We start from the raw sequence: 113,522 nt of genomic DNA, 5'->3' as shown, positions 1-113,522 counted from the left end.
GTGCTGGTCTCGATCAACATGATCTGAATCACGCCGGAGTCGATACCGAGACGATCCACGGCTTCCTGGTCGAGCCATTCGTCCGTGTTGCCGATACGGTCGTCAGACTTGGCGAAACGGGTGTAGAGCAGGTAATGCGCACCGGCCGCACGGGCTTCGCCCATGGCCTGTTCGAGGCCTTCCGGCGTGTGCGCGCGGCGGACCATCGGAAAGTATTCGATAAAGCCGTCGAAGGCGACTTCGGCGATCACGTTAGGTCGCGGGTAGACCGCACTGCCCGGCGGCACAAAGGCGCCTTGGGCGATATAGACGAACGAATCCGGCTGAATGCGCAGGTTGTTCACGCGGCGGCTGTCGCTGTGGTCAAGCAGACCCGCGTCGCTCATGTGGTAGCGAGTCCCTTCAGCCAGATCGCTGACATTCATGCAGCCACCAAGCGCCAAAACGGCCAGCAGCAAAACCAGGCTACGCATCCTACCCTCCAGAGGCCGGTGACGGAAAACCGGCGAATGGCCATGGGATGCAGCTTCCGCGCCAGCTCATGTTCATCGTCGCCTGACAGATTGCATTCGCGGGCAAGCCTCGCTCCTACAGGTTGACGCCGATCTTGTAGGAGCGAGGCTTGCCCGCGAAGAGGCCCGATCAGCCGCCGATGATTTTCATGACGGTCGCACCACCGGAAAACGCCACTTCCTGCTTGTCACCCAAGGCCTTCACCAAGAGTCGCTGCAAGGCCGGCAATGCCTGGTGACGCGGCTTGTCCAGCAGGTCGCCGACATAGTGACGGTTGCTCGACGACAGGCAGCCATGCAGCCACCCGGTTGAAGACAGGCGCAGCCGCGAACAGGTTCGACAGAACGGAACGCTTTCGTTGGCGATTACACCGAAATAGCCCTGCCCCGGAATTTCATAGCGCACCGCCGTGGCGTCAACCGGCGCATCGGCCTGGAGATACTCATAGCGATCGCCGATCAGGCTCAGCAACTGCTGAAGGCTGACGAATTGTTGCAGGAATGCGTTGTTGTCGCTGGCCAGGTGGCCCATGCGCATCAGTTCGATGAAGCGCAACTCGTAACCGCGTTCCAGGCAGTAATCGAGCAGCGGCATCACTTGATCGAGGTTCTGTCCGCGCAGCGGCACCATGTTGACCTTGATCTTCATGCCGGCAGCGCTGGCCTGATCCATGCCATCGAGCACAGTCGCCAGATCGCCGCCGCGAGCAATGCTGCGGAATGCGCCGGCATCCAGGGTATCGAGGGAAACATTGATGCGACGAATGCCGGCATCGACCAGCAGGGGCAGTTTTTTCGCCAGCAATTGACCATTGGTGGTCAGGCTGATGTCTTGCAGGCCCATCTGCCCGACAGCGGTCATGAAGGCTTCGAGTTTGGGGCTGACCAACGGCTCACCGCCGGTGATGCGCAGTCGTTCGATCCCCGCCGCCTCGATCAAGTAGGCAACGCCGCGTGCCATGGCTTCGGCCGACAGTTCATCCTGCGCAGCGACCAGCCGCTTGCCGTTGGGCACGCAGTAGGTACAGGCGTAATTGCAGGCGGAGGTCAGGCTGATTCGCAGATTACGAAAACGCCTGCCTTGACGGTCAACGATCATGGTCACTCCGGCACAAGGAAATCGGACGGCGTAAAACTTGACTCACAAATCAAGTTTTAGCAAGTCCCATGCCTGAGTATATTCCTGAGGTACTGCGCCATATAGCGAAATCATGGCGCAATAAGGCAACTGAATGACTCAGCTACTCGGCGTGTCGGTGTCGCGCTTGCGCTTGTTGCCCATGCGCACGCCGATGTCCATCAGGAACTGGAAGAAGCCTTCCTGATCTTCCAGCACATTGCTCCAGAACGGCGAGTGATACAGCGCCACGGCGCCGTGTACCAGTGCCCAGGATGCGCAGTAATGGAAGTAAGGCGGCACGTCTTCAAGCTTGCCTTCACTGATCCGGCCCTTGATCAGCTGGGTCAGGCGTTCGAAGTTCGAGGCGCGAATCTTGTGCAGCTCCTCGATCATCTCTGGCACCTGGTTGCCCTTGACCACCTTTTCTTCCAGGCGATCGAACAAGCGGTAACGTTGCGGATCGCGCATGCGGAATTCGAAGTAAGCCCGGGACAGCGCTTCCTTGTCCTTGTCGACATCGGCCGAATGCAACAGCTCGTTCAAATCACGCTCGTAATCGAGCATCAGGCGCAGATAGATCTCCGCCTTGGATTTGAAGTGCTTGTAGATTGTGCCTTTGCCGATACCGACGGCATCAGCAATCATCTCGACGGTGACACTGTCTTCACCTTGGTCGAGGAACAGCTTGAGCGCGGTATCGAGAATTTCTTGCTCACGGCGACGAAATTCACGGACCTTACGAGGTTCTTTATGCATAAGAAAAGGTCTGTCGGGGTCAAAATTCGAAGCCGCGTATTATGCCTAACTTGCGGCAAAATGCACGGATCATCCATCCATATCTGTGTTTCTAGATGAATTCTGTCAGCACCAGCTTTTAATGAGAACTCTTCCGAAGCGCCTGTATTCCAAAATTGTTTAAAAACCTGGGCCGGTAAACTGGACTCAGCGCAATACTGATCAATACTTCAACTGTCGGCGGGGCATCTCCCCCAAGTGCCGCGTCGATATTGGTACCAACGGACCGCGTACCATTGTTTTACTCCTAATGGTCTTAACCCGGATTCACCCCCCAGAACCCGGGTTTTTTTTGCCTGCGATTTAACCTTTCACATGCGCCAGCGGGAACAGTCGCTTGAAGTTCTCGGTCGTCTGCGCGGCAAATCGCTCGTAGGATTCACCACGCAACATTGCCAGAAACTCTGCCACTTCCCGCACATATTGCGGCAGGTTCGGCTTGCCGCGATAAGGGATCGGCGCCAGGTACGGCGAGTCGGTTTCCACCAGCAATCGGTCGGCAGGCACTTTACTGGCCACGTCACGCAGCGCATCGGCATTGCGGAAGGTGACGATGCCAGACAAGGAAATGTAATAACCCATGTCCAGCGCCGCTTTGGCCATGTCCCAATCTTCGGTAAAGCAATGCAAAACGCCGGCCTGGGGCAAAGCCGCTTCGCGCAACAGGTTCAGCGTGTCCGCCCGGGCACCGCGAGTGTGAATGATCACCGGTTTGCCGGTCTGCTGCGCGGCTTGCAGGTGCAGGCGAAACGATTCCTGCTGCAACTCCGCCGCTTCAGGTTCGTAGTGATAATCCAGGCCGGTTTCACCAATCGCGACCACACGCGGGTGATTGAGCTCCTGCAGCAGCCAATCCAGCGCTGGCGCAGCGCCCGGCTGCACGTCCAGCGGGTGCACGCCGACCGAACAGTCGACATCGTCATAACGTTCGGCCAGGGCTTTGACGTCGGCAGCGTTGTCGACACTGACGCCAATACACAGAAAGTGCCCAACCCCGCGCTGGCGGGCCGCGTCGAGTGCGGCATCCAGCGAGCCGTCATGGGCGGCGAGGTCAAGGCGATCAAGGTGACAATGGGAATCTACGAGCATAAAAAGGGCTGCAACTTACATCGTATGAGTGGGACGGTCGGACTTCAGGGCTCCGGCCAAGTGGGTTTCGATTCGACTGCGCGCGGTGTCGTCACCGTCGTTGAACTGCACGCCGACGCCAGCGGCCCGGTTGCCTTGCGCGCCTTTGGGGGTGATCCAGGCAACCTTGCCGGCGACCGGAATTTTCTCCGGCTCGTCCATCAGGTTCAGCAGCATGAATACTTCATCGCCCAACTTGTAGCTCTTGTTGGTCGGGATAAACAGGCCACCGTTCTTGATGAATGGCATGTAGGCCGCGTAGAGCACAGAGTTGTCCTTGATGGTCAGGGACAAAATGCCGTTGCGCGGCCCCGGATTGACGGCTTCATTCATGCTGACCTCCACTGCTGATGTTCAGAGGATAGGCCCAGTCGGTCACTTCTGGGTAGGCAATGACGCCCATTGCACCAGCAGCGCTTCAAGCAACAGCACCCGATTGAGGTTGGCCTTGCTCATGACTTTCTGGCGCTGGGCGAGGATCCAGTCCTGAATGTTCAGGACTTTGTCCTGCGCGCTTTTCTGCGCCAGGTATTGAATCACCTTGCGCATATCGGCCAATCCCAGCCCGTCTTCATCCTGAGTCAGCTGATACCGCAGGATCAGGCTCGACCAGTCGCAGAACCAGTCAAACAGCAACAACAGCGGAATCGCGTTCCAGCCTTCGGCCAGTTGCGTCGGCGATTGCTGCTGCTTGAGCAACTTCTTCACGCCATCGACCACCAGCGCCCGCTGTTCGCGCACGCCCTGGGCCTGCAAATTCACCGCCGCCAGCGGTGAGCCAGCGGCCAGGGTCAGCAGTTCGACGCGCTCTTCTTCCGAGCTGTCCGGTAACGCCTTGGCCAGCCACGCAAGGCTCATGGCCTCGCTTGGCAGTGGACAGGCTTGCTGCACGCAGCGGCTTTTGATGGTGGGCAACAGCCGACTGGTCTGGTGACTGACCAGCAACAACACCGTATCGCCGGACGGCTCTTCAAGGCTTTTGAGCAAGGCGTTGGCGGCGTTGATGTTCATCGACTCCACTGGCTCGATCAACACCACTTTGCGCCCGCCCATCTGCGCAGTCTGGACCACGAAGCTGACCAGCTCACGAACCTGATCGACCTTGATCGCCTTGTCGGCTTCTTCCGGTTCGAGGATGTAGTTGTCAGGGTGGCTGCCGGCTTTGAGCAGCAGGCAGGATTTGCATTCGCCGCAAGCGTCCTGTGCAGTCGGGCGCTGGCACAGCAGGCTGGCCATCAGACGCTCGGCCAGCGCTCGCTTGCCGATCCCGGCCGGGCCGTGCAGCAGATAGGCGTGCGCATGTTGTTTGCGACCCGCCAATTGCTGCCAGAGGCTGTCCTGCCACGGATAGGCTTCAGCCACGGGTCAGCTCCAGCAGACGCGGCAACAAGGCGTCCAGCGATTGTTGAACCTGCGCCAGCGGCTGGGCGGCGTCGACCAGCACATAGCGCGCCGGGTCGGCTTTAGCGCGCTTGAGGAACGCACTGCGCACCGCATCGAAAAACGTCCGGCCTTCGAGTTCGAAGCGATCCAGGCGACCGCGAGCGCTGGCGCGGGCCAGACCCACTTCCACCGGCAGATCGAAAATCAGCGTCAGGTCCGGGCGCAACTCGCCCTGAACGAAGCTTTCCAGCGTAGCGATGCGCTCCAGCGACAAACCGCGACCGCCGCCCTGATAGGCGTAGGTCGAGTCGGTAAAACGATCGCACAACACCACCGCGCCACGGGCCAGCGCCGGGCGGATCACGCCGGCCAGGTGCTGGGCGCGCGCGGCAAACACCAGCAACAACTCGGTGTCGGGGTCCATGGTTTCATCGACCGGCGACAACAGCACCTCGCGGATCTTCTCGGCCAAAGGCGTGCCGCCCGGCTCGCGGGTCAGCACCACTTCGATACCGGCGGCGCGCAGGCGCTCGGCGAGGTATTCGCGATTGGTGCTCTTGCCGGCGCCTTCGGGGCCTTCCAGGGTAATAAACAAGCCAGTCACAGGCAGTCCTTAGTCAGAATCATTGCGGGCTTTGCGGCGCGGTTGCATCCGATTCGGGCGCGGGTGCAGCAGCGGGCTCTTTAGCAGGTTCTTTAGTCGTTTCTTGAGCCGGCTCTGGCGGCATCACTGGCGCCAACGCCTCCGGGGCCGGGTCAGGCGAAGCCGCCGGGATCGGAGCCTGCTCATTCGTCGCCTCTGGCGCGGTGACCGGCGCCGGGCTGGAGCGGTAATCGGCGCGACGCTTGAGCTGAAACTCACGCACCGCGCTGTTGTGAGCATCCAGATCATCGGAGAACACGTGGCTGCCATCGCCGCGCGCGACAAAATACAGGCTGTTGCCGGCCACCGGGTTGAGTGCCGCATGGATCGCTTCGCGGCCGACCATCGCGATCGGCGTCGGCGGTAGGCCGGAGATCACGTAGGTGTTGTAAGGGGTCGCTTCCTTGAGATGGGCGCGGGTCAACTTGCCGTTGTAGCGATCACCCAGGCCGTAGATCACGGTCGGATCGGTCTGCAACAGCATGCCCATTTCCATGCGCCGCACGAACACGCCAGCGATCTGGCCACGCTCTTGCGGTACGCCGGTTTCCTTTTCCACCAACGAAGCCATGATCAGCGCCTGGTAGGGTTCGGTGTACGGCACATCAGCCGCGCGCTGCCCCCACTCCTTGGCAAGGACTTCGTCGAGGCGGTCGTAGGCTTTTTTCAGCAGCTCGACGTCGGTCATGCCACGCACGAAGCGGTAGGTGTCCGGGAAGAATCGCCCTTCCGGGAAGATCCCCGTATGACCTAGCTTGTCCATCACTTCGCTATCGCTCAAGCCGTTCAGCGTCTGCTCAAGTTTTTCATCCTTGGCCAGCGCTGCACGCACTTGATGGAAATTCCAGCCTTCGACCAGCGTCAGGCTGTACTGAACCATTTCCCCGCGCTTCCACAGGTCGATCAGGTTTTCCACCGTCATGCCGGGCTGCATGCGGTACTCACCTTTGTGCAACGGTTGCCCGGCCAGGTTGAAGCGCCAGTACACACGCAACCAGAAAGCGTCCTTGATGACGCCATCGGCTTCGAGTCGATAGAAAGTGCGGGTGGGTGTCGTGCCTTTGGGCACGTCCAGGAGTTGTTCCTGGGTAATGTTCAGCGGCTGTTCCAGCGCCGAATGGATTTTCCAGGCCGAAGCGCCCAGACACAGCCCTGCCAGAACCAGTCCTGTTTCCAGCAGCAGCAAGAATTTACGTCTCACGTATCAAGCATCCAGTAGCGCGCGGGCAATGGTTTGGAGTTTACGGGTGAGCGGCCCAACCGGCCAGCTCAGTGCTGCATAGGCGCGCACCGGCCAAACGCCATACACGCTGTTGCAGATAAAGACTTCATCAGCCCATTGCAGCTGTTCGAGGGTAATGTCGGTGATTTGCGTGGGAATCCCCAGCGACTCGGCTTGAAACAATAATTCGGCGCGCATCACGCCGGCCACACCGCAGCGCTTGAGATCGGCAGTGATCAACACACCATCGCGGATCAGGAACAGATTGCTGAACACACCTTCGATCACCCGTCCGGCCTGATCGAGCATCAAGCCTTCGGCATGCTCGGTGTCTTGCCATTCGGAACGGGCGATGACTTGTTCAAGACGGTTCAGGTGTTTGAGCCCGGCGAGCAAGGGTTGTCTGGACAGTCGTGTGGCACAAGGAAACAGGCGAACGCCCTGCTCCGCATGTACGACAGGGTAAGCGGCAGGCGGGTTGCCCTGAAGAATGCGTCGGGCCTGGGCCGCAGGGTCGGGCGCGTAACCGCGCAGGCTGTCGCCGCGGGTGAGGATGAGTTTGAGCACGCCCTCGCCCAGATCTGCAGCGTAGGCCAGCAGCTCGCTGCGGATCAGCGCGTGATCGGCCGAGATCGCCAGGCGTGAACAGCCTTGCGCCAGGCGCGACAGATGCCGGTCCAGCAACAGTGGTTGCCCGCCGCGCACGGCAATGGTCTCGAACAGACCATCACCGTAAGCCAGGCCGCGATCCTTCAGCGACAGAGCGTCAGCCGGCTGACCGTCGACCCAGCTGTCCATCAGTCAGCGAACCGGCGGAACACCAGCGAGCCGTTGGTACCGCCAAACCCGAAGGAGTTGGACAGAACCACATCGATGTCCATGTTGCGCGCGGTGTGCGGCACGAAGTCCAGGTCGCAGCCTTCGTCCGGCTCATCGAGGTTGATGGTCGGCGGCGCCACTTGGCTATTGATCGCCAGCACACTGAAGATCGCCTCGACTGCGCCCGCCGCACCCAACAGGTGACCGGTCATGGACTTGGTCGAGCTGACCGCCAGCTTGTAGGCGTGATCGCCGAACACCGACTTGATCGCGCAGGCCTCGGCAAGGTCGCCGGCCGACGTCGACGTACCGTGGGCGTTGATGTACTGGACTTGATCGCTATTGATCTTCGCATCGCGCAGAGCGTTGCTGATGCAACGTGCAGCACCCGCACCGTCAGCCGGCGGCGAAGTCATGTGGTAAGCATCGCCACTGGTGCCAAAGCCGATCAGTTCGGCGTAGATGGTCGCGCCGCGAGCCTTGGCGTGTTCCAGCTCTTCAAGCACCAGCGCACCGGCACCGTCGGACAGGACGAAGCCGTCACGGCCCTTGTCCCATGGACGGCTGGCGCGGGTCGGCTCGTCGTTGCGGGTCGACAGCGCGCGGGAGGCACCGAAGCCGCCCATGCCCAGACCGCAAGCCGCCATCTCGGCGCCGCCGGCAATCATCACGTCGGCTTCGTCGTACATGATGTTGCGAGCCGCCATGCCGATGCAGTGCGTACCCGTGGTACACGCGGTGGCAATGGCGTAGTTAGGTCCCTGTGCACCCAGGTGGATCGACAGGAAACCGGAAATCATATTGATGATCGAGCCAGGCACGAAAAACGGAGAGATTCGTCGTGGGCCGGAATCATGCAGCGTGCGGCTGGTTTCTTCGATATTGGTCAGACCGCCAATACCCGAACCCATGGCCACGCCGATGCGCTCACGGTTGGCGTCGGTGACTTCAAGACCGGCGTTACGCACAGCCTGAAAACCTGCGGCCAGACCGTACTGAATGAACAGGTCGAGCTTGCGAGCTTCCTTGACCGACAGGTATTCCTCGACATTGAAGCCCTTTACCGAGCCGCCAAAACGGGTGGAATAGGCAGAAAGGTCGGTGTGTTCGATCAGACCAATGCCACTACGGCCAGCCAGAATGCCCTGCCAACTGCTCGGCACATCCGTGCCCAGTGGCGACAACATACCCATACCGGTGACTACGACGCGTCTACGCGACACAGCACTCTCCTTTTTTCAAATGACGACTTTGCATCAGGCCTAAAGAAAAAACCGCACGCCATGATGGCAGTGCGGTTTTTCCATGACAGCAAGCAACGATTACAAACTATTACGCCTGGTGGCTAGTAACGTAGTCGATTGCAGCTTGTACAGTAGTGATCTTCTCAGCTTCTTCGTCAGGGATTTCGGTCTCGAATTCCTCTTCCAGAGCCATCACCAGCTCAACGGTGTCAAGGGAGTCGGCACCCAGGTCTTCAACGAAGGAAGCAGTGTTGACCACTTCTTCTTCTTTAACGCCCAGTTGCTCAGCAACGATTTTCTTGACGCGCTCTTCGATGGTGCTCATACCTTGTTTTCACTCCTAATGGACAAATTCAGGCAGCTGGCCAGTGGGTAAGTGTATAGAAAGACTTTTCAGTTTTTCAACTGAAAGCTTCACTCCTCAAACCCTGTGGCCCTCTGCCTATAAATAGATTGCAGCTTTATAACGGATTTTAGACAGCTCGTATGACATTTTTTTGAAGCAACCCGTCACATTTAACTCATGTACATCCCGCCGTTCACCGGGATTGTAGCCCCAGTAACGTAAGCCGCACCGTCGGACGCAAGAAAAGCGACCACAGACGCGATCTCTTGAGCTTGCCCCAGACGACCCAGCGGAATTTGCGTCTGCAAGGCTTCACGCTGTGCCTCGGGCAGTTCGCGGGTCATATCGGTGTCGATGAACCCAGGGGCCACCGAGTTTACCGTAATCGAACGCGAACCGACTTCACGCGCCAGTGCACGACTGAAACCTTCCAGACCTGCCTTGGCGGCAGCGTAGTTTACTTGGCCTGCGTTGCCCATGGCACCCACAACCGAGCCAATACTGATAATTCGTCCCCAACGGGCTTTGGTCATACCGCGCAGAACGCCCTTGGACAGGCGGAACAGACTGTTCAGGTTGGTATCGACGACGTCATGCCACTCGTCGTCTTTCATGCGCATCATCAGGTTATCGCGGGTGATGCCGGCATTGTTGACCAGGATCGCCGGCGCACCGAACTGCTCCTGGATGCTCGCCAGCACAGCGGCAACGGATTCGTCGCTGGTGACATTCAGTTCCAGGCCAGTGCCTTGAATACCGTTTTCTTTCAGGGTAGCGGCGATGCGCTCGGCACCCGAGGCGGATGTCGCGGTGCCCACAACAATGGCGCCCTGACGACCCAGTTCCAGGGCGATGGCCTGGCCGATACCGCGGCTCGCACCGGTGACCAGTGCAACTTTACCTTGCAGACTCATGCAAGCTTCTCCTGATTCAGGCCAGCGCTGCACGGGCGGCAGCGAAGGCGTCTGGGGTATTGAGGTTGGATGTCGACACGCCTTCGGCGCAGCGTTTGTTCAGACCTGCCAGCACTTTGCCAGGGCCGCATTCGACCAACTGGGTCGCGCCCTTGGCGGCCAGCGCCTGGACCGATTCAACCCAGCGCACAGGCTTGTAGAGCTGCTCAAGCAGATCGCGCTTGAGGGTTTCGAGATCGGCCGGCACGTTCGCGCTGACGTTTTGTACCACGGGAATCTGTGGTGCCTGCCAGTTGATCGCAGCGATCGACTCGGCGAAACGCTCGGCGGCTGGACGCATCAGCTCGCAATGGGACGGTACGCTGACCGGCAACGGCATGGCGCGCTTGGCACCACGGGCCTTGCAGCCTTCGATGGCGCGCTCGACCGCAGCCTTGGCACCCGCGATCACGACTTGACCCGGAGAGTTGAAATTGACCGCGCTGACCACTTCGCCTTGCGCCGCTTCAGCACAGGCTGCCAGTACGTCAGCATCGTCCAGGCCGAGAATGGCAGCCATACCGCCCTGCCCGGCCGGAACGGCTTCTTGCATCAACTGACCGCGACGCTCCACCAGTTTCACCGCGTCGCCCAGACTCAGGCTGCCCGCAGCGACCAGGGCGCTGTACTCGCCCAGGCTGTGACCGGCAACGTAAGCCGGGCGCGCACCGCCTTCCGCCAGCCACAGACGCCACAAGGCGATCGAGGCGGTCAGAATGGCCGGTTGGGTTTTATCGGTTTGATTGAGTTGCTCTTCCGGCCCTTGCTGGGTCAGTGCCCACAGGTCGTAACCGAGCGCGTCGGATGCTTCTTTGAATGTTTCGAGGACCACCGGATGTTGCGCGCCCAACTCGGCCAGCATGCCGAGGGACTGCGAACCCTGTCCTGGAAAGACGAATGCGAGGGAAGCAGACATGTAACAAGCCCCTAATGATCTTGTCGTCGGAGAATTGACGTCCCGCTTGGGGGACGCAAGAAACTGACAGTTGGATGGCAAATTGAACTGAGCGGTCACATTTAAGCATTGTCCGACGAAAACGCCTAAAGCAACAAATCCTCCAGACGACCGTGAATGCGTTCCGGCAGGTTTTCCTGGATCTCTATCAAAGCTCGCGAGATGGCGCTCTGGAAACCCTGAACCCCTGCAGAACCGTGACTTTTCACCACAATTCCCTGCAAACCCAGGAAACTTGCGCCGTTATGCCGCGCGGGCGCGAGGTCCGCTTGCAGGCGCTTCATCAACGGCAGTGCCATTGCACCGACAACTTTTGATGCAAGGTTTTTTTTGAACAAGGCTTCAATGCGCCCCGCGATCATTGTCGCCAACCCTTCGCTGGACTTGAGCAGGATGTTGCCGACAAAGCCGTCACACACCACCACATCCGCTTCGCCCCGGTACAGACCGTCACCTTCGACAAAACCGATGTAGTTGATGCCCCGAGCGCCCTGCAACAGGGTAGCCGCCAGCTTGACCTGCTGATTACCCTTGATGTCCTCAGTACCGATGTTCAGCAACGCAACACGCGGTCGAACGATACCCAGTGTTTCTGCCGCCACCGACCCCATCACCGCAAATTGCAACAGGTGCTCGGCGCTGCAATCGACATTGGCGCCCAGATCGAGCAACTGGCAATAGCCCTTTTGCGTCGGGATCGCCGCGACCATGGCCGGCCGATCGATGCCCGGCAAGGTCTTGAGCACAAACCGCGACAACGCCATCAATGCACCGGTGTTGCCGGCGCTGACGCAGGCCTGAACCTTGCCATCACGCAACAACTCGAGCGCCACACGCATCGACGAATCCGGCTTGCCGCGCAAGGCCTGGGCAGGTTTTTCGTCCATGGCAATCACTTCGGATGCCGGGGCAATCGACAGGCGCGAGCGATCCACAGCCGATTGGCCAGCGATCAATTCTTCAAGAAGGGAGGGTTGACCAACAAGGGTCAGGTGCAGCGAGGGCGTAGCAATCAGACAAGCAAGGCTGGCCTGAACAATGCTGCGGGGACCGAAGTCCCCGCCCATTGCGTCAATCGCGATGACTTGAGCGGACAAGTGATTACTCGTCAGCGCCCTTGTCGATCACTTTACGGCCACGGTATACGCCTTCTGGCGATACGTGGTGACGCAGGTGAACTTCACCGGTGGTTTTTTCTACAGACAGGGTGCTAGCCTCGAGAGCGTCGTGCGAACGACGCATGTCACGGGCGGAGCGGGATTTTTTGTTCTGCTGAACAGCCATAATTGATTAACTCCTAAACGTTTGGGTCACGCTTTAACTGCGCCAATACACTGAACGGGTTGGACCGCGTTACCTCGTCCTCGCTCGGTTCGGGCTCATCGAGACCCGCCGGCTGCTGGCATTCTTCCGGATGATGAGCAGGCACAATGGGCAAGGCGAGCAGAAGCTCCTCCTCGATCAGTGACTGCAGATCCAAAGGATCTTCGCCCAGTTCCAGCACGTCATAACCTTTCGGCAACGACTGGGTATTCGCACCCTCCTTCACCACAGCATAACTGCATTCGCTGTGGATCGGCAGGGTGACCAGCTCAAGACAACGCTGGCAAACCATTTTGACTTCGGTGTCGATAAAGCTGTGGATTACCACAGACTTACGTTCATCTCGTTCAAAAACGAATTTAGCCTGCACCGTACCGACATTGTCGGAAAGCGGGTCGCAGAGTCTCTCCAAATCGGCCAGCAGCAGTTCACCTTGAAGGGTGGTGCCACGGTCAGCCAATTTGCGCGGGTCAACGTGAGGTGGAATCGGGTCATTCAACATAGGCGCAGCATTATAGGGATGCCCCCAGCCATGTCAAAGGAAATTCAGCCCTGTCCGTCACCTGGAAGCCTCGCTAGAATTCGCGCCTGTCTTCTGGAGATGCGCATGCTGCCTTTATTACTCGCTTCAAGCTCAGTGTATCGCCGGGAATTACTGGCCCGCTTGCAGCTGCCGTTCACCTGCAGCTCGCCGGATATCGACGAAAGTCATCGACCGAATGAGCCCGCCGTCGAACTGGTCAAGCGCCTCGCCGAAGAAAAAGCCCGGGCTCTTGCCGGCAGCCACCCCACTCATCTGATTATCGGTTCCGATCAGGTCGCGGTGCTCGGCGAGCGCATTATCGGTAAACCCCATACCTTCGAAAAGGCTCGCGAGCAGTTGCTGGCCTCAAGCGGCGCCAGCGTAACCTTTCTGACCGGCCTGGCCCTGCTCAATAGCCAGACGGGACACTGCCAGGTCGACTGCGTGCCGTTCACCGTGCACATGCGCATACTCGATACCGCACGCATCGAACGCTACCTGCGCGCCGAACAGCCCTACGACTGCGCTGGCAGCTTCAAGGCCGAAGGTTTGGGGGTGAGCCTGTTTCAACGCACCGAAGGCCCTGACGCCACCAGCCTGATCGGCCTGCCGCTGATTCGCCTGATCGACATGCTGCTGGCTGAAGGGGTGCAAATCCCCTGACGGCTGTCGAGTCCTTCACCGATCTTGAGGACGTCATCGCCGGCAAGCCGGCTCCTACAAGGGAACGGGGTGACCACCCCTCATTTGCGCCACAACGAAACCCTGTAGGAGCCAGCTTGCTGGCGATGCGAACGACGCGGTGTATCAGGAACACTGCCATCGCCGGCAAGCCGGCTCCTACAGGGTGCGGACGCAAAAAACCGGCCACTTGGGCCGGTTTTTTTATGTCGCCGGAAGATCAGCGCAGCGACGGACCATGAAAGCCCATCCACATCGCCAACTGCTCAGCCACGCTGGCGCCCAGTTTCTTCGAGAAGCGATCGAACGGCGATTCCTGAACGGTGAAGTCCACCAGCTCTTTCTCGCCAATCACATCACGCGCTACCGAACTGGCATTACCCAGACCATCGATCAGCCCCAGCGGCAGCGCCTGCTCACCGGACCAGACCAACCCGGAGAACAACTCCGGATGTTCTTTATCCTTGAGTCGGTCGCCACGACCCGTCTTGACGCTGTTGATGAACTGCTGGTGCGTCGTATCGAGTACGCCCTGCCAGAACTGAGTCTCCTCAGGCTTCTGCGGCTGGAACGGATCGAGGAACGACTTGTGCTCGCCAGACGTATAGGTCCGGCGCTCGACACCGAGTTTCTCCATGGTGCCGACAAACCCGTAACCGGCCGCCGTCACGCCAATGGAACCCACCAGGCTCGCCTTGTCGGCGTAGATCTGATCCGCCGCACTGGCGATGTAATAAGCACCGGAAGCCCCCAGATCGGAGATGACCGCGTAAACCTTGGTGTCCGGGTTCAAGCCGCGCAACCGGCGAATCTCGTCATACACGTAGCCGGACTGCACCGGACTACCGCCCGGACTGTTGATGCGCAGGATGACACCTTTGACCTTTTTGTCTTCAAAGGCGGCACGCAGACTACCGACGATGTTGTCAGCGCTGGCGGGCTCCTTGTCCGCGATCATGCCCGTCACGTCGATCAGCGCGGTGTAATTGGCGCTGCGAGTGGCGGCTTTCTCCATGTCCATCAGCGGCGTGAACAGAATCAACGCGCCAAACAGGTACACAAAGGTCAGTAACTTGAAGAAAATCCCCCAGCGACGCGACCGACGCTGCTCCTGCACGCTGGCGAGCAGAGTCTTTTCCAACAGCTTCCAGCTTTTCTCGTCACCGCTCTCTGCGCTCGGCTTGGCGGGCGCTTTCCATTCGTCGGTCATGCCATCTACCCCAGCAAAAACGTATTAAGCCCGCTGACTCAGCCAGGCATGCAATTCTGAAAAACGATCAATGGCCAGTGCCGGCTCGAACAATTTCAGCGCTTCAATCGATTGCGCGCCGTAGCTGACCGCCACCGAATCCATGCCGGCGTTGCGCGCCATCTGCAGGTCGAAGGACGAATCGCCGACCATCAACGCTTGCTCCGGGCGAACTTCGCAATGGGCGAGGATCTGCTCAAGCATCAACGGATGGGGTTTGCTGGCGGTTTCGTCGGCGGCACGGGTGATGTCGAAATAATCTTCCCAGCCGTGCGCCTTCAGTACCCTATCCAGTCCACGACGCGCCTTGCCAGTGGCAACGGCCAAATGATAACCCTCGGCGCGGAACGCCTCCATCGACTCGACAACCCCTTCGAACAACGGCGAAGGCACGGCTTCCGAGGCGATGTAGTGGTCGGCATAATACTCGCGAAACGCCACCAGTTCGGTATCGCTGATCTCGGGGTACAGCGTGCGAATCGCTTCCGGCAGGCCCAGGCCGATGATGCCTTTGACAGCAAAGTCATCGCGCAACTGAAAACCGGAACGCTCGGACGCAACGTGCATCGCTTCGACAATCCGACCAATGGAATCAGCGAGCGTGCCGTCCCAATCGAAAATCAGCAGTTTGTAGTCAGAGGGGTGCACTCAGGCGCTCCACAGTCTTGGCCCACATCTCGTCGACAGGCGCCTGCAACTTCAGTTCGCCGCCATCCGGCAGCGGCACGGTCAGCATGTACGCGTGCAGGAACAGGCGTTTACCGCCCAGATCGCGGATCTCCTTGCTGAAATCATCATCGCCGTACTTGGTGTCGCCGGCGATGCAATGCCCGGCGTGCAAGGTGTGAACGCGGATCTGGTGAGTCCGGCCAGTGATCGGCTTGGCCTCGATCAGGGTGGCAAAGTCGCCGAATCGACGCAGGACCTTGAACACGGTCACCGATTCCTTGCCCTCCTCCTCGTCGACCTCGACCATCCGCTCGCCGGAACGCAGATTGCTCTTGCCCAGCGACGCACGGACCTGCTTGATCGATGCCGCCCAGTTGCCGCGAACCAGTGCCATGTAGCGCTTGTCCACGCCATCACCGCGCAGGGCCGTGTGCAAGTGACGCAGCATGCTGCGTTTTTTGGCGATCATCAGCAGGCCGGAGGTGTCACGGTCCAGGCGGTGAACCAGCTCGAGCTCCTTGCAATCCGGACGCAACTGACGAAAGGCTTCGATCACGCCATAAGTCAGGCCACTGCCGCCGTGAACCGCGATGCCGCAAGGCTTGTTGATCACGATCAGCGCTTTGTCTTCATAGACAATCGAGGCTTCAAGTCGCTGCAGCAGGCCTTGGGCCAGCGGCACAGGTTCGTCGCGCTCAGGCACGCGAACCGGCGGCACGCGCACGATATCGCCCGCCTGCAGCTTGTATTCAGGCTTGATCCGGCCTTTGTTCACTCGCACTTCGCCTTTACGCAAAATGCGGTAAATCAAGGTCTTGGGCACGCCTTTGAGCCGAGCGAGAAGGAAGTTATCAATACGTTGGCCGGCATATTCCGGCGAGACCTCAAGCAGTTGTACGGCTGGGGTCGAGGGGGCAGTAGTCGTCATGGTGCGGATGATATCAATTTTTTATGGAATTGAAGCACTTAATCATTACTGCTATAGTCGCGAACGCCGCCAAAAGCGGCCTGGACAGCGGACCAACGGTCAAAAACCGGCCCTGACCAATGCAATTCACCAGGACGCGAGGCCGTCCTACGGCGCTTTCGCTACGTAACGGTGGAGTTTGCAGGTGTAACGAGCGCAGGTGACATGAGGCCTGAATCACGCCGCAAAGCAGAGTTTTCACTCGCTGAGCGAGCCCATATTCACGGCCAGTTCACAAAGTGCAGTCAGCTGCGAATGACCCCGAGCGAACGCTTCGGAAACAACGCCTAAATTAGCCATGATGCGTGACCTCCCCTTTCGGAGCTCACGGTAAATGCCAACCCGCTGCGGATTCTGCGCGCGGCAGCACCCGAATTATCAGGGATACGTGTAGGGTGGAGATGCACAACCGCTGGACTGTGTAGCAATAGGCTTTATCAAGACGCTTCATCTCGTCCACAGCCGCCGGTTGATTCCTCCTCCTGACTGAGTGCTTAAGTAGCCACAGCAAGCAGGACGCGTACGTCGCGACGAAGGCCCACATTGGCCGGACTTCGCTAGACACGGGAATGGCCAACCACTCCCGACGCACCTGACACCGACCATGAGAAGTCGTGTGTGCCGAACGCCGTTTCCGGCAGCCCGGAAACCGACGGTACTACATGAAAAGAATGCTGATTAACGCAACTCAACCCGAAGAGTTGCGTGTTGCACTGGTAGATGGCCAACGCCTCTACGACCTGGACATCGAATCCGGTGCACGCGAGCAGAAGAAGGCCAACATCTATAAAGGCCGGATTACTCGCATCGAACCAAGCCTTGAGGCTGCCTTTGTCGATTTCGGCTCCGAGCGCCACGGCTTCCTGCCCCTCAAAGAAATCTCCCGCGAATACTTCAAGAAAGCCCCTGAAGGCCGCGTCAACATCAAAGACGTCCTGAGCGAAGGCCAGGAAGTCATCGTTCAGGTCGAAAAAGAAGAACGTGGCAACAAGGGCGCCGCCCTGACCACTTTCATCAGCCTGGCCGGTCGTTACCTGGTTCTGATGCCGAACAACCCGCGTGCCGGCGGTATCTCCCGTCGCATCGAAGGTGAAGAGCGCAACGAACTGCGTGAAGCCCTGAACGGTCTGGTTGCACCAGCCGACATGGGTCTGATCGTGCGCACTGCCGGCCTGGGCCGCAGCAGCGAAGAAATGCAGTGGGACCTCGATTACCTGCTGCAACTCTGGACCGCCATCAAAGAAGCCTCGCTGGATCGCTCCGCGCCGTTCCTGATCTATCAGGAAAGCAACGTGATCATCCGCGCCATCCGCGATTACCTGCGCCAGGACATCGGCGAAGTGCTGATCGACAGCGTTGAAGCCCAGGACGAAGCCCTGACCTTCATCCGCCAGGTGATGCCGCAGTACGCCAGCAAGATCAAGCTGTACGAAGACAGCGTTCCGCTGTTCAACCGTTTCCAGATCGAAAGCCAGATCGAGACCGCTTTCCAGCGCGTCGTCGAGCTGCCTTCCGGTGGTTCCATCGTTATCGATCCGACCGAAGCCCTGGTGTCCATCGACATCAACTCGGCACGCGCCACCAAAGGCAGCGACATCGAAGAAACCGCCCTGCAGACCAACCTTGAAGCCGCCGAAGAAATCGCCCGTCAGTTGCGCCTGCGCGACATCGGCGGCCTGATCGTCATCGACTTCATCGACATGACCCCTGCCAAGAACCAGCGCGCCGTGGAAGAGAAAGTCCGCGAATGCCTGGAAGCCGACCGCGCTCGCGTGCAAGTCGGTCGCATCTCGCGCTTCGGCCTGCTGGAAATGTCCCGTCAGCGCCTGCGTCCATCGCTCGGCGAAAGCAGCGGCATCGTTTGCCCGCGTTGCAACGGCACCGGCATCATCCGTGATGTTGAATCGCTGTCGCTGGCAATCCTGCGCCTGATCGAAGAAGAAGCCCTGAAAGACCGCACCGCCGAAGTTCGCGCACAAGTGCCAATTCCGGTCGCAGCCTTCCTGCTCAACGAAAAACGCAACTCGATCACCAAGATCGAACTGCGCACCCGTGCCCGCATCGTCATTCTGCCGAACGATCACCTCGAAACGCCGCACTTCGAAGTTCAGCGCCTGCGTGATGACAGCCCGGAAGCCAGCATCAACCAGTCCAGCTACGAAATCGCTGCTGCCGCTGCCGAAGTCGAAGAAGTCCAGCCAGCCGCTGCGACCCGCACCCTGGTTCGCCAGGAAGCCGCGGTCAAGACTGCACCGGCCCGCGCCAACGCTCCGGTTCCGACCGAAGTCGTCGCCGCACCGGTTGCTGCACCAGCCGCCGCGCCAGAGCCAAGCCTGTTCAAAGGCCTGGTGAAATCGCTGGTCAGCCTGTTCGCTACCAAGGAAGAGCCTGCCGCTCCGGTTGTGGTTGAAAAACCAGCGACCACCGAGCGTCCGGCTCGCAACGAAGAGCGTCGCAACGGTCGTCAGCAGAGCCGCAACCGTAACGGTCGCCGCGATGAAGAGCGCAAGCCTCGCGAGGAACGTGCACCGCGTGAAGAACGCGCACCACGTGAGCCACGCGAAGCCCGTGAAGAAACCCCGGCAGTCGCTCGCGAAGAACGTGCTCCACGTGAAGAGCGCGCACCACGCGCCCCTCGCGAAGAACGCGCACCGCGCGCGCCTCGTGAAGATCGCAAGCCACGTGGCGAGCGTGAAGAACGTGTTCGTGAACTGCGTGAACCGCTGGACGCCGCCGCTCCGGCTGCTGCTGCCGCTACTGCTACTGCTACTGCTACTGCTACTGCTGAAGAGCGTCCAGCTCGTCAGCCACGCGAAGAGCGTGCGCCACGTCCACCGCGTGAAGAGCGTCAACCACGCGCCGAGCAAGCCGCTGCCGCCGTTGCTGAAGAAGAGCTGACCGGCAACGAAGAGCAACTGCAGGAAGACGGTCAGGAAGGCGCCGAAGGCGATCGTCCACGCCGCCGCTCCCGTGGCCAGCGTCGTCGCAGCAACCGTCGCGAGCGTCAACGCGATGCCAACGGCAACGTGATCGAAGGTTCGGAAGAATCCGAGTCCGCCGAAGGTAACGAAGGCGCCGAAGCGCCAGGCGCTGCCGATCTGGCCGCTGGCCTGGCTGTTACCGCAGCCGTAGCCAGCACTGTGATCAGCGCTCCGGCCGAAGCACAGGCCAACGAGCAAGCCGAACGCGCCACTGCCGCCACACTGGAAACTGCTCCAGTCGAAGCGCCAGTCGTTGAAGCGACCACGCCTGTAGAAGTAACTGCTGCTCCAGAAGTCGAAGTGGCTCCGGTTCGTGAAGCACAGCCTGAAGTCGAAGCTGCCGCCGAGCCTGCCGTCGTTGCTGAAACGCCTGCCGTGGTTGCAGAGCCGGTTGTTGAAACCGTCGCTGAAACCGTGACCGAAACCGTTCGTGAAGTTCGCGAAGAGCAAACCGCTTTCAACTGGGTTGCCGAGCCGGTAGCGGTCGAAACGCCAGCGCCAGTCGCTGAAGTTGCGGTTGTCGAGCCTGTTGTTGTGGCTGCTGAACCAGAAGTGGCTCCGGTTGTTGAAGCCCCTGTTGTCGCCGAAGTGGCTGCACCAGTGGTTGAAGCTGCCCCGGCCAGCGCCCTGACACCAAGTGGCCGCGCACCTAACGACCCGCGTGAAGTGCGTCGTCGCAAGCGTGAAGAAGAGCGTCTGCAGAAGGAAGCCGAACTGGCTGCCGCTGCTGCTCCGGCCGCTGTCGAAGTGGCACCGGTTGTTGCTGAAGTCGTCGAGGCTGCTCCTGCCCCGGCTGCTGAAGTGGCTGCCGAGCCTGCTGAATCCGTGATCGACGAAGCTCCACGCTCCGTTCAGGAAGCGGTAGAGCAACACGAGCAAGCCCTGGAAAAAGAGCACGAGCCTAAACCCCTCGTCTGATTCCATCGGCCACTAAAAAGCCCCGCCTGGTAACCCAGGCGGGGCTTTTTTATGTCGGCTATTTATCAGGTAGATCGCGTTATCGTTCTTCGCGGGCAAGCCTCGCTCCTACAGTGATCGGCGCAAAACCTCTAGGAGCGTGCGGTGCGGCGATCCGACTTGCCCGCGAAGGCGGCGTGTCAGGCGAAGACCAACGCCTCAGGTACATCCACATCCCACAACACCCCGGCATCTTCCACTGCCACCTCAACCACCCGCGCCGAGGCAAACAACGGCTTGGCCCCACGATCCCCCGACAACGCCATCAAACCCGGTCCAAACGTACGCCCGAAACCGACCGGATGGCCGTATTCGCCGTTCATCACCGGAACACTGATCCCATCATCAGAAATCCCGGCCAACACCTGCTCAACCGTCGACGGCAGAATGAACGGCATATCCCCCAACACAATCAACCAGCCACCGAGCTGCGGGCACGCCGCCACCCCAGCCGCAATGCTGTCACCCATGCCGGAGGATTCCACCAGCACAATATCGAAACCATACGCCTGAGCCATACGAGCCACTTGCGGGCGATCTTCGGTCGTCACCAGCACACGCTTCGCCAGCGTGGCCGGCAAACTTACCAGCACCTGCTCGATCACCGAACGAACGCCGCCATCGCGCCCCGTACAGTCCGCCGACAACTTGTCCCTGTCGGCACCCGCCACCTGTCGAAACCGAGTGCCTTGCCCCGCCGCCAACACGATGACGCCGATTGGCCCACTCATGCCTGCTCCTGCAACGGCTTCTTCTGTTTCAGCTCGACGCCGTTCTTGATCGCGACAATTTCCGCCAGCAACGACAAGGCGATTTCCGCCGGGGAATGGCTGCCGATGTGCAGGCCGATCGGGCCGTGCAAGCGTTCGATGGCCTCCTGCGACAAACCTAGCTGAGCGAGGTTTTCCCGGCGCTTCAGGCTGTTGACCCGCGAACCCAGCGCACCGACGTAAAACGCCCTGGAATCGAGCGCCGTCAGCAACGCCATGTCATCCAGGCGCGGATCGTGGGTCAGCGCGACGATGGCAGTGCGTTCGTCGGTCTGGATGTTCAGCACCGCTTCGTCCGGCATTCCGGACACGAAGCGCCCGTGCTGCTCTTCCCAGCCGTAGACGAACTCGGTGCGGGGATCGCAGATCAGCACTTCGAAATCCAGCAGCCGTGCCATCTCGGCGACATAACGGGACAATTGCCCCGCGCCGATCAACAACAACCGCCAACGCGGACCGTAAATGGCGCGCAGCGTGGTGCCGTCAAAACTCAGCGCATCGTTCTTGGTCGCCGACTGCAACGTCACTTCACCGCTCGCGATATCCAGCGAACGCGCCGTGATTTCATGGGCCTCGCAACTCGCCAGCAACCCGGCAACCCAAGCCGGGTCGCCGACTCGCTCCTCGGTCAGGCGCAACGTGCCGCCGCACGGCAAGCCAAACCGTGCGGCCTCCTCGCGAGTGACGCCGTAAGTGATCAACTGCACCGGCGGCCCGTCAGCCGGAATCCGGCCATCGTGCAGCCGGGCGATCAAGTCATCCTCGACACACCCACCGGACACCGAACCGATCACCACCCCGTCTTCGCGCAAGGCCAACATCGCGCCAGGGGCCCGGGGCGCGGTGCCCCAGGTCTGGACCACGCTGTACAACACCACTCGTTGACCGGCACGGCGCCATTCCAGCACGCTGCGCAGGACATTCAGATCGACGCTGTCCATCAGGCCTCAGCCTTCTGCCAACCTTGCAGTTGATAACGAACCGGCAAGTCGCGGATGCGTTTGCCGGTGGCGGCGAAGATCGCATTGCACAGCGCCGGCGCAATCGGCGGCACGCCAGGTTCACCGACACCGCCCAACGGCACCACGCCCGGCGGCGTGACCAGATGCACGGCGACTTCCTTCGGCGCCAGGGACATGCGCGCCACTTCGTACATGTGGAAGTTGTCCTGCTGGACCTTGCCGTCCTTGAAACTGATCTCGCCCAGGACTGCGTTGCCCAGCCCCATCACGCAAGCGCCTTCGAACTGCGAGCGAATTCGCTCAGGGTTGATCTGCGGACCACAATCCACCGCTATATCGGCCTTGTGCACGATCAACGTACCGTCATCTTTGACTTCGACTTCGATCACCGCTGCCACGTAAGTGACGAAGCTGTAATGCACCGCCAGTCCCAGGCCTCGGCCCTTCGGCAGCTCTCGGCCCCAACCCGCAGCTTTCGCGGCGGTTTCAAGGACGGTACGCATGCGCCCGGTGTCGATCGGATAACGTTCGGGCGATTCGCCGTAGTTCCACTCTTCACTCAACGTACGCGGATCGATCTGACGGTCCGGGCCAAGCAATTTGATCTGGTACTTGAGCGGATCCTGTTTGGCCTTGTGCGCCAACTCATCGACAAAGCACTGGATCGCAAAGCCGTGAGGAATGTTCGACACCGAGCGATACCAGCCAACCCGCGTATGAATCGCCGCTTCCGGGTTCTCCAGGCGCACGTTGGGGATCGCGTAAGCCATGTTGGTGAAGCCCATGCCCAGCTCGAAAGCGGCCTCATGGTTCATGCCCGGCGCGAACAGCGCGGTGATACTCGGCGCTACCGTTCGGTGCAACCAACCCGACGGCAGGCCGTCCTTGTTCAGGCTGGCCTTCAGGTATTCAGCCGAGACAGTGTGGAAATACGAACAGTGGATGTCGTCTTCACGAGTCCATTGCACCCGCACCGCCTTACCGGGGAATTCCTTGGCGAGGATCGCCGCTTCGATGATGAAGTCCGGTTTGGACTTGCGGCCGAAACCGCCGCCGAGCAGGGTGACGTGGAAGGTGACGTTATCGAACGGAATGCCCAGGCGCTCGCCGATTCGTTTACGGGTGACCTGCGGCGCCTGGCTTGGCGCCCAGGCTTCGCACACGCCATCCTTGAAACGGGCGATGGCGACCATCGGTTCCATCGGCGCTTGCGTCAGGTGCGGCAGATAGTAAGAGGCTTCGAGGGTGCTATCGGCGCCGCTCATGGCCTGGTCGATATCGCCGGTATTGCGCACCACTTTGCCGGGTTTGAGCGACGCTGCTTCAATTTCCTTGCGGTAGGCGATCGAGTCGTAACTGGCGTTGGGGCCGTCGTCCCATTCGATTTTCAGTGCATCGCGGCCCTTGATCGCCGCCCAAGTATTACTGGCCACCACCGCCACGCCGCCCAACGGCTGAAACTCCGAGGGCAGCGGACGGCCTTCGATCTGGATGACTTTGACTACCCCGGGGACTTTCAGCGCCGCGCTGTCATCCACGGATTTGACCTTGCCGCCGTACACCGCGGGACGTGCAATTGCGGCGTAAAGCATGCCGTCGATATGCACGTCGGCACCGTAGATCGCGCGGCCGTTGACGATGTCTGCACCGTCGATGGCCTTGGTGCCTTCCTTGCCGATGTAGCGGAATTCTGACGGTTCCTTGAGCCGCAGGCTGTCACGCGCGGGCACCGCCAGCGCACCGGCAGCGACGGCGAGCGCGCCGTAACCCAGTTCACGACCGCTCGGTTTATGGATGACTTTGTGCAATTGCGCGTGGCACTCGCCGACCGGGACTTTCCACTGTTCGGCGGCGGCCTGTTCGAGCATGGTCCGCGCGGCAGCACCGCAGCGGCGCATCGGCTCGTACCAGTGGCGCATGCTGCGCGAACCGTCGGTGTCCTGGTTGCCGAAGCGCACTTCATCGCCCGGCGCCTGCTGCACTTTCACCAGCGCCCAGTCGGCTTCAAGTTCATCGGCCACGACCATGGTCAGGCTGGTGCGTACGCCCTGGCCCATTTCCGAGCGGTTGCAAACCACGGTCACGGTGCCATCTGCAGCGATGCTGACGTACACCTTTGGATCATCGATCCAGCCGTTGGGCATGCCGTCAGCGCCGAATTTCTTTTCCTTCTCGGCTGCGAACGCGTCCTGCCAGCCCCAACTCGCGGCGACCACCAGTGCACTGGTGGCACCGACGCCTTTGAGGAAACCGCGACGGCTGAGGTTACTCAGGGCGAAATCATTCGGGAACTGGCTCATGCCTTGGCTTCCTTCAGGTGAGTGGATGCCTGGCGGATGGCGATCTTGATGCGGTTGTAGGTGCCGCAACGGCAAATATTGCCGACCATCGCCTCTTCGATCTGTTCGTCGCTCGGGTTCGGGTTGATCTTGAGCAGTGCGGTGGCGGACATGATCTGCCCGCCCTGGCAGTAACCGCACTGGGCGACGGCGGTGTCGAGCCAGGCTTGCTGGACGATTTGCCCGACCGGGTCGGCGTGCAGATTGTCGATGGTGCTGACGTTCTGGCCGACCACCGAGCCGATCGGCGTGATGCAGCTGCGTGCCGGGGCGCCTTCGATGTGAATGGTGCAGGCGCCGCACAGGCCCATGCCGCAGCCGAACTTGGTGCCGTTGTAACCGGCCACGTCGCGGATGGCCCAGAGCAGCGGCATGTCCTCGGTGACATCAAGTTGATGGTCTTGACCATTGAGTTTCAGGGTAATCATGGGCACGCCCGCATAGTGGTATGGGTTATGGGGTCGAGCAATCTGCCGCAGGGGGATTAGCGGTTGGCATCACGCAGATCGACTCAGGCTAATGAGGCTCTCTTATGCGGACGGAGACGTCTGCATCGGGCCCTTGGTGGAGCAAATGCTTGCATCGTTAGGGGGCTAAGTTAACCCAGCATTAACAAAAAAGCCCTGCACAACCGAAGATGTGCAGGGCTTTGAAATCAGCCTTGAAAGCGTAGCCTCAATACTGATTGGGCTCCATTTCCAGGTCGACATGGAAGCGTTCTGAAATGTCTTTTTGGATGCGCTGTGCCAGGCTCAGCAACTGCAGGCCGGTCGCGGCGCCGTAGTTGACCAGCACCAGCGCCTGCAATTTATGCACGCCCGCGTCAGCCTCGCGAAAACCTTTCCACCCTGCCCGCTCGATCAGCCAGCCCGCAGCCAGTTTCATCTGCCCGTCGGGTTGCGCGTAAGCCACCAGGTCCGGGTATTCGCCTTTGAGCCGAGCGACCAGTGCGGCCGGAACCAAGGGATTTTTGAAGAAACTGCCGGCGTTACCGAGCACCGCCGGGTCCGGAAGCTTTTCGTTGCGGATGCTGCAAATTGCCTGGCTGACGTCAGTGGCGGTCGGGTGATCGATGCCTTGCTCGGTCAAACGCTGACGCACCGGGCCGTACTCCAGATGCAAGTGCTCGGCACGGTTCAGGGCGAAACGAACCCGCAGGATCAACCACCGCCCCGGTTCCTGTTTGAACAGGCTGTCGCGGTAAGCGAAGTTGCATTCGGCCAGCGTGAAGTCGCGCAGCTCGCCAGTCTGGCGGTCCAGCGCGGTCAGGCCGGCGAACACGTCCTTGATCTCCACGCCATAGGCGCCGATGTTCTGCATCGGTGCCGCGCCGACGGTGCCGGGGATCAGGCTGAGGTTTTCCAGACCCGACAAACCCTGCGCCAGGGTGTGTTGCACGAACGGATGCCAAGGCTCGCCGGCTTCGGCTTCGATGACGACCTTGCTGCCGTCGTCGCTCAGGATACGAATCCCGCGGGTGGCCATGCGCAACACCAGCGACTGGATATCGGCGGTCAGCAGCAGGTTGCTGCCACCACCGATCACCAACAGCGGCACGTCATGCTCTACTGCATAGGCCAGCGCCTCGCGTACGTCGGCATCGCTGTGAGCCTCGGCAAACAAGCGCGCCTGAACGTCCACGCCAAAGCTGTTGTAAGGCTTGAGCGAAACTTGTGGCTGAACCTGCAAACTCATAACCGGCCCTTCAATTCGATCACCAGTCGATCACAGGCGACTTCGATCAAGTCGAGCACCTGCTCAAAGCCCTGGTTGCCATCGTAGTAAGGGTCCGGCACTTCATCGACCTGCGACTGGTAGCGGCGCAGGAACAGGTCCAGCTCGGCCTTGGACTTGCCCTTGGCAGGTTGCAGCGCCATGAGGTCACTCAGGTTGCTGTTGTCCATCGCCAGGATCAGGTCGTACGTGGAAAAATCGGCGCGGGTCACTTGCTGGGCGCGCTGCATCGACAGGTCGTAACCGCGCAGCTTGGCCGCGGCCTGGCTGCGTTTGTCCGGAGCCCTGCCGACGTGCCAGTCACCGGTGCCGGCGGAGGCGACTTCGACTTCATCGGCCAGCCCCGCTTCGCGCAATTTGTGCCGCAGCACACCTTCGGCCGTGGGTGAACGGCAGATGTTGCCCAGGCAAACGAACAAAACCCGCATCAGGCCTCCAGCAGGCGACGAACGCGCTCGAGGTCTTCAGCCGTATCGACGCCGGTGGGCGGTGCGATCAGCGCGTCGGCGACGTGAATCCGCACGCCGTGCCACAGCGCACGCAGCTGTTCCAGGGATTCGGTGTTTTCCAGCCAGCACGGGCCCCAGCTGACGAAGTCATGCAGGAAACCGGCGCGGTAGGCATAGATGCCGATGTGGCGGCGATACGGCACGCCTTCCGGCAGCACGTCGCGATTTTTCGCGAACGCGTCCCGAGCCCAAGGCAACGTCGCGCGACTGAACGTCAGCGCCAGGCCATTGAGGTCGCTGACCACCTTGACCACGTTGGGATTGAACAGGGTTTCGACATCTTCGATCGGCTCGGCCAGCGTGGCCATGCGCGCTTCGGTGTGGGCCGCGAGGTTGGCCGCGACCTGATCGATCACGCTCGGCGGGATCAGCGGTTCGTCACCCTGCACGTTGACCACAATTGCGTCGGACGCCAGACCGAGTTTTGCGGCGACTTCAGCCAAACGGTCCGTACCGGAATTGTGGTCTTCGCGGGTCAGCACCACGTCGGCACCAAACGCGATGCACGCCTCGACAATGCGCGCATCGTCAGTGGCAACCACCACACGCTCGGCGCTGCTTTTGCACGCTTGTTCCCAGACGTGCTGGATCATCGGCTTGCCGGCGATCAGCAGCAGCGGTTTGCCCGGCAGGCGGGTCGAGGCGTAACGCGATGGAATGACAACGGTAAAGGCTGTGGTCATTTATCCAGACGCTCGTCGGTGGTCAGGGTGCGAGCTTCGGTTTCGAGCATCACCGGGATGCCATCGCGAATCGGGTACGCCAGGCCGGCGCCCTTGCTGATCAGCTCGGTTTTGTCGGCGCTGAGCTTGAGCGGGCCTTTGCAGACCGGGCAAGCGAGGATGTCGAGCAATTTGGTGTCCATGAGCATTCCCTGGATAAAAATGGTTTAAGGCAAAAGTCGAGCCGGTAACAGGCGCATCAACTGCGTATCGAACCAGGCCACGAAGGCCGGCGATGGCGCAGCATCGACCGCCAGGTACCACCAATCGGCGGCGGCGAAGGCACGGCACTTCACCGCGTCCTTTTCGGTCATCACCAACGGCAATGACGGTGTGAAATTCAAGGCCTGCACGCTGTACTCGGCGTGGTCGGCAAATGCATGCGGGACTGGCTGCCAGTGTAGCGTTTCGAGGGTCGTGAAGAAACGCTGCGGATTGCCGATCCCGGCCACGGCATGCAGCGCCTGGCCTGCGGGAAAGTGGTCGAGGGGACGGCGTTCACCGCTGTGCAGGTTGACCAGTTCCGTGGGTTGCAGCTGGAAGGCAAAACCGTTGTCGCGATCATCGGTGGCGCCGTTGTACAGCACCGCGTCAACGCTTTGCAGGCGTTCGACCGGTTCGCGCAACGGTCCCGCAGGCAGGCAGCGCTGGTTGCCCAGGCCTCGGGCGGCGTCAATCAGCACCAACTCAAGATCGCGGGCCAGACGATAATGTTGCATGCCGTCGTCGGAGAGGATCAGGTCCAGGGGTTCGCTCGCCAGCAGCGCTTTGACCGCACTGCTGCGGTCCGGGTCGATCATCAACGGAATGCCAGTACGCTGGACGATCAGCAGCGGTTCGTCGCCAGCGATGTCGGCGCTTTGATCGGCCTCGACGCGCCATGGCAGTTGCGGCGGTTTGGCGCCATAACCACGGCTGACCACGCCGACCCGCAAGCCGCTGCGCTGACAATGCTGGATCATCCACAGAATCAGCGGCGTCTTGCCAGTACCGCCCACGGTGATGTTGCCGACGACGATCAGCGGCACCGGGGGCTGATAAATCTCGCCCTCACCCGCCAGAAAGCGTTTGCGCTTGTTCGTGACCACGCGCCGGTACAGCCACTCCAGCGGCTGCAACAGCTTCAGGGCCGGATGACCCTGGTACCACGCGGCGAGCAAGCGATCGGACATGGCCATCAGGGCGCGGGCGGCGCCGCCTCGACAGTGGTCATGCGCAGGTGGCTGAAGCCGAGTTTACCGACGGCGTCCATGGCGGTGATGACCGATTGATGCTGGGTCTTGCCGTCCGCACTGATCGACAGCGGCAGGTTGGTGTCACCGCTGGACTCTTTCTGCAACGCGTCCATCAGGGTCGCCAGATCATTCTTCGGCAACAATTGGTTGTTCACCGAGAACACACCTTCGGCACTGATGGCCACGTCCAGGTGTTTGACCTGCTGGTCTTCGGCAGGCGAACCGCTGACCGCTTCCGGCAGATCGACGCGCAACTGCGTTTCACGGGTGAAGGTAGTGGTCACGACGAAAAACAGCAGCAGGATAAACACCACGTCGATCAGCGACGCGAGGTTGATGTCCACATTCTCCCGTTGCTTGCGGCGGAATTTCACGCTCTTTTGCCCTCGGACAGGTCCACGTCACGGTCACCCTGCACAACCTCGACCAACTTGATCGCTTCCTGCTCCATGCCCACCACCAGCTCATCGATCCGGCGTTGCAGGAAACGGTGGAAGAATACCGAGGGGATACCGACCATCAGGCCCGCAGCCGTGGTGATCAGCGCCTTGGAAATACCACCCGCCAGCACCGCGGCGTTGGTGGTCATGCCCGAGCCCATGAACGCACTGAAAATATCGATCATGCCCAGCACGGTGCCGAGCAAACCCAGCAACGGCGCCATGGCGGCAATGGTGCCCAGCGCATTGATGTAGCGTTCGAGTTCGTGAATCACCCGCGCGGCGGCTTCTTCAATGCACTCTTTCATGATCTCGCGACCATGTTTGGAGTTGGCCAGGCCCGCCGCCAGAATCTCGCCCAATGGCGAATTGGCGCGTAATTCCTTGAGTTTTTCTTTATTGAGTTGCTTGTCCTTGATCCACACCCAGACCTGCCCGAGCAAGTGCTCCGGGGTCACACGACTGGCGCGCAGGGTCCAGAGACGCTCGGCGACGATCGCCATGGCCGCGATGGAACTCAGAATGATCGGCAGCATCATCCAGCCGCCGGATTTGACCAATTCCCACACAGTGACAGTCCCCTCGAAAAAGTGCGCCACTCTAACATAGGGGGTCGGCGCACCGAAGACCGTGATGTCGCATCCGGTCGGGCTTTCATAACTCGCGGTTATTGCGTGGAACGCCAGAAACGCCGTTCTTGACGCATCGTCCACGGGGGATGGAAGCGTCCGAGGTGCAGACGGATGGCGCCCTGCTCGGCGCTGTCATGGATTTCCATACCGCGTTTTTTATAACGAGCCATGACCGTGGGGTGCGGGTGACCGAACGAATTGCCGTTGCCGCGCGAGATCAGCACGGCTTTGGGTTGCAACCCAGTGAGCAACGCCATCGACGACGAGCTGCGGCTACCGTGGTGCGGCGCCTGCAACCAATCAGTGGGCACAGCAAGCGGGCTGTCGAGCATGGCGCGCTCGGCGGCGCTGTCGATGTCACCGGTCAGCAACAATCGCTCGCCATTGGCTTCGATTTGCAACACGCAGGACTTTTGATTGCGGTCCGTGGCCGAAGACCATTGCCAGAGCTGGAACCTCACTCCGTCCCAGGTCCATTGCTGGCCACTCTCGCAGGCATTGGCGCGCAATTCGGCAGGCAACGCCAAGGGATCACCGCTGAGCACCTGCTTTATCGGCAAACCAATGGCAACCGCTCGCGCACCACCAGCGTGATCGGCGTCTGCGTGGCTGATCAACATCAGGTCGAGTTCGTTCACGCCGAGTTTGCGCAACGTTGGCAGGACCACTCGCTCGCCTAGATCGAAGTCGCCGAAGCGTGGTCCGGTGTCATACAACAGCGTGTGATGGCGAGTTCGCACCAGAATCGCCAACCCTTGGCCGACATCCAGCTGCCAGACTTCGGCGATGCCCTCGGGCAAAAGTGGCCGTGGTGGAAAAACCAGCAACAGCAACAACGGCCAACCCAACGGGCGCATCGGTACGCCGCGCGGCATTAACAGCAGAAACGCACCGAGCATACCCAGTGCCCATATCCACAATGGAATCGCCACGGGCACCCACGCGGGCAATTGACCGGCCATCAACCCAAGGCCCTTGAACAGCCAGTCGATCAGCCCACCTGCCAGCCACAACAAGCCCTCGCCCACATAAGGCAGCGGCAACAACAGGGTTCCCAGTAAGGCCGGTGGCAATACCAGCAAACTGATCCAGGGCACCGCCAGCAGATTGGCGACCGGCCCGCTGAGACTGATCGGCAATCCCAACACCAAGAGCAACGGGCCCAGGCCGATCGCGATCAGCCACTGAGCACGGGTCCAGGTTTGCCACCATCGCCAAGGGCCCAAGCGACCGCCGAAGGTGAAGATCAACACCGCCACTGCGGCGAAGGACAGCCAAAAACCTGGTTGCAGGCTCGCCAGCGGGTCCAGCAACAAAACAGCGTTGAGCGCCAGTAACAGCGGCCACCAGGCGCCAAGGTGACGAAATCGCAGACGCCACAACAGCACCAGGCCGATCATCACGCAGGCCCGCCGCACCGGTACTTCGAACCCCGCCAGCAGTCCGTAACCAAGGGCGGCGGCGAATGCCAGTGCGCAGGCCCATGGCAGCCACGGCAAGCGGTTCGGCCACCACCCATAACGAGCGAGTCCGGCAATCAGCAAGTACACCACCCCTGCCAGCAAACCGATGTGCTGCCCGGAAATCACCAGCAAATGCACGGTGCCGGTGTCTTGCAACACCTGCCAATCTTCACGACTCAGCCCGGCGCCATCCCCCAGCACCAGCGCAATCAACGCCCCGGTTCGCCCTTGGGCATCCACGGTTTGCAATCGCTGGCGGATGCTGTCGCGCCAGGCCCATCGGGCCTCCCTGAGCCGCTCACCGTCCTTGATCGTTCCGGTAGCGCCGATGCGTTGTGCCAGCAGCCAGGCGTCGTAATCGAAGGCATGAGGATTGAGCAGCCCGGCAGGACGCTTCAACTTCACCGCGAGCCGCCAGCGTTCACCACTGTTGACCGGCGGTCCGTCATACCAGGCCAGGCGCATCCGTTGCGGCACTTTTGCCTGTCGCGACCGGGCGTCCGCCAACTCGAAACGCACAACCCCGTCATTGTTCTGCGGCAAACCAGTCACCCGGCCTTCGACCCAACGGGTTTCGCCATCGAGATGCGCTGGCAAACGATCATCCAGCGCCCACTGCGCATTTGCGCCGGCCCAACTGAAGCCGAACAGAAAAAACGCCAATGGGTACGTGCGGAACGGCAGCGCCATCAAACCCGTTACGGGCAACACCAGCCATAACCAGACCGGCGGTAATACCGGCAAAAAACGCAGGGCCAGCAGACCCAACGCCAGCGCCATCATCCCTGTGCGCATACGCCCGTCCTTGAGAGTCCCCTCCTAGGCATAGCCGGCTCACGGCACGTGCATCGTTATTAATTGTCACAAAGTCTGAATAGGCGGCTCATAGAATCCAGACATACTTGCCGCCTTAACCGACCGAGAAGCCCTATGCCCCGGCGCTTATTCAAACGTTACATGCCAGACCCGATCAGCATCAGGGAACACAAATCCTTACGCTTTCTCGGCACGCTGTTGCATGACCCGAACCTCTGGCACCTCAACCGTCACTCGGTCGCACGGGCGATGGCGGTGGGTTTGTTTGCGGCGTTCCTGCCGATTCCGTTGCAGATGCTGGTGGCGGCCATCCTCGCCATCGTCGTTCGCGGCAATATGCCGATTGCGGTCAGTCTGGTCTGGCTGACTAATCCGATCACCATGCCTGCTGTGTTTTTTTGTACGTATCAGACTGGGGCGTGGTTGATGGATGTCCCGGCTCGTCATCTGCCGGATGAGTTGACCTGGGAGTGGATCAGCGGCGAGCTGTCTACGCTGTGGCAGCCGTTTTTGCTGGGGTCGGTTGTGGTGGGGCTGGTGTTGGGGGCGCTCGCTTATTGCCTGGTGATGATGTATTGGCGGTGGTGGGTGAGTCGGCAGTGGGCTCGGCGCAAGAAAAAGCGGATGTTGTGAATGCGGTAGCTTGGCGGGATTTGATCGGGGTACATATCCATTTCTGCGGTGACGGCTTCTGGCGGTTTCGCTTTTACAGCGAGTCACTTTGGAAAAGCCCCAAAGTAACCAAAAGGCTCTTGCCCCTTTCGTTCGGTGGCTCGCTAATGCTCGCCATGCCCTCGCTCCGGTCCTGCTCCGTGGGCCCGCCGCCATCGGCCATCCATGGCCGGGGGCGGCTAACCCGGCATCCATGCCGGGTTGCCCACTACGCAGAACCTCCACTCGGCCTCTCGAGGGGGCGTGCACCTCAAAAGCCAGATCAAAAGCCAAGGCGAGCTAACGCTCGGCCTGATGAGTGGTGAAAATCAAAAGCGCACGCGATTCCCTGTAGGAGCGAGGCTTGCCCGCGAAAAACGTCCGGACAACGCGTTCATTCAGACAGCCCGCGTTATCGTTGGCGTCCATCGCTGGCAAGCCAGCTCCTACAATTTCAAACCGTGTGAACCCAATCCATTGTAGGAGCCGGCTTGCTGGCGATAGCGGTGGGTCAGTCACCTGTTATTGATTGGACGGACGCTATCGCCAGCAAGCCGGCTCCTACAGGAGAGCGGTGTACAGATTCGGAATGAGTGGTTGCAGCCGAGAAGGACAACGCGGACAGCTGAAGAGCCAGGTCGGCTTTCAGGCCGCCTCGGCTGCTGTGGCGGTAGTCGCCCCCTCGAGAGGCCGAGCGTAGGTTCTGCGCAGTGGGCAACCCGGCATGGATGCCGGGTTAGCCGCGCACGGCCATGGATGGCCGATCGCGGCGGGCCCACGGAGCAGGACCGGAGCGAGGGCATGCCGAGCCTAGGCGAGGCACCGAACGACAGGGGCAAGAGCGCTTGGTTACTTGGCGCTTCTCCAAGTGACTCGCCGTAAGGGCGAAACCAATAGCCGCCGCAACCGCAGAAATGGATATGTACGCTTAAGTACGCATCCCGCGCCCACTCACCAACAACCGCGCACACCCGATATACAACACCACCGTCGCCACCAGCATGAACGTAATCGCCACACTGATCCTGATGTCCGAAACACCCAAAATCCCGTACCGAAACGCATTGACCATATGCAAAACAGGGTTCGCCAACGACACCGTCTGCCAAAACGGCGGCAACAACGAGATCGAGTAAAACACCCCGCCCAGATAGGTCAGCGGCGTCAGCACAAACGTCGGGATAATCGAAATGTCATCAAAGTTGCGCGCAAACACCGCGTTGATGAACCCCAGCAACGAGAAGATCGTCGCCGTCAGCACCACCACCAGAATGGTCACGCCCAGGTGATGCACCTGCAACTGGGTAAAGAACAGCGACAGCAACGTCACAATGAGCCCGACCATCAACCCGCGCAGCACGCCGCCCAGGGTGTAGCCGATCAGAATCGTGTGCGGCGACACCGGCGACACCATCAATTCCTCGATGGAACGCTGGAACTTGCTGCCGAAGAAACTCGACACCACGTTGCCGTAGGAGTTGGTGATCACCGACATCATGATCAGCCCCGGCACGATGTATTCCATATAGGTGAAACCACCCATGTCACCGATTTGCCGGCCGATCAGATTGCCGAAGATCACGAAGTACAAAACCATGGTGATCGCCGGCGGCAGCAGCGTCTGCGGCCAGATCCGTGTGAAGCGTTTGACCTCACGGTAAACGATGGTATTGAGCGCGACGAGATTGGGCTGCAGCTCGGAACTCATACCGCCACCTTCGACAGATTTTTCTCCACCAGGGACACGAACAACTCCTCAAGGCGATTGGTTTTGTTACGCAGGCTCAACACTTCGATGTTCTGCTGCGCCAGTTGAGTGAACAGCGCGGTGATGCCCATGGACTTGTCGACCTGGACTTCAAGGGTATGGCCGTCGAGCAAACGGGTCGGGTAACCCAGCAACTGCGGCGCAACGCTCAGCATGTTTTTCGTGTCGAGCAGGAAGGTTTCCACATGCAGCTGGCCAAGCAGCTGTTTCATGCTGGTGTTCTCGACGATCGTGCCGTGGTCAATGATGCCGATGTTGCGGCACAACTGCTCAGCCTCTTCCAGATAGTGCGTGGTGAGGATGATGGTGATGCCTTTCTGGTTCAGCTCGGTGAGGAACGTCCACATCGAACGACGCAGCTCGATATCGACCCCCGCCGTCGGTTCGTCGAGGATCAGCAGACGCGGTTCGTGAACCAGCGCACGGGCGATCATCAAGCGACGCTTCATGCCGCCGGACAGCGAGCGCGACGGCACATCGCGTTTGTCCCACAAGCCGAGTTGGGTCAGGTATTGCTCGGCGCGTTCCTTGGCGATTTTCGGCGGGATGCCGTAATAACCGGCCTGGGTCACGACGATGTCGAAGGTTTTTTCGAACTGGTTGAAGTTGAATTCCTGCGGCACCACGCCGATGGAGCGCTTGAGCTGCGCAGGATTCTTGTCCAGGTCGTTGCCGAAGATATTCACTGTGCCGCTGGTTTTGTTCACCAGGGTCGAGAGAATGCCGATGGTCGTGGATTTGCCGGCGCCGTTGGGGCCGAGCAAGGCGAAAAAGTCACCTTCGGCGACGTCCAGATCGATACCACTCAGGGCCTGGAAACCGTTGCCGTAGGTTTTGGTTAGCTGCCGGATGGACAGAGCGGAACTCATATCGGATTTACGCACCAAGAAGGGAAGAAAGGGATCAATAAGGGCGGGCGGCGAGCAATGCAACCGCGGCGCATGAGCGCAATGGTGCTTGTCGCCGCCACACAAGTACAGTCAAGTGTGTCGATAGTGAGTATTAAGTCAACGCGGTCATGACAGCTTTCTTGTACGCCGCACGCTGCTTCAGTCGTGCGTACCAGGCTTCCAGATGTGGCTGCGAGGCACGCTCGATCGGCATCTCGAACCAGGCATAAATGAAGCTGCCGAGAGGAATGTCGCCCATGCCGATTTCATCGCCGGACAAGTACGGTTTGGCCGCCAGTGCCTGATCGGCCATTGCCAGCAAGCCATTGCACTCTTTGATTGCGGCGTTGATGGCGGACCAGTCCTGCTGGTCTGCCGGTGTGCGCAAGACGCCCCAGAACACCGTGCGGAACGGCCCGGCAAAACTTGAAGTGGTCCAGTCCATCCATTTGTCGGCAGTGGCGCGGGCTTTCAGGTCCGAGGGATACCAGGCGGTGTCGTTGGCGTGGCGAGCCATCAGGTAACGCACGATGGCGTTGGATTCCCACAGCACGAAGCCGTCGTCTTCAATCACCGGTACGCGACCGTTGGGGTTCATCGCACGATACTCGGGCGTATCGACCACACCAAAGGCGCCGCCCGCATCGATGGCTTCATAGGCCAGGCCCAGTTCTTCGGCGGCCCACAAAGGTTTTCTGACATTCGACGAATTTTTCCGACCCCAGATCTTCAGCATGACCGTCTCTTGATAGATGAATGCGCAGGCAGCATACGCCGGATCAGCCGCGACTCAAATCGCTCTGCATGTCCCCCAACAGCGACGGCAACTGTTCACTGAACAAGTGCGGATAGCACTTTTCCAGGTGTTCGAAAAAGAACGCCTCCGGCACATCGGTGAACTGACCGTGATCGATCAGGTACTCCATCAGTTGCTCGCCGTCACGATTGAACGGGTGGAAAACACTGTCGTTGATCCCGTCGAATTCCAGTGGCGCAACGTTGAACATTTCGCAGAGTTTCTGGTTGAACGCCGGAGTGGCTTTGACCCAGCGATCGTTCAGGTACAGCTCTGTATAACCATGCATGGCGAACACGTCACTCTTGAGCAATTCCAGTAAACGCGGGGTCGACAAGTGATTGCGCACATCTGCCAGGCCGATCCGCGAGGGGATCCCGCAATGCCGGGCCGCACCGGCGAGCAGCGTGGCCTTGGGCACGCAATAACTTTCGCCGGCCGCCAGCGCGTAACTGCCGCACAAGGTGTCTGGATCGCGGCTGAACGTGTATGGGTTGTAACGCACGGCCTCGCGCACCGCGTAATAGAGATTGATCGCCTGCTCGAGCGGGTCGCGGTTACTGCCGCGATGTTTTTCGGCGAACTCCACCACCGACGGGTGGTCACTATCAATGAAGCGGCCGGGACGCAGATACTCGTGCATGAGGACAATCTCCTGGGGAAGCCACGAGTCTAGCGACAGGTTCAGCACAGAGATAACGACGTTTCGGCCAAACATGGACGCTTTGCCGCCCGCCCGGCGAACGATTTGCCCCGCCGATACCAATCGGTCCTACAAAACTCATCGAAGGTTTCCCACGATTTCAATCACCTCGCTCTGACCACCCTGTTTTGCGGATGCCGTCTAAGCTCTGAAGGTTGGTTTTGCCCTGGTTTCACGGAGGATTAAATATGCTGTTGTTGTGGATACTGGTTCTGATCGTCGGAATTGCTTATCTGGCCCACCGCCGCATCGCCCCGCTGCCTGCCTTGTGCATCGTTGCCGTTTACGTGGTGGCGATGGGCGCCTTCAGCCGTGCGCCAGGCTGGCTGCTGCTTGTGCTCTGGGTGTTGATCGCCGCAGTCGCGGCGCCCCTGTTGCTGCCCGACCTGCGGCGTAAATTTTTCAGCGCGCCGCTGTTCAACTGGTTCCAGAAAACCCTGCCGCCGATGTCGGAAACCGAACGCGATGCCATCGACGCCGGCACGGTGTGGTGGGACGGCGAACTGTTCAGCGGCCGCCCGGACTGGGACAAACTGCTGTCCTATCCCAAAGCTCAACTGACCGAAGAGGAACAGGCCTTCATCGATGGCCCGACTGATGAGCTGTGCGCGATGGTCACCGACTGGCAGATCGGCCAGGACATGGACCTGCCGGCCGAAGCCTGGACCCACATCAAGGAAAACGGTTTCTTCGCCCTGATCATTCCCAAGGAATACGGCGGCAAGGGTTTTTCTGCCTACGCCCACTCCCAGGTGGCCATGAAACTGGCGACCCGCAGCGGCGACCTCGCGTCCACTGTGATGGTCCCCAACTCCCTCGGCCCGGCTGAATTGTTGCTGCATTACGGCACCGACGATCAACGCAACCATTACCTGCCCCGACTGGCACGCGGCGATGACATTCCGTGCTTCGCCTTGACCGGACCATTGGCCGGCTCCGACGCCGGCTCGATGCCCGACACCGGGGTCATCTGCAAAGGTGAATGGGAAGGCAAGGAAACCCTCGGCCTGCGCCTGAACTGGGAAAAGCGCTACATCACCCTCGGCCCCGTCGCCACCCTCCTCGGCCTAGCCTTCAAGGCGTATGACCCGGATCACTTGCTGGGCGATGAAGTAGACCTGGGCATTAGTCTGGCGCTGGTCCCGACCGACACCGCCGGTGTTGAGATCGGCCGTCGTCACTTGCCATTGGGCGCAGCCTTCATGAACGGCCCGAACTCCGGCAAGGACGTGTTCATTCCGCTGGACTTCCTCATTGGCGGCCAGGACATGCTCGGCAAAGGCTGGATGATGCTGATGAATTGCCTGTCGGTCGGGCGTTCCATTTCATTACCTGCGGTCGGCACCGGCGCGGCGAAGTTCACCAGCCTGGTGACCGGTCAATACGCGCAGATTCGTGAACAGTTCAACGTACCGTTGTCGGCGTTCGAGGGTATTCAGGAAGCCATGGCGCGCATCGGCGGCAACGCCTGGATGATGGACGCGGCACGGATGCTCACCGCCAACGCGGTGGACCTCGGCGAGAAACCGTCAGTGCTGTCGGCGATTCTCAAGTACCACCTTACCGAACGCGGCCGTGAGTGCATCAGCCACGCCATGGATGTGCATGGCGGCAAGGCGATCATCATGGGGCCGAACAATTACCTGGGGCGCAGCTGGAATGGCGCACCGATCTTCATCACCGTCGAAGGCGCGAACATCCTCTCGCGCAACTTGATGATCTTCGGCCAGGGGGCGATTCGCTGCCATCCATTCGTCCTGAAAGAAATGGCCCTCGCCGGGCGTGAAGACAAGGATCAAGCCCTCACCGAATTCGATGGCCTGCTGCTCAAGCACATCGGTTTTGCCGTGAGCAATGCTGCCAGCACACTGGTGCTGAACCTTGGTTTCGGTCACTTCGAACATGCACCGGGAGACAAGCTCAGCCAGGGGTACTTCCGTGCGCTCAACCGTCAGGCGGCTGCGTTCGCCCTGCTCGCGGACTTGAGCATGATGTTGCTGGGCGGTGAACTGAAACGTCGCGAACGTCTGTCGGCACGCCTTGGAGATGTGCTCAGCAACCTGTACCTGGCCTCCGCCGCGCTCAAGCGTTACCACGATCTCGACTCACCGGAACACATGGCGCCGCTGTTTACCTGGGCCATGGAAGAAAGCCTTGGTCAGTCGGAACGCGCACTGGATGAACTGCTGACCAACTTCCCGAACAAGGTTCTGGGCTGCCTGTTGCGGGTGATTGTGTTCCCGCTCGGTCGCCGTCACAAAGGGCCGTCGGACAAACTCGGTGCAGAAGTGGCCGCGGTGATAGGCCGGGCCAAGGGCGATCCAACCCTGGAAGAGTTGCTCGGTGGCTGCTTCCGTCCGCAGTCGGCCGATGACGCCGTTGGTGCCCTGCAACACGCGTGTGACCTGTTGAACGCGGTGCAGCCCGTGCAAAAGAAACTCCACATGGCGCTCAAAAGCGGTCAGGTCAAACCGGTTGCCGGGGAAAACGTTATTGAAGCCGCGCTGGAGGCTGGCGTGTTGCAGCCGGTGGAAGCGCACAACCTGCGCAATGCCGAAGTGGCGCGGCGCAAGGTGATCGATGTCGACGATTTCGACAAAGAAGAGCTGAAGCTGGCTAAAGGAAAGGTCCGCTGATCCTGCTTGCGATGTAAAAAAGGGCGCAGGAGCTTTATACTCCCGCGCCCGTTTTGCTCTTGAGGACTTATCTCGTGTCCAACATCGTTGCCGATCATCTCGTTTTGCTCGACCACCTGCGCAGTATCCTGGTCGCCGTGGGTGAGGCCGATCAGGTTCCCGAAGAAAGCCATGCCTTGTTCCTGGAGCGCTTCGACGAACTGCGTGCGTTGCTGCCGGTCGACCCGATCGAAAGCCAATACCTGGGCCAGGACATCCTGTGCCAGGTGATCACCCGTTACCCGCAAATTGCTCACCTGGTCCCGCGTGACCTGTTGTGGTATTTCGCCGGTGACTGCCTGCACTACATGCCCGATGATGAAATCGACTTGTATCAGGCGCTGGAAGAACGTCGCTTCGAAGCTGAACAGAACGACGAACCGTTCGACTGGAGTCAGGAAAAGCAGTTGCTGGCGATGTCGAACGACGACAGCAAGCACTGATCCCCGGTCAGAAATGCAAAAAGGCCCGCATGGTTGAACATGCGGGCCTTTTTTTGTGGCATTGCGCAGAGATGTGGTGTCTGGGCGGACGCCTTCGCGGGCAAGCCTCGCTCCTACAGGTCCTGCGCGGCCCCTGTAGGAGCGAGGCTTGCCCGCGAAGAGGCCCCTCAAAGCAACCCATCACTCTCGGGTAACTCATACTCCGCCGCGACCTTGCCTGCCACACCGGGTTTACCCGGCTTGCTCAACGTCGGTTCCTTCCCAAGACATTCCACCAGATAGTCGATCAACACCCGCAGCTTGGGTGGCATATATCGGGTCGGCGAATGCAGCAACCACGCCCCGCCGTGGTACGACGCCAGAAACGTCCAGTCCGGCAACACCTGCACAATCAAGCCCTGCTCCAGCGCATAACGCGCGGTGAAGTACGGCAGGCTGCCAATCCCGATGTGCTGCAACACCGCGCCCAGTCGCACACCGGTGTGATTGGCGGCATAGCGCCCACGCACACCGACGGTGACGGCCTTGGTGCCTTTCTTGAATTTCCAGCGTGCATCACTCGGAGTCTCACCCAAGTAGATGCAACTGTGGTTGAGCAAGTCATGGGGATGGGTCGGCGTGCCGTGCTCGGCCAGGTACTGCGGGGTGGCGCAGAGCAAATGGTCGATGGTCAGCAATTGCCGCCCTACCAGCCCGGCGGGCGGCCGATCAGTGATACGAATCGCCAGATCGACGTTGTCGTCGATCAAATCCACCTGACGGTCTTCGAGTAACAGCTCCACATCCACTTTGGGATAACGCCGCAGAAATTCCGGCATATGCGGGTGAATCACGAATCGTCCTACGGCTTTGGGCACGCTGACTCGCACCAGCCCTTCCGCTTCATGGGTGAACTGACCACTGATTTCCATCACCGATTTGGCCGCGCTGACCATCTCCTGGCAACGCTTGAACACCTCCTCGCCTCCGTCGCTCAGCCGCAGTTTGCGTGTGGTGCGTTGCAACAGGCGCGTGGCGAGTGCCTTCTCCAGACGCGAAATGCTGCGACTGACCGCCGACGGTGAAGAGCCCAGTTGGCGCGCGGCTTCGGAGAAACTGCCGGTCTCGACAACCTTGACGAATATCGCCATTTCACCGAGCAACGGCAGAGGAAGATTTATGCTCACAGCGCAACAGTCCTTTGAGGTTTGAACGGATTATCACGCAATTCCACGCTTCATATAATAAAAAACAGAATCTTTAATGAGGGCATGGAATATGACGCTTCGCCTCTTTTTCCATAGTGATGACCTCAAGGCTAACGTGGAAGTCCTCGATTGCACGCCGCACGAGAACGAATTCGCCGTGGTGCTGCGCGCCACACTGTTCCACCCTCAGGGCGGCGGGCAACCCTTTGACACCGGCTGGATCGGCGAAAGCCAGGTACTGCGCGTGGTCCAGGACCCGGACCGGATCATCCATTTCGTCGACCGCCCCGTCCCTCTCGGCATGACCCAGATTCGCATCGATGAGCAACGTCGCCAGTTCAACGCACGGATGCATTCCGCCGGCCATCTGATCGGCCATTTCGTCCAGGCCATGGGCTGGATGCCGATCAAGGCGCATCACTGGCCGGGCGAGGGACGCGTGCAGTTCCAACCGGTGGATTGCGCGCAGGAAGTTGACGCCCGGACCATCGAGTCCGGCATTGAACAATGGATCGCCCACGACCTGCCGCGCCTGACATCGTTGCGCGAAGGTGCCCGGGAAATCGGTTTCGGTGAACTGCCCGCCTATGGCTGCGGCGGCACCCATGTACGTAGCCTGAAGGAATTGGGCACGGTCACGATCGCTTCCGTTTCGCAGAAGAAAGGAACGCTGTCAGTCCACTACAGCGTGGACTGAGCATTTGGGTGATGCCGATTCCGGCATCGCCTGGCGCCGGGGGGCCTGCATTCGCGGGTTCCGTTGACTATCCGATAGATGGACCTGAACCATGATGCTTGACGTCGAGCGTCTCGATGAGACGTGCATAAAAAAACTGGCCAACGAAGAAGTCCTCGCCATCCGGGTCAAAAGCTTCCTGGCCCCGCCGCTGGCGATTCAGATCGGCGACAAGATTCTCGAGCCCGGTTTCGAAGGCTATATCAACGCACCGAGCATCGGTCGTATCGGCATGGCGTTTTATGAGGCTGAAAACCAGCCACTGCTGATCGAAGACTATTTCGAACGCGCCACGCGCAACATCGCGGAGTTACGCAACCGTTGCGCGCCCTACTCGTCCCCGGTCGACACCCTGCGCTGCATGCTCGACGAGTCCTGGCCGGCGGGTGCTCATCTGGAAAACCTCTACGGCCGCAAGATGTATGTCGGCTTGTCCCGAGTGGTGAAACCCGGCGTGTGCTTTCTGGCCCACCACGACATCTTCGCCAAGGACGCTCCCGACAGTTACCAGGCCAAAAGCCTCGATGCGCAGTTCGCCTGCAATGTTTACCTGAACATGCCCACCCAAGGCGGCGCACTGCAGATGTGGGACCACGACATTTCTCCCGACCAGTTCGACGAAATGCGTGGCGACAGTTACGGCATCGATCCGGCGCTGCTCGGCGCTCCAGTCCTGGAGGTCCTTCCGGAACCCGGTGATTTCATCATGTTCAATTCGCGCTGCATGCACTCGGTGACACCGGGCGTGGCCGATCCGCGCCTGAGCCTTTCTTTCTTTGTCGGCTATCGCGGCAATGCTTCACCCCTTACTTTCTGGAGTTGAGATGCAGTTTTCGAATTACCTGGGCGAGTTCCTGGCGCTGGCGACAATTCACTTTCTGGCCGTGGTCGCCCCCGGACCGGACTTTGCGGTCACCATCCGCCAGAGCGTGCGTTTCGGTCGGTGGGTAGGCATCTGCACGGCGCTGGGCATCGGCGCGGGCATTTCCGTGCACGTGCTTTACACCCTGCTTGGCGTCGGCGCGCTGATGCACACCACGCCCTGGCTGCTGACCGTGGCGAAGGTGATCGGCGGTGCCTACATTTTGTACCTCGGTGTGAGCCTGTTGCGCAGCAAACCCAAATCCGCGCTGGAAGGTGATAAAGAAGCCGACGAGCCGCTCGTCGAACAAACGCTGCTGAAGGCGTTCACCACCGGGTTTCTGACCAACGCGACCAATCCCAAGGCCACACTGTTTTTCCTGGCGATCTTCACCACCCTCATCAGCGCCACGACGCCGCTGAACATTCAGGCGCTTTACGGCCTCTGGATGTGTTTCGTGAACGCACTGTGGTTTGTCATCGTTGCCCTGTTCTTCTCCAGCAGCCGGGTGCGCGTGCTGTTCATGCGCATGGGGCATTGGTTCGAACGCACCATGGGGGTGATTCTGATCCTGTTCGCCGGGCGCCTGATTCTGTCGATGTAAAAACCCGCCCATGCAAAAGGCCCGCTCAGTCTGACTGGCGGGCCTTTTTTTCAGGCTTGGATACAAATTTCGCACAAACAAAAACGCCGCTCAATGAGCGGCGTTTTTGTGAATTTGGAGCGGGAAACGAGACTCGAACTCGCGACCCCGACCTTGGCAAGGTCGTGCTCTACCAACTGAGCTATTCCCGCAAATGGCGTCCCCTAGGGGACTCGAACCCCTGTTACCGCCGTGAAAGGGCGGTGTCCTAGGCCACTAGACGAAGGGGACACGCTGCCCGGAACACATGGTGTGTGTTTCGGTGCCCAGACCCTCATCCGAAGACTTGGTTCTGGTTTCACTCAGCCCTGCCCGAAAGCAACGCTGTTTAAAATTGGAGCGGGAAACGAGACTCGAACTCGCGACCCCGACCTTGGCAAGGTCGTGCTCTACCAACTGAGCTATTCCCGCATATTGGCGTCCCCTAGGGGACTCGAACCCCTGTTACCGCCGTGAAAGGGCGGTGTCCTAGGCCACTAGACGAAGGGGACACACGTACAACATTCACTCCCTACCGCGTTTCGCTGTGTGCTTTACGCTGTAAGTGGCGCGCATTCTATGGATGGATTGAGGGGTCGTCAACCCCCAGATATAAATTTATTTAAATCAATGACTTCGCCCTGCTTTGGGCGGCGAATACGGCTTTTTGCTCGCCCGGTGTTTGACGCCTATATTCTGACACCCGCCAAGACGTTATAGTCCACCCACGCAACAGATGATGGCAATGTGCACCACGCACGCTATTACTTATATAAGCAGGTTTGCGGTCGATACAGGCATAAGCCTGATTATTTTAACCCGTCGAGCGGCCCTATGCGCTCCCCTGCCAAGCCACTACACTCGCACGCGAATCCCATAAAGAGGTCTTACCGGTGACACCACTCATGATCACCCTGCTAGTCGTAGCCGGGATCGCACTATTGATCGCCATTGGGTACATGAACCATGTGGTGGAAAACAACAAACTGGAAAAGGCCCGTACCAAGGTTGAGCTCAACGACCGCCTGCGTCGCTGCGGTGAAATTACCGAAACGTTCCCTGGCCAGCTGATGACTCCGGCTCTCAAGCTGTTGTTGACTCGCCTGGAACTGAACGTCTGCCAGCGCCTGTTGAATCTGGAAAAATCCAGCGCCAACCTCAAAGTGCGGATCAGCGAACTGAACACCCTGGTCGCGCAGGGCGAATCGATCCCGGTCAACAACCCGCCGGCACCGATCCAGACCGAAGCCAAGGCCAAGGATGTACGCTTCCTGCTCGAGGCCCTGCACGGTCAGGTCACCCGCGCGGCACAGGACGGTTTCCTGCCGACCAACGAAGCCAAACGCTGGATCCGCGAAGTTCGCCACATCCTGGTTCTGTTGCACATCGAATTCTTCAACAACCTCGGCCAGCACTCCCTGCAACAAAACCAGCCTGGCCAGGCTCGCCTGGCGTTCGAACGTGGTGTGCAATACCTGCGCAAACAGCAAGAGCCTCAGGTCTACGCCGAACAACTCGAATACCTGGAAAAGCTCCTAGCCCGCGCGAATGCACAAGTCATGGACAAAACTGCGCCGGCTGAAGGCGAAGTGAACCAATTGACCGAAGGCCTCAAAGACGTCGAGGCGGATGCGGACTGGAAGAAGAGAGTGATTTACGACTGATCACGGAAAGATGAAGAGCCACCGACAAGGTGGCTTTTTTTTGCGTTGGGTTTTAGCGGCGGGTACATCCGGGGAAGATTGGGCGGCTGTCAGGCCGCCATCGTCGGAACGCCGCCCGCAGCAAGCCGGCTCCTACAAAGCGCGTGGTACATCCGCGAGAGTCAGGTCGGCTGTAAGGCCGCCATCGCCGGCAAGCCGGCTCCTACAAAGGGCGTGGTACATCCGCGAGAATCAGGTTGGTTGTAAGGCCGTCATCGCCAGCAAGCCGGCTCCTACAAAGGGCGTGGTACATCCTCGAGAATCAGGTTGGTTGTCAGGCCGCCATCGCCGGCAAGCCGGCTCCTACAGGGAATCGCGTTTGCTTTTGCTTCTCACCACTCATCAGGCCGAGCGTTAGCTCGCCTTGCGCTTTTGATTTTGATCTGCCCGCCCCTTCGGGAGGCTGAGTGGAGGTTCTGCGCAGTGGGTAACCCGGCATGGATGCCGGGTTAGCCGCGCACGGCCAGGGATGGCCGATCGCGGCGGGCCCACGGAGCAGGACCGGAGCGAGGGAACGCCGAGCCTTAGCGAGGGGCCGGACGCCGGGGCGAGACCTTTTGGTTCCTTTTGGGGCGTTTTCCAAAAGGGACTCGCCGTAAGGGCGAAACCGTGAGCGGCCGTTACACCAAGAATGGATATGTACACCAACAAGAGATAGGTCGGCTGTCAGGCCGCCATCGCCGGCAAGCCGGCTCCTACAAGAGCCAGACCGATCAGAGCCGGAAATGCCCGACCATCCCCTTCAACTCAACCCCCAACTGCGCCAACTCGATACTCGACGCCGCATTCCCCTGCATCGCCAACGAAGACTGATCCGCACTCGCACGAATACTGGTCACACTGCGGTTGATCTCCTCCGCCACGGAACTCTGCTCCTCCGCAGCCGCTGCGATCTGCTGGTTCATCTGCTGAATCAACGACACCGCCGCAGCAATACTGCCCAAGGCACTTTCGGTCTGAAGCGCATCACTGACCGCCAGTTTCACCAACTCGCCACTGCTCTGAATCTGATGCACCGACGACTGCGCCGCCGAACGCAAGGCGCTGACCAGACGCTCAATCTCCTCAGTCGATTGCTGGGTCCGCTTCGCCAGGGCCCGCACTTCATCGGCGACCACCGCAAAACCCCTGCCCTGCTCGCCAGCCCGTGCCGCCTCGATGGCCGCGTTCAGCGCCAACAGGTTGGTCTGCTCGGCCACACTTTTGATCACGCTGAGCACCGTGCCGATATTCTGGATCTCCGCACTCAGGCTCTCGATGCTGGAACTGGCCGAGGACGCCGAGTCGGCAAGTTGTTCGATCCGCGCCATGCTCTGGCGCACCACCACTTGGCCACTTTCGACCTTGTCGTCCGCCGTCTGCGCCGCCTGGGCAGCCTCTTCCGCGTTACGTGCAACATCGTGCACGGTGGCGGTCATCTGGTTCATTGCGGTTGCGACCTGCTCGGTTTCTTCCTTCTGACTGCTGACTTCAAGATTGGTCTGCTCGGTCACCGCCGACAGCGATTGCGCGGAACTGGCCAACTGCTCGATGCCCGCCTGCAAACCGCTGACAATGCTGCTGAGCCCCGCGCCCATTTGCTGCATGGCCTGCATCAGTTGGCCGATCTCGTCCCGGCGGGTCACTTCAACCGTCGCACTCAAATCGCCCGCGGCAATCTGCTGAGCAACGCGGATAACACTGCGCAACGGCCCCACGATCAATCGGGTAATCACCCACGCCGCGATCAGGCCGACCAGCAATGCCAGGGCCGATGAACCGATAATCAGCAGCGAATTCTTTTTCAGCTCGGTCTGCATCGACTGGTCTTCGGCGACATAGGCCTGATCCACCCGCTCCACCACCTGCGCGGCGCGCTGATGCAGCTGTTCATAGACGGTTTTTTCCTGCGCCAGCAGGCCGGTGTACTCGGCAAGTTTTTCGCTGAAACCGCCAATGTGCCCGACCACCTCATTGAGGACCGTCTGATAGCCCTCATCCTTGACCGTGGTTTTCAACTGCTCGGCCTGAGCCAGCGCCTGGTCGGCCTGCTCGATCTTGCCTTGGCCGGCACTGTCATCGCCCTTGCGGCTCTGGTCCAGACGCACGCGCGCCTCGTTCATGGCTTGCAACATCAGCCGCGATACCTGGCTGACTTGATTGGCCTGTTCGATGAACTGGCTACCGTCCTTGCCCTCGGAGTCCTTCAAGGTATAAGCGCCATCGTCGGCGAGACCGGCCTGCAACACATCAAGGTTGTTCGCTACGCTGGACACCGACCAACTGGCCATTTCCAGCGCCAGGTCCTTGGCCTGACTCAGCGAGACAAATTCGTCAAACGCCTTGCGGTAAGCTCCCAACGATTGCTCGACGTCGTTCATCACCGGAACGTTGGCCGGTGATTGCGCCTTGAGCTGGTTCGCCAGGGCCACCAGGCCGTCAACACCTTCATGCAACGCAGTGACGATTTTCGGGTTGCCGTGCAAGGCGTATTCCTGCTCAAGCAACCGCACCTTGAGCAGGCCACTGTTGAGCGACGACATCTGCTTGAGCCCGTCGAAGCGCTGGCTGATGGTTTGCAGGGACCATACGCCGATGGCCGCCACCAGGGCTGTCAACAGCAGCACCAGCAGAAACCCGACACCCAGTTTTTTTGCCATACCGAGGTTGGCAAAACGTCCTTGCACGGCCGAAATCATTGCACTTAGTCCCCTGACATAGTCTGTTAACGCAGATTCGCAACGGGCCTGTGTCAACACAAGTCTCTGGCGTCGGAATAATGGCAAAAAGCTACGCCAACGTCGTTTTCAGAACGCTTGAGGTCGATCCGAAGCGGTGGCCTGAAAAAACGCCCGGGCTCGCGGATCACAGGCGTAGGCCACATTGATACGCTGCCAGTCACCGGCCTCGCCGGCGGGACTGAAGGCTGTCGCAGAAGACAGCAGGACACCGTAGCGCCGAGCCTGTGCCCGCAGGTGAGCGTAGTCGGACTTGCGCGATCGCGCCCAGATGAACAGGCCCCCGACGGGTTTGCCGAAGACCTCCCACTCGGCGTCTTCCAGCATCTGCAATGCGGCCTCTCGGTCACCATTCAAACGTTGCCGCAGACGCAGCACCAACTTGCGATAGGCACCGCTCGCCAACAGGCAGGCCAGCACCGACTCGCAAAACCCGGAGGTGCCCAGGCTGCTGATCCTCTTGACCTCGGCCAGCCTTGAAATGACTTCCGCGCCAGCCACTACAAAGCCGACCCGCAACGAACTGCTGAGAATCTTGGAATAGCTGCCGAGGTAAATCACGTTGTCATCGGTCTCCAGGGCGGCGAGCCGCACGCCCGGGCCACTGTGCAAATCCGCGTAGACATCGTCTTCGATCACCAGCGCGCCATGGGTTTTCGCCAGTTGCAGGACCCGCTCCGCCACCGCCGGCGCCAGGCTGCTGCCCGTCGGGTTGTGATAGAAGCTGTTGATGAACAATGCCCGGGGCTTGTTCTCCCGCAGCAGTACCGTGAGCGCTTCGATGTCTGGCCCGCGCGGCGTGCGCGGTACTTCGAGCATGTTGACACCGCGCAGCCTGAGCAACTCGAACAGCAAGGAATAACCGGGGCTTTCCACCACCACGCAATCACCTGGCTTGAGCAAGGTGCGCACGATCAGGTCAAGTCCCTGACTGGCGCCCGCCGTTGTCATGATTCGACTTTCCTCTGCGGCGATATCCAGCAGCCTCAGGCGCTTGAGGATTTGTTGACGCAACGCCCGCAAACCCAGCGGCGCGCTGTAATTGAACAGCGCAGCCATGTCAGTGCGACTGACCTCACGGATCGCGTAGCTCAGGTCGTCGGTTTCGCGCCAGCTCTCGGGGAGCCCGCCACTCCCCAGCGGCAGATCACCCACATTTCCGCGCGGATTAAGCTCAGCCCCCTCGGACCACGGCGAGTCCGCAGCGACCAACGCCGGGGTTGCGACGACGAACCCCGCACCATGACGTGGCGCCAGCATGCCTTGAGCCACCAACCGCTCACAGGCCTCAACGACGCTGACCTGACTGAGCAAGTTGACCTGTGCGATTTGCCGCGCAGAAGGCAAACGCGTCCCCGGCTCTATTTCGCTTTGACGCAGCCAGCAAGCCAGCGCGTCGACGATTTGCTGTACGACCGGCACCATTGCCTGTCGATCGATTCTCAATTCCATGAGCAAGCAAACTCCTGTTCGTTTGGCGGAAAACAGTTAATCACAGCAATCCTGGATGGGCTGTGCGACAACGCCGCCAAAACTCATGGTTCTAACCATTTGAAACACATTGCCCGAGCCATTCACCAGGCAAAAAAAACCCGCACACGTGCGGGTTTTCTTGCGCTGCATGGCCCGGCTTCAGAACGCCGTGACACCACCATCCACCGCCAGCGAATGACCGGTGGTGAATGCAGCACCGTCGCTGCACAGATACAGCACGGCACTGGCGATTTCTTCGACCTTGCCGATGCGACCCACCGGGTGCATGGCGTTGGCGAATTCGCCCTTCTTCGGATCCGCTTCATAGGCGCGACGGAACATGTCCGTGTCGATCACCGCCGGGCATACCGCGTTCACGCGAATCTTTTTCTTGGCGTATTCGATTGCTGCCGATTTGGTCAGGCCGATCACCGCGTGCTTCGACGCCGCATAGATGCTCATCTTCGGCGCGGCGCCGAGGCCAGCCACCGAAGCCGTGTTGACGATCGCGCCACCGCCCTGAGCCAGCAACAACGGCAACTGATACTTCATGCACAGCCAGACGCCTTTGACGTTGACGCCCATGATCGCGTCGAATTCGTCGATCGTGCCTTCGGCCAGTTTGCCTTTCTCGATTTCGATGCCCGCGTTATTGAAGGCGTAGTCGAGACGGCCGTAGGTATTCACCACTTCGTCCATCAGATTTTTTACATCGCTTTCCAGGGTGACGTTGCAACGCACGAAGGTCGCTTCGCCGCCCGCCGTACGAATCAGCGCCACAGTGCCTTCACCGCCTGCGGTGTCCATGTCGGCCACCACCACTTTCAACCCTTCGGCGGCGAACGCTTGGGCGGTCGCGCGGCCGATACCATTGGCGGCGCCCGTGACTACAGCGACCTGGCCGGAAAACGTCATGCTCATTGTGATGCCCTCGAAGTGAAGAATGTGCAGGTTAGCGTGCGACCAGTCTAGTCACAGGCACGACCCGCGCGGCAGCACTATCAGAAGCCCGGTTAAGTGACCATGAGTTGCAGTGATAAAACCACCAGACCGACTATCACTGCACTGGATCGATGTGCATTCGCCGCATCAGCCAAACTTGCGGGGTCGTCCATGAAGGTCTATCAACAAGGCTTCATTCATCTTGAGTGCCTGTCATGACTACCCAGACCAATCGCCAGTTCCTGCTCGCCAAACGCCCGGTGGGCGCGGCGACCCGCGAGACATTTACCTATCAGGAAGTCCCGGTCGGCGAACCGGCCGCGGGTCAGATCCTGGTCAAAAACGAATACCTGTCCCTGGACCCGGCCATGCGTGGCTGGATGAACGAGGGCAAGTCCTACATCCCGCCGGTCGGTATCGGCGAAGTCATGCGCGCACTGGGTGTAGGCAAAGTCGTAGCGTCCAGCCATCCGGGGTTTGCGGTCGGGGACTACGTCAACGGCGCCCTGGGTGTGCAGGATTACTTCCTCGGCGAGCCGCGTGGCTTCTATAAAGTCGATCCGAAACTGGCACCGCTGCCACGTTACTTGTCCGCGCTGGGCATGACCGGGATGACGGCCTACTTCGCCCTGCTCGATGTCGGCGCACCGAAGGAAGGTGACACCGTGGTGCTGTCGGGTGCTGCGGGCGCTGTAGGCAGCATTGCCGGGCAGATTGCCAAGATCAAAGGCTGCCGCGTGATCGGCATTGCGGGCGGCGCGGACAAATGCAAGTTCCTGATCGACGAACTGGGTTTTGACGGTGCCATCGATTACAAGAGCGAAGACGTCGTCGCCGGCCTCAAGCGCGAATGCCCGAAAGGTGTGGACGTGTATTTCGATAACGTCGGCGGAGATATTCTCGACGCCGTGCTGAGCCGTCTCAACCTGAAGGCACGGGTGGTGATTTGCGGCGCCATCAGTCAGTACAACAACAAGGAAGCGGTCAAAGGGCCAGCCAACTATTTGTCGCTGCTGGTTAACCGCGCACGCATGGAAGGCTTTGTGGTGATGGACTACGCCGCGCAGTTCGCAGCGGCCGGGCAGGAAATGGCCGGGTGGATGGCCAAGGGGCAGCTCAAGAGCAAGGAAGATATTGTCGAAGGGCTGGAGACGTTCCCGGAGACGCTGATGAAGTTATTCAGCGGCGAGAATTTCGGCAAGTTGGTGTTGAAGGTATAAAAAGCTTCGCGGGCAAGCCTCGCTCCTACAGGTCAATGTCGTTCGCGAAGTACGTGCACGACGTGATACCTGTAGGAGCGAGCGGTGCGGCGATCCGACTTGCCCGCGAATGGTTTTAGCAGGCGCCGCTTAAGCGATTTCGGCTACGACGTCAGCCAACGCCTTGGCTGGATCCGCCGCCTGGCTGATCGGGCGGCCGATCACCAGGTAATCGGAACCGGCATCCAGTGCCTGACGCGGCGTCAGAATGCGGCGCTGATCGTCCTGGGCGCTGCCCGCCGGACGAATCCCCGGGGTCACCAGTTGCAACGACGGGTGAGCCGACTTCAGGGCCTGGGCTTCCAGCGCCGAGCACACCAGACCGTCCATCCCGGCTTTTTCCGCCAGCGCAGCCAGGCGCAACACTTGCTCCTGCGGTTCGATGTCCAGACCGATGCCCGCCAGATCTTCACGCTCCATGCTGGTCAGCACGGTTACGCCAATGAGCAGCGGTTTCGGACCGGTACGCTGATCGAGCACTTCACGGCAAGCCGCCATCATGCGCAGACCACCGGAGCAGTGCACGTTGACCATCCACACGCCCATTTCCGCAGCCGCCTTTACTGCCATGGCGGTGGTGTTCGGGATGTCGTGGAACTTGAGGTCCAGGAACACTTCGAAACCCTTGTCGCGCAAGGTGCCGACGATTTCCGACGCGCAGCTGGTGAACAGTTCCTTGCCGACTTTGACCCGGCACAGTTTCGGGTCCAACTGGTCGGCCAGCTTCAGTGCGGCGTCACGGGTGGGAAAATCCAGGGCGACGATGATAGGAGTCTGGCAGACGGACATGTGCGGGCTCTCAGGCAGGACGAAATCGGCGCGCATTGTAGCGGAACCAGCGCGGCTGCGGGACCCGATGATCGGTAAATCGTCGTCGGCGCTCAGCCAAGCCTAGCCCTTTCGCCGATTGTGTCGAGACCGATACACTCACGACACGCCCACAACACCCTTCCCCGCTACCCTCGGCAGCCGCAACACGTCCTTACAGCACTTCCCGCCTCCGGGCCGGACGCCTATGCTGAAGCCACAACCTCGCAGCCTATCTTTGTGGTTGGCAGCCTACCTGGCAGATGAACGCACGCATGCACAACACCCACGCACCTGTGAACGACGATCAAAAAGCGCCCGGCGACGACAAACGCTGGAGCATTCGCGCCCTGATCGTCGACGATGACGTCCCGATCCGCGAACTGATGATTGATTACCTGGCCCGCTTCAACATCCACGCCAGCGGCGTCACCGATGGCGCGGCCATGCGCCTGGCGCTGCAAGCGGAGCATTTCGACGTGGTGGTGCTCGACCTGATGCTGCCCGGCGAAGACGGTCTGTCGCTGTGCCGCTGGTTGCGCGCCGAATCGGACATTCCGATCCTGATGCTCACCGCGCGTTGCGAACCCACCGACCGGATCATCGGCCTGGAACTGGGCGCCGACGATTACATGGCCAAACCGTTCGAACCACGGGAGCTGGTCGCACGGATTCAGACCATTCTGCGTCGGGTGCGCGACGACCGCACCGAACAGCGTGCGAATATTCGCTTCGACAACTGGCGCTTGAACAGCGTATTGCGCCAGTTGATCGCGGCGGATGGCCTGGTGGTGCCGCTGTCCAACGCCGAGTTTCGCTTGCTCTGGGTGTTCATCGAACGTCCACGCCGGGTGCTCAGCCGTGAACAATTGCTGGATGCGGCGCGCGGTCGTTCGATAGAAGCCTTTGATCGCAGCATCGACCTGCTGGTCTCGCGTCTGCGACAGAAACTCGGGGATGACCCGAAAGCCCCACAGTTGATCAAGACCGTTCGCGGCGAGGGTTATCTGTTCGACGCACGAGACATCGGCTGATGCGTGCGCGCTTCGATACGCTGTTCGGTCGCCTGTTTGGCGTGCTGCTGGTGGCGATCATCCTGGCGCATCTGCTGGCGTTTGCCTGGTTTCATCATTACGGCCCACCGCCGCCACCGCCCCCGCCCGAGTTCGCCCAAGGCTTCGACGGACCACGCCCGCCGCCGGACCCACGTTTCGAAAACCGGCCACCACGGCCATGGTTCGGCGGGCCGCTGGTGCCCCTTACCTTCCAGCTGATTTCGCTGATCATCGCCGCCTGGTACGGCGCCAAACTGTTGAGTCGGCCGATCCAGCGCCTGAGCGACGCCGCCGAGCGCCTGAGCGAGAACCTCGACAGCCCGCCGCTGGATGAGTCCGGCCCACGGGAGGCCCGGCAAGCGGCCTACACCTTCAACCTGATGCAAAAACGCATCATCGAACAGATGCAGCAGCGCTCGCGGATGCTCGGCGCGGTGTCCCACGACCTGCGCACGCCGCTGTCACGCCTCAAGCTGCGGCTGGAACAGATCGACGACGACAAACTGCAAGGCCAGATGCGCCAGGATCTGGACGACATGATCAGCATGCTCGACGCCACCCTCACCTACCTGCACGAGCAGCGTACCAGTGAGGCACCGCAGTGGATGGACGTGCAGGCGCTGGTCGAATCCTTGAGTGAAAACGCCCAGGACCAGGGCTCCGATGTCCAGGCCAGCGGCCATTGCGCACCGTTGCAGGTTCAGCCGATGGCTTTGCGTTCGTGCATTAACAACTTGCTGGATAACGCGCTGCGTTATGCCGGGCAGGCGCAGATCGTGCTTGAAGATAATCGCGAACAGTTGATGATCCGGGTCATCGACCATGGGCCGGGGATTGCAGCAGATAAACGTGAAGCCGTGTTTGAACCGTTCTTCCGCCTGGAAGGTTCGCGCAATCGCAACTCCGGCGGTGTCGGTCTGGGCATGACCATTGCCCGTGAGGCGGCTGAACGATTGGGTGGTCAATTGAATCTGGAAGAAACTCCCGGTGGCGGTTTGACCGCCGTTATCTGGTTGCCCCGCACCTGAATCCCCACATAAATTCACTGTGGGAGCGGGCTTGCTCGCGAAAGCGGTGGGTCAGTCAACATCAATGCTGAATGATCCACCGCTTTCGCGAGCAAGCCCGCTCCCACAGGGTCTGAGTCTGACCTGTGTGTACCAATCGGTACAAACCCCACATACCTGCGACAACTTGCTCCTTGAGGCTGCATAAGCCGGTGCACCCACCGGTTTTCCATTCCAGGGAGTGAGCCCAATGATCGGTAGCGTCAGCAACTACACGAGCTATACCAGCACCAGCAGCACCACAACCAGCAATGCTCGCAGCCAGCAATTCCAGAAAGAACTGCTCGCCAGGCTCGACACCAACAGCGACGGTTCGGTGGATCAGGACGAGCTCACCAGCGCTCTGTCACAGAAAACCGAGGACGGTCTGCTGGTCAGCCTGAGCAAGAACTTCGCCGATCTGGACAGTGACGACAGTGGCAGCCTGAGCAGCGAAGAAATGGCTGCGATGGCACCACCGCCACCGCCACCGCGTGATCAGGCACCGAACACCGAACTGGCCGACGCGCTGATCAGCGCACTGGACACCGACAGTGATGGCGCCATCAGCAGCGATGAGCTGAGCAGCGGCCTGACCAACGCCGGCAGCAGTGCCGACAGCACAGAGATTTTTTCGGCGCTGGATAAAAACGAAGACGGCGTCGTCAGTAAGGACGAACTCGCCGCCAGCCTCGCCCCGCCGCCACCGCCGCCGCAACAGGTGTCCAGTGACGAATTGTTCAGCCAACTCGACGCGGACAGCGATGGCAGTGTCAGCGCCAGCGAATTGAGCAGTGCGCTGCAGGCCAGCAGCACTTCATCCACCAACAGCGACACCAGTGCGGCGTTGCTCAAGGTGCTGGACAGCGACAGCAGTGGCGGCGTCAGCAGCGACGAATTGGAAGCCGCGCTGCAAGCCGGTCGCGAGAAAAACAGCAACAGCACAACCGATCAGGCGAACGTGACGGAAGCGCTGAACAAAATGATCGCCAACCTGAGCAAGCAGTACTCGCTCGACAAGGTGGCGACAGTGGGCAAGTACCTGAACGTTACAAGCTAATTGTAGGAGCCGGCTTGCTGGCGATGGCATCACCGCGTTTCACCTGAAACACCGTGGTGATCGGATCGCCAGCAAGCCGGCTCCTACAATTGATCGGCCATGCATTCACGGCCGGCGGTCTTCCACCCGCGCCTGACTCTTGCTCCAGTCGGTCAACAGGCTGTACGCCACGGCCAGCAACGTCGGCCCGATAAACAGGCCGATGAACCCGAACGCAATCAACCCGCCAAACACGCCCAACAGCACGATCACCAACGGCAAATTGCCGCCGCGGCTGATCAGGTAAGGCTTGAGCACGTTGTCGACCCCGCTGATGATGAATGTCCCCCAGATTCCAAGAAACACCGCTATCCCGTATTCGCCCTTCCAGGCGAGCCACGCCGTGGCCGGAATCCACACCAGCGGTGGCCCCATGGGAATCAGGCTGAGCAGGAAGGTGACGATGCCCAGCACCAGCGCGCCAGGCACCCCGGCAATCAGGAAGCCGATCAGCGCCAGCACCGCTTGCGCCGCCGCAGTCCCGATCACGCCGTTCACCACCCGTTGCACCGTACCCGCCACCAGTTCGATGTAGTAACCGGCACGGTCACCGATCAACCGTTGCAGCAGCCCATGGACAAACGCCGCCAAACGCGGCCCGTCCCGGTAGAAAAAGAACACGAACACAATGCTGAGTGTCAGCTCGAGAATGCCGCCGCCAATCTGTGCACTGCGCGCCAGCAACCAGTTGCCGACCTGCCCCAGATAAGGTTTGAGCGACACCATCATCGCCGCGCCCTGCTGATCGATGCTGTTCCAGATCACCACCAGACGTGCGCCTACCAAAGGAATACTGCCCAGCCATGTCGGCGCCTCGGGCAGGCCATCCATCTGCACGTCCTTGATGAACGCCGTGGCATCACGCACATGGTCCGCGAGGTTGAAACCCAGCCACACCAGCGGCACCGCCACCAGCAACATCCAGCCGAGGGTCAGCAATGCCGCCGCCAGGGATTCTCGCCCATTGAGCCAACGGGTCAGCAAGCGCATCAGCGGCCAACTGGCGAACGCAAGCACCGCGCCCCAGAACATGGCCGACCAGAACGGCGCCATCACCCAGAAGCTCGCACCAAAGAGCACCAGCAGCAGGATCTGCACCAACAGTCGATCGTTATTGATCATCCACGTCTCGAAAAAATGTCAGTCAGCCAATAAGAGTAGGCGAACGCGGCAAGCACGTCCGCCTGCCACAGCTTATCGCAACAGTTCAATGTGCAGGCCAGAGCCTTCGACGCTGCCGGTTTCCATCCTGGCCGTACGCACACCCTGGCCGATCAGGGCCTGGCGCCAGGCTTCGGCCTTCGGCCCGGACACACTGACCCGCAACGTGGTGTCCAGGTTCAGCCCACGGGAGATCAGGCGCAGCCAGGTATCGTCAGGGTCGCCGGTCAGCTTGGGGAAATCGAGCTCGCCGGTGCTCTTGAGTTCTCGAAGCAAGGTGGCGGAAGTCGGCAGCAAATCACCCAGCGGTGCTGCGGCGTCGAACTGCTCGACGTGCAAATAGGCTTTGCGATTGCCGCGAGTGATGCTGTAGAGCGCCACCAGGGTGTTGTCCCTCGGCGCCGCCAGACGCAACAACAGGTAGGCCTGCTGATCGTCGGCCCCATAGAGCTTGGCATTGCCGAAGACCTCATTGGCCCACAGGCTGCTCTCGCCGCAATCGCGGGCCTGGCACCAGAACAGCAACTGGGCGTCCTGCTTCTGCAAGGCTTCGCGAGCCGCCGTGAAGGCTTCGGTGGAGGAATGCTCCGCAGGCAACTCGTAGGTCACCGACGTGGTTTGGCCGCGGGCGCTGACCTGACCGTCGAAACGCAACTGCCCGCTGATCTTGCGGATCGAGCCCAACGGGTAGATCCGTTCGAGTTCAGCCGAGGGGCGATAGTCGACGATCTGCGAATCGGCCAGGCGCGGCACGATTGGCAGGTCCTGACTGCCCGGCACATCGGCGGCAAACAATAGAGGACTGAAACTGCACAGCGCCAGCAGACTGATGGAACGCATGGATAGGCTCATCGGATCAGCATGGCCTGGGCACCCTTGACGACACTGGCGTCGTCGATGCGCTCGGGCACCAGCAAACCTCGCTGCACCGCCGGGCGCGCCGCCATCGTCGCCATCCAGCGTTGCAATGCAGACAAGCCGTCCACTGCCACACCGGACCACTCGTGACCACGGACCCACGGATAGGTCGCGATGTCGGCAATGCTGTACTCGTCCGCCAAAAACTCTACGTCTTGCAGGCGCGTGTCGAGCACTTCATACAGGCGGCGGGTTTCATGCTGATAGCGGTCGATGGCGCCTTGGAGCTTTTCCGGAAAGTAACGGAAAAACACGTTGGCCTGGCCCTGCATCGGACCGATTCCACCCATCTGGAACATCAGCCACTGCAACACCACCGAGCGCCCCTTCGGGTCTTTGGGCAGCAGTTTGCCGCTCAGTTCTGCCAGATAAATCAGGATGGCGCCGGATTCGAACACGGCAAAATCGCCGTTGGCGCGGTCGACAATCGCCGGGATCCGGCCATTGGGGTTGATCTTGAGGAAGTCCGCGGACTTCTGTTCCTTTTTGTCGAAACTCAAGGCGTGCACCGTGTAGGGCAGGCCGAGTTCCTCGAGCACGATAGAGACCTTGTGGCCATTCGGGGTCGCAGCGGTGTAGAGATCTATCATGGTTGTCTCCCATTTCAACCCGCCCAGCCTCGACAGTTGCCCGGCGCAAGTCAAGGAACGGCGAAGAACCGATTGAAACAGTCTGCGACAAGGTCGGCACCGGATTCGTCATTCAGGTGCAAATGATGACCGCCAGGCAGCTGTTCACGGCTAAAGGGTAGACGCTCCAGCAACTCGGGATGTTTGGCGAGCATGCCGTCGGCCGCGACGACCAGCAGCGCAGGACAACTGACACGCTGGACGAAAGCCATGGCTTGTTCGGTGGTCAGACGCAACGGCGATGGCAGCGTCAGACGGCTATCGGTGCGCCAGGTGTAACCGCCCGGCACTGGCATCAAGCCGCGTTGCGCCAGCAATTCGGCGGCCTCGCGACTGACCGCCACCAGGCCTTTCATACGCGCTTCGATGGCGCGATCCAGGGTGTTGTAGACCGGTTTGCTTTTCTCCCGCAGGTCCAGTTGCGCTTGCAGGGCCATGCCCATGCGCTCGGCAGCATTTTCGCCTTTGTCTGTAGGGGGAATGATGCCGTCGATCAACGCCAGGTGCGTAACCCGCTCGGGCATCGACCCGGCGATGATCAACGAAGCGATCGCCCCCATGGAGTGCCCCATCAGCGCAAAACGCTTCAAGCCCAGCTGTTCGGCGACTTGCAGCACGTCATGGGCGTAGTCCCACATCGCGTAGCCGGCACCCGTCGGGCGATGCCCGGAATGACCGTGACCGGCCATGTCCAGCGCGATGATGCGCAGCCCTTTGAGCTTCGGCGCCAACCGGGCAAAGCTGTTGGCGTTATCCAGCCAGCCGTGCAATGCAATCACCGGCAAACCGTCTTCGGGACCGAACAGGTGTGCCGCCAGCTCGATGTGCGGCAGGCTCAGGCGAACTTCCTCGACGGCATGGTTCATGCGCAATCCTGCTGATGACGAGCGTCCCAGCGGCTGAACAGGTTTTTCAGCAGCATGGCGGTGTCCTGGGGACGTTCGAGGGGAAACATGTGGCCGCCGGGCATGGTCAGGGATTCGCCCAACGGCATGCGCCCGACAGAATTGGCGTGATGGCGCATCACCACGCGGCTTTTGTGCCCACGCACCACCGCCAGTGGCACTTTCAGTTGCCGTGCGCGACCGGGACTGGTGTGGGGCACGCCCCGGTAGATGCTGATTTCTGTGGCGGGGTCGAAACGCAGACGCAGTTTATCGCCGACCTGATGCAGGCCGTGTTGCAGGTAAGCGTCGAAACATTCAGGGTCGAAACCGCGAAACAGCGTTTTACCGGCGAAATAACGGCGCGCACTCTCGATATCGGCGAACTCTTCGCGCCGCCCCAATGTGCGACCGGCCGGGGTCAGGCGGTCGATAAAACCGAAACGCTTGGCCGCGCGGATCACCCATTGATCGGCGCGGGTCAGCACCGGCGAATCGAGCATCACCACGCCGCGATACAGCTCGGGACAACGCAATGCCGCATGCAGGTGCAGCACGCCGCCGAAGGAATGGCCGACGCCCCACACCGGTTCCGCCTGTTGCTTGAGGTGATGAATCAGCTCGTCGACCAGGTTGTGCCAATTGTCATCCGCCGGGAAACGCGGGTCATGGGCATGCTGCTCCAGATGCGTCACCTGATACTCGGGCGCCAGCGCCGCGAACAACTTGCCGTAGGTCCCGGAGGGGAACCCATTGGCGTGGGCGAAAAATATCTGCTGCGACATACCGGTCGTTCCATCAAACGAAAAACAGAACCCGATTGTCCGCAAGCCCACCGGGAACCGCAATGACCGTAACTGCCAGGAATGATGACAGTCGTGCCGTGGCTATGAGCGGCACGGTGGGTCGGACCTGTTATTTATGACAGTTGACAGTCAATCTTCATGACGCGGATAAGAGCACTGTCGCCAAGCCTCAGGCAATGCCTGTCATGACCCACGCCAACACGCCCGCTATTGCAGTGATCGACTCCCGCGGACTGGGTGTGCGTGCCGTGGCGTATCACCGCCGCGACAATTCTGCAGCCGAAAGCTGCATCACCCAGCAGGTCCACGATGTTGCCGGGCGTGCCGTGCTGAGCCGCGATCCACGGTTGTTTCTTTTACATCAGGCAGGCCAGAGCGCTGCCAATCAAATCAGCGTGTTCAGCCTGTCGGGCGCCCTGTTGTTGTCCGAAAACAGTGATGCCGGTTGGCGCCTGGGCTTGCTCGGCGAGGACGGACAAGGCGTCGAAGGATGGGATCAGAAGCTCACCCATAGCCGCCTGCACTACGACGGGCAGCGCCGGCCGATCGCTTCATTCGAGAACGCCCACGGTGAAGCGCAACGCTGTATCGCAAGGTTTGCCTACGCTGCTGCCAGCGCCGATGAAAGCCTTAACCGGTGTGGCCAACTGATTCGCCAGGACGACACCGCAGGCACTTTGCGCTACCTCTCGTTCGGCATTGGCGGCACACCGCTGCAACACAGCCGTACTTTTGTCGAAGATCCGCACTGGTCCGTGGATTGGCCAGCGACGGAGAGCGAACGCGATGGTTTTCTGGAGGATGATCCAGCGATCACTCTCCTTCACTGCAACGCCGTGGGCGACCCTATCAGGCAGACCGACGCAAAAGGTAATACTCAAGCGTACATTCAGACCCGTGCAGCCGAGCTGAAAGAAGTTCGCCTGACACTGGCCGGGCAGACCGAGGAAAAAACCCTGGTCAGTGACATCCAGCACAACGCTTTCGGCCAGATCGAGCGGCAACGTGCAGGGAATGGCGTTATTTCGTGTGCGACTTTTCGCCCTGAAGACGGGCGACTGGAACATCTGAAGGCTTACGTGCCAGATCAACCTGCGATCCAGGACCTGACTTACGAGTACGACGCCACAGGCAACATCACGGGCCTGACCGACACTGCCGACCCGACTCGCTATCACCGCAATCAGCGAATCGAACACACCCACCACTACCGTTATGACAGCCTCTACCGACTGATAGCCGCCACCGGCCGACAGCTTCGCAACGCCTGTGGCGGGCCGCAGTTGCCGGTGTTCCAATCTGCGCCCGATCCCGGGCAACTGGAAAATTACACGCGTATTTATACCTACGATACCGCCGGCAACCTGCAGGTCATGCAGCATCAGGCCGACAGTGCCAGCCGCACCGAACGTACCGCCATCGCCGCTTCCAGCAATCGCAGCCTGCCTCAAAAGACCAATGACGAGTTACCCGACGACAACGACATTGCCGCCGGTTACGACCTGAACGGCAACCGCATGACCCTCCAACCGGGACAAGACTTGCTGTGGAATCTGCGCAATCAATTGCGCCAGGTCGATCGAGTGGTGCGCGAGGACAAGCCCCACGACACCGAGATTTACCTCTACGACGGCAGCGGCCAACGCCTGCGAAAGATCCGTCAGGCCTACACCGGCACGTTGACCCGCACCCACGAAACCCGCTACCTGCCGGGTGTGGAAATTCGCTCGTCCGCTGACGAAATCCTTCATGTCATCACGGTGGAGGCCGGGCGCGGCAAGGTGCAGGTACTTCATTGGGAGAAAAAACCAGCGTCAGGCATTCCCCAGGACCAGCATCGCTACAGCTTCACCGATCATCTGAAGTCCAGCACCGTCGAGCTGGATGAAGCTGCGCGATTGATCACGTGGGAAAGCTACTACCCGTACGGCGGAACCTGCTGGTGGGCGGGGCGCTGCAAGCTGGAAGCCAGTTACAAAACCATTCGTTATTCAGGGCAGGAACGGGATGCCACGGGTTTGTATTACTACGGGTTTCGCTACTACATGCCTTGGTGTCAGCGGTGGCTGAGTGCGGATCCAGCGGGGACCGCGGACGGATTGAATCTGTATGCGATGGTTCACGCAAATCCGGTGGGGCATGTAGATATCGCCGGACTGATAGATGACCACACGGTACAAACCAGAAACCTGCGCGATGCGTCTTCATCAGCCTTTGTGCGTGATTTCGTTTCCCGAGGTATGTCCGGCCTGGTGCAAATGTCGACCATTGCGGCGTTGAACACCTTGCCAGCCAGTCGTGCTACCAACACTGCCCTGGAGGCAACCGCCGGCCTGCTTGATGGGATTGCCGTCGGGATTGTCGGTGGTGGTTTGGCTGCACGGTTTCATCGTAACGCAATGGTATTCGGTGCCATCGGCGGCGTTTTGATAGGCGCTTTACCGGCCGCGTTGAGTCATGACAGTGATTCAACGGACGAGTCAGAGGTAGAACTGAACCAGACAGCCATCAACCGAATAGGCGCAGCTGCAGGCGCTATCACTCGAGAACTCTTACAACAGGTACTCAGGGGGCATGGAGCAAACTTTTCCTGGGGCAATGTCAGCCTGGGGGATCGGGCGCCGACCTTTCATCGAACAGTCTCGGCCTATGCGGTAACTAACGCACTCAATGGCGCGTTCGGTCGATTTGTCCCAGAGTCCATTCGCAGTTGGCTAGGTCCTTTGATTGAGGGGGCGGATGGCGTTGTCGGCACGTGGCTGCGGGGAAATCATCCAGAAACAAACTATACAGCCGGTACTTCGCCGATTCAGAGTCCACCGCTCCTCGATACAGCCTTAGGGGCGACCGGCAGGATTACCTCCAGCCTGTTCATTTACGGCGTGAATACCGCGGTTGAAGCTGCGACGGCCAGCATCACCGGCCTGAGTGGCTCCGAACGCGGGGATTCGGTGAACATGCTAAGTGGAGCCATCGCCGGCGCCTTCATCGGGCTCGCTGACTATCGAGCTCTGATCATGCCAGCCGCTCTAGAGGGATACAGTGTATTTAATCCGCAGATCGCAGCTCGCATTAGTCCAGACGTCCAGTCAACGGCGCCTAGATTCAGCAGCCGTTCTGTCGTCCGGCGCCATAGCGTTCATAACGTCTGAAGCCGTCAGTCGAGCCTCGGTTCGAAAGGATTATCGGGCCGGCGGGCTCTCCCCCAACGGCACCACCGCCATGGTCAACCGCGACACACAACTGGCCTTGCCCTCATCGCTGGTCAACCGAATGTCCCAGACATGGGTCGTGCGCCCGATGTGAATCGGTTTGGCCACCGCCGTCACCCGTCCGCTGCGCAGCCCCCGCAAATGGTTAGCGTTGATCTCAAGGCCCACGCAGTAAAACTTGCTGGCATCGATGCACAGGTAACTGGCCATGGAGCCGACGGTTTCGGCCAACACCACCGAGGCACCACCGTGCAGCAAACCATACGGCTGGTGAGTGCGATGATCGATGACCATGCTCGCCGTCAGCGACTCTTCGTCGAAGGCTTCGAAGCGGATATCCAGCACTTCGCCGATGGTGTTTTTCTGGATCGCGTTCAACTGCTCGATGTTGGGAGTGGTACGCCACAAACTCATTGCACACATCCTTTGTTGGTTTTATTCGTGGCTCAATCCTGCCACAGCACCGCTTCGCTATGCTCGCTCCATTCTTCGAACCGGGGGCCGTAAGCCGCTTCGATCACGTTGCGCTTGATCTTCAGGGTTGGCGTCAGGAAGCCGTTTTCCACGGCCCAGCTGTCTTTGACGACAACGAGCCGGCGCAGGCGCTCATGTTTGTCGAGGGCGCCGTTGACCTCATCGAGAAGTTTTTCCAGGCTTGAATGCAGGCCTGCACGCGCGGTTCCGCCGGCGTCCTGCTGCCCCACTGCCGAAAGCACGCACAATCCCAGCGGCGCGCTCAAGCCATCGCCAACCACGCACACTTGCTCGATGCGTGAATGCACCGCCAAACGATTTTCGATCGGTGCCGGTGCCACGTACTTGCCTTTGCTGGTCTTGAAGATTTCCTTCAGGCGGCCGGTCAGGCGCAGGTTGCCTTCGGCGTCCTGTTCGCCCTTGTCACCGGTGCGCAGGAAGCCGTCCTCGGTGATGGTGTCGGCGGTTTTTTCCGGTTCCTTGAAATAGCCGAGCATGGTTGCGCCACTGCGCACCATGACCTCGCCCGATTCGGCGATCCGCACTTCAACGTCGGGGCAAGGCTTGCCGATCCAGCCCGGTTTGTTGTCGCCGGGCCGGCCGATGTGGGAATAACCGCAGCTTTCGGTCATGCCGTAGACCTCCAGCACGTCCAGCCCGAGTTTGCGGTACCACAGCAACAACGTCTGCGGCACGGGCGCGGCGCCGGACAACGCGACGCGCAGGGCGTCCAGCCCCAGCCCGGCGAGCACTTTGTGCCCTACCCGTTTGCCGATGAAGGGCAGCCCGAGCAAAAAGTCGAGGCGTTTTGCCGGGATCTTGCTGTACACGCCCATCTGGAATTTGGTCCAGATGCGCGGCACGCCGAACAGCGCAGTCGGGCGCGCCCGCTGCAAATCAGTCAGGAAGGTGTCGAGGTTCTCGGCAAAGAACACGGTTTGCCCGGTGTAGATCGACGCCAGTTCGACGAACATGCGTTCGGCGACGTGGCACAGCGGCAGGTAAGACAGCAACCGATCCGACTCATTGAGGCCGAATAACTGCGTGCCACGGGTGGTGGCGAACCCCAGATTGCTGAAGCTGTGCATAACGCCTTTGGGCATGCCGGTGGTGCCGGAGGTGTAAATGATGGTCGCCAGTTGGTCAGCGGCAGGTTTGGGGTCGTCCTGGATCGGTGAGCAGGCTTGCAGGTCGGCCCAGCTGAAATCGAAGGTACCCGGCGGGTGCAACGGCAGGCTGATGGTCGGCAAGTCGGGATTGACCCCGCGGGACATGCCGGGCCAGTCGTCGAGTTTGCCGATGAACGCCAGCGCCGCTTCGGAGTGTTGAAGTACTTGCGCGACGGATTCGGCAGTGAGGTTCGGGTACAACGGCACCGACACATGCCCGGCCATCCAGATCGCCAGGTCGGCGATGATCCAGTGGGCGCAGTTTTTCGAGATCAGGGCGATGTGGCTGCCTTGCGGCAGTTCACGGGCGCGCAGCCAGTGCGCGGCGCAGCGAGCCTGATGGCCGACGTCTTCCCAGGTCAGGGTCTCGACCTGGCCGCCACCCGTGGGCTGGACCAGAAAGCGTTGGCGGGGATGACGGGATTCGCGCTCGTAGAAGACGTCCAGCGGCAAACGAAAAGCAGCAGACATGCGACTCGCTCCTTTATTTTTGGTCTGGAGCAAGCGTAGTCAACCAAGCGGTTGCTTGGTTGACTATTTCATTACAAAAAATAAGGGCCAACATCGAACCGTAGGAGCGAGCGGTGCGGCGGTCCGATTTGCCCGCGAAGGGGCCCGTGACACCGCTAAAAGCTTCGCGGGCAAGCCACGCTCCTACAAAAACAAAAGCAGCAAAAAGCGTTATGGGTGTTTGAGGCTGTTGAGCGTCATCGACCCAATCAACAACTCGCTATGCTCAAGTTCGGCCAGGCCGGCGGTGCTGACTTTTTCCGGTGGATAGCCGGCGCCATGTTGCAGGTAGCTCAGCAAGTTACCCACCAGCGGGTTATGACTGACCAAAAGGACGTCACTCACCGACACCAACTGCTCGGCCACTTTGTCCGGGTCGGTTTCCGGGGTCAGCCATTCGACTGTACGAATTTCCGGCTCGAAGCCCAGAGCTTCACGGACCAGTTGCGCAGTTTCCTGCGCTCGCAGGTAAGGGCTGGCATAGATCGCGGTGACGGGCTGCCCCATCAGCCGCGCAGCACTGCGCAGCACTTCTTCACGACCGTGGGTAGTCAATGCCCGTTCGGAGTCCGGACGCGAGCCGTAAGGCTCGGCTTCCCCATGACGCAATACCCAGAGTTTCATAGCTTGGGTTCCTCATCTCGGGCCGGATGAGGCGCAGGCGCCACGACGTGTGGCGCTTCACCTTCCGGTGTACGCGGCGTCGGCCAGTCGGCGAACGGCCAGGGTTTCTGGTCGCTGTGAAACGTGCCGAAACGACCGATCTGCGCCAGGAACTGGCTCAGGCTGTCGCCGAAATTCATCAGGCTGGCGCTCGGGGCGCCATAGATCAAACGATAGACCAGTTGCACCAGCACCACGGCGCCGAGGATGAACTGCGCCACCTGCCAGACCAGCAGGAAGACGATCATCCACAACACCCGCAGCAGGATGGATTCGTATCGGGCTTCTGTTTTCGGATCGTTCATGTCTCGCTCTCCTGCTCCTTATGAGGAGCGTGATCAGTTAAAACCACTGGTGGAAATAAAGTCGACGTCGGTTTTCGGTTCGCCGCGCATCAGCAGTTCAATGACCTGATTCAGCGTGCGCCCTTCGAACAGGATCGCGTGCAGCCCGGCGACCAGCGGCATATACACGCCCACCTCCTGAGCCTTGGCCTTGAGCACTTTCAGGGTGTTCACGCCTTCGGCCACTTCGCCCAGGCGTGTCACCGCGTCTTCCAGGCTCAAGCCCTGACCGAGGGCGAAGCCGACCTGGTAGTTACGGCTTTTCGGCGACGAGCAGGTGACGATCAAGTCCCCCACCCCGGCCAGTCCCAGGAACGTCATCGGGTTGGCGCCCTGATTCACCGCGAAGCGGGTCATTTCCGCCAGCGCCCGGGTGATCAGCATGCTCTTGGTGTTTTCGCCCATGCCCAGCGCCACCGCCATGCCGGCGATGATCGCGTAGACGTTTTTCAGCGCCCCGCCCAACTCCACGCCGAAGCGGTCGGCACTGGCGTACACGCGAAAGGTGCGCCCGTGCAGCGCTTCCTGAACCCGTTGGCAGAGTTCTTCGTCTTCGCTGGCGACGACCGTGGCGGTCAGCGCGTGCTCGGCGATTTCACGGGCCAGGTTCGGTCCGGACAGCACGCCGATGCGCGCTTGCGGGGCGATTTCTTCGAGGATCTCGCTCATCAGTTTAAAGGTGTGGGCTTCGATGCCTTTGGTCAGGCTCACCAGCAACTTGCCGCTCAAGCGTTCGGCGTGTGGAACCAGCACCGCGCGCAGCGCGCTGGAAGGCAGCGCGACAAAACACAGATCGCAGGCGTCCAGCGTGGCTTGCAGGTCGGTGACCGCTTCCACTCCCGGCAGAATCTTGATGCCCTTGAGGTAACGCGGATTCTCGCGATTGACCCGAATGGCCTCGGCCTGCTCGGGGTCACGCATCCACTGCCGGACCTGATGCCCGTTCTCGGCCAGCAGATTAGCCACGGCGGTACCAAAACTTCCGCCTCCCAGGACCGCAATTGGGCGCTGTTCAGTCATATGCAATCCGTTAATCCATACCAGTGGCGATGTCGGCATTATACGGAGCGGCCCAGTGGCGGCCAGCCCCCGCGTCAATTACCGACACTTGTAGAAAGAAGACGGATAAAACCGAGGAAAATGCCGGTATCGTGACTGAAAAAGTCGACCCGCTCGGTTAACATGCGCGCCAATTAATCGCTATCAAGGATGTGTTGTGTCGTTTGGCCCCGCTGCACCTCGCTCGCCGCTGGTCCTGGCGCTGATATTCAGCCCGCCATTGCTGGCCGACGACCTGTTTCTCGACAACGAGCCGCTGCCGCAAGTGCTGACGGCTACGCGTCTCAAACAGTCGCCGGCGGCGGTTCCGGGGAGCATGACGGTGATCGACAGCGAACTGATCAACGCCAGTGGCGCCCGTGACATCAGTGAATTGCTGCGACTGGTGCCGGGGATGATGGTCGGCAACATCAGCGGCAATCAGGCGGCGGTGAACTATCACGGCACCAACGCCAGCGAAGCGCGGCGCATGCAGGTGCTGATCGACGGGCGCTCGGTGTACCGCGCCGGCCTGGCCACGGTCGACTGGAGCGACATTCCGGTGGCCATGGAAGACATCGAGCGCATCGAGGTTTTCCGCGGCCCGAACACGGTCAGCTATGGCGCCAATGCGTTGATGGCGGTGGTCAACATCATTACCCGCAACCCGGCCGACAGCCATGGCACGCGGGTCAAAGTCACCCGTGGCCAGCGCGGCATCGATGACTTTTACGCCAGTCAGGGCGTGGGTTGGGACGGTGGCGACATGCGCCTGTCGCTGTCCGGCCAGCAAGACGACGGCTTTGACTCGGACCGCCGCGGCGCCGATTACCGCGACAGCCGCCGCTTGAACCGCTTCAACCTCGCCGTCAGCCAGACGCTCAACGAACAGCAAAGCCTCGATTGGCAATTGAATGCCAAGGACGGGAGCAACCAGCGGCCTTATACCTACCGCCCGGTGTTTTCGGGGATTACCGCCGCCGGGAACAATTCCGACGTTGTGGCCAAGGACTATGCCGGCTCCCTGCGCTGGAACCTCGATGTAAATCCTGATCACAGCCTTTATATCCAGGGCTCGGCCCAGCACTGGGATCGTCAGCAGACCTGGCGCGCCTGCGACGCCGAGGTTTCATTCAGCCCTGAACTGACCGAGCTCTGGCAGCTCAATCCGAATTACACCGAGCGCCTGGCGCGCAACATTGAGCGCTACGTCGGCCCCGGCGCACCGTCCGGCACGCCGGCGGAACAAGCCTTGGCCAGTAAAGTGCTGGACCAGTGGCGCAACGGCGCCCGCCAAACCTTGTGCGGCGACATCGACCAGAGCACCCGCGAGACGCGCTACGACCTCGAACTGCAAGACACCCTCAGCCTGTCCGACAGTCTGCGACTGGTCAGCGGCCTGAACTATCGTTACGACCGGGCAGATTCCGAGACCTACTTCAATGGCACGCTCGACGACACGACATGGCGCGCGTTCGGCCAGCTCGAATGGCGCGCCAGCGAACACTGGCTGTTACAGGGCGGTGCAATGTTCGAAGACACGCAATTGATCGGCAGCTCGCTGACACCGCGCGTGGCGGTCAACTATCTGATCAATCCGCGCCACGGCTTGCGTGCGGTGTATTCGGAAGCCATCCGCTCGCCGGACATGTTCGAGAACAACGTCAACTGGAGTTACCGGGTGACCAACCTGCAACCCGCTGCCTTCGGCCAGAGCAGCGCCCGCTACTTCGTCAAGACCCGCGGCCCCGGCAATCTCGACCAGGAACACATGCGCTCGCGGGAACTGGGCTACAACGGGTACTTCGCCGAGTGGGGACTGGCGGTGGACGTGAAGGTGTTTCACGACGAAATCACCGGCATGATCAGCGAACCGCTACGCAACAATCAGTACATCGCCAGCAACGCCAACCACTCGCGCTTCACCGGTACGGAAACCCAGCTCGACTGGCGCCTGAGCAGTGCCGATCGCTTGCGCCTGACCTACGCCTACGTCGATGCCGAGGCGAGCAACCCGCTGGATGCGCAACAGACCGCGCGCAACAGCGGCTCCGCCGGTTGGCTGCGCGATTGGGGCCACGGCTGGAACAGCGCGCTCTTCTACTATGGTGACGACGCGCTCAACGGCTATCGCTTTGAGCGGGTCGACACGCGCATCGCCAAGCGCGTTGGCCTGGGCAAGGCCAGCCTGGAACTGGCCGGCGTGCTTCAACAGCGCCTGGACAATCAACCCACGACGTTCATCGACAACCGCTATGACGAGCGGCGAGTGCTCTACTTCAGCGCGGAGCTGGCGTTCTAAATGTTGCGCTCTCTATCACGGATGATGCCAAACCCTGGCCGCCTGCTGGCCGGGTTGTGCCTGGTGTTTGCCGGGTGGCTGGGTAGCCTTTCGGTCAACGCTGCCGAGATTCTGTTGGCCGGCGCCGATGACAGCGCTGGCATGCAGTCTTTCGCCAAGGCCCTGAGCGACCTGCGCCCGGCTGACAACGTTCGCTTTCAGCCACTGGCCAGTCTGCCGACACCGGACAAGTTGCCCGCCGGCACCCGGTTGATCCTGCTGGATCTGCCGAGCCTCGACTGGCGCCTGCAAGACGCCCGAGGCCCGGCGACGCTGGTGCTGCGCATCAGCCGCCTGCAAGCCCGTCAACGCCTGGGGGCAACTGTGCCGGCGCATTTGAGCCTGTTGTGGAGCGATCCACCGCTGGATCGGCAATTACGCCTGACTCGAATCCTTTTGCCTCAGGTCAAACGGGTCGGGGTGCTTTACGACAGTCACAGCGAGTTTCTCCTGGGCGAACTGCGAGAGATCGCCAAGCCCCTGGGTTTCGAAATCGTCACCGAGCGCTGGGACAATACCCATGACAGCCGACCGTTGCAGACGCTGCTGAAAAACAGTGACGTGCTGCTGGGCCTCGACGATCCCGACCTGTACAACCCCAAAACCGCGAAAAACCTGCTGCTCAGCAGCTACACACGGCAAACCGCACTGATCGGCCCCAACGCCGGGTTCGTCAAGGCCGGAAGCCTGACCAGCACCTACAGCGACCAGAGCGACTGGCTGGCGATTCTCGACAATCTGCTCGACCGGCCACCGGCCACGTGGCCGCGCACGCACTACGCCAATCGCTTCAAAGTATTGAGTAACCCACAAGTGGCTCGTTCGTTAGGCATTGAACAGATTAATGAAGCGTTGGTCGCAACACAGCTGGCCGAAGGAGAAAGCCGCCCATGACTTTCCGTCGTCGTTGGGACATCAACACGCGAACCCAGATCATCAGCCTCGGCCCTGCCCTGCTGCTGACTTTGTTGCTGATCAGTTTCTTCACCTTCGTGCGGATCCAGGACCTGCGTCAGGAGCTCAATCACACCGGTCAACTGATCGCCAACCAACTGGCGCCGGCCGCCGAGTACGGGGTAATTTCCGGCAACAACGAGGTGCTTGAAAGTTTGCTCAAGGCCACCCTGGCCACGCCCAATGTGCGCTTTCTGGAAGTCCAGGACAGCGCCAACCGGATTCTGGTGTACGTCGAGCACCCCTCGGAAACCTACACCCGATCGCAACAGGTCGAAGTGTTCCAGGCGCCGGTGCGCTTGCAGCGCATCGCACTGCACAATGATTTCTTCCAGGGCGGCAAAGTCACTGGCGCCGCCCCCGCCGAGGATTATCTGGGGCGGGTGATCGTCGGTCTGTCGAATGACGCCTTCAGCAAGCGCCAACAGGAAATCCTCTTCAAGGCCGGTGTCCTCGCGCTGTTCGCCTTGCTGTTCACTTTCCTGATTGCCCGGCGCCTGGCTGGCAGCCTGTCGCAGCCGATTCGCGACATCGGCAATGCGGTCAAGGCGATCCAGAGCGGCGACTACAAAACGCCATTGCCGATTGTCGACGACACCGAACTTGGCGCGCTGTCGCAGCACATCAACAACCTCGCCAGCGGTCTGGAACAGGCCAGCCGCGAACAGCATCAGGCCATGGCGCAGTTGATCCAGACGCGCGAAGAGGCGGAAAAAGCCAACAACGCCAAATCGGACTTCCTGGCGATGATGAGCCATGAATTGCGCACACCGATGAATGGCGTGCTCGGCATGTTGCAGCTGCTGGAAACCACCGATATGACCGCGGAGCAGGTCGAGTACGCGGCGCTGGCCTCGGAGTCCACCGAACACTTGCTCAAAGTCATCAACGACATTCTCGACTTCTCGCGCATTGAACGTTCGGAGCTGGAACTGGAGCACATCCCGTTCAACCTCGCGGACCTGATCGGCAGTTGCGCCCAGTCGTTCTCGCACAGCGCGGTGCAACGCGGGCTCGACCTCGCGTTGCTGATTCCCGAGGACATGCGTGAATTGCAGGTGCAGGGCGACCCGACGCGGATCCGGCAAATCCTGGTGAACCTCGTGGGCAATGCGCTGAAGTTCACCGAAAAGGGACGCGTCAGCATCGAGCCGCAGTGGCAGTCGCTGGATCACGAGTTGTTGTGGTTCACCTGCACCGTGCGCGACAGCGGGATTGGTATCTCGGCCGAAAGCCTGGAATTGATGTTCAACGCGTTCCAGCAGGCCGACAGTTCTATTTCAAGGCGTTACGGCGGCACCGGGCTGGGGCTGCCGATTGCCCGCACCCTGGCAGAACGCATGGGCGGAACCTTGCGCGCCCAGAGCGAGGAAGGTCGAGGCTCGGTGTTCACCCTGGAAATCCCGCTGGCGCTGTATAAACAGAAGCTGCCGGTACTGACACCGCGTACACCGACCGGCAGCGGCGATGGTGAGGGGCGCAATGTGCTGTTGGTCGAGGACAACCCGGTCAACCAGACCGTTATCGAAGCAATGTTGCGCAGTCTGGGCTTTACTGTCAGCGTCGCCACCGATGGCGCTCAAGCGGTGCGAAGTGCCGAAAGTCTGATTTTCGAAGCGATTCTGATGGACTGCCGACTGCCGATCATCGACGGCTACGAGGCCACCCGCCAGATCCGCCAATTGCCCGGCTGCACTGACCTGCCGATCATCGCGCTGACCGCCAACGCCTTGCAGGGCGACCGCGAAGCCTGTTTATCGGCGGGAATGAACGATTACCTGGCCAAGCCCTTCAAACGCACTGATCTGCAGCAGATTCTGCAGCGATGGGTGCAGTAGTGCAGGCCTTTCGACCATCTGCGACTGGCGTGAAAGGCGAAAGTGCGGCAGTCTTAGGCACCCGAACAGGCCCGAAAAGGGGCTTGAATAATAATTTCAGTGCACAAGTGTACATTCATGTCCTTGGTGCTGTGACTTTCACCACAACGCAATAGTCTATGAGTAGGCTGCTGACTCGAGGCATGAACGCTTCGATCGGTCGGGAAGATTTGCCCCACCTGCCGCATGGGACTATTGAGGAGCTCGCATGACCAAACAAAACGCCTTTACTCGGGAAGACCTGCTGCGCTGCAGTCGCGGTGAGCTGTTCGGCCCAGGTAACGCGCAACTGCCCGCCCCGAACATGCTGATGGTGGACCGCATCACCCTGATCAGCGAAGAAGGCGGCAAGTACGGCAAAGGTGAATTGGTCGCCGAGCTGGATATCACTCCGGATCTGTGGTTTTTCGCCTGTCACTTCGAAGGTGACCCGGTGATGCCAGGCTGCCTGGGCCTCGACGCCATGTGGCAACTGGTCGGTTTCTTCCTCGGCTGGCAAGGTCTGCCGGGTCGTGGCCGCGCCCTGGGTTCGGGCGAAGTGAAGTTCTTTGGTCAGGTTCTGCCGACCGCGAAAAAAGTGACCTATAACATTCATATCAAGCGCGTCCTCAAAGGCAAGCTGAACCTGGCCATCGCCGATGGTTCGGTGACTGTCGACGGTCGCGAGATCTACACCGCCGAAGGCCTTCGGGTCGGCGTTTTCACCTCCACTGACAACTTCTAAGGGTTATCCGCATGCGCCGCGTCGTTATCACTGGTCTGGGCATCGTTTCGTGCCTGGGCAATGACAAAGAGACCGTCTCCGCTAACCTGCGTGCAAGCCGCCCTGGCATCCGGTTCAACCCGGAATATGCCGAAATGGGTCTGCGTAGCCAGGTTTCCGGCTCCATCGACCTTCCCCTCGAAGAGCTGATCGATCGCAAGATCTATCGCTTCGTCGGCCACGCGGCGGCTTACGCCTATCTGGCCATGAAAGACGCCATCGCCGACTCCGGTCTGACCGATGAGCAAGTCTCCAACCCGCGTACCGGCCTGATCGCCGGTTCCGGTGGCGCCTCCACGCTGAACCAGATGGAAGCGCTGGACATCCTGCGCGAGAAAGGCGTGAAGCGCGTTGGTCCATACCGCGTGACGCGGACCATGGGCAGCACCGTTTCCGCCTGCCTGGCCACGCCGTTCCAGATCAAGGGTGTGAACTACTCGATCTCCTCCGCCTGCGCCACCAGTGCTCACTGCATCGGTACTGCGGTCGAGCAGATCCAGTTGGGCAAGCAGGACATCGTATTTGCCGGCGGCGGTGAAGAAGAACATTGGAGCCAGTCGTTCCTGTTCGACGCCATGGGCGCCCTGTCCACCCAGTACAACGAAACCCCGGAAAAGGCCTCCCGCGCCTACGACGCCAAGCGTGACGGTTTCGTCATCGCCGGCGGTGGCGGCATGGTAGTGGTCGAGGAGCTGGAACACGCTCTGGCTCGCGGCGCGAAAATCTACGCGGAAATCGTTGGCTACGGCGCGACCTCCGACGGCTACGACATGGTTGCTCCAAGCGGCGAAGGCGCCATCCGCTGCATGCAGATGGCAATGTCCACCGTTGACGCTCCTATCGACTACCTGAACACCCACGGTACCTCGACTCCGGTCGGCGACACCAAGGAAATGGAAGGCGTGCGTGCGGTATTCGGCGACAAGGCTCCGGCCATCAGCTCTACCAAGAGCCTGTCCGGTCACTCCCTGGGCGCCGCCGGCGTTCACGAAGCGATCTACTGCCTGCTGATGATGGAAGGCAACTTCATGGCGGGTTCCGCCAACATCGACGAGCTGGACCCGGCGGTGGCAGACATGCCGATCCTGACCAAGACTCGCGAAAACGCCACCATCAACACCGTGATGAGCAACAGCTTCGGCTTCGGTGGTACCAACGCTACTTTGGTACTGAAGCGCTGGCAGGGTAAGTAATACCCCGCCGCTACGCTGCACACAAAAACGCCCCGACTGGTTCGGGGCGTTTTTTTATGCCTGAACAAAAGGCACAACACACAACCTGTAGGAGCTGGCTTGCCAGCGATTGCGGTGGGTCAGCCAACATCAATGCTGAGGTGCATACGTCATCGCCGGCAAGCCGGCTCCTACAGGTTTTGTGTATGGCGCACGGGCCAGAAAACATGAAGCTTTTGTCATGAAACTCAAAGCCCTGCGACCGAATGTCGCGTATTACGCGGGCTGCAGCACTTTTACAGAATTGGCAAGAGTGCGTTACCAAATGCAATCGTTTACTTAGCAAGCTAACCAAACATATAACTGAGTCCTGCACACGCCTTGCTGCAGATATCACAGAGATTGGAGCTAGCAGATGACTGTAAAAGTAACTGAACGCGACGATTCACATAAATCCCACGAAGGCGTAGCCGCTGGCATCCGGATCTGGGACGTACACCAACAAGGCATGTTGGTAGGGATGTTCCACTCCGAAACCGACGCCCACAGCTACAAGGCCGAACTGGAAACACTGGAGCAACAACGAGAGCTCCGATCCGCATAAGCAACGACAGCATTGAAAACGACAAACCCCGCCATGAGCGGGGTTTGTCGTTGTAGCAGTCGTTAACCGCTTACCACATCAGATCATCAGGGATCTGATAGGCCGCGTACGGATCGTCTTCAGCCGCCGCTTCTTCGGTCTGCACATTCAGCTGCACGATGCGCTGCGGATCGCGTTCCTGGATCTTCAGGGCCGCCTCACGCGGGATCACCTCGTAACCGCCGGCATGGTGCACGATCGCCAGCGAACCGTTGCTGAGCTTGTTGCGCATCAGCGCGTTGACCGACAGACGCTTGACCTTCTTGTCGTCAACGAAGTTGTAGTAGTCCTCGGTGGTCAGCTTCGGCAAGCGCGAGACTTCGATCAATTGCTTGACCTGCGCGGCACGGGCCTTGGCCTCGGCCTTCTCTTGCTGCTGACGGTTCAGCTCCTGGTCACGCTTGACCTTCTCGGCCAGTGCTTCCTGCGCCAGACGCTGCTGGGTGTCGTCCTGTTCGATCTGGCCTTTATGGACCAGACGCTGCTGCTTCTGCTTCTCTTTGCCGACCTGTTTGGCCTGCTTTTGGTTGACCAGCCCTGCCTTTAGCAACTGGTCGCGAAGGGAAATGCTCATGGTGCTTATTTCTCACTTAGGCCACTGCTCAACCGCAGCTGGGCAAATTCTTTTCCTGACGTTTGGCTTCGCCCCACAAGGCGTCCAACTCTTCGAGGGTGCAATCTTCTATGGGACGGTGGGTGTCGCGCAATGCCTGTTCGATAAAACGGAAGCGTCTTTCGAATTTGCTGTTGGCACCGCGCAAGGCGGTTTCCGGATCGACCTTTAAATGACGCGCCAGATTGACCACGGAAAACAGCAGGTCACCGACTTCATCGGCAATCGCTGCCGAGTCGTTGTCGGCCATGGCTTCGAGCACTTCATCGAGCTCTTCGCGGACTTTGTCCAGCACCGGCAACGCATCCGGCCAGTCGAAACCGACCTGCCCTGCGCGCTTTTGCAGCTTGGCCGAACGGGATAACGCCGGCAGCGCAGCGGGCACGTCGTCGAGCAAGGACAGTTGCTGCGGCGCCGCGGATTTCTCGGCGCGCTCCTCAGCCTTGATTTCTTCCCAGCGCTGCTTGACCTGCTCTTCACTCAGACGCGGAACATCCAGCGGCGCGTACAGATCGCCGGTGGGGAACACGTGGGGATGACGACGGATCAACTTGCGGGTGATGCTGTCGATGACGCCGGCGAATTCGAAGCGCCCTTCTTCCCGGGCCAGTTGGCTGTAATAAACCACCTGGAACAGCAGATCGCCCAACTCGCCCTGCAAGTGATCGAAGTCACCACGCTCGATGGCGTCGGCGACTTCGTAGGCTTCCTCAAGGGTGTGCGGGACGATGGTCGCGTAGGTTTGCTTGATGTCCCACGGGCAGCCGAACTGCGGGTCGCGCAGACGGCTCATCAGGTGTAGCAAGTCTTCAAGTGAATACATCTTTTCTCAATCTCTACGCCCTGTAGGAGCGAGGCTTGCCCGCGAAAGCTGCATGTCTGACACACCGTTTTCGCGGGCAAGCCTCGCTCCTACAGGTATCACCATCAATTTCCGTGAAGGTTTCTCACGGCGTACGGTTACGCCGGGTTTCGATGATGTTCGGCAACTGGGATATCCGCCCCAGCAACCGCCCAAGCGCATCCAGCCCCGGGATCTCGATGGTCAAGGACATCAACGCGGTGTTGTCCTCTTTGTTCGAGCGGGTGTTGACCGCCAGCACGTTGATCCGCTCGTTGAGCAGCACTTGCGAGACGTCACGCAGCAATCCGGAACGGTCGTAGGCGCGGATGATGATGTCCACCGGATAGGTGAGCACCGGCACCGGGCCCCAACTGACCTGGATGATCCGCTCAGGCTCGCGCCCGCCCAGTTGCAACACCGAGGCGCAGTCCTGACGGTGAATGCTCACGCCACGGCCCTGGGTGATGTAACCGACGATGGCATCGCCCGGCAACGGCTGGCAGCAGCCTGCCATTTGCGTCATCAGGTTGCCGACGCCCTGGATCTGAATGTCGCCGCGCTTGCCCGGTTTGTAGCCGGTGGCCTTGCGCGGAATCAGTTCCAGCTGCTCGCTGCCGCGTTCCGGCTCGACCAGTTGCTGCGCCAGGTTCACCAGTTGCGCCAGGCGCAAATCGCCTGCGCCCAACGCGGCGAACATGTCCTCGGCAGTCTTCATGTTGGCCTTGTCGGCCAGCTTGTCGAAATCCACCGCTGGCAAGCCAAGGCGACTGAGTTCGCGTTCGAGCAGGGTTTTACCGGCCGCGACGTTCTGATCGCGCGCCTGCAATTTGAACCAGTGAACGATCTTCGCCCGCGCCCGCGAGGTGGTGATGTAACCCAGGTTCGGGTTCAGCCAGTCGCGGCTCGGGGTGCCGTGCTTGCTGGTGATGATCTCGACTTGCTCGCCGGTTTGCAGGCTGTAGTTGAGCGGTACGATGCGCCCGTTGATCTTCGCGCCACGGCAGTTGTGACCGATCTCGGTGTGCACGCGGTAGGCGAAGTCCAGCGGCGTCGCGCCTTTCGGCAAGTCGATGGCGTGACCGTCGGGGGTGAAGATGTACACCCGGTCCGGCTCGATATCGACCCGCAGCTGTTCCGCCAGGCCGCCGATGTCGCCCAACTCTTCGTGCCACTCGAGCACCTGACGCAGCCAGGAGATTTTCTCTTCGTAGTGGTTGGAGCCGGACTTGACGTCGGTGCCCTTGTAGCGCCAGTGCGCGCAAACGCCCAGCTCGGCCTCTTCGTGCATGGAATGGGTGCGGATCTGCACTTCCAGCACCTTGCCTTCAGGCCCGATCACTGCTGTGTGCAGCGAGCGGTAGCCGTTCTCTTTCGGGTTGGCGATGTAGTCGTCGAATTCTTTCGGGATGTGCCGCCACAAGGTGTGGACGATGCCGAGCGCGGTGTAGCAATCGCGCATTTCCGGCACCAGCACGCGAACGGCACGCACGTCGTAGATCTGGCTGAACTCCAGACCCTTGCGTTGCATTTTGCGCCAGATCGAATAGATGTGTTTGGCCCGGCCACTGATGTCGGCGTCGACGCCGGTGGCCTGCAATTCGACTTTCAGCTGGTTCATCACATCGGCGATGAAACGCTCGCGATCCAGGCGCCGCTCGTGCAGCAACTTGGCGATCTGCTTGTACTGATCGGGCTCGAGGTAGCGGAAGGACAAGTCCTCCAGTTCCCACTTGATGTGACCGATGCCAAGACGGTGGGCGAGCGGCGCGTAGATGTCGAAGACTTCCCGGGCGACGCGGTTGCGCTTCTCGTCGTCGGCGGTTTTCACCGCACGGATCGCGCAGGTGCGTTCGGCCAGTTTGATCAGCGCGACACGCACGTCGTCGACCATGGCCACCAGCATCTTGCGCAGGTTTTCCACCTGACCCTGAGTGCCCATCACCATGGATTTGCGCGGGCTCAGGCTGTCGCTGATCGCCGCCATGCGTTGCACGCCGTCGATGAGTTTGGCCACCACGGGACCAAAGCGCTGGCTGACCGCCGGCAACTGGATCTGGCCTTCGCGCACGCCTCGGTACAGGACCGCGGCGACCAGCGAATCCTGATCGAGCTTGAGGTCGGCGAGGATCTCGGCGATTTCAAGGCCGGTGCGGAAACTGGAGTTTCCCTCGGACCACAAATTCTTTGCCGCATTGGCTTGTTGTTCGGCCTCGCGAGCGTACTCGCAGGCTTCCTTCAAGGCTTCGCGATCCAGTGCCAGATCGACACTGACCGCATGATCGAGCCAAGCCTCGAGATTGATACTGCCGTCGGTGTTGATCGGCTGGTGTGCTCTCACCTGTACCATCTTGCTTACCTTCCCTACGACGCAGATTCAATGCGTCAAATCGCTGACCTTCGTTGCCCATGAGCCCACGTCGGGCTGGTACGCGGCTGCACGGGCGGGCCAGTCGGACCAGACGAGCCTTCCTAGCTCGCTTCAAATAACGCCATGGCTTCGACATGTGCCGTCTGAGGAAACATATCGAGAATCCCGGCACGTTTTAACCGGTAGCCCTGCTTGATCAATTCCACTGTGTCGCGCGCCAGCGTTGCCGGATTGCATGACACATACACCAACCGCTCGGCACCCATCGACTTGAGCTTGCGCACTACCTCGAAAGCACCGTCACGGGGTGGGTCCAAGAGTACCGCACAAAAGCCTTCGCGCGCCCATTCGGCATCGGTCAAAGGCTGGGATAAATCGGCCTGAAAAAACTTCGCATTATGAAGATTGTTGCTAGCGGCGTTCGCGGCTGCCCGCTCGACCATCGCCTGCACACCTTCGACTGCCACCACTTCGCGAACCGCTTTGGCCAGCGGCAAGGCAAAGTTACCCAACCCACAGAATAGATCGAGAACACGCTCATCCGCTGTCGGCTTCAACCAGTCCAGCGCCTGGGCAACCATCGCTTCGTTGACCGCCGCGTTGACCTGAATGAAGTCTCCCGGCCGGTACGCCAGGTTCAAATCCCACTGCTCAAGGCGATAGCCCAAAGACTGATCGGCTTGAACCGGTTGTGGTTCGCCCTCTCCATGCAGCCACAATTGAGCTTCATGAAACGAGCAGAAATCCTTGAGGATCGTCAGATCGGATTCAGACAACGGCGCCATGTGCCGCAGCAAAACCGCCAACGACGAACCACTGAACAATTCCACATGCCCCAGCGCCTGAGGCTTGCTCAAGCGGCGGAGCATTTCCGGCAAGCGGGTCATGATCGGTTGCAAGGGCTGTACCAGCACCGGGCATTCGTTGATCGCAACAATGTCCTGACTGCCAGCGGCGCGGAAACCGACTTCGAGCTTTTTCGCTTTCATGTCCCAGCGCACCGCTACACGGGCGCGACGGCGGTAAGCGAATTCCGGACCGCTTAACGGCGCGGCCCATTCTTCGGGTTCGACACCGGCGACCTTCGACAATTGCTCGGCGAGCATGCGCTGTTTCAGGGCAAGTTGTTCGGTGTGCGGCAGATGTTGCACGCTGCAACCGCCACAGCGACCGGCATGCGGACACGGTGCCGGGCGACGCAGTTCGCTGGCCTGGAACACACGCTCGGTGCGCGCCTCGACCACTTTGCCGTGGGCGCCCAACACGCGCGCCTCGACCTCTTCACCGGCCAATGCGCCGATGACGAACCAGGTGCGACCTTCGAAAAACGCGATACCGCGACCGTCATTCGCCAGGCGCTCTATAGTCAGGCGCTGCTTTTTGCCGGTCGGAATTTGCGGGGCCTTGCTGCCGCCGGTGGGCTGGAAGCGCAGGCCTCTCTCGTGCTTGGCCATCAGTTGGGCGCGTCGAAAATGCCGGTCGACAAGTAACGGTCGCCACGGTCGCAGATGATCGCGACGATCACCGCGTTTTCAACTTCTTTGGACAGGCGCAGCATCGCTGCCACGGCACCGCCCGAGGACACGCCGCAGAAAATGCCTTCTTCGCGAGCCAGACGACGGGTCACGTCCTCGGCTTCGCTTTGCGCCATGTCGACGATGCGGTCCACGCGATCGGCCTGGTAAATCTTCGGCAGGTATTCCTGCGGCCAGCGACGGATGCCCGGGATCGCCGAGCCTTCCATCGGTTGCAGGCCGATGATCTGCACGTTGTCGTTCTGCTCTTTCAAGTAGCGCGACACGCCCATGATGGTGCCCGTGGTGCCCATCGAACTGACGAAATGAGTGATGGTGCCCTCGGTCTGACGCCAGATTTCCGGGCCGGTAGTGGTGTAGTGCGCTTCCGGGTTGTCGCCGTTGGCGAACTGGTCCAGCACCTTGCCACGGCCTTCGGCTTCCATTCGCTGGGCGAGGTCGCGTGCGCCTTCCATGCCTTCTTCCTGGGTGACCAGGATCAGCTCGGCGCCATACGCCGTCATCGCGGCTTTGCGCTCGGCGCTGGAGTTGTCCGGCATGATCAGGATCATCTTGTAACCCTTGATCGCGGCGGCCATGGCCAGGGCGATCCCGGTGTTACCCGAGGTCGCTTCGATCAGCGTATCGCCGACGTGGATCTGCCCACGCAACTCGGCGCGGGTAATCATCGACAGCGCCGGCCGGTCCTTGACCGAACCCGCCGGGTTGTTCCCTTCGAGCTTGAGCAAAAGGGTATTGCTGGTGGCGCCGGGCAGGCGCTGCAAACGGACCAGCGGAGTGTTGCCGACGCAATCGGCGATGGTTGGGTACTGCAAGGTCATGGCGTATTCGCAATCCAGACTGCGGGGGCGCCTATCATACCGGCAAACGTTGGAAGGCCATATCACGCAAAGTGCGGTGCTTATGGCTTATGGGAATAAGCGACTGGTTCAGCCTTCTTTCGCCTGCGCAGTATTCAAGGCATAGAACTCATGCAGCTTGGCCTGAAGCAATTGTTTGTCCGGTAGCTGAACCTGGTACTCGGCAATCAGTGCTGGCGACAGACTGCGATTAAGGGCGTACTCGACCACTTCATCTTCCTTGCTGGCACAAAGCAATACCCCAATGGCAGGGTTTTCGTGGGGCTTGCGCTCACCACGATCCAGCGCTTCCAGATAGAAATTCAGCTTGCCCAGGTACTCCGGTTCGAAACGACCGACCTTTAGTTCAATGGCCACCAGGCAGTTGAGCCCACGGTGGAAGAACAACAGGTCCAGAGCGAAATCCCGGCCGCCAACTTGCAGCGGGTATTCGGAACCGACAAAGCAGAAGTCGCGGCCAAGCTCGATCAGAAACTCCTTGAGGCGTGCCAGTAAACCCTGATGCAGATCGGTTTCGGCGTGGGCGCCGGGCAGGTCGAGAAACTCGATCATGTAGGCGTCGCGGAATATCTCAAGCGCCGAGGGGTGAGTTTGTTTCAGCGCGGCGGAGGCTTTTGCCGGTTGGGTGATACTGCGTTCGAACAGTGCAGCCTTTAACTGGCGTTCCAGCTCGCGCTTCGACCACTTTTCCTGAACGGCCATACGCAGATAAAACTCACGCTCTTCCGGGTGTTTGCTTTGGCTTAGGACGATCATGTTATGAGTCCAGGGTAATTGTCTCACCAGTGGTGAGACAATTACGTCGCCCCGATAAGTCTCATAGAACTGGCGCATGCGAAACAGATTGGGACGGGTAAAACCACGCAACCCGGGCTGCGTCCGGGCCAGATGCTCAGCCAACTGACTGATCACGGCATCTCCCCATTCAGCCAGTTCCAGCTTGCGACTGATATAACCACCAACCTGCCAGTACAACTCGATCAGCTGGGTATTCACCGTCTGTATCGCCTGTTGCCTGGCACCGTGAATCAGTGCAAGCACTTCATTGAAACGGTCGTCGGTTGTGTTGCCGGGAACGTGGATTGCAGTCATGCCTGATTCCTTGAACATGAGTTAAAGCGTGAGCTTAAACCGTCAAGGACGTTTGAAATGACCGGTGATACCCTTTGGGAAATGTCGTACACAATCTCGGGAACGCTCCGGCAAAATCAGAGCGGTGGTGGATGGGAGGGCCTCTTCGCGAGCAGGCTCGCTCCCACAGGGAATCAGGGGGTGATCACACCATTTGCGGCCGGCACACATCCACTGTAGGAGCGAGCCTGCTCGCGATGGCGTCATCAGCCACCAACCGCATGTTCAGCCGCAACCCTGCCCCGGTGTTCTCAGCCCAAAGCCTCCCGCCCTGGCGCTGCACCGCATTCCTCGCAATGCTCAGCCCCAACCCGAACCCGCCATTCCCGGGCCGCGAACCATCGAGTCGAGTGAACGGCGAGAAGATCCGTTCCAGATCCTCTTCCGCCACCCCGCCCCCTTCATCCTCCAGCCACAGATGCCAGAAGTCGCCATCGCGCCGTCCATCCAGACGCACAACGCCGCCCTTCGGTGAATGGCGAATGGCATTGCGCAGGATGTTTTCCAGGGCCTGGGCCAGGGTGTTGAGATTGCCGCGCACCCAGCAGGATGACTCCACCGCACACTGCAATTGGTCGGTGGGGCAGCAACTTTCATAGCAGGCGTTGTCCGTGAGCATTTCCCACAACGCCTGAATCTGGATCGCCTCGTCGGGCAAGGGTGTGCGCTCGGTGTCGAGCCAGGCCAGTTGCAGCGTGTCTTCGACCAGCCGCTGCATGCCATCGACTTCGCGGCCGATGCGTTCGCGCAGTTGCACCAGACTTTGCTCGCCCTCGCTCGCCACGCGCAAACGGCTCAAGGGCGTGCGCAATTCGTGGGAGAGGTCGCGCAGCAGCTGTTGTTGCAGGGCCACCGTGCTTTGCAGGCGCTCGGACATGTGATCGAACGCGCGGCCCAGCTCACCCAGTTCATCGGAACGATTGGTCGTGCGGCTCGACAGGCGCACACCCAACTGGTCGGCGCGCCACGCATTGGCCTGCTCGCGCAGTTGATTGAGGGGCACGACCAGCAATCGATATAGCCCGACACACAACAGCAAGGTGAACAGTCCGGGAATCACGCCGTTAGTGATGACGCGCCAGAACACCCGGTAGCGCCCCGGCATGAACCGCTGGGGCAGTTCGATCACCAGGCTGCCGACAGATGAGTCGCCGGGAAACGGCACGCGCAGCCACGGCAGGCGTTTTTTGTGAATAGGCCAGTCCAGGCCGCGCAGAAAAGTCAGGTGCTGGATTTCCTGGCCCGTCAGCGGCTGACTGCTCAACGACTGCAAATCGCCGCCAATCACGCCTACCCAGCCTTTTTCACGCTGTCGCATCTCCTGCAGCCAGGCATCGACACCTGCACTCTGCCCCTGCTGCCATGCCTGTTCGGCTTCCGTCGCATAACGCGTCAGCGTGCCTCGGGCCTCGTCCGACAGGAACTGGTTGCGCTCCTCCATGTAGCGGCCCCAGGACCAGCTCAGCCAGATCATCAGCAGACAGAACGCCACCAGCAGACAGGCGAGTTTCCAGAACAGCGAATGCCTGCCCGGCAGATCAGACCACTTCATGGTCAGCACTCAGAACATAGCCTTTGCCCCATACCGTGCGCACTTCCCGCTCGGTGTAGCCGATGGCCTTGAGCTTGCGACGGATCTGGCTGATGTGCATGTCGAGGCTGCGGTCGTGAGCCGCGTAACCCCGTTGCAGCACGTGCTGATAAAGGAAGGCTTTGCTCAGCACCTCATCGCCGTTGCGGTGGAGGGTTTCCAGCAACCGGTACTCGCTGCGGGTCAGGCCGGCGGCGTGTTCGCCATAGAACACCTCGAAGCATTCATCGTCGAAACGCAGACTGTCCGTCACCAAGGCAACCGGCGCCACGGCCGGTCGACGATCCAGTGCGACGCGCCGCAGGATCGCTTCGATGCGCACGCGCAGCTCGGCCATGCTGAAGGGCTTGGGCAAATAATCATCGGCGCCGAGGCGGAAACCGCTGATGCGATCGGCTTCGGCGCCCAGTGCCGACATCAGCACCACCGGGGTGGAATGGCTCTGGCGCAATTGCGTCAGCACGTTCAATCCGTTCATGCCCGGCAGCAGAATGTCCATCAGCACCACATCGAAGGCTTGCTCACGGGCAATCGCCAGGCCTTCCTGGCCATTTTGGCACCAGGTCACCTGGAAACCGTTGCGGCCCAGTTGCTCGTGCACATAAGCACCGAGCACCAGGTCGTCTTCGATGGAGAGGATTCGGGGATGGCCAACAGAGATGGGAGTCATGAGTATCTGCAAATAATTCTCAGTTGATGATTATTCAAGATTGCCTCGCCGGGGGCAACCCAAGGTTTGCCAGCCACGCAAAAGCGCTGGACTGCCCGACGAATGACGTCATCAATTTTACGAGGATTGCCCGCAAGCAAATCGCTACACTGCGCAAGTGGCGTGTACCGGATGTATGCGCAGGTTCTTAAATGGCTGGATGCGGGAGAGATGCGTGCTCAAGAAACTGGGAATAAAAGGCCGCGTGCTGTTGCTGACCTTGCTTCCGACCAGCCTGATGGCCTTGGTGCTGGGCGGCTATTTCACCTGGATGCAGCAATCCGACCTGCAAACCCAACTCATGCAGCGTGGCGAAATGATCGCCGAACAGCTCGCGCCCCTCGTGGCCCCGGCGATGGGGCACAAGGACACCGAACTGCTGGAACGCATCGCCACCCAAGCGCTGGAGACGCCCGATGTGCGCGCGGTGACGCTCCTCGCCCCGGACCGCACGTCGCTGGCGCATGCCGGCCCGACCATGCTCAATCCGGCGCCGTTGGGCAATGGTTCGCAGATGCTGCGCCGCAGCGGCAACGATGCGACGCGTTACCTGCTGCCGGTGTTCGGCAAGCACCGCAACCTGGCCGGTGACCTGATACCCGATGAATCTGACCGCCTGCTGGGTTGGGTCGAACTCGAACTGTCCCACAACGGCATGCTGCTGCGCGGTTATCGCAGCCTGTTCGCCAGCCTGCTGTTGATCGGCGCGGGCCTCGCCGGTGCGGCGCTGCTGGCATTGCGCATGGGCCGTACGATCAATCGGCCGCTGAGCCAGATCAAGCAAGCAGTGGCGCAGCTCAAGGACGGTCATCTGGAAACCCGCCTGCCGCCGCTCGGCAGTCAGGAGCTGGACGAACTGGCGTCCGGCATCAACCGCATGGCCGGCACCCTGCAAAACGCCCAGGAAGAATTGCAGCACAGCATCGATCAGGCCACCGAAGACGTGCGCCAGAACCTGGAAACCATCGAGATCCAGAACATCGAACTGGATCTGGCACGCAAGGAAGCCCTGGAAGCGAGCCGGATCAAATCCGAATTCCTCGCCAACATGAGCCATGAAATCCGCACGCCGCTCAACGGCATTCTCGGTTTCACCCATCTGCTGCAAAAAAGCGAGTTGACCCCGCGTCAGCTCGACTATCTGGGCACCATCGAAAAATCCGCCGACAGCCTGCTGGGGATCATCAACGAGATCCTCGACTTCTCGAAAATCGAGGCCGGCAAACTGGTGCTCGACCACATTCCGTTCAACCTGCGCGACTTGCTGCAGGACACCCTGACCATCCTCGCCCCGGCCGCCCACGCCAAACAACTGGAACTGGTGAGCCTGGTCTATCGCGACACGCCGCTGTCGCTGGTCGGCGATCCGCTGCGCCTGAAGCAGATCCTCACTAACCTGGTGAGCAATGCGATCAAGTTCACCCGCGAAGGCACCATCGTTGCCCGCGCCATGCTCGAAGACGAGCATGAAGACAGCGTGCAACTGCGCATCAGCATTCAGGACACCGGCATCGGCCTGTCGAACGAGGACGTGCGCGCCCTGTTCCAGGCTTTCAGCCAGGCCGACAATTCACTGTCCCGGCAACCCGGCGGCACCGGCCTGGGGTTGGTGATTTCCAAGCGCCTGATCGAACAGATGGGTGGCGAGATCGGCGTCGACAGCACGCCGGGCGAAGGCTCGGAATTCTGGATCAGCCTGAGCCTGCCGAAAACCCGCGACGACGCCGAAGACCTGCCCGCTCCGCCGTTGCTCGGACGCCGCGTCGCCGTGCTGGAAAACCACGAACTGGCCCGTCAGGCGTTGCAGCATCAACTGGAAGACTGTGGCCTGGAAGTCACCCCGTTCAATACCCTGGAAAGCCTGACCAATGGCGTGACCGGCGCACACCAGACCGATCAGGCGATCGACCTCGCCGTGCTCGGCATCACCAGCAACGACATGCCGCCGGAGCGCCTCAACCAGCATATCTGGGACCTTGAGCACCTCGGCTGCAAAGTGCTGGTGCTGTGCCCGACCACCGAACAGACACTGTTCCACCTCTCGGTGCCGAACCCGCACAGCCAGCTCCAGGCCAAACCGGCCTGCACGCGCAAGTTGCGCCGGGCCTTGTCCGATCTGGTCAATCCGCGCCAGCAGCGCAGCGATCCCGGCGAGCCGGTGTCCAGCCGCGCGCCGAAGGTGCTCTGCGTCGACGACAACCCGGCCAATCTGTTGCTGGTGCAAACCCTGCTAGAAGACCTTGGCGCCAAGGTGCTTGCGGTGGAAAGCGGCTATGCCGCCGTCAAAGCGGTGCAGACCGAAACCTTCGATCTGGTGTTGATGGACGTGCAGATGCCCGGCATGGACGGTCGTCAGAGCACCGAAACCATTCGCCAGTGGGAAAGCGAACGGCATTGCACGCCGCTGCCGATCGTGGCCCTCACCGCTCACGCGATGGCCAACGAAAAACGCGCGTTGCTGCAAAGCGGCATGGATGATTACCTGACCAAACCGATCAGCGAGCGGCAATTGGCGCAGGTGGTCTTGAAGTGGACCGGCCTGGCGTTGCGCAATCAGGGGCCCGAACGCTCCAGTGACAGTCACGGCGGCAGCCACGAGCTGCAAGTGCTGGATCACGAAGAAGGGTTGCGGCTGGCGGCGGGCAAGGCGGATCTGGCGGCGGACATGCTGGCGATGTTGTTGGCATCGCTGGAAGCCGACCGCGAAGCCATCCGCTTCGCCCGGGAAACCAACGATCACAACGCGTTGATCGAACGCGTGCACCGCCTGCACGGCGCCACCCGTTATTGCGGCGTACCGCAGCTGCGCGCCGCCTGCCAGCGCAGCGAAACCCTGCTAAAGCAACAGGACCCGAAGGCTCCGGGCGCATTGGAAGACCTCGACCGGGCCATCAATCGCCTGGCGGCGCATGCGCGTATAAATGCTTGATGCAACGCAATCCGTTTGATTGCCACGGGCGTAAGCTCACCGCAATCCCTGTAGGAGCATGGCTTGCCAGCGAAGGGCCCCTCAAACCCTTCTTCATTCTGGAGGACGCCTTCGCTGGCAAGCCATGCTCCTACAGGGATCCGGGCGGGCCTGAAGTTTTCGGCAACAGGCATACAGCGTGATTTTTCCAGGAGGACGCCATGCGCACCATTCTTTTCAGCAGCCAGACCTACGACCGCGACAGTTTTCTCGGCGCCGACCTCCCTGCCGGCATCGAGTTGCACTTTCAATCGGCGCGACTCAGCCTCGACACGGCAGCGCTGGCGGAACATCACGAAGTGGTCTGTGCCTTTATCAATGACGACCTCAGCGCCCCGGTACTCGAACGCCTGGCGGCGGGCGGCACACGCCTGATTGCCCTGCGCTCGGCCGGTTACAACCATGTCGACCTCGCGGTGGCGAAGCGCCTGGGATTGTCGATCGTGCGGGTTCCGGCCTACTCGCCCCACGCGGTGGCCGAACACGCGGTGGCGCTGATCCTGGCGCTCAACCGTCGTTTGCACCGTGCCTACAATCGCACCCGCGAAGGGGATTTCAGCCTCCACGGGCTGACGGGTTTCGACCTGGTGGGCAAAACGGTCGGCGTGGTCGGCACCGGGCAAATCGGCGCGACCTTCGCGAAAATCATGAACGGTTTCGGCTGCCGGCTACTGGCCTATGATCCTTACCCCAACCCACAGGTCGAAGCCCTCGGCGCACGTTATTTGAGTTTGCCCGAGCTGCTGGCCGAATCGCAGATCATCAGTCTGCACTGCCCGCTCAATGAGCAGAGCAAACACCTGATCAACCGCGAGTCACTGGCGCACATGCAAGCCGGCGCCATGTTGATCAATACCGGTCGCGGTGGCCTGGTGGACACACCGGCGCTGATCGACGCGCTGAAGGACGGCCAACTCGGTTATCTGGGGCTGGATGTGTATGAAGAAGAGGCGCAGCTGTTCTTCGAGGACCGTTCCGACCTGCCGCTACAGGACGATGTGCTGGCGCGCCTGCTGACCTTCCCGAACGTGATCGTCACCGCGCATCAGGCCTTCCTGACCCGTGAAGCCCTGGGTGCAATTGCCGCGACGACGTTGCAGAACATTGCAGCCTGGGCGGCCGGCACGCCGCAAAATCAGGTCGAGGGCTGAGCGGATCAGATCTTGGACAACAGGATCATCAAGGCCAGCCAGCCAAAACCGAGCAAGCGCTGGCCTGTTGAATGTCCGCGACGCAGCAGGAACCAGACAAAAAACGGTGGCAGAAAGAAAATCATCAGTTTCAGCCACAGCTCAACCGGACGCGGACCGTTGAGCGTCGGAGCGGGAACCGCTGCTTCGACGTCGGCTTTGCGTTTACGCCCGAACGCGGCCGGAGTCACCCTGGGCACGTTCTCATTGCTCGGTAACCTCCCGAAAGAAAGCGGTGCCTGCGCAGGCGTGGTCGTCGAAGGCTTCGCTTTTGGCGCACCGCAATGAATGCAAGCAGGCGCCGTTGAGCTGATGCGTTGCTTGCACTCAAAACATTCGATTAACGCCATGTCCGTTCCTTAGAAATGCAAAAGCAGCAGTTTGCCATGAGTCGGCAGGTCATTTGAACCTGATCGAAGGTCATCTGCTTGCGCAATGCTGCGTGCAGGCCCGTGCTAGCATACCGCGCATATTTGGAGGACCCATGGTCGAACACGATTTCCGCTATAACCTGATGAACCCGCAACACACCCTCACCGAATGCCGCGCCCTCGTGCCGGGGCGTTATCAAGTCACCGGCAACGGCGGCTCGATTCGCAACAATGACGTGCTGGTCGTGACCCTTAAAGGTGCCAAGGACTTGTCCATGCGCCTGACCGTCGAAACGGTTCGCCACCTGATCAACCCGCCCGGCCAATGGGTCGCGGTGGCCAGTGGCCCGGTGTTCGGTGAACTGGCGATCCACACTTGGAAAGTCAACTGCGACAGCTGCGCCAAAGAGCTGAGCTTCGAGTTCGCGGTGGATGCCAAACTGGGTAACAAGGCTGAAAAGCCTGCCGCCACTGCGCGGATCGCCGAGCTGGGCTGGACCGCCGTCGGTGAGAAGCACCTGTGCCCGAAATGCCAGGAGCCTGCGTGATGAAACGCCTTGCTCTGACCGCAATGGTCGGCGCCAGCCTGCTGGGCTGTGCCGCCGAGCCGGTAAAATTGCAGCAGAACCGCAGCTACATTCTGGAATGGATCGGCGAACGCCCGCTGATGGATTACAGCCACCTGACCGTCACCCTCGGCGAAGATGGCCGGGCCTATGGCAATGGCGGCTGCAACCACTGGTTCGCACCGTATACGCTCGAAGGCGACAAGCTGAGCTTCGGCAAGGTCGGCAGCACGCGCAAACTGTGCGCGCCGGCGTTGATGGAACAGGAAAAGCGCTTCCTCCAGGCCCTGGAAAACGTGCAGCGCTGGGATGTTTCGCCGATCGACCAGATGCGCTTCTGGCCGGCCGAAGGCAAACCTCTGCGTTGGTGGCTTGAAGAAGGCTAAGCCCTTACCGGCAATGACGGCGGGTCAATCACCATCGATTCCGCCTGATACGCGTTCCCCCTGTAGGAGCCGGCTTGCTGGCGATAGCGATAGATCAGACAACATTGACGGTGCCTGATCCACCGCCATCGCCAGCAAGCCGGCTCCTACAGGTCCGCGTGTATCAGTTCGTTGCTTTTAACGCCTCAAGCTTTGCCATCACCCCCGCCGCTGTCTGCTCGCCCATCAACTGTTCCCGCACCTTGCCCTTGTTATCGATGATGTACGTCACCGGCAACGCCTCGCTGCGCGGCAGTTCAAACAACTCTGCCGGATCCGAAGCCAATACGGTGAACCTGATCCCCAGTTTCTCGCTGGCGCTTTTCAGCTCTTCGCCTTGCACGTTGTCGAAGTTGACCCCGAACACACCGATCTTCTTGTCCTTCAACTGCTCGGCCAGCCCGTTCAATTCCGGGATCTCGGTCCGGCACGGGCCGCACCATTCGGCCCAGTAATTAAGCACCAGCCATTGTTTGTCCAGACGGTCGGCGGCGACTTTATGGCCATTCTGATCGATGCCATAGTCATTGCCGCAGCCCCCCAACATCAGCGCACCGAAGATCGCCAATGCCGCTGCCAATCGCCTTGTCATGTCGTGATCCTTGTTCAAAATTGAATGCGCCTGCGACCCATCGCCTCCCAAGGTTCTGGATTACGCGCTGCACAGTTAGAATAGCCGTCACCTTACGCAAGATGCGACCCGCACATGACCGATCTGACGCTTTATCACAACCCGCGCTGCTCGAAATCCCGCGGTGCGCTCGAACTGCTCGAAGCCCGTGGCCTGACGCCGACCGTGGTGCGCTACCTCGAGACCCCGCTGGACGCCGCGCAATTGCAGAGCCTGCTGAAAAAGCTCGGCCTCGGCGCCCGGCAATTGCTGCGCACCGGTGAGGACGAGTACAAGACCCTCAACCTCGCCGATGCGAGCCTGAGCGAGGCGCAATTGATCGCCGCCATCGCTGCGCACCCGAAACTGATGGAGCGGCCGATTCTCGAAGTCGGCGACAAAGCCGTCATCGGCCGTCCGCCGGAGAACGTGCTGGAGTTGCTGCCGTGAGCGCGCCGTACATTCTGGTTCTGTATTACAGCCGCAGCGGCTCGACCAACGAAATGGCGCGGCAGATCGCCCGTGGTGTCGAGCAGTCCGGGATGGAAGCGCGCCTGCGCACCGTGCCGGCGATTTCCACCGAGTGCGAAGCGGTGTCGCCGGATATTCCCGACGAAGGCGCGCTGTACGCCAGCCTCGACGACCTGAAGAACTGCGCTGGCCTGGCCCTTGGCAGCCCGACGCGCTTCGGTAACATGGCCGCACCGCTCAAGTACTTCCTCGACGGCACCAGCAACCTGTGGCTGACCGGCGCCCTCGTCGGCAAACCGGCCGGAGTGTTCACCTCCACCGCGAGCCTGCACGGCGGTCAGGAAACCACGCTGCTGTCGATGATGTTGCCGCTGCTGCACCACGGCATGCTGATCACCGGCCTGCCGTACAGCGAATCCGCATTGCTGGAAACCCGTGGCGGCGGTACGCCGTACGGCGCCAGCCATCACGCCGGCGCCGATGGCAAAAGCGGCTTGAATGAACATGAAGTGGCGCTGTGCCGGGCCTTGGGTCTGCGCCTGGCGAAGACCGCGCAAAAGTTGGTGAGCTGAGATGGCGAAAAAGCCGAAGATCCTGCCTTCCATTGAATGGCTCGAACCACGGGTTCGGGCGATGCGCGTCATCAGTCTGCTGTGCTACTTCGGCCTGGTGGGATTGCTCTGCGCTTATTACCTGGTGGTCGCCGACCTGCATGGCGCGCGGCCGTGGGTGATTCTGCTGATCGAACTGGTGCCGCTGCTGTTGCTGGCGCCGGGGATGATCGTCGGCAGCGCGCGCGGGCATTCGTGGATGTGTTTTGTAGTGAACCTGTATTTCATCAAGGGCGCACTGGCGGCGTATGACCCGAACCGGCAGCTGTTCGGTTTGCTGGAAATGGGCGCGAGCCTGGCGGTGTTCTGCTCGGCGCTGCTGTATGTGCGGTGGCGGTTTCAGTTGAATCGCAAACTGGCTGGCGAGGGCGAAATCTCCGTCGCCTGATCGGGCCCCTTCGCGGGCAAGCCTCGCTCCTACAGGAATCTGAGAAACCTGTAGGAGCGAGCGGGCGGCGTTCCGACTTGCCCGCGAAGGACATCACTCGGTCTCAATGATTGGCGGTGTACGCCAGCATCATCGAAATCTGGCTCATCGGCCGACCGCCGCTTTCTTCATGCCATTGATTGAACACGCCCTGCACCGTGGCCAGATCCCGCAGGCTGGTCGGCACTTTGTCGACGATCTTCTGCGCATTCAGCGCCGCCACCACGTCATAACTCGGTACAAAGGTGTCCTTGCCGACCATCCGCAAAAATCTCGGTGCCGACAAGCCACCCAATTGATGACCGTGTTTTTTCAGGTAGGTCCACAAGCCGACGATATCGGTCACCGGCCAATCGGCGAGCAACTCGCCAAAACTGCCTTTCTCATGGGCCACGTCCAGCACGAACTGCGCATTGCGCGGCACGCTCTTGAGCTTGCCCAGGTGGCGGATGATCCGCGCGTCCTGCATCAGGCGTTCAAGGTGTTCGGCACTCATCAGCACGACTTTTTCCGGGTCGAACTTGAAGAACACTTCTTCGAAGGCCGGCCATTTGGCGTCCACCAGGCTGTGCTTGAGCCCGGCGCGGAACACACGCAGCGCCATGGTCGAGAGGTAGCGATCGTCACTGATATCGCGCAATTGCGCCGCAGTCTTCGGAACGGGCAGATGGGCTTCCAGTTCGGCTGCGGAACCGAAGCGGTTCAGACAGTATTCGTGCAGCCACTTGTAATCGCGCATGCCCTCTCCTGAGGTAATCGAGAAACTAATGTGGGAGCGGGCTTGCTCGCGAAGGCGGTGTGTCAGATTGAATTGATGTCACTGACACATCGCCTTCGCGAGCAAGCCCGCTCCCACTGGTTTGATCAGAGGTTTACTACGTTAACGAACCGCGACATCGCGGTTTCGTCGATCCGCAGGTTGGTGAAGTCGAACAGGTTGCGGTCCGCCAATTGCGACGGGATCACGTTCTGCAAGCTGCGGAAAATGCTTTCGGTGCGGCCCGGCGTCTTGCGCTCCCATTCCTGCAGCATTTCCTTGACCACCTGACGTTGCAGGTTTTCCTGGGAACCGCAGAGGTTGCACGGGATGATCGGGAATTGCTTGAGGTCCGAGTAGGCCTGAATGTCTTTTTCGTTGCAGTAGGCCAACGGGCGGATCACCACGTTGCGGCCGTCATCGGCGCGCAGTTTCGGCGGCATGGCCTTGAGCGAGCCGTTGAAGAACATATTGAGGAAGAACGTTTCGACGATGTCGTCGCGGTGATGACCGAGGGCCATTTTGGTCGCGCCGATTTCGTCTGCGAAGGTGTAGAGCGTGCCGCGACGCAGGCGCGAGCACAGCGAGCAGGTGGTCTTGCCTTCCGGAATCAGCTCCTTGACCACCGAATACGTGTCTTTCTCGACGATGTGGTATTCGATCCCCAGCGTTTTGAGGTACGCCGGCAGCACGTCCTCTGGGAAACCCGGCTGCTTCTGGTCCATGTTCACGGCCACGATCTCGAACTTGATCGGGGCAACTTTCTGCAAATGCATCAGCACATCGAGCATGGTGTAGCTGTCCTTGCCTCCCGACAGGCAGACCATGACCTTGTCGCCCTCTTCAATCATGTTGAAATCGGCGACAGCCTCACCGGCCTGACGGCGAAGGCGCTTTTGCAGTTTGTTCTGGTTGACCGTGAGAGTGCCCATGACGCGAGATCCGTGAGGTGTGACGAAAGGCCGGCATTTTACGCAAAAACCCGTCTGCGGCGAAGAGCCCAAAGGGAATTGTGGCTGACAGTCCCAGCGGCGATTAACAGCCTTGTTTACAGCGCGATTTGCTCTAACGCCCTACAACCCGCGGGGTAAAGACCTTTCTATACTGCGTCATAAGGTCGCACACATATCCAGACCTTTACTTACGAGGCCACTTTGGCCTGTAGGCGCTCCACTGGGGGGCGACGGTAAAAACAAGAGGAGTGACTGGCATGATCCATCACGTAGTGGGGCTCTTCACCCACCCCGACCAGGAATGGAAAGAAATCCGTGGCGACCAAGAGGAAAGCATCAGCCACATGTACCTGACCCACACGCTGATTCTGGCGGCGATCCCCGCCGTGTCGGCGTTTATCGGCACCACGCAGGTCGGCTGGGTAATTGGCAGCCGGGCACCGGTGATGCTGACGCAGGAAAGCGCGCTATGGATGACGATCATGTCGTACGTGGCGATGCTCGGCGGCGTTGCCGTAATGGGCGCGTTCATCCACTGGATGGCCCGCACCTATGACGCCAACCCGAGTCTGGCACGTTGCGTTGCGTTTGCGACCTACACCGCGACCCCGCTGTTCATAGGCGGCCTTGCGGCGCTGTACCCACACATGTGGCTGGGGATGATCGTCGGGACAGCGGCCATTTGCTACACGGTGTACCTGCTGTATGTGGGGCTTCCAACTTTCATGAACATTCCATCTGACGAGGGATTTCTGTTTTCAAGTTCGGTGCTCGCCGTCGGTTTAGTCGTACTGGTGGCGATCATGGCGTTCACTGTCATTGTCTGGGGACTCGGCGTGGGGCCGGTCTACACGAATTAGTTACGCTCTCTACCCAAAATCAAGATCTGCCAATACAGGCCGCCGCAAGGCGGCCTTTCAATGTGGAGGGTAACGACCATTCGGCGCCTGAGCGATTCGCAAGGCCCGAGCGTTGCGGCATACTCGACGTCTCTGGAGATCCATCAAGCATGCCCGAGCAACTCAATACCCGCGTCGAAGACTGTTACCAACAAGCCGAATCCTTTTTCAAACGAACCTTCAAACGCCCCGTGGTGAGCCTCAAGCTGCGCGGGCAAAAAGCCGGTGTCGCGCATCTGCACGAGAACCTGCTGCGCTTCAATCCGCAGCTGTACCGCGAGAACACTGAAGACTTCCTCAAGCAGACCGTGGCTCATGAAGTCGCCCACCTGATCGCTCACCAGCTGTTTGGCGATCGCATCCAGCCCCACGGCGAAGAGTGGCAACTGATCATGCGTGGCGTGTACGAACTGCCGCCCAATCGCTGCCACACCTACGACGTCAAGCGCCGCAGCGTGACGCGCTATATCTACAAATGCCCGTGCGCCGACAGTGATTTCCCGTTTTCGGCGCAGCGCCATGGCTTGGTGCGGCAGGGGCGGCGGTATTTGTGTCGGCGGTGTCGGAGCACGTTGGTGTTCAGTGGGGAGATGCGGGTCGAATAAGTCGGATTTGTGGTGTTTTGGCGGGCCCCTTCGCGGGCAAGCCTCGCTCCTACAGGTATTACAATGTTTTTGTAGGAGCGAGCGATGCGGCGATCCGACTTGCCCGCGAAGAGGCCTGCACAGGCGCTAGAGAATCACCTTGGCACGCCGCAATTCGGCAATCCGCTCGGCACCAAACCCCAGCTCCCCCAACACCTGATCCGTATGCTCACCCAGCGCCGCACCGATATGCCTCGGCTCCGGCAACCCCTGCGAAAACTTCAACGGACACGCCATCTGCGCCTGGCTCGTGCCATCCCCTCGCGGCACGTCGGTCACCAATTCCCGCGCCTGCAACTGCGGATGCCGAACCGCCTCGCCCAAGGTCAGCACCGGCTCGACACACGCATCGAGCTCGGCAAACAGCGCGCACAACTCGGTAAAGTCGTGTTTCTCGAATTCAGTCTGCAGCGCGTCCTTTAGCTTCTTTTGCTGGGCAGGTTGAGGTGACAGGCCCAACGTCGCCAACTCCTCCAGCCCCAATGCCGTGCACAGTTGCTTCATGAAGCCCGGCTCCAGGCTACCCACCGATAACCAGCGGCCATCCCGCGACCGGTAATAGTCGTAGAAGCTGCCGCCGTTGAGCATCTGATCTTCCCTGCCCGGCTCCTCGCCACAGGCCAAGTACCCGGCCCCGGCCATAGCGTTCAGGCTGAACGCGCAGTCAGTCATGCTCACATCCAGATGCTGCCCCAACCCGCTTTGCTGCCGGGCGATCACCGCCGCCAGCAGGCCGATGACGCCGTGCAACGAACCGCCGGCGACATCCGCCACTTGCATGCCCAAGGGCAGCGGGCCGTTGTCGGCGCGGCCGGTGTAGCTCGCCAGCCCCGCCAGCGCCAGGTAATTGATGTCGTGGCCGGCGCGATCCTTGTAGGGGCCGGTTTGCCCGTAACCGGTGATCGACACGTAAATCAGCTTCGGGTTGATGGCCTTCAACGCTTCATACCCCAGGCCCAATCGTTCCATCACACCGGGGCGGAATTGTTCCAGGACGATGTCGTAGTCCTGCAACAGCTGCTTGATCACCGCCAGCGCCTCGGGCTGCTTGAGGTCCAGCGCCAGGCTGCGCTTGTTGCGATTGAGGTACGCGTGGCTGGCCGACACGCCTTGGTCATGGGGCGGCAGCACGCGCAAAAGGTCCATGCGGGTCGGTGATTCGATGCGCAAGACCTCGGCGCCCATGTCAGCCAATAACAGCGAGGCGAACGGCCCCGGCAACAATGTCGAGAAATCCAGAACCTTGAGTGATGCCAATGGGCCGAGCATGAGCGATCTCCGTAATCGATGCCTCCAGCCTAGGCAGCCAATCGCGTTGCAGCAATCACCTGATGTGTCAGCAACTGTGACCGTTATGCTCAAATTCCAGGCATGAAAAAACCCGCCGAAGCGGGTTTTTCATGTTGCAGCGCGTCTTACTTGACGTTGCTTGGGGTTGGGCCTTCGGCCACACCCAGGTCGTCTTCTTCACGCTCGTCGGAGATACCGCGACCGCCCGAGGCCAGCTCGGATTGCAGCACGTCGGTGTCCAGCTCCTTGACCCACTTGGCCACAACGATGGTGGCAACGGCGTTGCCGACCAGGTTGGTCAGGGCGCGGGCTTCGGACATGAAGCGGTCGATACCGAGGATCAGCGCCAGACCGGCAACCGGCAGGTGGCCAACAGCGGACAGGGTAGCGGCCAGGACGATGAAGCCCGAACCCGTCACGCCAGCAGCGCCTTTGGAGGACAGCAGCAACACCACCAGCAGGGTGATCTGGTGCGTGATGTCCATGTGGGTGTCGGTTGCCTGAGCAATGAACACTGCCGCCATGGTCAGGTAGATCGCGGTACCGTCGAGGTTGAACGAGTAACCGGTCGGGATCACCAGACCCACCACGGATTTCTTCGCGCCCAGACGTTCCATCTTGATCAGCATGCGTGGCAGTACCGACTCCGAAGAGGAAGTACCCAGCACGATCAGCAGCTCTTCACGGATGTAGCGAATCATTTTCAGGACGCTGAAGCCGTGAGCGCGAGCGATACCGCCCAGCACGATCAGGATGAACAGCAGGCAGGTGATGTAGAAGCAGGCCATCAACTGACCCAGTTGCACCAGCGAACCCACACCGTAGGCACCGATGGTGAACGCCATCGCACCGAAGGCACCGATAGGCGCGAGCTTCATGATCATGTTGATGATGTTGAACATCACATGGGCAAAGCGATCGATGAAGTCCAGGATCGGCTTGCCGTAGGCACCCAGGCGATGCAGGGCGAAACCGAAGATCACCGAGAACATCAGCACTTGCAGGATGTCACCCGTGGCGAACGCGCCGACGATGGTGGACGGGATCACGTTCAGCAGGAAGCCAACCACGCTTTGATCGGCACCGGCAGCGACATAGGCAGCCACTTTCGAGGCATCCAGTGTGGTCACGTCGATGTGCATGCCGTTGCCCGGCTGGACGATGTTGACCACCACCAGACCGACCAGCAATGCGATGGTCGAAACGATTTCGAAGTAGAGCAGCGCGTAACCGCCGGTCTTACCGACCGACTTCATGTTCTGCATGCCCGCGATACCGCTGACGACGGTGCAGAAAATGATTGGGGCGATGATCATTTTGATCAGTTTGATGAACCCGTCACCCAGCGGCTTGAGGGCCACACCGGTCTGCGGGTAGAAGTGACCGAGCAGGATGCCGATGGCGATGGCAACGATCACCTGGAAATACAGGGATTTGTACAGTGGCTGACGAGTCGTCATTGCAAAGTTCCTCAAGAGTGCGCGCTAACAACATCCATCTGTTGCCCACGACACCTGAATTGCGAACCCTCCTGCACTGGAGGGATTTGTTTTTTCGAGCTGCGCGACGGCAGGCATCTGCTCGTTACATCGCAAGCGGCGTGCCACTTTTGCAAAATCCGCTGCGAGCCTTTTGACATCAGGGGTTACAGGTTCAACGTGCCATGGGTGCGTTACAAAACAGTGGCGGATTTCCGCCCATCCGCCAAACCTCGTCCTGCAATTTGGCGGATATCCGCCTTGTCCATTCCCTGACCCGACGACTACCATCCGTCGTTCAATAGACGGACCTGCCTTCTATGCGCGAACGTACCATCGCCAGCCATTTCGCCCGTGCCGCCCTCGGTGGTGCGCGTCGGCTGGGTCATGACTGTTCAAACCTGTTGCAACAACTCGGCATCAGCCCCGAGTTGCTGGAAGAACCGCGTGCGCGGATTGCGCCTGAGCAGTTCACCCGTTTGATCCAGGGATTGTGGCTGGCACTCGACGACGAATACCTCGGCTTAGGGCCGGTCCCGAGTAAAACCGGCAGTTTCGCGATGATGTGCCACGCGGTGATTCACTGCCGCAATCTCGATAGGGCACTGCATCGCGGCTTACTGTTTTATAGCCTATTCCCCGGCGGCCCGCGCCTGACCCTGACCCGCGAAAACGAAATGATCCGCCTGAGCCTGGACGATTCGCAGTTTCAGGATCCCGACCATTTCCTCACCGAGAGCCAGTTGATGGTCTGGCATCGCCTCGGCAGTTGGCTGATCGGCCAGCGCATTCGCCTGGAACAGGCGACGTTCAGCTACCCGAAGCCCGAGCACGGCGCCGAATACGAGTTGCTGTTCCCCTGCCCGATGGAGTTTTCCGCGTCGCAGAGCAGCCTGCTGTTCCACAGTCGCTACCTGAACATGCCGTTGCTGCAGGACGAGCGGACCCTCAAGCATTTCCTCGAACACTCCCCCGCCGACCTGTTGTCGCGCCCGGATGACGGCGACAGCCTGAGCAGCCAGTTGCGCCGCTTGCTCAGCCGCGACAGTGCGCGCTGGCCGGACCTGGAAGCGGTGGCCGCGCACCTGCACATCAGCCCGCAGACGCTACGCCGGCATTTGCGCGAAGAGGGTTCGAGTTTTCAAGAGTTGAAGGATCAGTTACGCCGGGACATTGCGATTTATCACCTGGGGCGCGCGGACCTGTCGTTGCAACAGATTGCCGAGCAGCTGGGGTTTTCCGAGCCTTCGGCGTTTCATCGGGCGTTCAAGAAGTGGACCGGGCTTACGCCCGGTGCATATCGCGCGCAGGAGAATTGATTTTTTGGTGAATTCGCCGGCCCCTTCGCGGGCAAGCCTCGCTCCTACAGGATCACATTCCCCGTAGGAGCGAGGCTTGCCCGCGAAGAGGCCCGTAAGAACGCTGAAGAACTCAGGTCAAACCACCGGAAAATGTATCCGGAACGCCGCGCCGCCCATCGGCGAATCGCCCAAGGTCAGCTTCGCGTTGTAACTTTCGATGATGTCCTTGACCACCGCCAACCCGATCCCCTGCCCCGGGTGCTGACGGTCCAGCCGTTCGCCGCGCTGCAGAATCCGCGCGCGCTGATCCGGCGGCACACCCGGCCCGTCGTCCTCAACGCACAATTCGACCCCGCTCAAGGTCTCGCGCACGCTGATGCGCACTTCGCCGAGGCACAGGCGATAGGCGTTTTCCAGCAGGTTGCCCATCATTTCCAGCAAGGCGCCCTGTTCGATCGGCACGTAGCATTGCTCCGGCAGATCGAAGGCCACCCGTACGCGTTTGTCGCGGTAGACCTTGTCCAGCGTGTCGCAGAGGCTTTGCAGCACCGGACGCAGACGCACCTGATGGCGCACCAGGCCGCTTTTGCGCAGGCTGGCGCGCTGTAACTGATAGCTGATCTGCTGGCTCATGCGCTCGATCTGGGTTTGCAGCACCCAGGCCTGATCGCGATCCGCCGGGCGCTGCGCCATGTCTTCGCTGACACCTTGCAGCACGGTCAACGGGGTTTTCAGGCTGTGGGCCAGGTCGTCGAGGGAATCGCGATAGCGGCTGCGCTGTTCGCGCTCGCTGTGCAGCAAGCGGTTGAGCGAGCCGGTCAGGCGCAGCAGTTCACGCGGGTGCTGTTCGCTGAGGCTTTCGCGGGTGCCGCTTTCGATTTCGTCGAGCTCCTGACTGAGTCGGCGCAACGCCTGCAAGCCCCAGGTCAGGCCGATCCACAGCAACGCCAGCAGCACCAACAAAGCGGCGCCGAAACCCAGATACAGATTTTCCCGCAGGCCTTCGAGGGTGTCTTCGTACTCGCGCACCGGTTGCAGCGCGACGATGCTGAACGCCGCGCTTTTGCCGCCGAGCAGTTTGACTTCGACGTCATAGACGAAGAATTCCTGGCCGTTGGCTTCGCTGATCCTCGCAAACTCGTTACCGCGCCCGTCGTAACGCGGTTTGTAGTTGATGTCCTCTTCCTGAGTGCCCTTCGAGCGCCAGACCAGGTGACCTTCACGGTCATAGATGTAGCCGAGCAAACGGCTGTCGGTGAGGTTGAAACGCTCGTCGGGCAACTGCGTCGGCATCTGCAAGCGGTTGCCTTCGACCCGGGCGGCGGAGATCAGCGTGGTGACGTCCGACGCCAGGCGTTGCTCGATGGAATCCTGCAACGCCAGGCTGAACGCGCCCTGCATCGCCGGCAGCAACGCCAGCATGAACAACACCGCCAACAGGGTGGCGGCGAGCATCAAGCGGACACGAAGCGAACGAATCAAGTGCAGCGCTCATTGAACAGGTAGCCGAGGCCGCGCACGGTGTCGATCGGCTTGAACCCGGCCGGCCCTTCGAGTTTGCGGCGCAGGCGGCCGACCAGCACTTCGATCACGTTCGGATCGCGCTCGTCGTCATCCGGGTAGAGCTGTTCCATCAAGCGGTCCTTGGCCACCACTTGCTGGTGATGGCGCATCAGGTACTCGAGGATCCGGTACTCGTAGGCAGTCAGCGCCAGCGGTTGTTCATCGAGGGATGCCTGCTTGCGATTGAGGTCGAGTAGCAGCGGCCCGGCGACGATGGTCGACTGGGTGAAACCGCTGGAGCGACGCAGCAAGGCATTCAGGCGCGCATCCAGCTCCTCGAACTGGAACGGCTTGACCACGTAATCGTCGGCGCCGGCAGCGAGGCCTTCGACCTTGTCCTGCCAGTTGCCGCGCGCGGTGAGGATCAGGATCGGGAAGGTCTTGCCCCGGGAGCGCAGCTGACGGATCAGGTCCAGCCCGCCCATGCCGGGCAGGCCGAGGTCGATCACCGCCAGGTCATGGTTGAACTGCTCGGTCTGGTACAGCGCCTCCTCGGCGTTGGCCACGGACTCGACCACGTGGCCACTGTCCGTCAGGCGGGTTTGCAGGTGATGGCGCAACAGCGCTTCATCTTCGACGACCAGCAATTTCATAACGCTCTCCCGGGCAATTCAACCTCTCCAGAGGTGCAACGGCGTATTTCAAGACAGATCATAGCGGCCCATGAGGTTCTCCTGACGGAGTTTAATGCCATTGTGAAAGACCGACACGTTGGCGTAAGCAGCGCAGTAATCGGCCTGAGGGTTCGGGCGGCCCAACTGCGCGCCCCAGGCACTGTCATGACTGACCACGCCGTTGGTGCCGATGCTGTGCAGGGTGAGGGACTTTTTGGGTCTCTCGCCGGTCTTCCCAAGAGCAAGGCTGGCGACATTATCGTCGGAAGCGAACGCCGCGGTGCTCGCGCTCAAAACGGTGAATGCCAGCAGCAGGTTTTTAAAGCCAGTCATAGGGGAATGTCCTCATGCGCAGGTGCTTTGGGTACAGCGCTACATTACGCACCGGCCCCTGAACTCCCCCTGAACGCACTCTGAACCTGAGCTGAACCAGATCGACTAGGCTGTGTTGACGACTTTTTTCAGGAGATCCGACCATGCGTTTATTCCTCGCTCTATTTTTGCTGGCCGTGAGCGGGCTCAGCCAGGCGGCCATCAAGGCCCAGGAAATCCCCTATCAAAGCCCCGACGGCACAAAGCTGATCGGGTATTACGCTTACGACGACGCGGTTAAAGGCCCCCGCCCTGGCGTTGTGGTGGTTCACGAGTGGTGGGGGCTCAATGATTACGCCAAACGCCGCGCCCGCGACCTCGCCGGCCTGGGCTACAGCGCCCTGGCCATCGACATGTATGGCGACGGCAAAAACACCGAACACCCCAAGGACGCCATGGCGTTCATGCAAGCGGCGATCAAGGACAGCGACGCGGCCAGTGCGCGGTTTCAGGCCGGGCTGGATCTGCTGAAGAAACAACCGCAAACCGATCCGGATAAAATCGCCGCGATTGGCTACTGCTTCGGCGGCGGAGTGGTGCTGAATGCGGCACGTCAGGGCTTGCCGCTGGCGGGCGTGGTGAGTTTCCACGGGGCGCTGGCGACCAAAGCGCCTGCAACACCAGGCAGCGTGAAGGCGAAAATCCTCGTGGAGCATGGCGCGCTGGACAGCATGGTGACGGCGGAAAACGTGGCGGCGTTCAAGGCGGAAATGGACAAGGCCGGGGCCGATTATCAATTCGTCAGCCTTGAGGGCGCCAAGCATGGGTTCAGTAATCCGGACGCGGATCGCTTGAGTCATGGCGATCATGGCGGGCCGGATATTGGTTACAACAAAGCGGCCGATGAGAAATCGTGGGCGGATATGCAGGCGTTTTTCAGGAAGATTTTTGGTTGAGCAGGTAGACCGAGGCGCGGCCATCGCGAGCAGGCTCGCTCCCACATTTGAAATGCATTCCAATGTGGGAGTGAGCCTGCTCGCGATGGCCGCGCTGCGGTTCTGAACCTTTGCACTACCCAGTTCCAAGGCAACCCGGCAAAATGCCCGACATGAATCCCGTCCCCGCCCTGCCCGCCTGCTGCACCCCACTCGATGCCCATTGGCCGCTGCCGTTCGTGTTGCCCGATACGGTGCTGCTGAGCACGCACTTCAACACCTCGCAACTGGCCGTCGATGACTTTCAGCGCAGCGCCATCGAGCCGCCCGCGACCATCCAGCGTTCGGTGGCCAAGCGTCAGGCCGAGTTTCTCGCCGGCCGGGTTTGCGCTCGCGCCGCATTGCAGCGGCTGGAAGGGTTGAATTTCATCCCGGCCATTGGCGAAGACCGGGCGCCGGTCTGGCCCGCGCACATCTGCGGCTCGATCACCCACAGCACCGGCCGGGCGGCGGCGATTGTCGCGCAGAAAGCCCACTGGCGCGGCCTGGGAATGGACCTGGAAAACCTGCTCAACCCTGAACGGGCCGAGCGCCTGGCCGGGGAAATTCTCACCCCGCCGGAGTTACAACGCATGGCGGCAGGCCATCGCGATCAACTGGCGCTGCTGGTGACGCTGACGTTTTCGGTGAAAGAGAGTCTGTTCAAGGCGCTGTATCCGATTGTTCAGCAGCGCTTCTACTTCGAGCATGCCGAGGTGTTGGAGTGGTCCGAGGCGGGTGAGGTGCGGTTGCGATTGCTGACGGACCTGTCCAGTGAATGGCGCCATGGCACCGAGCTGGATGCGCAGTTCGGGGTGAAGGATGGGCAGTTGTTGAGTTTGGTGAGTATCAAGGCCTGAAGATATTCGGTGCTTTTGAGGACGCCATCGCCGGCAAGCCGGCTCCTACAAGGTTTGCGTGAACCTGTAGGAGCCGGCTTGCCGGCGATGGCGGTAGATCATTCACCGCCAATCTCAACGCTTCTCCTGATTGCGCGGCCAACTCAAACTGAAACACGCCCCGCCCAGGCTCTTGCTCTTGCTGATCAACGCTCGCCCGTCATGCCAATGGATGATCCGCCGCACGATCGACAGCCCCAACCCATGCCCGCCCGAAGCACGGGTTCGGCTGTCATCGAGACGCAGGAACGGCGTAAAGATTTTCTCCCACGCGGATTCCGGCACACCCGGCCCGTCATCCTCGATGTCCACCCGACAACGCTGCTGCCCGACCTGATAGCTGACGGTCACCCGCGATGAGGCATGACGCATGGCGTTGCTCACCAGGTTCTGGATCGCCCGGTGCAGGTAACGGGGCTCGGCCTCGACCCAGGCATCATCGCAATCGGCGGCCGAGAGGCACAGACCGCGCTGTACCGTAACTTCGGCACGCAACGGTGCCAATTCTTCGATCACTTGATTGACCAACGCATCCAGGTCGATCCGCTGGAAATTCAGCGCGGGCGAACCCTGTTCCAGCCGCGCATAAGTGAGCATCTCGTCCACCAGCCGATCAAGGTCTTCAATGTCGTGATCCATGCCCTCGCGGTACTTCTCCAGCGCCTGCGGCGTGGTGGCCGAGCCGATCATCTCCAGGCCGAAACGCAGCCGCGCCACGGGCGTGCGCAATTCGTGGGACACCGCGCGTACCAGTTCACGCTGGATCGCCAGCAACTGCTGCAAGTGCTCGGCCATGCCGTTGAACGCCGAGGCCAGGCGTCCCACCGAGTCGGCGCCACGCGCCGGCACGCGGGTTTCCAGGCTGCCTTTGGCGATGCGCGTGGCGGCCGCTTCGAGCCCGCGCAAACGCCGCTCCAGTTGCCGCACCAAGAGATAGACGATCAACCCGATCAGGCTCAAGCCCAGCGCCGCGATCAGCACCAGCCACTCCGGCGGGTAAGGATTCATCTGATACAACGGACCGATTTCCAGCACCCACGGCGTGCCGACCATGCCGGCAAACACCCGGATCGAATCGCCGCCCTTACCCAGCGCCATCACCGTATCGCCTTCGGACACCCGACGGCTCTGGTCTTCGTCCATGTCCGCTTCGTCGGCCGTGACCAGCCGCAAGTCGAAACCAAACCCCTTGTCTTTTTTCAATTGCGCCAGACGCTTGGGCTGCTCGGCCACCGGCACGCGCACCAGCTCATCGGCGAGCAGGTAAATGGTCGCGCGGGCCAGTTGCTCGCTGATCTGCTGCACCTCCCCCGTGAGCACCAACTGCTCCTTGTCGCTGATCAGTCGATAGACCTTCGCCGCATGCGGACCGGTCTGCTCCACCAGTGCCTGACCGCGCAGCACGCGGGTGCGCTGAGTCAGATCGAGGTCAGTCTGGGCGAAGGTCTTCAGCGCCAAAGGAATCCCGAGCAGGCGTTCCCACACCAGCAAGGCGCGGTGACGCTGGGTTTCGTTCATCGGTTGCAGGTTATCGGCCATCAGCGAGAACGTGCCATGGGCCAGGCGCTCGCGGTACTGCTCGCTGCGCACCTGGTTGAGCATGTGCAGGGCCAGCACGCCGAGCACCGCCACCAGAATCAGCGCCGCGCACATGCCGCCATAGATGCGCAGGAAGATCGAGTTCACAGCGACGGATCTACGCAGGCTTCCGGCACGAACAGGTAGCCTTTGCTGCGGATGGTTTTGATCAGGCGCGGATGATCCGGGTCATCGCCGATCTTCGGCCGGATGCGCGAAATGCGCACGTCGATGGAGCGGTCCTGGCCGTCATAGCCGATGCCGCGCAGTGCGGTGAAAATCTCCTCACGAGAGAGGATGCGCCCGGCATTGGCCACCAACAGCCACAGCAGGTCGAACTCGGCGCTGGTCAGTTCGATGCCGTTGTCGTGCAGCCAGGCTTCACGCAAGGCGTTGTCCACCACCAGCGGGCCGAACTGCAGGCGCCGCTGTTTTTCCGGGACGGGTTCAGGCGCTTCACTGCGCCGCAACAAGGCCTGAATGCGGGCCAGCAGCAGGCGTGGGCGAACCGGTTTACAGACGTAGTCGTCGGCGCCCAGGTCGAGGCCGAGGATCTGATCGGTGTCGTCGGTACGCGCGGTGAGCATCAGGATCGGCCCGTCGTACTTGTCACGGACCTTGCGGCAAATGCTCAGGCCGTCTTCGCCCGGCAGCATCAGGTCGAGGATCACCAGGTCCGGTTTCTCCTTGATGATGCGCGCGGCCGCCAGGGCGCCATTGCCTTCGATCGACACACGCAGGCCATTGGCCTCCAGGTATTCGCGGGTCAGTTCGGCCAGACGCTGGTCGTCTTCCACTATCAATACCTGCCAGGCTTCTTGCTCCACGGTGACCTCTGCTTGCCAACAACACTTATAAGGAAGGATCCGCCCGTCTTTTTGTAATGATTGGGGAGGATAAGAATGCGTAACTATCGGCCGATTGTATAAACGTCGCCCGCCGAGAACACAAGCCGGCAAATGCGTTCGGACAACCCGGTTTTTTGTGATAGGGTTCGCGCCCTTAAAAATCCGAATGACTGTTTTCAATCGCTGAAAATCAGTGAAAAACAGTCCGCTCCAGCTAGGTCGCTGGCCTACACGCTCGTTCCACCTTTCACACACAATTTACGCACAGGTTTATCCACAGGTAGTACGTTGCAACACCCTCCGAAACGCATTATCTTGTACCCCGGCGCGAAAAAAACCCTACATGTAGGGTTTTACGCCAAAAACCAAACACAAACCGGATACCGATTTCAAGCGCTTTTATTGCCTCTTTCCGGTTGAACCAAACGTATTTTCGAAAGACCAAACCGCGCGTGCGGATGGCTACTGTTTTTGATCCGGAAACGGCGTTAACGGTACGGGTGTTGCAGTCGATTACTGTCACCCAAAAGGATCCTGGTGTCAGGCTCAAGGCCTGGGACCAAAGACTTCGGCATGGAAGCGGCGCCCCAACAGCCCCCTTCCTGATCTGTCCCGAAGTTGGTATGCCCGGCCCAGCCGGTTGTAGTGCTTCAGGACGGAACGGTGGGCACCGTGATGGTGCCCAAACAAACATAGAGAATGTGGAGACAACCCCCCATGCAAACCGACACAACTCGCGAGAACCCGCAGGGCACCTTGCCGCAGGCCGCTGATTCGACTTCGGATCTGTCCGCCACCGCGCCTGGCCAACTGCGCGTGATCAAGCGTAACGGCACTGTCGTTCCTTACACCGATGACAAGATCACCGTCGCGATCACCAAAGCGTTTCTCGCAGTTGAAGGCGGCACCGCTGCCGCTTCGTCGCGAATCCATGACACCGTGGCCCGCCTGACCGAACAAGTCACCGCGACCTTCAAGCGTCGCATGCCATCGGGCGGCACCATCCACATCGAAGAAATCCAGGACCAGGTCGAACTGGCCCTGATGCGTGCCGGTGAGCAGAAAGTGGCTCGCGACTACGTGATCTACCGCGACGGTCGCTCGAAACAACGCGCTGCCCACGCCCCGGCAGAAGAAGCGGTCAACGCTCACCCGTCGATCCGCATCACCCGCGCCGACGGCACTTTTGCACCGCTGGACATGGGTCGCCTGAACACCATCGTCACCGAAGCGTGCGAAGGCCTGGAAGAAGTCGACGGCGACCTGATCCAGCGCGAAACCCTGAAAAACCTGTACGACGGCGTGGCCCTGACCGACGTCAACACCGCCCTGGTGATGACTGCCCGTACCCTGGTCGAGCGTGAGCCGAACTACTCGTTCGTGACTGCCCGCCTGCTGATGGACACCCTGCGTGCCGAAGGCCTGAGCTTCCTGAACGTTGCCGAAAGCGCGACCCACCACGAAATGGTCGACCTGTACGCCAAGGCATTGCCTGCGTACATCGCCAAGGGTATCGAATTCGAATTGCTGAACCCGGTCCTGGCCACCTTCGACCTGGAAAAACTCGGCAAGGCGATCAACCACGAGCGCGATCAGCAGTTCACCTACCTGGGCCTGCAAACCCTGTACGACCGTTACTTCATCCACAAGGACGGTATCCGCTTCGAACTGCCGCAAATCTTCTTCATGCGCGTGGCCATGGGCCTGGCGATCGAAGAGAAGCAGAAAGAAGACCGTGCGATCGAGTTCTACAACCTGCTGTCGTCCTTCGACTACATGTCGTCGACTCCGACCCTGTTCAACGCCGGTACCCTGCGTCCACAGCTGTCCAGCTGCTACCTGACCACCGTGCCGGATGACCTGTCGGGCATCTACCACGCGATCCACGACAACGCCATGTTGTCGAAATTCGCCGGCGGCCTGGGCAACGACTGGACCCCGGTTCGTGCACTCGGTTCGTACATCAAGGGCACCAACGGTAAATCCCAGGGCGTGGTTCCGTTCCTGAAAGTGGTGAACGACACCGCCGTTGCCGTTAACCAGGGTGGCAAGCGCAAAGGCGCTGTGTGTGCCTACCTGGAAACCTGGCACATGGACATCGAGGAGTTCATCGAACTCCGCAAGAACACCGGTGATGATCGTCGTCGTACCCACGACATGAACACCGCCAACTGGATCCCTGACCTGTTCATGAAGCGCGTCTTCGATGACGGCAAGTGGACCCTGTTCTCGCCGTCCGAAGTACCGGACCTGCACGACCTGACCGGCAAGGCTTTCGAAGAGCGTTACGAGTACTACGAAGCCCTGACCGAGTACCCGGGCAAGGTCAAGCTGTTCAAGACCATCCAGGCCAAAGACCTGTGGCGCAAAATGCTGTCCATGCTGTTTGAAACCGGCCACCCATGGCTGACCTTCAAAGACCCGTGCAACCTGCGCAGCCCGCAGCAGCACGTTGGCGTGGTCCACAGCTCGAACCTGTGCACCGAGATCACCTTGAACACCAACAAGGACGAGATCGCCGTTTGCAACCTGGGCTCGATCAACCTGCCGAACCACATCGTCAACGGCAAGCTGGACACCGCCAAGCTGGAACGCACCGTGAACACCGCTGTTCGCATGCTCGATAACGTTATCGACATCAACTACTACTCGGTGCCGCAAGCGAAGAACTCCAACTTCAAGCACCGTCCGGTCGGCCTGGGCATCATGGGCTTCCAGGACGCTTTGTACCTGCAGCACATCCCTTACGGTTCCGACGCTGCCGTCGAGTTCGCCGACAAGTCGATGGAAGCGGTCAGCTACTACGCGATCCAGGCGTCCTGCGACCTGGCCGACGAGCGCGGCGCGTACGAGACGTTCCAGGGTTCGCTGTGGTCCAAAGGCATCCTGCCGCTGGATTCGCAACAGATCCTGATCGAGCAGCGCGGCCAGAAGTACATCGACGTTGACCTGAACGAATCCCTGGACTGGGCACCGGTTCGCGCCCGTGTACAGAAAGGCATTCGTAACTCCAACATCATGGCCATCGCACCGACCGCGACCATCGCCAACATCACTGGCGTATCGCAGTCGATCGAACCGACCTACCAGAACCTCTATGTGAAATCGAACCTGTCGGGCGAATTCACCGTGATCAACCCGTACCTGGTTCGCGACCTCAAGGCTCGCGGTCTGTGGGACTCGGTCATGATCAACGACCTGAAGTACTACGACGGTTCGGTGCAGCAGATCGAGCGCATCCCGCAAGAACTCAAAGAGCTCTACGCGACTGCCTTCGAAGTGGACACCAAGTGGATCGTCGACGCGGCAAGCCGTCGCCAGAAGTGGATCGACCAGGCTCAGTCGCTGAACCTGTACATCGCTGGCGCCTCGGGCAAGAAGCTGGACGTGACCTACCGCATGGCCTGGTACCGTGGTCTGAAAACCACTTACTACCTCCGTGCCCTGGCCGCGACCAGCACCGAGAAGTCGACCATCAACACCGGCAAGCTGAACGCTGTTTCCAGCGGCGGCAACCACGGTGAAGATTCGGTCCTGGCAGCTCCTGCCGGTCCTGCTCCAGTGCCGAAGGCTTGCGCCATCGACGAGCCGGATTGCGAAGCTTGCCAATGATGCTGGCAAGGTAAAACCTTACACATCAAAACCTGTATCCCCTGTAAACGCTAAACTACGTAGCTTTACAGGGGATACCTTGGCAATCTAGCTGATGCCTTGCAAAGGTAAAAAAAAGCCCCGCGATAGCGGGGCTTTTACTTTAATGCTCTTACTTCGTTTCTTCCGCATCGACCCAACCTTCTTTTTTGGCTTTTGCCTCAAGCTTGTCGATGAGGTACTTCTCTATAGCTGCATCCTTCGCAGCCAGATCCGTCATGATTTTAGCCGTTGGCATCGAATCCGGGCCCTCACTAACCTTCACCGACACTTCCTGATACTGCTTGGCACCATCGGTTTTGTAGGCCACCCAGCTGGACAATATGTCCCGGGTTCTATATTGCTTGCCACTGACAATATGTTCAAACAACATCGTCGGTTTGCCTTCACCAAGACCAACTTCGATTGTCAACTTACGTTCCAGACCATTGGCGGTCCCCTTATGCAAGGGGTACGGATAGAAAATATAGGTCGGCTTAATTGTGTACATAACCCCGCCCTTTACCGACGTGGGGATAATGTGCAACTCAGCAATGAAGCTTGGATCTTTTTTTAGATCTTGAAATGGTTTTTTATCTTTAGAGCCTGGAACAGAAAGACTATACCCACTGTACTCACCCGCCGTCTCGAGCTCTGTAACATTTGAAACTTCAGTGAGGTCGTTCTTTTTCGCAAACCTGTTCCATGCCTCTAATCCCGTAGCGCCTTCTTGATACTCACCCGCCACTATCAACACACAAAGATCATCTTCACCTGTTTTAAACTCAGGCGATGCATTCGTCAGATCGTAGCTTTTTGCTGCACTATCTGCCGCATTCTTTCTCGCCTCTCTAATCTCGTCTTTGGTTGCATTTTTCTTGAGGGCACTCTGAGCTTTTTGCTCTGCCTTAGCCACTTTGTCAGCCTTGTCTATCTCATATCTGTTTGCTACCTCAATGGCGGGCCAGGCTTTAGCCGTTACTTCTTTTCCAGTCGGGTCTTTGCGCGGAATATCCTGAACAAAGGTTGACCCGCTAATAACTATGTCAGAATTCAGGTATGCCGCCCTTTTTTCTAACTGGCTCTTGCCATACGCAACGCCCTCTTTAATAAGAAATCCTGCTGCGGAAACTGCTATGGCCACACCACTCTCGTCTCCGCCAGCGGTTTTGTAGCAAGCGCTGCCATTCTTCGAAAAAACCCGCGCACCTGCTATTGCCGGCCTATCAACATCATTCAGACCGTTAAGCTTATCGTAATCAACTTCACCAACATTGAATGAATTAGGGGTTAGGGTTTTGCACGCTGAGAGCACAATGCAAGCAGTCAGGGCCGTTAATTTTGCTTTCATCATTACATTCCCTTGAAATTGGCGAGATGTGCGTAGTTGGTTTTAGCTTCCTCATTACAGTTGTTCGACTCTTTATCCCTCCCCGAATGTATGGCTATCAAATCGATAACACCTGCTTTTTCATCGTATGTATATATTGGCGCCCCGGAAAAGCCAGTCACCGTATTACAGGTATGGGATAGACATCCATTTTTCGAAAGTTCCACGGCTCTGCAGAACCCCTTCCCGACCGGACTCCATAGAAAGTCAATCTGGGACGCAATGGAATTTGCTGATTGTTTCTGCAAACTATCCGACATGTCGTACTGATAGATAATTCCGGGAATGAATAATGGCGTCATCCAACTCAAATCTTTTGTTGGCGCATTTATGTTAGGCAGGCTGTTATCGACCAACTTCGGTGTTGGCATGGACACATAGGCCACATCACAAGGTTTAATTTTGCATCTTGATACCTTGCCCCATATTAATTTTTGTTTGCCTCCATCGACTATTACATACCTCTCCAGCCCTTCCTGAGACTTTGGCAAGCAGTGCTCCGCGGTAATCCACAGGTCTTTTTTATATACTGAAATCATGCACAAATGCTTATTGTCACGATCGACCAATGAAGATACAAGCGGTAGCGCTTTCAGGTAGGTTTTATCAATTGAGTTTGTTGTCGAAACAATAGCAGCCTGTTTATTTACTGACAAAAAGCATTTCCCAGCATACGCCTTAAGCTCCGACACACTAATTGTATCAAGGTTATTTGGGCACCCCTCCGCCTGCTCTGCCATTGTCAAAACGGCCGATGCCGGAATTTTTATTGAAACCCCATCAATTTCATTTTTGAAATCCGGGTATTCGTTAAACACTTTTATCCCCAGCTTCGGCCCATAAGATATCGCCTCACGGACAACCGCCCTATTTAAGGCTTCAAGAAAACTCATTTTAATACTTGCTGGAGAGATCACCATTTCGTCAGTTATCGGCCTCCCATCTTTAATGGCTAAAACCATATCCCCCGCAAGTTTATTGTCCAATTTCAGTGAGGCACTGACATTCGGCTTAGTTAGAGCCTTTATTAATTCCAGCTGTAAATCACCATTGGAACTTTTAGCGCCTGCAGCACTTTCTCGGGGAATGCTTGTACTTTCTTCCGCCTGCACGGCAAGAGCTAAAATCACTAAAGATAGGGATATTTGCAGAGACAGGAAAAAACTAAGCTTCATAGCCAAATCCCTTTGAAATGGATGTATCTGGGTTTGGTCTAGCCTATGGCCATCATAATATCCAGTCGCCACCAGTAAAAATTCTGCCCCTACCGAAAGGACGGCTTTGGGCGCGGTAGGCTCCGCGAACCGCTTTTCCACCCCTTGATCAAGCCTCTAGCGTACCGATAGTTTTCTTTTGCCTTGAGGAATGTAGCGGTCAGGCTGACTCGCGAAGTAGTCCATGCCACCCACACCTCAAATCCCGGCCATAAAAAAACCCCTCTTGCGAGGGGTTCTTTGTGCAGCAATCAACCAACCCGCATCAGGTCATCTGAATGATGGTCTGCATGATGGTGCTTTGAGTCGAGATGGTCTTGGCGTTCGCCTGGTAGTTGCTCTGCGCCTTGATCAGGTCGACCAGTTCGCTGGTCAGGTTGACGTTGGACTCTTCCAGGGAGTTGGAGTGGATCTCGCCCAAGGTGCCGGTGTTCGGCGCATCGTAGCCCGGGATACCCGACGAGTAGGTTTCTTTCCAGCTGGTGCCGCCTACTGGCTGCAGACCTTGCTCGTTGGTGAAGCTGGCGAGCGAGATCTGGCCGATGGCCTTGGTCTGGCTGTTGCTGAAGTTGGCCAGCATGATACCGCTGCCATCGATGGTCAGGTTGGTGATCTGGCCCGTGGCGTAACCGTTCTGCGAAGGAATCGAACGCGCGGTATCGGCGTTGTACTGCGAGGTTTTGGCCATGGAGATCGTAACGACGCCGGAAGTAGCGCCGTTCGCTGTCCACACGCCATTTTTCACGTCACCGGGAATCCAGCCGGTGACCTTCAGGTCAGGGCTGACGATCGGCGCCGGAACGG

Annotated in this window: 105 protein-coding genes, 4 tRNA genes and 1 pseudogene (2 of these 110 cut by a window edge); 33 read left to right on the top strand and 77 right to left on the bottom strand. The window is 60.0% G+C overall.

Annotation, left to right across the window (positions count from 1 at the left end; all coding sequences use genetic code 11):
• From ACYZUC_RS28190 to ACYZUC_RS28115, 16 genes are all read right to left on the bottom strand, one after another.
• A protein-coding gene (locus ACYZUC_RS28190) for a DUF4823 domain-containing protein (protein WP_461991843.1) crosses the window boundary here: on the bottom strand, positions 1 to 473 show its 5' portion. Its footprint begins 136 nt before the window's first position; only the first 473 of its 609 coding nucleotides appear in the window; its start codon is at positions 471 to 473; its stop codon lies beyond the left edge, outside the window.
• Between the two features lie 169 nt (positions 474 to 642).
• Entirely contained in the window at positions 643 to 1,611 is a 969-nt protein-coding gene (locus ACYZUC_RS28185) for a GTP 3',8-cyclase MoaA (protein ID WP_150631722.1), read from the bottom strand.
• A 138-nt stretch (positions 1,612 to 1,749) separates the two neighbouring features.
• Positions 1,750 to 2,388: a TetR/AcrR family transcriptional regulator gene (locus tag ACYZUC_RS28180; RefSeq protein ID WP_461991841.1), complete on the bottom strand. Its 639-nt coding sequence runs from the start codon at positions 2,386 to 2,388 to the stop codon at positions 1,750 to 1,752.
• 342 nt (positions 2,389 to 2,730) lie between these two features.
• On the bottom strand, positions 2,731 to 3,516 hold the full coding sequence (locus tag ACYZUC_RS28175; protein ID WP_008040884.1) for a TatD family hydrolase: 786 nt from the start codon (positions 3,514 to 3,516) through the stop codon (positions 2,731 to 2,733).
• Between the two features lie 15 nt (positions 3,517 to 3,531).
• Positions 3,532 to 3,888: a PilZ domain-containing protein gene (locus tag ACYZUC_RS28170; RefSeq protein ID WP_008031608.1), complete on the bottom strand. Its 357-nt coding sequence runs from the start codon at positions 3,886 to 3,888 to the stop codon at positions 3,532 to 3,534.
• Between the two features lie 42 nt (positions 3,889 to 3,930).
• Positions 3,931 to 4,917, bottom strand: coding sequence for a DNA polymerase III subunit delta' (locus tag ACYZUC_RS28165; RefSeq protein WP_008031605.1), 987 nt, complete (start codon positions 4,915 to 4,917; stop codon positions 3,931 to 3,933).
• Positions 4,910 to 5,542, bottom strand: a complete 633-nt coding sequence (tmk, locus tag ACYZUC_RS28160; RefSeq protein ID WP_461991839.1) for a dTMP kinase — start codon at positions 5,540 to 5,542, stop codon at positions 4,910 to 4,912. Before tmk ends, ACYZUC_RS28165 begins: the two co-directional genes overlap by 8 nt.
• A 19-nt stretch (positions 5,543 to 5,561) precedes the next feature.
• Complete coding sequence (mltG, locus tag ACYZUC_RS28155) at positions 5,562 to 6,782, bottom strand: endolytic transglycosylase MltG (RefSeq protein ID WP_461991837.1); 1,221 nt, start codon at positions 6,780 to 6,782, stop codon at positions 5,562 to 5,564.
• A gap of 3 nt (positions 6,783 to 6,785) precedes the next feature.
• Entirely contained in the window at positions 6,786 to 7,601 is an 816-nt protein-coding gene (gene pabC / locus ACYZUC_RS28150; RefSeq protein ID WP_461991835.1) for an aminodeoxychorismate lyase, read from the bottom strand.
• Complete coding sequence (gene fabF, locus ACYZUC_RS28145; protein WP_008031595.1) at positions 7,601 to 8,845, bottom strand: beta-ketoacyl-ACP synthase II; 1,245 nt, start codon at positions 8,843 to 8,845, stop codon at positions 7,601 to 7,603. Before fabF ends, pabC begins: the two co-directional genes overlap by 1 nt.
• A gap of 109 nt (positions 8,846 to 8,954) precedes the next feature.
• Positions 8,955 to 9,191: an acyl carrier protein gene (gene acpP, locus ACYZUC_RS28140; protein ID WP_003175607.1), complete on the bottom strand. Its 237-nt coding sequence runs from the start codon at positions 9,189 to 9,191 to the stop codon at positions 8,955 to 8,957.
• 191 nt (positions 9,192 to 9,382) lie between these two features.
• Entirely contained in the window at positions 9,383 to 10,126 is a 744-nt protein-coding gene (fabG, locus tag ACYZUC_RS28135) for a 3-oxoacyl-ACP reductase FabG (protein WP_007942004.1), read from the bottom strand.
• A gap of 16 nt (positions 10,127 to 10,142) precedes the next feature.
• A complete protein-coding gene (gene fabD / locus ACYZUC_RS28130) occupies positions 10,143 to 11,081 on the bottom strand; it encodes an ACP S-malonyltransferase (RefSeq protein WP_192227907.1) in 939 nt (312 codons plus the stop codon).
• Between the two features lie 125 nt (positions 11,082 to 11,206).
• Positions 11,207 to 12,217, bottom strand: a complete 1,011-nt coding sequence (gene plsX / locus ACYZUC_RS28125; RefSeq protein WP_461991827.1) for a phosphate acyltransferase PlsX — start codon at positions 12,215 to 12,217, stop codon at positions 11,207 to 11,209.
• A gap of 4 nt (positions 12,218 to 12,221) precedes the next feature.
• Positions 12,222 to 12,404 carry a 50S ribosomal protein L32 gene (rpmF, locus tag ACYZUC_RS28120; RefSeq protein WP_003179396.1) on the bottom strand — a complete coding sequence of 61 codons (183 nt, stop codon included), beginning with the start codon at positions 12,402 to 12,404 and terminating at the stop codon, positions 12,222 to 12,224.
• 13 nt (positions 12,405 to 12,417) lie between these two features.
• On the bottom strand, positions 12,418 to 12,945 hold the full coding sequence (locus ACYZUC_RS28115; RefSeq protein ID WP_008031588.1) for a YceD family protein: 528 nt from the start codon (positions 12,943 to 12,945) through the stop codon (positions 12,418 to 12,420).
• Positions 12,946 to 13,050: 105 nt separating this feature from the next.
• Between ACYZUC_RS28115 and ACYZUC_RS28110 the strand changes: the two genes are divergently transcribed.
• On the top strand, positions 13,051 to 13,629 hold the full coding sequence (locus tag ACYZUC_RS28110) for a Maf family protein (RefSeq protein ID WP_461991825.1): 579 nt from the start codon (positions 13,051 to 13,053) through the stop codon (positions 13,627 to 13,629).
• A gap of 238 nt (positions 13,630 to 13,867) precedes the next feature.
• Here the strand turns inward: ACYZUC_RS28110 and sppA are convergent, their stop codons facing one another.
• Genes sppA through rluC form a run of 3 tightly spaced genes read right to left on the bottom strand, consistent with a single transcriptional unit; the run spans position 13,868 to position 16,493 of the window.
• Positions 13,868 to 14,857 (bottom strand): signal peptide peptidase SppA, encoded by a 990-nt coding sequence (sppA, locus tag ACYZUC_RS28105; protein ID WP_461991823.1) that lies wholly within the window; start codon positions 14,855 to 14,857, stop codon positions 13,868 to 13,870.
• A gap of 24 nt (positions 14,858 to 14,881) precedes the next feature.
• A complete protein-coding gene (locus tag ACYZUC_RS28100) occupies positions 14,882 to 15,544 on the bottom strand; it encodes an HAD-IA family hydrolase (protein WP_461991821.1) in 663 nt (220 codons plus the stop codon).
• On the bottom strand, positions 15,531 to 16,493 hold the full coding sequence (rluC, locus tag ACYZUC_RS28095; protein WP_201113836.1) for a 23S rRNA pseudouridine(955/2504/2580) synthase RluC: 963 nt from the start codon (positions 16,491 to 16,493) through the stop codon (positions 15,531 to 15,533). Before rluC ends, ACYZUC_RS28100 begins: the two co-directional genes overlap by 14 nt.
• A gap of 701 nt (positions 16,494 to 17,194) precedes the next feature.
• Between rluC and rne the strand changes: the two genes are divergently transcribed.
• The gene (gene rne / locus ACYZUC_RS28090; RefSeq protein ID WP_461991819.1) at positions 17,195 to 20,431 is read left to right on the top strand and encodes a ribonuclease E; all 3,237 of its coding nucleotides are present in this window, start codon (positions 17,195 to 17,197) and stop codon (positions 20,429 to 20,431) included.
• A gap of 179 nt (positions 20,432 to 20,610) precedes the next feature.
• Here the strand turns inward: rne and ACYZUC_RS28085 are convergent, their stop codons facing one another.
• The 12 genes from ACYZUC_RS28085 to ACYZUC_RS28030 form a co-directional block, all read right to left on the bottom strand.
• The gene (locus tag ACYZUC_RS28085; protein ID WP_461991818.1) at positions 20,611 to 21,201 is read right to left on the bottom strand and encodes a nucleotidyltransferase family protein; all 591 of its coding nucleotides are present in this window, start codon (positions 21,199 to 21,201) and stop codon (positions 20,611 to 20,613) included.
• The gene (locus ACYZUC_RS28080) at positions 21,198 to 22,181 is read right to left on the bottom strand and encodes an XdhC family protein (protein ID WP_461991817.1); all 984 of its coding nucleotides are present in this window, start codon (positions 22,179 to 22,181) and stop codon (positions 21,198 to 21,200) included. Before ACYZUC_RS28080 ends, ACYZUC_RS28085 begins: the two co-directional genes overlap by 4 nt.
• Positions 22,181 to 24,502 (bottom strand): xanthine dehydrogenase family protein molybdopterin-binding subunit, encoded by a 2,322-nt coding sequence (locus ACYZUC_RS28075; RefSeq protein WP_461991815.1) that lies wholly within the window; start codon positions 24,500 to 24,502, stop codon positions 22,181 to 22,183. The genes ACYZUC_RS28080 and ACYZUC_RS28075 overlap by 1 nt, the downstream gene beginning before the upstream one ends.
• The gene (locus tag ACYZUC_RS28070; protein ID WP_461991813.1) at positions 24,499 to 24,969 is read right to left on the bottom strand and encodes a (2Fe-2S)-binding protein; all 471 of its coding nucleotides are present in this window, start codon (positions 24,967 to 24,969) and stop codon (positions 24,499 to 24,501) included. Before ACYZUC_RS28070 ends, ACYZUC_RS28075 begins: the two co-directional genes overlap by 4 nt.
• Before the next feature lie 247 nt (positions 24,970 to 25,216).
• Positions 25,217 to 26,236: a UDP-N-acetylmuramate dehydrogenase gene (gene murB / locus ACYZUC_RS28065; RefSeq protein WP_461991811.1), complete on the bottom strand. Its 1,020-nt coding sequence runs from the start codon at positions 26,234 to 26,236 to the stop codon at positions 25,217 to 25,219.
• Positions 26,233 to 26,703 carry a low molecular weight protein-tyrosine-phosphatase gene (locus tag ACYZUC_RS28060; RefSeq protein ID WP_461991809.1) on the bottom strand — a complete coding sequence of 157 codons (471 nt, stop codon included), beginning with the start codon at positions 26,701 to 26,703 and terminating at the stop codon, positions 26,233 to 26,235. Before ACYZUC_RS28060 ends, murB begins: the two co-directional genes overlap by 4 nt.
• Positions 26,703 to 27,467 (bottom strand): 3-deoxy-manno-octulosonate cytidylyltransferase, encoded by a 765-nt coding sequence (kdsB, locus tag ACYZUC_RS28055; protein WP_461991807.1) that lies wholly within the window; start codon positions 27,465 to 27,467, stop codon positions 26,703 to 26,705. Before kdsB ends, ACYZUC_RS28060 begins: the two co-directional genes overlap by 1 nt.
• Positions 27,464 to 27,649: a Trm112 family protein gene (locus ACYZUC_RS28050; RefSeq protein ID WP_007945752.1), complete on the bottom strand. Its 186-nt coding sequence runs from the start codon at positions 27,647 to 27,649 to the stop codon at positions 27,464 to 27,466. The genes kdsB and ACYZUC_RS28050 overlap by 4 nt, the downstream gene beginning before the upstream one ends.
• Before the next feature lie 24 nt (positions 27,650 to 27,673).
• Entirely contained in the window at positions 27,674 to 28,684 is a 1,011-nt protein-coding gene (gene lpxK / locus ACYZUC_RS28045) for a tetraacyldisaccharide 4'-kinase (RefSeq protein ID WP_461991805.1), read from the bottom strand.
• Positions 28,684 to 29,115 carry an ExbD/TolR family protein gene (locus ACYZUC_RS28040; protein ID WP_461991803.1) on the bottom strand — a complete coding sequence of 144 codons (432 nt, stop codon included), beginning with the start codon at positions 29,113 to 29,115 and terminating at the stop codon, positions 28,684 to 28,686. The genes lpxK and ACYZUC_RS28040 overlap by 1 nt, the downstream gene beginning before the upstream one ends.
• Positions 29,112 to 29,750 (bottom strand): MotA/TolQ/ExbB proton channel family protein, encoded by a 639-nt coding sequence (locus ACYZUC_RS28035; RefSeq protein WP_461991801.1) that lies wholly within the window; start codon positions 29,748 to 29,750, stop codon positions 29,112 to 29,114. The genes ACYZUC_RS28040 and ACYZUC_RS28035 overlap by 4 nt, the downstream gene beginning before the upstream one ends.
• A gap of 98 nt (positions 29,751 to 29,848) precedes the next feature.
• A complete protein-coding gene (locus tag ACYZUC_RS28030; protein ID WP_461991800.1) occupies positions 29,849 to 32,071 on the bottom strand; it encodes a DNA internalization-related competence protein ComEC/Rec2 in 2,223 nt (740 codons plus the stop codon).
• Positions 32,072 to 32,206: 135 nt separating this feature from the next.
• On the opposite strand from ACYZUC_RS28030, the gene ACYZUC_RS28025 reads away from it, so the two are divergent.
• Complete coding sequence (locus ACYZUC_RS28025) at positions 32,207 to 32,725, top strand: DUF2062 domain-containing protein (RefSeq protein WP_084323816.1); 519 nt, start codon at positions 32,207 to 32,209, stop codon at positions 32,723 to 32,725.
• A 946-nt stretch (positions 32,726 to 33,671) separates the two neighbouring features.
• Here ACYZUC_RS28025 and ACYZUC_RS28020 read toward each other — a convergent pair.
• The 4 genes from ACYZUC_RS28020 to ACYZUC_RS28005 form a co-directional block, all read right to left on the bottom strand.
• Positions 33,672 to 34,451: an ABC transporter permease gene (locus ACYZUC_RS28020; RefSeq protein WP_008152390.1), complete on the bottom strand. Its 780-nt coding sequence runs from the start codon at positions 34,449 to 34,451 to the stop codon at positions 33,672 to 33,674.
• Positions 34,448 to 35,380 carry an ABC transporter ATP-binding protein gene (locus ACYZUC_RS28015; RefSeq protein WP_008032944.1) on the bottom strand — a complete coding sequence of 311 codons (933 nt, stop codon included), beginning with the start codon at positions 35,378 to 35,380 and terminating at the stop codon, positions 34,448 to 34,450. Before ACYZUC_RS28015 ends, ACYZUC_RS28020 begins: the two co-directional genes overlap by 4 nt.
• Positions 35,381 to 35,513: 133 nt before the next feature.
• Positions 35,514 to 36,137, bottom strand: coding sequence for a glutathione S-transferase family protein (locus ACYZUC_RS28010; protein ID WP_461991797.1), 624 nt, complete (start codon positions 36,135 to 36,137; stop codon positions 35,514 to 35,516).
• Between the two features lie 43 nt (positions 36,138 to 36,180).
• Complete coding sequence (locus ACYZUC_RS28005) at positions 36,181 to 36,840, bottom strand: transglutaminase-like domain-containing protein (protein WP_461991795.1); 660 nt, start codon at positions 36,838 to 36,840, stop codon at positions 36,181 to 36,183.
• Positions 36,841 to 37,088: 248 nt separating this feature from the next.
• Here ACYZUC_RS28005 and ACYZUC_RS28000 point away from each other — a divergent pair, with 248 nt between their 5' ends.
• The gene (locus tag ACYZUC_RS28000; RefSeq protein ID WP_461991793.1) at positions 37,089 to 39,536 is read left to right on the top strand and encodes an acyl-CoA dehydrogenase; all 2,448 of its coding nucleotides are present in this window, start codon (positions 37,089 to 37,091) and stop codon (positions 39,534 to 39,536) included.
• A 74-nt stretch (positions 39,537 to 39,610) separates the two neighbouring features.
• Complete coding sequence (locus ACYZUC_RS27995) at positions 39,611 to 40,018, top strand: PA2817 family protein (RefSeq protein ID WP_461991791.1); 408 nt, start codon at positions 39,611 to 39,613, stop codon at positions 40,016 to 40,018.
• A gap of 167 nt (positions 40,019 to 40,185) precedes the next feature.
• Here ACYZUC_RS27995 and ACYZUC_RS27990 read toward each other — a convergent pair whose 3' ends face one another.
• A complete protein-coding gene (locus ACYZUC_RS27990) occupies positions 40,186 to 41,184 on the bottom strand; it encodes a LysR family transcriptional regulator (RefSeq protein ID WP_008036719.1) in 999 nt (332 codons plus the stop codon).
• A 91-nt stretch (positions 41,185 to 41,275) separates the two neighbouring features.
• Here ACYZUC_RS27990 and ACYZUC_RS27985 point away from each other — a divergent pair, with 91 nt between their 5' ends.
• From ACYZUC_RS27985 to ACYZUC_RS27975, 3 genes are all read left to right on the top strand, one after another.
• Complete coding sequence (locus ACYZUC_RS27985) at positions 41,276 to 41,902, top strand: alanyl-tRNA editing protein (RefSeq protein ID WP_461991789.1); 627 nt, start codon at positions 41,276 to 41,278, stop codon at positions 41,900 to 41,902.
• Between the two features lie 91 nt (positions 41,903 to 41,993).
• Entirely contained in the window at positions 41,994 to 42,764 is a 771-nt protein-coding gene (locus tag ACYZUC_RS27980; protein WP_461991787.1) for a 2OG-Fe(II) oxygenase, read from the top strand.
• Position 42,765: 1 nt separating this feature from the next.
• Positions 42,766 to 43,407: a LysE family translocator gene (locus ACYZUC_RS27975; protein ID WP_461991785.1), complete on the top strand. Its 642-nt coding sequence runs from the start codon at positions 42,766 to 42,768 to the stop codon at positions 43,405 to 43,407.
• Positions 43,408 to 43,522: 115 nt separating this feature from the next.
• Here the strand turns inward: ACYZUC_RS27975 and ACYZUC_RS27970 are convergent.
• From ACYZUC_RS27970 to ACYZUC_RS27955, 4 genes are all read right to left on the bottom strand, one after another.
• Positions 43,523 to 43,598 (bottom strand) — tRNA-Gly (locus tag ACYZUC_RS27970).
• 3 nt (positions 43,599 to 43,601) lie between these two features.
• Positions 43,602 to 43,677, bottom strand: a tRNA-Glu gene (locus ACYZUC_RS27965).
• A gap of 104 nt (positions 43,678 to 43,781) precedes the next feature.
• A tRNA-Gly gene (locus tag ACYZUC_RS27960) sits at positions 43,782 to 43,857 on the bottom strand.
• 4 nt (positions 43,858 to 43,861) lie between these two features.
• Positions 43,862 to 43,937, bottom strand: a tRNA-Glu gene (locus tag ACYZUC_RS27955).
• Positions 43,938 to 44,330: 393 nt separating this feature from the next.
• On the opposite strand from ACYZUC_RS27955, the gene ACYZUC_RS27950 reads away from it, so the two are divergent.
• Positions 44,331 to 45,089 carry a hypothetical protein gene (locus ACYZUC_RS27950; protein ID WP_461991783.1) on the top strand — a complete coding sequence of 253 codons (759 nt, stop codon included), beginning with the start codon at positions 44,331 to 44,333 and terminating at the stop codon, positions 45,087 to 45,089.
• A gap of 752 nt (positions 45,090 to 45,841) precedes the next feature.
• Here the strand turns inward: ACYZUC_RS27950 and ACYZUC_RS27945 are convergent.
• The 4 genes and pseudogenes from ACYZUC_RS27945 to ACYZUC_RS27930 form a co-directional block, all read right to left on the bottom strand.
• Positions 45,842 to 46,546: a methyl-accepting chemotaxis protein gene (locus tag ACYZUC_RS27945; protein WP_404943265.1), complete on the bottom strand. Its 705-nt coding sequence runs from the start codon at positions 46,544 to 46,546 to the stop codon at positions 45,842 to 45,844.
• A gap of 204 nt (positions 46,547 to 46,750) precedes the next feature.
• Positions 46,751 to 47,650, bottom strand: a pseudogene (locus ACYZUC_RS27940) (methyl-accepting chemotaxis protein); the annotation flags it as partial.
• A 264-nt stretch (positions 47,651 to 47,914) separates the two neighbouring features.
• Entirely contained in the window at positions 47,915 to 49,297 is a 1,383-nt protein-coding gene (locus tag ACYZUC_RS27935; RefSeq protein WP_461991782.1) for an aminotransferase-like domain-containing protein, read from the bottom strand.
• Positions 49,298 to 49,477: 180 nt separating this feature from the next.
• Complete coding sequence (locus tag ACYZUC_RS27930) at positions 49,478 to 50,239, bottom strand: SDR family oxidoreductase (RefSeq protein ID WP_461991780.1); 762 nt, start codon at positions 50,237 to 50,239, stop codon at positions 49,478 to 49,480.
• Between the two features lie 236 nt (positions 50,240 to 50,475).
• Here ACYZUC_RS27930 and ACYZUC_RS27925 point away from each other — a divergent pair, with 236 nt between their 5' ends.
• Positions 50,476 to 51,480, top strand: a complete 1,005-nt coding sequence (locus tag ACYZUC_RS27925; RefSeq protein ID WP_461991778.1) for an NADP-dependent oxidoreductase — start codon at positions 50,476 to 50,478, stop codon at positions 51,478 to 51,480.
• A 129-nt stretch (positions 51,481 to 51,609) separates the two neighbouring features.
• Here the strand turns inward: ACYZUC_RS27925 and pyrF are convergent, their stop codons facing one another.
• On the bottom strand, positions 51,610 to 52,308 hold the full coding sequence (gene pyrF / locus ACYZUC_RS27920) for an orotidine-5'-phosphate decarboxylase (RefSeq protein WP_167362965.1): 699 nt from the start codon (positions 52,306 to 52,308) through the stop codon (positions 51,610 to 51,612).
• Positions 52,309 to 52,601: 293 nt separating this feature from the next.
• Between pyrF and ACYZUC_RS27915 the strand changes: the two genes are divergently transcribed.
• From ACYZUC_RS27915 to xopAW, 3 genes are all read left to right on the top strand, one after another.
• Positions 52,602 to 53,360: a response regulator gene (locus ACYZUC_RS27915; RefSeq protein ID WP_008029291.1), complete on the top strand. Its 759-nt coding sequence runs from the start codon at positions 52,602 to 52,604 to the stop codon at positions 53,358 to 53,360.
• The gene (locus ACYZUC_RS27910) at positions 53,360 to 54,409 is read left to right on the top strand and encodes a sensor histidine kinase (protein ID WP_461991776.1); all 1,050 of its coding nucleotides are present in this window, start codon (positions 53,360 to 53,362) and stop codon (positions 54,407 to 54,409) included. Before ACYZUC_RS27915 ends, ACYZUC_RS27910 begins: the two co-directional genes overlap by 1 nt.
• A 229-nt stretch (positions 54,410 to 54,638) precedes the next feature.
• The gene (xopAW, locus tag ACYZUC_RS27905) at positions 54,639 to 55,487 is read left to right on the top strand and encodes a XopAW family type III secretion system calcium-binding effector (protein WP_461991774.1); all 849 of its coding nucleotides are present in this window, start codon (positions 54,639 to 54,641) and stop codon (positions 55,485 to 55,487) included.
• A 105-nt stretch (positions 55,488 to 55,592) separates the two neighbouring features.
• On the opposite strand, the gene ACYZUC_RS27900 is transcribed toward xopAW, so the two are convergent.
• The 5 genes from ACYZUC_RS27900 to ACYZUC_RS27880 all read right to left on the bottom strand — a co-directional run bounded on the left by ACYZUC_RS27900 (position 55,593) and on the right by ACYZUC_RS27880 (position 59,903).
• Positions 55,593 to 56,648, bottom strand: coding sequence for an AI-2E family transporter (locus ACYZUC_RS27900; RefSeq protein ID WP_461991772.1), 1,056 nt, complete (start codon positions 56,646 to 56,648; stop codon positions 55,593 to 55,595).
• 72 nt (positions 56,649 to 56,720) lie between these two features.
• A complete protein-coding gene (locus ACYZUC_RS27895; protein ID WP_461991770.1) occupies positions 56,721 to 57,527 on the bottom strand; it encodes a DUF4892 domain-containing protein in 807 nt (268 codons plus the stop codon).
• 8 nt (positions 57,528 to 57,535) lie between these two features.
• Positions 57,536 to 58,195, bottom strand: a complete 660-nt coding sequence (locus tag ACYZUC_RS27890; RefSeq protein ID WP_008029301.1) for a glutathione S-transferase family protein — start codon at positions 58,193 to 58,195, stop codon at positions 57,536 to 57,538.
• A gap of 50 nt (positions 58,196 to 58,245) precedes the next feature.
• Entirely contained in the window at positions 58,246 to 59,100 is an 855-nt protein-coding gene (locus ACYZUC_RS27885; protein ID WP_461991768.1) for an alpha/beta hydrolase, read from the bottom strand.
• Positions 59,097 to 59,903 (bottom strand): alpha/beta fold hydrolase, encoded by an 807-nt coding sequence (locus tag ACYZUC_RS27880; protein ID WP_461991766.1) that lies wholly within the window; start codon positions 59,901 to 59,903, stop codon positions 59,097 to 59,099. The genes ACYZUC_RS27885 and ACYZUC_RS27880 overlap by 4 nt, the downstream gene beginning before the upstream one ends.
• Positions 59,904 to 60,109: 206 nt before the next feature.
• On the opposite strand from ACYZUC_RS27880, the gene ACYZUC_RS27875 reads away from it, so the two are divergent.
• Positions 60,110 to 63,076 carry an RHS repeat-associated core domain-containing protein gene (locus tag ACYZUC_RS27875; protein WP_461991764.1) on the top strand — a complete coding sequence of 989 codons (2,967 nt, stop codon included), beginning with the start codon at positions 60,110 to 60,112 and terminating at the stop codon, positions 63,074 to 63,076.
• A gap of 30 nt (positions 63,077 to 63,106) precedes the next feature.
• Here the strand turns inward: ACYZUC_RS27875 and ACYZUC_RS27870 are convergent, their stop codons facing one another.
• From ACYZUC_RS27870 to ACYZUC_RS27850, 5 genes are all read right to left on the bottom strand, one after another.
• Positions 63,107 to 63,550 (bottom strand): hotdog fold thioesterase, encoded by a 444-nt coding sequence (locus ACYZUC_RS27870; RefSeq protein WP_207286460.1) that lies wholly within the window; start codon positions 63,548 to 63,550, stop codon positions 63,107 to 63,109.
• A gap of 32 nt (positions 63,551 to 63,582) precedes the next feature.
• Complete coding sequence (locus ACYZUC_RS27865) at positions 63,583 to 65,250, bottom strand: AMP-binding protein (RefSeq protein WP_461991762.1); 1,668 nt, start codon at positions 65,248 to 65,250, stop codon at positions 63,583 to 63,585.
• A 210-nt stretch (positions 65,251 to 65,460) separates the two neighbouring features.
• The gene (sixA, locus tag ACYZUC_RS27860) at positions 65,461 to 65,913 is read right to left on the bottom strand and encodes a phosphohistidine phosphatase SixA (protein ID WP_461991761.1); all 453 of its coding nucleotides are present in this window, start codon (positions 65,911 to 65,913) and stop codon (positions 65,461 to 65,463) included.
• The gene (locus ACYZUC_RS27855; protein WP_461991759.1) at positions 65,910 to 66,257 is read right to left on the bottom strand and encodes a DUF4389 domain-containing protein; all 348 of its coding nucleotides are present in this window, start codon (positions 66,255 to 66,257) and stop codon (positions 65,910 to 65,912) included. Before ACYZUC_RS27855 ends, sixA begins: the two co-directional genes overlap by 4 nt.
• A gap of 33 nt (positions 66,258 to 66,290) precedes the next feature.
• Positions 66,291 to 67,316, bottom strand: a complete 1,026-nt coding sequence (locus ACYZUC_RS27850) for an NAD(P)H-dependent glycerol-3-phosphate dehydrogenase (RefSeq protein ID WP_192227932.1) — start codon at positions 67,314 to 67,316, stop codon at positions 66,291 to 66,293.
• A 196-nt stretch (positions 67,317 to 67,512) separates the two neighbouring features.
• Between ACYZUC_RS27850 and ACYZUC_RS27845 the strand changes: the two genes are divergently transcribed.
• The 6 genes from ACYZUC_RS27845 (at position 67,513) to ACYZUC_RS27820 (ending at position 75,045) form a co-directional block, all read left to right on the top strand.
• Entirely contained in the window at positions 67,513 to 69,636 is a 2,124-nt protein-coding gene (locus ACYZUC_RS27845) for a TonB-dependent receptor plug domain-containing protein (protein ID WP_461991757.1), read from the top strand.
• Complete coding sequence (locus ACYZUC_RS27840; protein WP_461991755.1) at positions 69,637 to 70,569, top strand: ABC transporter substrate-binding protein; 933 nt, start codon at positions 69,637 to 69,639, stop codon at positions 70,567 to 70,569. It begins immediately after the preceding gene.
• Positions 70,566 to 72,467 (top strand): ATP-binding protein, encoded by a 1,902-nt coding sequence (locus ACYZUC_RS27835; protein ID WP_461991753.1) that lies wholly within the window; start codon positions 70,566 to 70,568, stop codon positions 72,465 to 72,467. The genes ACYZUC_RS27840 and ACYZUC_RS27835 overlap by 4 nt, the downstream gene beginning before the upstream one ends.
• 247 nt (positions 72,468 to 72,714) lie before the next feature.
• Positions 72,715 to 73,230, top strand: a complete 516-nt coding sequence (gene fabA, locus ACYZUC_RS27830) for a 3-hydroxyacyl-[acyl-carrier-protein] dehydratase FabA (protein ID WP_003179264.1) — start codon at positions 72,715 to 72,717, stop codon at positions 73,228 to 73,230.
• Positions 73,231 to 73,241: 11 nt separating this feature from the next.
• On the top strand, positions 73,242 to 74,462 hold the full coding sequence (gene fabB, locus ACYZUC_RS27825) for a beta-ketoacyl-ACP synthase I (protein ID WP_461991750.1): 1,221 nt from the start codon (positions 73,242 to 73,244) through the stop codon (positions 74,460 to 74,462).
• Positions 74,463 to 74,856: 394 nt separating this feature from the next.
• Entirely contained in the window at positions 74,857 to 75,045 is a 189-nt protein-coding gene (locus ACYZUC_RS27820; RefSeq protein ID WP_192420389.1) for a hypothetical protein, read from the top strand.
• 70 nt (positions 75,046 to 75,115) lie between these two features.
• On the opposite strand, the gene ACYZUC_RS27815 is transcribed toward ACYZUC_RS27820, so the two are convergent.
• The 8 genes from ACYZUC_RS27815 to ACYZUC_RS27780 form a co-directional block, all read right to left on the bottom strand.
• Positions 75,116 to 75,658, bottom strand: a complete 543-nt coding sequence (locus ACYZUC_RS27815; protein WP_008041629.1) for a DUF2058 domain-containing protein — start codon at positions 75,656 to 75,658, stop codon at positions 75,116 to 75,118.
• Positions 75,659 to 75,686: 28 nt separating this feature from the next.
• Positions 75,687 to 76,520 carry a nucleoside triphosphate pyrophosphohydrolase gene (mazG, locus tag ACYZUC_RS27810; RefSeq protein WP_032828758.1) on the bottom strand — a complete coding sequence of 278 codons (834 nt, stop codon included), beginning with the start codon at positions 76,518 to 76,520 and terminating at the stop codon, positions 75,687 to 75,689.
• A gap of 124 nt (positions 76,521 to 76,644) precedes the next feature.
• Positions 76,645 to 78,888, bottom strand: a complete 2,244-nt coding sequence (gene relA, locus ACYZUC_RS27805) for a GTP diphosphokinase (protein ID WP_461991748.1) — start codon at positions 78,886 to 78,888, stop codon at positions 76,645 to 76,647.
• A gap of 122 nt (positions 78,889 to 79,010) precedes the next feature.
• Entirely contained in the window at positions 79,011 to 80,363 is a 1,353-nt protein-coding gene (rlmD, locus tag ACYZUC_RS27800) for a 23S rRNA (uracil(1939)-C(5))-methyltransferase RlmD (RefSeq protein WP_207286455.1), read from the bottom strand.
• On the bottom strand, positions 80,363 to 81,265 hold the full coding sequence (gene cysM / locus ACYZUC_RS27795) for a cysteine synthase CysM (RefSeq protein ID WP_008029320.1): 903 nt from the start codon (positions 81,263 to 81,265) through the stop codon (positions 80,363 to 80,365). The genes rlmD and cysM overlap by 1 nt, the downstream gene beginning before the upstream one ends.
• 108 nt (positions 81,266 to 81,373) lie before the next feature.
• Positions 81,374 to 82,396 (bottom strand): PDDEXK nuclease domain-containing protein, encoded by a 1,023-nt coding sequence (locus ACYZUC_RS27790; RefSeq protein ID WP_461991746.1) that lies wholly within the window; start codon positions 82,394 to 82,396, stop codon positions 81,374 to 81,376.
• 184 nt (positions 82,397 to 82,580) lie between these two features.
• The gene (locus tag ACYZUC_RS27785) at positions 82,581 to 83,987 is read right to left on the bottom strand and encodes a histidine kinase sensor domain-containing protein (RefSeq protein WP_461991744.1); all 1,407 of its coding nucleotides are present in this window, start codon (positions 83,985 to 83,987) and stop codon (positions 82,581 to 82,583) included.
• Positions 83,974 to 84,696 (bottom strand): response regulator transcription factor, encoded by a 723-nt coding sequence (locus ACYZUC_RS27780; protein WP_461991742.1) that lies wholly within the window; start codon positions 84,694 to 84,696, stop codon positions 83,974 to 83,976. Before ACYZUC_RS27780 ends, ACYZUC_RS27785 begins: the two co-directional genes overlap by 14 nt.
• Positions 84,697 to 84,910: 214 nt before the next feature.
• Between ACYZUC_RS27780 and ACYZUC_RS27775 the strand changes: the two genes are divergently transcribed.
• Complete coding sequence (locus ACYZUC_RS27775; protein WP_461991740.1) at positions 84,911 to 87,664, top strand: response regulator; 2,754 nt, start codon at positions 84,911 to 84,913, stop codon at positions 87,662 to 87,664.
• A 200-nt stretch (positions 87,665 to 87,864) separates the two neighbouring features.
• Complete coding sequence (locus ACYZUC_RS27770) at positions 87,865 to 88,854, top strand: 2-hydroxyacid dehydrogenase (RefSeq protein ID WP_207286450.1); 990 nt, start codon at positions 87,865 to 87,867, stop codon at positions 88,852 to 88,854.
• A 5-nt stretch (positions 88,855 to 88,859) separates the two neighbouring features.
• Here ACYZUC_RS27770 and ACYZUC_RS27765 read toward each other — a convergent pair whose 3' ends face one another.
• The gene (locus tag ACYZUC_RS27765; protein WP_461991738.1) at positions 88,860 to 89,243 is read right to left on the bottom strand and encodes a hypothetical protein; all 384 of its coding nucleotides are present in this window, start codon (positions 89,241 to 89,243) and stop codon (positions 88,860 to 88,862) included.
• Between the two features lie 134 nt (positions 89,244 to 89,377).
• Between ACYZUC_RS27765 and ACYZUC_RS27760 the strand changes: the two genes are divergently transcribed.
• Positions 89,378 to 89,812, top strand: coding sequence for a hypothetical protein (locus ACYZUC_RS27760; protein ID WP_008029332.1), 435 nt, complete (start codon positions 89,378 to 89,380; stop codon positions 89,810 to 89,812).
• Positions 89,812 to 90,216, top strand: a complete 405-nt coding sequence (locus tag ACYZUC_RS27755) for an META domain-containing protein (protein WP_461991736.1) — start codon at positions 89,812 to 89,814, stop codon at positions 90,214 to 90,216. Before ACYZUC_RS27760 ends, ACYZUC_RS27755 begins: the two co-directional genes overlap by 1 nt.
• 163 nt (positions 90,217 to 90,379) lie before the next feature.
• Here the strand turns inward: ACYZUC_RS27755 and ACYZUC_RS27750 are convergent, their stop codons facing one another.
• Entirely contained in the window at positions 90,380 to 90,847 is a 468-nt protein-coding gene (locus tag ACYZUC_RS27750; RefSeq protein ID WP_461991734.1) for a TlpA disulfide reductase family protein, read from the bottom strand.
• A 114-nt stretch (positions 90,848 to 90,961) separates the two neighbouring features.
• Between ACYZUC_RS27750 and arsC the strand changes: the two genes are divergently transcribed.
• The 3 genes from arsC to ACYZUC_RS27735 are packed head-to-tail and all read left to right on the top strand — an operon-like array spanning position 90,962 to position 92,335.
• Positions 90,962 to 91,315 (top strand): arsenate reductase (glutaredoxin), encoded by a 354-nt coding sequence (gene arsC / locus ACYZUC_RS27745; RefSeq protein ID WP_008029340.1) that lies wholly within the window; start codon positions 90,962 to 90,964, stop codon positions 91,313 to 91,315.
• The gene (gene wrbA / locus ACYZUC_RS27740; RefSeq protein ID WP_008011647.1) at positions 91,312 to 91,908 is read left to right on the top strand and encodes an NAD(P)H:quinone oxidoreductase; all 597 of its coding nucleotides are present in this window, start codon (positions 91,312 to 91,314) and stop codon (positions 91,906 to 91,908) included. The genes arsC and wrbA overlap by 4 nt, the downstream gene beginning before the upstream one ends.
• Before the next feature lies 1 nt (position 91,909).
• Positions 91,910 to 92,335, top strand: coding sequence for a DUF2069 domain-containing protein (locus tag ACYZUC_RS27735; RefSeq protein WP_008029342.1), 426 nt, complete (start codon positions 91,910 to 91,912; stop codon positions 92,333 to 92,335).
• 103 nt (positions 92,336 to 92,438) lie between these two features.
• Here ACYZUC_RS27735 and ACYZUC_RS27730 read toward each other — a convergent pair whose 3' ends face one another.
• Both ACYZUC_RS27730 and ttcA read right to left on the bottom strand, forming a co-directional pair.
• A complete protein-coding gene (locus ACYZUC_RS27730) occupies positions 92,439 to 93,113 on the bottom strand; it encodes a DNA-3-methyladenine glycosylase I (RefSeq protein WP_461991731.1) in 675 nt (224 codons plus the stop codon).
• Positions 93,114 to 93,238: 125 nt separating this feature from the next.
• Positions 93,239 to 94,063: a tRNA 2-thiocytidine(32) synthetase TtcA gene (ttcA, locus tag ACYZUC_RS27725; protein ID WP_253404613.1), complete on the bottom strand. Its 825-nt coding sequence runs from the start codon at positions 94,061 to 94,063 to the stop codon at positions 93,239 to 93,241.
• 278 nt (positions 94,064 to 94,341) lie between these two features.
• On the opposite strand from ttcA, the gene ACYZUC_RS27720 reads away from it, so the two are divergent.
• Positions 94,342 to 94,944, top strand: a complete 603-nt coding sequence (locus ACYZUC_RS27720; protein ID WP_008029348.1) for a Yip1 family protein — start codon at positions 94,342 to 94,344, stop codon at positions 94,942 to 94,944.
• A 149-nt stretch (positions 94,945 to 95,093) separates the two neighbouring features.
• Entirely contained in the window at positions 95,094 to 95,588 is a 495-nt protein-coding gene (locus ACYZUC_RS27715) for a SprT family zinc-dependent metalloprotease (RefSeq protein ID WP_461991729.1), read from the top strand.
• 126 nt (positions 95,589 to 95,714) lie between these two features.
• Here the strand turns inward: ACYZUC_RS27715 and ACYZUC_RS27710 are convergent, their stop codons facing one another.
• Both ACYZUC_RS27710 and ACYZUC_RS27705 read right to left on the bottom strand, forming a co-directional pair.
• A complete protein-coding gene (locus tag ACYZUC_RS27710) occupies positions 95,715 to 96,896 on the bottom strand; it encodes a CaiB/BaiF CoA transferase family protein (RefSeq protein WP_461991727.1) in 1,182 nt (393 codons plus the stop codon).
• 146 nt (positions 96,897 to 97,042) lie between these two features.
• Positions 97,043 to 98,377, bottom strand: a complete 1,335-nt coding sequence (locus ACYZUC_RS27705) for a dicarboxylate/amino acid:cation symporter (RefSeq protein ID WP_461991725.1) — start codon at positions 98,375 to 98,377, stop codon at positions 97,043 to 97,045.
• Between the two features lie 338 nt (positions 98,378 to 98,715).
• On the opposite strand from ACYZUC_RS27705, the gene ACYZUC_RS27700 reads away from it, so the two are divergent.
• Complete coding sequence (locus ACYZUC_RS27700; protein ID WP_461991723.1) at positions 98,716 to 99,714, top strand: AraC family transcriptional regulator; 999 nt, start codon at positions 98,716 to 98,718, stop codon at positions 99,712 to 99,714.
• 117 nt (positions 99,715 to 99,831) lie between these two features.
• Here the strand turns inward: ACYZUC_RS27700 and ACYZUC_RS27695 are convergent, their stop codons facing one another.
• From ACYZUC_RS27695 to ACYZUC_RS27685, 3 genes are read right to left on the bottom strand one after another with little or no spacing between them, the layout of a single operon-like run.
• The gene (locus tag ACYZUC_RS27695) at positions 99,832 to 101,178 is read right to left on the bottom strand and encodes an ATP-binding protein (RefSeq protein ID WP_461991721.1); all 1,347 of its coding nucleotides are present in this window, start codon (positions 101,176 to 101,178) and stop codon (positions 99,832 to 99,834) included.
• Positions 101,175 to 101,852, bottom strand: coding sequence for a response regulator (locus ACYZUC_RS27690; RefSeq protein ID WP_008029360.1), 678 nt, complete (start codon positions 101,850 to 101,852; stop codon positions 101,175 to 101,177). Before ACYZUC_RS27690 ends, ACYZUC_RS27695 begins: the two co-directional genes overlap by 4 nt.
• 48 nt (positions 101,853 to 101,900) lie before the next feature.
• Positions 101,901 to 102,206, bottom strand: a complete 306-nt coding sequence (locus tag ACYZUC_RS27685; protein WP_008029361.1) for a hypothetical protein — start codon at positions 102,204 to 102,206, stop codon at positions 101,901 to 101,903.
• A gap of 143 nt (positions 102,207 to 102,349) precedes the next feature.
• Between ACYZUC_RS27685 and ACYZUC_RS27680 the strand changes: the two genes are divergently transcribed.
• Together ACYZUC_RS27680 and ACYZUC_RS27675 are read left to right on the top strand one after the other, a co-directional pair.
• Positions 102,350 to 103,141, top strand: a complete 792-nt coding sequence (locus ACYZUC_RS27680) for a dienelactone hydrolase family protein (protein WP_461991718.1) — start codon at positions 102,350 to 102,352, stop codon at positions 103,139 to 103,141.
• 152 nt (positions 103,142 to 103,293) lie between these two features.
• Positions 103,294 to 104,019 carry a 4'-phosphopantetheinyl transferase family protein gene (locus tag ACYZUC_RS27675; RefSeq protein ID WP_461991716.1) on the top strand — a complete coding sequence of 242 codons (726 nt, stop codon included), beginning with the start codon at positions 103,294 to 103,296 and terminating at the stop codon, positions 104,017 to 104,019.
• A gap of 114 nt (positions 104,020 to 104,133) precedes the next feature.
• Here ACYZUC_RS27675 and ACYZUC_RS27670 read toward each other — a convergent pair whose 3' ends face one another.
• Together ACYZUC_RS27670 and ACYZUC_RS27665 are read right to left on the bottom strand one after the other, a co-directional pair.
• The gene (locus ACYZUC_RS27670) at positions 104,134 to 105,744 is read right to left on the bottom strand and encodes an ATP-binding protein (RefSeq protein WP_461991714.1); all 1,611 of its coding nucleotides are present in this window, start codon (positions 105,742 to 105,744) and stop codon (positions 104,134 to 104,136) included.
• Positions 105,741 to 106,463, bottom strand: coding sequence for a response regulator (locus ACYZUC_RS27665; RefSeq protein ID WP_008041764.1), 723 nt, complete (start codon positions 106,461 to 106,463; stop codon positions 105,741 to 105,743). Before ACYZUC_RS27665 ends, ACYZUC_RS27670 begins: the two co-directional genes overlap by 4 nt.
• Positions 106,464 to 107,201: 738 nt before the next feature.
• Between ACYZUC_RS27665 and ACYZUC_RS27660 the strand changes: the two genes are divergently transcribed.
• Entirely contained in the window at positions 107,202 to 110,096 is a 2,895-nt protein-coding gene (locus ACYZUC_RS27660; RefSeq protein WP_008029373.1) for a ribonucleoside-diphosphate reductase subunit alpha, read from the top strand.
• 151 nt (positions 110,097 to 110,247) lie between these two features.
• Here the strand turns inward: ACYZUC_RS27660 and ACYZUC_RS27655 are convergent, their stop codons facing one another.
• From ACYZUC_RS27655 to flgE, 3 genes are all read right to left on the bottom strand, one after another.
• Positions 110,248 to 111,468, bottom strand: a complete 1,221-nt coding sequence (locus tag ACYZUC_RS27655; RefSeq protein ID WP_461991712.1) for a hypothetical protein — start codon at positions 111,466 to 111,468, stop codon at positions 110,248 to 110,250.
• Positions 111,468 to 112,679, bottom strand: coding sequence for a hypothetical protein (locus ACYZUC_RS27650; RefSeq protein ID WP_461991710.1), 1,212 nt, complete (start codon positions 112,677 to 112,679; stop codon positions 111,468 to 111,470). Before ACYZUC_RS27650 ends, ACYZUC_RS27655 begins: the two co-directional genes overlap by 1 nt.
• Before the next feature lie 304 nt (positions 112,680 to 112,983).
• Positions 112,984 to 113,522: the end of a flagellar hook protein FlgE gene (gene flgE / locus ACYZUC_RS27645; protein WP_461991708.1), read on the bottom strand. The gene runs 781 nt beyond the window's last position; the window shows 539 of its 1,320 coding nt (coding positions 782–1,320); its start codon lies beyond the right edge, outside the window — the gene reads right to left on this strand; it ends in the stop codon at positions 112,984 to 112,986.

This window comes from Pseudomonas sp. GT1P32 (assembly GCF_054897805.1).
The sequence above is the reverse complement of the archived record's forward strand: the minus strand, read 5'-3'. Positions and strand labels throughout refer to the sequence as shown.

What these genes read in the sequence shown, in the direction of transcription:
- ACYZUC_RS27700 (WP_461991723.1), top strand. Translation starts at nt 98,716, where the DNA reads ATGCGCGAACGTACCATCGCCAGCCATTTCGCCCGTGCCGCCCTCGGT.
- ACYZUC_RS27680 (WP_461991718.1), top strand. Translation starts at nt 102,350, where the DNA reads ATGCGTTTATTCCTCGCTCTATTTTTGCTGGCCGTGAGCGGGCTCAGC.
- mazG (WP_032828758.1), bottom strand. Translation starts at nt 76,520, where the DNA reads ATGTATTCACTTGAAGACTTGCTACACCTGATGAGCCGTCTGCGCGAC.
- lpxK (WP_461991805.1), bottom strand. Translation starts at nt 28,684, where the DNA reads ATGGCCATGTCCGATCGCTTGCTCGCCGCGTGGTACCAGGGTCATCCG.
- ACYZUC_RS28060 (WP_461991809.1), bottom strand. Translation starts at nt 26,703, where the DNA reads ATGCGGGTTTTGTTCGTTTGCCTGGGCAACATCTGCCGTTCACCCACG.
- ACYZUC_RS27760 (WP_008029332.1), top strand. Translation starts at nt 89,378, where the DNA reads ATGGTCGAACACGATTTCCGCTATAACCTGATGAACCCGCAACACACC.
- pabC (WP_461991835.1), bottom strand. Translation starts at nt 7,601, where the DNA reads ATGGACAGCTGGGTCGACGGTCAGCCGGCTGACGCTCTGTCGCTGAAG.
- ACYZUC_RS27975 (WP_461991785.1), top strand. Translation starts at nt 42,766, where the DNA reads ATGCAGTTTTCGAATTACCTGGGCGAGTTCCTGGCGCTGGCGACAATT.
- ACYZUC_RS28110 (WP_461991825.1), top strand. Translation starts at nt 13,051, where the DNA reads ATGCTGCCTTTATTACTCGCTTCAAGCTCAGTGTATCGCCGGGAATTA.
- ACYZUC_RS27780 (WP_461991742.1), bottom strand. Translation starts at nt 84,696, where the DNA reads ATGACTCCCATCTCTGTTGGCCATCCCCGAATCCTCTCCATCGAAGAC.
- ACYZUC_RS27785 (WP_461991744.1), bottom strand. Translation starts at nt 83,987, where the DNA reads ATGAAGTGGTCTGATCTGCCGGGCAGGCATTCGCTGTTCTGGAAACTC.
- ACYZUC_RS28020 (WP_008152390.1), bottom strand. Translation starts at nt 34,451, where the DNA reads ATGAGTTCCGAGCTGCAGCCCAATCTCGTCGCGCTCAATACCATCGTT.
- ACYZUC_RS27835 (WP_461991753.1), top strand. Translation starts at nt 70,566, where the DNA reads ATGACTTTCCGTCGTCGTTGGGACATCAACACGCGAACCCAGATCATC.
- ACYZUC_RS27790 (WP_461991746.1), bottom strand. Translation starts at nt 82,396, where the DNA reads ATGACTGCAATCCACGTTCCCGGCAACACAACCGACGACCGTTTCAAT.
- ACYZUC_RS28175 (WP_008040884.1), bottom strand. Translation starts at nt 3,516, where the DNA reads ATGCTCGTAGATTCCCATTGTCACCTTGATCGCCTTGACCTCGCCGCC.
- ACYZUC_RS27935 (WP_461991782.1), bottom strand. Translation starts at nt 49,297, where the DNA reads ATGGAATTGAGAATCGATCGACAGGCAATGGTGCCGGTCGTACAGCAA.
- ACYZUC_RS28180 (WP_461991841.1), bottom strand. Translation starts at nt 2,388, where the DNA reads ATGCATAAAGAACCTCGTAAGGTCCGTGAATTTCGTCGCCGTGAGCAA.
- acpP (WP_003175607.1), bottom strand. Translation starts at nt 9,191, where the DNA reads ATGAGCACCATCGAAGAGCGCGTCAAGAAAATCGTTGCTGAGCAACTG.
- sixA (WP_461991761.1), bottom strand. Translation starts at nt 65,913, where the DNA reads ATGAAACTCTGGGTATTGCGTCATGGGGAAGCCGAGCCTTACGGCTCG.
- ACYZUC_RS28170 (WP_008031608.1), bottom strand. Translation starts at nt 3,888, where the DNA reads ATGAATGAAGCCGTCAATCCGGGGCCGCGCAACGGCATTTTGTCCCTG.
- relA (WP_461991748.1), bottom strand. Translation starts at nt 78,888, where the DNA reads ATGGTACAGGTGAGAGCACACCAGCCGATCAACACCGACGGCAGTATC.
- ACYZUC_RS27900 (WP_461991772.1), bottom strand. Translation starts at nt 56,648, where the DNA reads ATGATCAATAACGATCGACTGTTGGTGCAGATCCTGCTGCTGGTGCTC.
- ACYZUC_RS27770 (WP_207286450.1), top strand. Translation starts at nt 87,865, where the DNA reads ATGCGCACCATTCTTTTCAGCAGCCAGACCTACGACCGCGACAGTTTT.
- ACYZUC_RS28115 (WP_008031588.1), bottom strand. Translation starts at nt 12,945, where the DNA reads ATGTTGAATGACCCGATTCCACCTCACGTTGACCCGCGCAAATTGGCT.
- ACYZUC_RS27985 (WP_461991789.1), top strand. Translation starts at nt 41,276, where the DNA reads ATGACGCTTCGCCTCTTTTTCCATAGTGATGACCTCAAGGCTAACGTG.
- ACYZUC_RS27895 (WP_461991770.1), bottom strand. Translation starts at nt 57,527, where the DNA reads ATGCGTTCCATCAGTCTGCTGGCGCTGTGCAGTTTCAGTCCTCTATTG.
- ACYZUC_RS27690 (WP_008029360.1), bottom strand. Translation starts at nt 101,852, where the DNA reads ATGAAATTGCTGGTCGTCGAAGATGAAGCGCTGTTGCGCCATCACCTG.
- ACYZUC_RS28005 (WP_461991795.1), bottom strand. Translation starts at nt 36,840, where the DNA reads ATGCACGAGTATCTGCGTCCCGGCCGCTTCATTGATAGTGACCACCCG.
- ACYZUC_RS27840 (WP_461991755.1), top strand. Translation starts at nt 69,637, where the DNA reads ATGTTGCGCTCTCTATCACGGATGATGCCAAACCCTGGCCGCCTGCTG.
- ACYZUC_RS27660 (WP_008029373.1), top strand. Translation starts at nt 107,202, where the DNA reads ATGCAAACCGACACAACTCGCGAGAACCCGCAGGGCACCTTGCCGCAG.
- rluC (WP_201113836.1), bottom strand. Translation starts at nt 16,493, where the DNA reads ATGACGACTACTGCCCCCTCGACCCCAGCCGTACAACTGCTTGAGGTC.
- ttcA (WP_253404613.1), bottom strand. Translation starts at nt 94,063, where the DNA reads ATGGGCACTCTCACGGTCAACCAGAACAAACTGCAAAAGCGCCTTCGC.
- ACYZUC_RS27930 (WP_461991780.1), bottom strand. Translation starts at nt 50,239, where the DNA reads ATGAGCATGACGTTTTCCGGCCAGGTCGCTGTAGTCACGGGCGCCGCC.
- ACYZUC_RS27685 (WP_008029361.1), bottom strand. Translation starts at nt 102,206, where the DNA reads ATGACTGGCTTTAAAAACCTGCTGCTGGCATTCACCGTTTTGAGCGCG.
- ACYZUC_RS27945 (WP_404943265.1), bottom strand. Translation starts at nt 46,546, where the DNA reads ATGACCGCCACCGTGCACGATGTTGCACGTAACGCGGAAGAGGCTGCC.
- ACYZUC_RS27855 (WP_461991759.1), bottom strand. Translation starts at nt 66,257, where the DNA reads ATGAACGATCCGAAAACAGAAGCCCGATACGAATCCATCCTGCTGCGG.
- ACYZUC_RS27850 (WP_192227932.1), bottom strand. Translation starts at nt 67,316, where the DNA reads ATGACTGAACAGCGCCCAATTGCGGTCCTGGGAGGCGGAAGTTTTGGT.
- ACYZUC_RS27710 (WP_461991727.1), bottom strand. Translation starts at nt 96,896, where the DNA reads ATGCTCGGCCCATTGGCATCACTCAAGGTTCTGGATTTCTCGACATTG.
- fabG (WP_007942004.1), bottom strand. Translation starts at nt 10,126, where the DNA reads ATGAGTCTGCAAGGTAAAGTTGCACTGGTCACCGGTGCGAGCCGCGGT.
- ACYZUC_RS27870 (WP_207286460.1), bottom strand. Translation starts at nt 63,550, where the DNA reads ATGAGTTTGTGGCGTACCACTCCCAACATCGAGCAGTTGAACGCGATC.
- rlmD (WP_207286455.1), bottom strand. Translation starts at nt 80,363, where the DNA reads ATGGCCAAGCACGAGAGAGGCCTGCGCTTCCAGCCCACCGGCGGCAGC.
- xopAW (WP_461991774.1), top strand. Translation starts at nt 54,639, where the DNA reads ATGATCGGTAGCGTCAGCAACTACACGAGCTATACCAGCACCAGCAGC.
- ACYZUC_RS27875 (WP_461991764.1), top strand. Translation starts at nt 60,110, where the DNA reads ATGACCCACGCCAACACGCCCGCTATTGCAGTGATCGACTCCCGCGGA.
- ACYZUC_RS27880 (WP_461991766.1), bottom strand. Translation starts at nt 59,903, where the DNA reads ATGTCGCAGCAGATATTTTTCGCCCACGCCAATGGGTTCCCCTCCGGG.
- arsC (WP_008029340.1), top strand. Translation starts at nt 90,962, where the DNA reads ATGACCGATCTGACGCTTTATCACAACCCGCGCTGCTCGAAATCCCGC.
- ACYZUC_RS28000 (WP_461991793.1), top strand. Translation starts at nt 37,089, where the DNA reads ATGCTGTTGTTGTGGATACTGGTTCTGATCGTCGGAATTGCTTATCTG.
- ACYZUC_RS27715 (WP_461991729.1), top strand. Translation starts at nt 95,094, where the DNA reads ATGCCCGAGCAACTCAATACCCGCGTCGAAGACTGTTACCAACAAGCC.
- ACYZUC_RS27815 (WP_008041629.1), bottom strand. Translation starts at nt 75,658, where the DNA reads ATGAGCATTTCCCTTCGCGACCAGTTGCTAAAGGCAGGGCTGGTCAAC.
- kdsB (WP_461991807.1), bottom strand. Translation starts at nt 27,467, where the DNA reads ATGACCACAGCCTTTACCGTTGTCATTCCATCGCGTTACGCCTCGACC.
- ACYZUC_RS27755 (WP_461991736.1), top strand. Translation starts at nt 89,812, where the DNA reads ATGAAACGCCTTGCTCTGACCGCAATGGTCGGCGCCAGCCTGCTGGGC.
- ACYZUC_RS27890 (WP_008029301.1), bottom strand. Translation starts at nt 58,195, where the DNA reads ATGATAGATCTCTACACCGCTGCGACCCCGAATGGCCACAAGGTCTCT.
- rne (WP_461991819.1), top strand. Translation starts at nt 17,195, where the DNA reads ATGAAAAGAATGCTGATTAACGCAACTCAACCCGAAGAGTTGCGTGTT.
- ACYZUC_RS27950 (WP_461991783.1), top strand. Translation starts at nt 44,331, where the DNA reads ATGATCACCCTGCTAGTCGTAGCCGGGATCGCACTATTGATCGCCATT.
- murB (WP_461991811.1), bottom strand. Translation starts at nt 26,236, where the DNA reads ATGAGTTTGCAGGTTCAGCCACAAGTTTCGCTCAAGCCTTACAACAGC.
- fabA (WP_003179264.1), top strand. Translation starts at nt 72,715, where the DNA reads ATGACCAAACAAAACGCCTTTACTCGGGAAGACCTGCTGCGCTGCAGT.
- ACYZUC_RS28050 (WP_007945752.1), bottom strand. Translation starts at nt 27,649, where the DNA reads ATGGACACCAAATTGCTCGACATCCTCGCTTGCCCGGTCTGCAAAGGC.
- ACYZUC_RS28075 (WP_461991815.1), bottom strand. Translation starts at nt 24,502, where the DNA reads ATGAGCCAGTTCCCGAATGATTTCGCCCTGAGTAACCTCAGCCGTCGC.
- ACYZUC_RS27885 (WP_461991768.1), bottom strand. Translation starts at nt 59,100, where the DNA reads ATGAACCATGCCGTCGAGGAAGTTCGCCTGAGCCTGCCGCACATCGAG.
- ACYZUC_RS27655 (WP_461991712.1), bottom strand. Translation starts at nt 111,468, where the DNA reads ATGATGAAAGCAAAATTAACGGCCCTGACTGCTTGCATTGTGCTCTCA.
- sppA (WP_461991823.1), bottom strand. Translation starts at nt 14,857, where the DNA reads ATGACCGACGAATGGAAAGCGCCCGCCAAGCCGAGCGCAGAGAGCGGT.
- pyrF (WP_167362965.1), bottom strand. Translation starts at nt 52,308, where the DNA reads ATGTCCGTCTGCCAGACTCCTATCATCGTCGCCCTGGATTTTCCCACC.
- ACYZUC_RS27980 (WP_461991787.1), top strand. Translation starts at nt 41,994, where the DNA reads ATGATGCTTGACGTCGAGCGTCTCGATGAGACGTGCATAAAAAAACTG.
- ACYZUC_RS27750 (WP_461991734.1), bottom strand. Translation starts at nt 90,847, where the DNA reads ATGACAAGGCGATTGGCAGCGGCATTGGCGATCTTCGGTGCGCTGATG.
- fabD (WP_192227907.1), bottom strand. Translation starts at nt 11,081, where the DNA reads ATGTCTGCTTCCCTCGCATTCGTCTTTCCAGGACAGGGTTCGCAGTCC.
- ACYZUC_RS27765 (WP_461991738.1), bottom strand. Translation starts at nt 89,243, where the DNA reads ATGGCGTTAATCGAATGTTTTGAGTGCAAGCAACGCATCAGCTCAACG.
- ACYZUC_RS27910 (WP_461991776.1), top strand. Translation starts at nt 53,360, where the DNA reads ATGCGTGCGCGCTTCGATACGCTGTTCGGTCGCCTGTTTGGCGTGCTG.
- ACYZUC_RS27735 (WP_008029342.1), top strand. Translation starts at nt 91,910, where the DNA reads ATGGCGAAAAAGCCGAAGATCCTGCCTTCCATTGAATGGCTCGAACCA.
- ACYZUC_RS27675 (WP_461991716.1), top strand. Translation starts at nt 103,294, where the DNA reads ATGAATCCCGTCCCCGCCCTGCCCGCCTGCTGCACCCCACTCGATGCC.
- ACYZUC_RS27865 (WP_461991762.1), bottom strand. Translation starts at nt 65,250, where the DNA reads ATGTCTGCTGCTTTTCGTTTGCCGCTGGACGTCTTCTACGAGCGCGAA.
- ACYZUC_RS27705 (WP_461991725.1), bottom strand. Translation starts at nt 98,377, where the DNA reads ATGACGACTCGTCAGCCACTGTACAAATCCCTGTATTTCCAGGTGATC.
- ACYZUC_RS28070 (WP_461991813.1), bottom strand. Translation starts at nt 24,969, where the DNA reads ATGATTACCCTGAAACTCAATGGTCAAGACCATCAACTTGATGTCACC.
- fabB (WP_461991750.1), top strand. Translation starts at nt 73,242, where the DNA reads ATGCGCCGCGTCGTTATCACTGGTCTGGGCATCGTTTCGTGCCTGGGC.
- ACYZUC_RS28185 (WP_150631722.1), bottom strand. Translation starts at nt 1,611, where the DNA reads ATGATCGTTGACCGTCAAGGCAGGCGTTTTCGTAATCTGCGAATCAGC.
- ACYZUC_RS28030 (WP_461991800.1), bottom strand. Translation starts at nt 32,071, where the DNA reads ATGCGCACAGGGATGATGGCGCTGGCGTTGGGTCTGCTGGCCCTGCGT.
- ACYZUC_RS27650 (WP_461991710.1), bottom strand. Translation starts at nt 112,679, where the DNA reads ATGAAGCTTAGTTTTTTCCTGTCTCTGCAAATATCCCTATCTTTAGTG.
- ACYZUC_RS28085 (WP_461991818.1), bottom strand. Translation starts at nt 21,201, where the DNA reads ATGAGTGGGCCAATCGGCGTCATCGTGTTGGCGGCGGGGCAAGGCACT.
- rpmF (WP_003179396.1), bottom strand. Translation starts at nt 12,404, where the DNA reads ATGGCTGTTCAGCAGAACAAAAAATCCCGCTCCGCCCGTGACATGCGT.
- ACYZUC_RS28015 (WP_008032944.1), bottom strand. Translation starts at nt 35,380, where the DNA reads ATGAGTTCCGCTCTGTCCATCCGGCAGCTAACCAAAACCTACGGCAAC.
- ACYZUC_RS27720 (WP_008029348.1), top strand. Translation starts at nt 94,342, where the DNA reads ATGATCCATCACGTAGTGGGGCTCTTCACCCACCCCGACCAGGAATGG.
- ACYZUC_RS27915 (WP_008029291.1), top strand. Translation starts at nt 52,602, where the DNA reads ATGCACAACACCCACGCACCTGTGAACGACGATCAAAAAGCGCCCGGC.
- ACYZUC_RS28025 (WP_084323816.1), top strand. Translation starts at nt 32,207, where the DNA reads ATGCCCCGGCGCTTATTCAAACGTTACATGCCAGACCCGATCAGCATC.
- ACYZUC_RS27730 (WP_461991731.1), bottom strand. Translation starts at nt 93,113, where the DNA reads ATGCGCGATTACAAGTGGCTGCACGAATACTGTCTGAACCGCTTCGGT.
- cysM (WP_008029320.1), bottom strand. Translation starts at nt 81,265, where the DNA reads ATGACCTTGCAGTACCCAACCATCGCCGATTGCGTCGGCAACACTCCG.
- ACYZUC_RS28080 (WP_461991817.1), bottom strand. Translation starts at nt 22,181, where the DNA reads ATGGACAGCGTCGATCTGAATGTCCTGCGCAGCGTGCTGGAATGGCGC.
- ACYZUC_RS27925 (WP_461991778.1), top strand. Translation starts at nt 50,476, where the DNA reads ATGACTACCCAGACCAATCGCCAGTTCCTGCTCGCCAAACGCCCGGTG.
- ACYZUC_RS27820 (WP_192420389.1), top strand. Translation starts at nt 74,857, where the DNA reads ATGACTGTAAAAGTAACTGAACGCGACGATTCACATAAATCCCACGAA.
- ACYZUC_RS28010 (WP_461991797.1), bottom strand. Translation starts at nt 36,137, where the DNA reads ATGCTGAAGATCTGGGGTCGGAAAAATTCGTCGAATGTCAGAAAACCT.